Genomic DNA, 115,343 nt, shown 5'->3' with positions numbered 1-115,343 from the left:
AACAAACAGGTTTCCTATAAAAATGTTGTTATGAAATCCAAGTTGCAAAACAATTACCGCAACTGCCGACAGCGACATGTAAATCAGTGCCTCTTTTAACTGGTAAGGAATAGGATAGTTTCGCTGACCTAATACATACGACAAAATCATCATCGCCATATAGGCAAATAGACTTGTCCAGGCAGAGGCTATATAACTGAATTTTGGAATGAACAGAATATTTAATGCGATAGTTATAAATGCCCCAACTGCCGAAATGTATAATCCGTATTTAGTTTGATCTGAAAGTTTATACCACACGGACAAGTTCATATAAATACCCAGACAAACATAGGCAAAGAGCAGAATCGGCACCACGGGAAGTCCAACCCAAAAACTTGAACCTATGAAATGTTTAAGAATATCAATATTGGCCATTAATCCTACATTAATTATGCAAACCACGATAATGAAGTAATGCATAATGGTAGCATAAGTTTTAGGTGCATTGGCATTTTTAGCATGACTAAAAAAGAAAGGTTCGGCACCCAACCTGAAGGCCTGAATAAAAATATTCATGAAAATGGATAATTTACAGCAGGCACCATAAATACCCACTTCCTTAGGGTCTAAATAACGATCGAGTAAAATTTTATCAAGATTTTCATTAATGATGAATGACAGGTTGGCAACCAGAATAGGCCAACTATAACTCAACATGGTAGATAAAAGCTCAGTACTAAATTGAAATTTCACCTTTAAAATTTCAGGCAACAGCAGTAGTAAGGTGATTATGCTTGCAATAAGGTTTGCCAGAAAAACATATCCTACCCAATTATGCTGAACATTTATGAATAACTGATAACCGGGAAGTTGTTTCTTGATCATCAAAGGAACCACAAAAATAAAGAACAGGTTTAATCCGATGAAAGTTCCGATGTTCACAATTTTAACCATGGCGTATCGGGTAGCTCTGTCGTCGGCACGTAGCTTTGCAAAAGGAATAACACAAACTGCATCAATTGCCAGTATCCAAATAAAGTAACGAACAAAAGGCAGATAATCAATTGAAGTATTATCTGATTGCAGCCAATTCGCAATGTATTGGGAAGATGACAACCCTAATACTAAAAATGCAATTGCAACAGCTGTAACTCCCCAAAAAGAATTGGAATAAACCTTTTCTTTATCCTTTTCTTTTCCAAGAAACCTGAAATAGGTGGTTTCCATTCCAAAAGCCAGAATTGCATTAACAATGGATGCCCAGCTATACAGGGTAGTAAAAATACCATAAACAGCTTGCGAGTAAATTTTGGTATATATAGGAGTTAAAAAGAAGTTTAGAATACGGGTAGCAATATTGCTTAAGCCGTAAATTGCCGTTTGGCCAACGAATTTTTTTAAAACTGACAAAGCTGCTCTTAAATTTTAGAAGCCAAAAATAGTCTTTTTTCGAACTTCGAAAGTTTTAAAATCTTTAAGTTCCCCTTCTAAAATATGCACTTTGTCAACAATGGCTCTTGCTGGTCCTTTTTTGCACCATTCAACCAATTGATATAATTTTTCGGTTAAACCTTCAGCCTCTATATAAACAGAACCATCTTTTTGATTTTCTACAAATCCTTTTAATCCCAAACTAACAGCTACATCCTTTGCACTGGCTCTAAAATAAACGCCCTGAACTTTACCTTTAACTGTAATACTAAGATGTTTCATGATTCGCCTTAACAATTTATAAGCGTTGAAAGATTTGGAACAATTTCTTTAAACCATTCGGTATAATTTCGAGGATTTAAATTGACATCGAGAACCAACTCTTCAAGTGATATCCATTTAAAATCTTCTGCCTCTTCAGGATTTGGTTCTACCAAGCCATCATACTCTCCCACATAAACATAATCAAGCTCGTGCTCCGTTAAGCCATTATCAAACGCAGCCTTGTAGATAAACTTATATTTAAATGAAACTGCGCAATCAAAACCCATTTCTTCCTTAAGCTTTCTATGAAGTGTTAGCTCCAGATCTTCTCCTTTTAAAGGGTGACTGCAACAGGTATTTGTCCACAATCCGCCCGAATGGTACTTAGCTTCTGCTCTTTTTTGAAGCAGAAGTTCACGCTTCATATTAAAAACAAAAATTGAAAATGCGCGGTGAAGCAACCCTTTTTCGTGCACCGAAAGTTTATCACCGTAGCCGATAATAGTATCATTCTCATCAACCAACAAAAGCTGCTGTTGCATTTATATTTATTTAGATTTTTAAATTGATCCCTTATACCCTTAACAAATCTTACTAACTGTTGATTGACCGGTTAACAATAATTTTCCCGTTTTAGCATCATACGTATAATTCTTGATAAGGTTTAAGCCCGGAATTTTCCCCTTTTCTATAGTCCCCAATTGATCCCAGCCAAATAATTCTGCACCATTTTTACATGTCCAGATAAGCATAAGTTCTAAATCAATCGAAGAAAAATGACGCGAAATTGTTTTCATTTCTTCTAAAATTGACAATTGTGTATTTGATGCCAAACTATCGGTCCCTAATACTAATTTCAATTCTTTTTTAACAAACATGGAAATATCAGGAAGACCATTTTCGATATACAAATTAGCATTTGGACACAAGCACCAGAAGTTTTCACCCATAGCTTCAACGTAATCAACGTCGTCTTCAGCAGTAAAAGTATTATGCACCAACAGCTTTCGACCATTTCCCATCCAATTGAAATAGGTTGTTAGTGAGTTGTTTCCACTCGGATTAAAAAAAGATATGTCTAAGTTGAATCCCTGATAAAGTTTTAGAAAATCGCCTGTTTTATTGATATAAAAGGCATTCTCTTCCTTTGATTCTTGGTTGTGAATGGAAAGCAATTGTGTGTTATCAATTAACTCAAAAAGCTTTTCCGAAACAGAATAAGGAGCATGAGGTGTAATGGAAGCTATTTGAGGAGCCTGGGCCAACAACTCTTCGGCCCTATTGTAAATTGATTCAGCATTGGCCGGGTTAAAACCGAAAACCTCTATAAAAGTATGATAGTTTACGCGCTGTTTTCTTTTTTGATCAAACGTATAGGACGAATTAGAGATATCTCCAACTCCCACGATTCCGTTTTGAATCATTTCATCTTCTGCCGCTTCAATTGCTTTTAAGATCTCCTCTTCTTTAGCCTCCCTAAACTGTTGCACATTTTGAATAAAACCAACCAATCCGGTTCTTTGAGGAAGTTTATTTCTTAAATGCGATAATTCAAGGTGACAATGAGCATTAATAAAACCGGGACAAATTATTCCTGAGAAAAATTCAACGTCTAAACTTGGCTCATTACCAGGTAAAACATCGACAACTTCATTCTTATCGTTAATTACAATCACGCCGTTTTTAAGCGGTGCCCCAGATAGTGTATAAACCCAATCGGCAGAAATTTTTCGCATGCCCCAAAGATAAGACAGAACCACGGAGAAACTTAGAAGCTACGTAATTTATGTACCTTCAACCGGAAAGCTAAAATTTAAAACCTCAAATTAACAAAAACCGTATCTTTGCGCCATGGAAAAGGCTTTGGTTAAGAAGGATATACGCGCATACTCACTCGAGGATTTAAAAAAACTGTTTACCGAAATGGGAGAACAGGCATTTAGAGCAAAACAAGTTTATGAATGGCTCTGGAAAAAATCGGCATGGAGTTTTGAGGAGATGACCAATCTCTCGAAAGAACTGCGTGAAAAGCTTAACCTAAACTTTACTATTAATGCCGTTAGCCTTCACAAACAGCAAATCAGCTCCGACAGAACCATTAAAAATACATTTGCTCTTTATGATGGGAATATAATTGAAGGTGTTCTAATTCCTACAGAAGACCGCATGACTGCTTGTGTTTCATCACAAGTTGGCTGCAGCTTAACCTGTAAGTTTTGCGCCACCGGTTATATGGATCGTAAACGAAACCTCAATGCCGATGAAATTTACGACCAGGTTGTTTTGATTGATAAGCAAGCCCGCGAAAATTATGGCATTCCGCTTTCAAACATAGTTTATATGGGCATGGGTGAACCTTTGCTTAATTATAGTGGCATGATGAAATCGCTTGAACGATTAACGGCTGAAGATGGTTTGAATATGGCCGCCAAGCGTATTACAGTTTCTACGGCAGGTATTGCTAAAATGATCCGAAAACTTGGCGATGATAATGTGAAGTTCAACCTGGCGCTATCTCTTCATGCCGCAAATGATACAAAACGTAATGAGATCATGCCGATCAATGAGCAAAACTCATTAAATGCTTTGCGCGATGCCTTGAAATATTATTTCTCGAAAACCAAAAACCCGGTTACTTACGAATACATCGTTTTTAATAATTTCAACGACTCTTTACAGGATGCCAAAGAGCTAGCTGCTTTCTGCAAACATGTTCCTTGTAAGGTTAATATAATCGAGTACAATCCAATTGCATTTGCAGATTTCATAAATACTGAAGAAGACAAATTGGAAGCTTTTGCAAATTACTTACGTAAAAACAATGTAAATGTTCATATCCGCAGAAGTCGCGGTAAAGATATTGATGCCGCTTGTGGACAATTAGCAGTAAAAGAAGGACAAGAACTAAAAGATCAAGCCTAAACAATTACCTGATTTATTCTACGAAAATTCTAACTTAGGAATACATACTTCCTATGCTATGAATTTCTTACAAGAGTATTTCAACGATTTTCTATCGTTGGTATTTCCTGAACTATGCCAGGCATGTGGCAACAATTTGTTCAAAGGTGAAGAATCAATCTGCATCTATTGTCAACAACACTTGCCTTACACCAACTTTCATCTGGATATAGAAAATCCGGTTGCTAAGCAGTTTTGGGGCAAGGCCAAAATTGCAGGAGCGAGTGCCTGTTTTCATTTTAGAAAAGGAGGCAAAGTTCAAAATCTCTTACATCAACTTAAATACAAGGGAAGGCAAGAGGTTGGTATAAAAATCGGGAAAATATATGGCTATCAACTTTTGTATTCAAGTCCCTTTAATAAAGCAACTGTAATAATACCTGTGCCATTGCATAAGCAGAAACTTAAAAGCAGAGGGTTCAATCAAGCTGAATGCTTTGCCAATGGTTTATCAGAAACGATGAAGGTACCTGTAAACACCAGCGCACTGTGCCGTGCACAGTCTAATGAAACACAAACAAAGAAGACACGATATCAGCGTCATCTAAATGTTGAGCAAATTTTTAAATTAAATAATGCTCAGGACCTAATTGGACAGCATATTCTATTGGTTGACGATGTTGTTACCACAGGATCAACACTTCTATCCTGCATTGAATGCTTACATACCGTGCAGGATATTCAAATTAGTGTTGCCACAATTGCTTACGCTAAATAAAAGATTGTTTAAACATATAAGAACCAAAGATTTTTTACGCTGTGTATCTGCTAGTTACAGCTCTTAATAAAAAATTTTATTTTTTTTGTAACCTTTTGAGTTAGGCTGCGTAAAAAGACAAAGAGAGCGTAAATTTAGATAGAAGGCGGGATTAACTTAGTTAATCTTGCTTTCTTTTTTTACAGGGGTTTTAAGCCCGCTAATTTAGTATTTCTTCTCATTCCCTCCACCCAATTTTTTATTATACTTCAATATACTGGCTATCGATGGGCAATTTTATCTGGCGTACCATCGGCATCATTACTAACGGTTCCACTTGCTTTAACAGGCCCGAATAATAAAATACCTGCCACATGAGGAGCAGCCATTGAAGTTCCACTTATAGTTGCATAACCTCCATTTAAATAGGTTGAGAGGATATCAAATCCGGGAGCTGCAAAATCAATTGGAGGATTCCCGTAATTAGAAAACCAAGCTAATCCATCTGTGATGTCACAGGCACTGATCGTATAAATATTTGGACCATTAACCCTTGCTGGGGAAAACAAATTTGCATCTTCGGTAGTATTTCCTGCAGCAAGAACAAACTTAATACCTTTAGCAGCTGCTCTGGACACTGCACAATCAAGGCACTTTGATGGCGGTCCTACCAAACTCATATTTGCTACATCGCCTTTTTTAGCTTTACTTCCAACATAATTAACACCGGCTATTGCCCAGGAAACCGCACCGTTACCGGCAAAATCAAGTATTCTTATAGGGACTATTTTTGCGCCGGCAGCAACGCCCACCACCCCAGAATTATTTTTCTTCGCTGCAATAATACCTGCTACATGTGTTCCATGTCCAAAGTAATCCTGAGTATCAGAACCATCATCGACAAAGTTTTTGGCTAAAGTCTGATCAATGGTAAGGTCCTTATGTGTAAGATCCACACCGGTATCAAACACCCATGCAGTTTTACCAATACCATTTCTACTACCTCCCACACGTTGCACCCCCCATGGTACATATTCAAAACCAGCACTGCTCTGTTTAGCCGCCATGGGTTTCAAAGCAATAACTTTATCTGATTCAATCATTTTGATCCGTTTGCTGGCCTCTAATTGTTTAAGTTCAGTTTTAGAAACGCCGCTTAAAACACAACCATTTAAAATTGAACCAAATGCCAGTTCAATTCTGGCGTTTTTCAGATTATTTTCGAAGATAATCTGTTTTGCGCTTTCTGCAGCTTTATCGATCGCCTGTTCATAGGTTAATGTTTCATTGGTTGATTCAATAGCCAGTGTGGGGTCTTCAAATAATAAAATATATCTACCCGGAATTTCATCTCCCTGACTCATTCGGGAAAAATCAATAGAAGATTTCGGGATTGCTTTATTAAAGCTGATTGAAGAATCGGAGGGATCTTGCTTAGTTGTGCATCCTTCGGCAAAAAAAAAGAAAGAAAAAACAATAGAAGAAAGACAGAGTTGAGAGCGTGTAAATTTCATTTCCTATATATTTTCAATTTTATTGTTCTGAATACATCAAAAACCATCCTTAATTTAAGTATCAAACAATTACATAAAGAAAAAAAAGAGTAATCTAACTATTTATTAAGTAATAAATAGCATTATGAAAGTATTTATTGAAGCCGATAAATAAGTTTATCAAAAAGAAAACCAGCAATTCAACTGTTTATATGCTATGGAGACTTATGTTTTGCAGCTTCTACAAACTGATTAGTATAGAACACTGTTTGAGCAATAGAATCCCTAGCCTGCCGACTGTTAGGGTAAAACAAAAAACGGCAATGAGGATCCTCATTGCCGTTTTTTGTTTTTTTATTTAATATAATTATTTATACAAAGGAAAATCGTGCATCCAGGTATTTACCTTTTTCTTCACTTCTTTAATTTCCGCCTCGTTATCAACATTCATCAACACACGGTCAATATGCTCAACAATGGTATCCATGTGCTCTTCCTTCATTCCTCTGGTGGTAACTGCAGCAGTACCAACACGGAAGCCTGAGGTAACAAATGGAGATTTGTCATCAAATGGAACCATGTTTTTATTGGTAGTGATATCGGCAGCCACTAAAGCAGCTTCAGCAGCTTTACCAGTTACATTTTTATTGCGAAGATCGATCAACATTAAGTGATTATCAGTTCCACCCGAAATGATTTGATAGCCACGGTCAACGAATGCTTGCGCCATACGACTAGCATTTTTCTTAACCTGAGTTATGTATTGTTTATAATCGTCAGTCAGCGCCTCGCCGAAAGCTACCGCTTTACCGGCAATAACGTGCTCAAGAGGACCGCCTTGTGTACCAGGGAAAACGGCGCCATCCAAAATAGCCGACATCATTTTCAATTCTCCTTTAGGAGTTTTTTGTCCCCATGGATTTTCGAAATCCTGTCCCATCATAATCAAACCTCCACGCGGTCCACGTAAGGTTTTATGAGTCGTGGTTGAAACCACATGACAGTGTTTCAACGGATCGTTCAACAAACCTTTGGCAATTAAACCTGCCGGGTGCGAAATATCGGCAAGTACCAATGCACCAACCTGATCAGCAATTTGACGAATGCGAACATAATCCCAATCACGAGAATAGGCCGAAGCTCCACAAATGATCATTTTAGGCTTTTCACGTAAAGCAACTTCTTCCATTTGCTTATAGTCAATTAAGCCACTTTCTTTTTCTACACCATAAAAATTTGGCTGATACAAACGACCAGAAAAGTTAACAGGTGAACCGTGAGTTAAGTGTCCACCATGTGATAGGTCAAATCCTAAAATCTTATCACCTGCCTGCAATAAAGCCAAAAATACCGCAGCATTAGCAGAAGCTCCAGAGTGAGGCTGAACGTTAACCCAAGCTGCTCCAAATAATTCCTTTGCACGGTCAATAGCTAATTGCTCTACCTGATCAACAATCTGGCAACCGCCATAGTAACGTTTATTAGGCAATCCTTCGGCATATTTATTCGTTAAACATGAGCCTTGGGCTTCCATTACTTGTTTACTGGTGAAATTTTCTGAGGCAATAAGTTCGATGCCTTCTTCCTGGCGAATTGCTTCTTTAGCGATAAGATCAAATAGAACTGTATCTCTGTTCATGTGAGAATAATTAATTTTGTATATGTTTTGCTGAAAATCAATTGTCAAATCCGATAGAAAACAACTGATCACCTTTCTCGGGATTAAGGTGCGGCGAAGTTACTAACTCTTTTTAGATTTAAGAAACCACTTACATTGGTAAGCGGTAGATTTTTAAATGAATAGGGGAACAGATTACAATGGCTAACCTTATTTTTCCATCTCCTCAATAGACTCCTCTACCTCTTCTTTAGACGTTAGCCAAAAGTTATTAAAACCAAGCCCAATGCTTATATCAAGTATTTGCTGTTGTAAAAGTTCTAGAACTGCCAAAAAGCTGTAAACAAGTTGCACTTTATCATTACTGATGGCCAAAACATTTTCAAAACTAACGCGAGTATCGCTTTCAAACAGCTTCATCACCGCCACTTTTTGCTCCTCTATAGAATACGGATACTGAACCACCGTATGCACCACCTGCTTAGTTCCGTCAATAAAGCGTTGCATTACTTTTTCATAGACGGTAAGCAAACGATATAAATCAAGTGATTGTAATTCTTCTCCCGGCATAGCCTGACTGGCAATTTGCTCAAGTTCATAGGCAATATTGCCTCGCTTCTCCTGCTTTAAGCGTTCATCTTCCAAATACTGGAATTCATTTAGAACAGCTTTGTATTTTTTGTATTCCAAAAGCTTCTGCACTAAATCCAGGCGGGGATCAATTTCATTACCCTCTTCATCTAGCTCCGGTCGGGGAATAAGCAGTTTTGCTTTAATACGCATTAAGGTAGCTGCAACGAGAATAAATTCACTGGCCAACTCAATGTTCATCGCCTGCATGCTGTGAATAAAGTCAAAAAAATCGTTGGTAATTCGTGCAATGGGAATATCGTGGATATCTAATTCATCCCGCTCAATAAAAAATAGGAGCAGATCAAACGGACCTTCAAATTGTGCTAGCTTTATCTCGAAACTCAAAACTTAAACCGATTTGCGACAAAAATACAGTTCCAACTTAATTATCATCACATTAGTTTTCAACCAATGAGGATAAGTGACTTATCAATAAACAATTAGATTTATCATCAGAAATAGTATACGGTTAAAATCGTAATATTGCCAAATGGTTAGCTTTGCTTACAAAGCAGTTTCTAATTGTTTAAAGCGCGCCGATCTGGACGTAAACAATACCCATTCGGTTTGATGGCTTTTTACAAATGCAGCTGAAACAAAAGCTCATTTATAAGGTTTAAGTCATATATTTGCTGGCTTAAACTACTAGTGTTTATTTAATATCGAACAATGCAGGTTGAAGCGGGAACATTGTTAAAAACAATTAATTATCCTTCCGACTTAAGAAATTTAAAGGAAGAGCAACTACAGGAAGTTTGCAGGGAATTAAGGCAGTACATTATCGATATTGTTTCGGTAAACGGCGGACATTTCGCCGCCAGCCTGGGGGTTGTGGAGTTAACAGTTGCTTTACATTATGTTTTCAATACACCTTACGACCAAATTTTATTCGATGTTGGTCATCAAGCCTATGGTCATAAGATCTTAACAGGTCGCCGTGATACTTTTCATACCAATAGAATTTACGGTGGAATAAGCGGATTTCCGAAACGTTCGGAGAGTGAGTATGACACTTTTGGTGTTGGCCATTCTTCCACATCTATTTCGGCTGCTTTAGGTATGGCAGTGGCCTCACATTATAAAGGTGAAAAAAATCGCCAGCATATTGCAATCATTGGCGATGGTGCCATGACTGCAGGAATGGCTTTCGAAGCCTTAAATCATGCCGGAGTAGAAAATTCAAACCTTTTAGTGATCTTAAACGACAACTGCATGTCTATTGACCCGAATGTAGGGGCACTAAAAGAATATTTAACAGATATTACAACTTCTCAATCTTACAATCAGTTTAAAAGTGACGTTTGGAAGATCCTAGGCCCAATAAGCAAATTCGGCCCAAACGCTCGCGAGATTGTTAAAAAAATCGAGAAATCCATAAAAGGCAGCATCCTAAAACAAAGCAACTTCTTTGAAGCCTTAAAGTTCAGATATTTTGGCCCAATAGATGGCCATAATGTAGAACATATGGCTAAGGTATTAGAGGATTTGAAACATATTCCCGGCCCTAAACTTTTACATTGTCTTACAGTAAAAGGTAAAGGTTATGCTTTAGCTGAGCAAGATCAAACCAAATGGCACGCTCCCGGATTATTCGATAAGATCACCGGAGAAATAAAAAAATCAACTCCTACTACGCCACAACCTCCAAAGTTTCAAGATGTATTTGGACATACCATCGTTGAGCTGGCTGAGAAAAACCCTAAAATAATGGGAATTACTCCAGCTATGCCATCAGGTTGTTCTTTAAATATTATGATGAAAGCAATGCCCGACAGAGCATTTGATGTTGGCATTGCAGAACAGCATGCGGTTACTTTTTCAGCTGGATTAGCAACTCAGGGCTTGGTTCCTTTTTGTAATATTTATTCTTCATTTATGCAAAGAGCCTATGATCAGGTAATTCATGATGTTGCTCTGCAGAAGTTAAACGTTGTTTTTTGTTTGGACAGGGCAGGTGTTGCCGGAGCTGATGGCCCTACCCATCATGGAGCCTATGACTTGGCATTTATGCGATGTATTCCTAATATGATTGTATCGGCTCCAATGAACGAGGAAGAGTTGAGAAACCTGATGTTCACAGCTCAGCAAGACAATATGGGCCCTTTTGTAATTCGTTATCCTCGCGGAAACGGTGTTATGCCCGACTGGAAGCGACCAATGCAAGCAATTGAAATCGGTAAAGGCAGAAAAATATGCGACGGAGAGGAAATTGCAATCTTAACAATTGGAGCAATTGGAAACCAAGCTGTAAAAGCTTGCGCAGAATTAAGCGCGGAGGGTGTTAATCCTGCACATTATGACCTACGTTTCGTTAAACCGTTGGATGAGGAACTATTACATGAAGTTTTCAAAAAATATAAAAAGATAATTACTGTTGAAGATGGATGTTTGATGGGAGGAATGGGCTCGGCCGTACTGGAATTTATGACTGACAATGGGTATTCAGCGCAGATTAAACGCCTTGGAATGCCGGATAAAATTGTAGAGCATGGTGAACAAACGGAGCTTTATGCTGAATGTAACTATGATTGGAATGCCATCATCAAAACGGTTAAAACAATGATTGAAGCTTCTAGTACAAAAAAAATGATCGCTATCTAAGCAAGTATTTTAAATAAGCATAATAAAAAAAGAAGCCGAAATCTCATTAAGATTCCGGCTTCTTTTTTTATTGTCTAAAAATCATAATAGAGATTTCTGAACGAACTCCTCAATCCAACGCTTACGATGGTGGTATTACTCGGAGACGCGTCATTTTTCTCGTTCCGATAGGTTAATCCGGTTTCGAAACGCAGGTTATATTTTGGATTTAATACATAGGCGATTTTTATGTCCCCATAGTATAAATGCGAGGTTATGCCCTGGCCGATATAATTTCCGTAATCGCTTACCCTGGTATCATACGGTTTAAGTATGTTTTTGCCATAATTTAACCCTTCCGGATCTCGGCCATAATAACCATAAGTGAATTGTCCGCGAACATCGAATCTTCTCCATGTATAATTAACTATACCCAAAAATTCCTCAAAATTGGCTCCCCATAAATGCGCCAATGGCTGCGAAAAATGGACATAATTATTGGTAGGCTTACCATTATTCGGCACAGCAACACCTTCAACAATTGGTATACGGGCTGTATAAGTATAAGGTCGAACTATATTTGCTTCTCCTTGAAAATGTAGATTAGGAATACCAAAAATATCAAATGACCTGAAACCAATCTGTGTCCCCCATTTGTTTGCCCAATACCCATCACCACTAAAGAATTCCGAGGCTGTAAATTCGTTCAAGGCGAATTGTCCATACCATGTAAATTTAGGCAGCATTTTATATTTTGCAGTCAACCCTACCAGGGCTTTATCCGGTGAACCATTAGCAAACTCTACCGGACGGAAAAACAACAAAGGGTTTAGGTAACTCCAGTCAAAACCCCTTTTTCCTAAGGAATCAGCATCCATCCAAATAATATTCTCGAACAATCCAACCGAAACCTTTTTAGAAATATTCCAATCTAAATAATGAAAGGCCCCCCATTTTTTGCGGTAACCATTTTGGTAATCCAATTTGGGAGATTCACGATCGATCATTTGTGCCCACATCATCATATAACGAAGTTTCCAAATCGTGGCAGTTATTTTTACATAGGGATAAGGTGCTGCTGCATCCGATAATAACAATGAGCGGTAACCGTCTCCAATAAAGTTCTTATCATACCCAAGATCAAAATTGAAATACTTCGAAGGAGTATAAGAAATTCTTCCTTGTGAATAGGAATAATCCAAACCATGATCGCCGTAATTTCTAACCTCGCCCTGCCCCGGCAAAACATTAATACCTCGTGTGTAATTATCTACATAAACAGGAAAAACTCCCTGATTTTCATAAAAGGATGTATAAAACGAGAAATTCTTTCCAATACTCCCACCTAACATAAAACCCCGAGTATTTACCCAGGTTGTACGGTTATTCTTCAAGTCACTTCCAATTTGAAAGTCTGGAAGGAAATCAAGGTATATTTTGTATTCAGGATTTACAACTTGCAACAAATGCTCATCAAAAGTTTTTCGACCGAGCCATGTTTTATGAACCGATGAATCCTTTGCTAGTAACAAAGAATCACTATTATTTAAAACATAAGGCCTGAAAGGGGTATGACGGACAATGGTATCAGTGTATAGTTTTTTAGCTTCCTGAGGCGTTAAGTAAGTTCCTAGGCCTGTTACAGTTTGTGCCTTGGAGTAAAAACCGAGTGTAACTAAAAAGAGAAGAAGAGAAAACTTCTTTAAAGGTAAATGCATAATTACAATAATATGTTGAAACTAAAGCGATTCCTTTAGTTTTTGGCAATGCGTTCTAAAATTGATTCGACAAATTTTTCTTTTTCCTCTTTTGGATCAGTAGCTAACGAATCCGCTGTATGTTTGGCATCCTGAACAATAAGATCTTTTTTCTTACGCTTATTTAATAAAATGGTTAAGGTAGAATTAAAGAATACAGCAAAGAAGGAAAGAACTAGCAGCAATTCCATTGTACCGATATGCTGAAAGGCAAGAGCTAAAGAAATAAACAACAGATTAACCCCGACCAGGATAAATGCACAAATGGAATGAGATAGTTTTAAGTCGATTAAACGGTGATGTAAATGATTCCTGTCCGCTTTAAACGGAGATTCGCTATTAAGAATACGAAGTGTAAATACTCGTGTTGTATCAAATAACGGAATAATCAGAATAGCCATTACCAAAGCAGGAGATGAATGTATTCCTAAACCAAAAGCTTGGATAGTATGCACGTTACTCAAATCGATGAATTGAACACTCAAAACCGCTGAGATCATTCCTACTAAAAGTGAACCAGTATCACCCATGAAAATTTTAGCCGGCGAGACGTTGTAAATAAGAAATCCAATAAGCGAACCTGCCATGGCAATTGCCATATACGACCAACCCATATCGCCCATTAAATAAAAAAGCAGGGAATAAGTTAGAGAAACAACTACACCCAAACTTCCTGCGAGCCCATCAATACCATCAACCAGGTTAAAGGCATTTACAACTGCAACAATTACTAAAACAGTTAAACCAACGCTTACAGGATAAGAAAAATCATTTAAGCCTAGCAACCCATGCATACTTCTAATACGAATATCTGCCAGCACAGCAACTAACATGGCTGCAATAATTTGAGCCAATAACTTCTTAACTGGGCTCATACCTACCAAATCATCCTTTAAGCCAATAACAAAAAGAATAATTCCCGAAGCCAAAATAACTCCAGCTTCTGGCAATAAAGTGCTTTTAATAAATAATGATGTAGAGAACAGAAATCCGGTAAATATGGCTATCCCTCCCAGATTAGGAATAATCTTTTTATGGATCTTTCGTTCTTCTGAGGGCATATCAAACAATCTTTTCTTAAATGCCACATATATAATTGATGGAATTGAGAAGCTCACAACCAAAAGAGCCGATAGGAAAATGAGTAAATGTAATAACATACGCAAATTGTGGTTGGAAATCTATCCAAGGTTAATAATTTACACCGAATGAGTAAAATTTAGCTTTGGAAAGGACAGTTAAGCAAGAACTTTGCCAGAAAAGTCTAATATTAAAGAACTTAACTGCAATTTAGAAAACAATTCTAAGGAAAACAACTAAGAGGGTGACCAAGTTGAAGAAATCTCTTTTAGACATTAGCATTCCGTTCTTTATTTATGCAATCCAAATCATATAAATAAATCACAATAATTTAATTTTTATTCAAAACTGATAGCCTTTTATTGAAAAGCTAACTTATTAACTCTAATTAGTAACTAAGGCAACAACTTTAAGCTTATCAATTAAATTTTTGTTTAGAGAATGAATGTAATGACTTACCTTAAGATAAAAGGAGAGGCTGGTCCTATTAAAATCAAATCATATTTATCCATTTTTATCAAATATTATCCTAACATTTAAATAAACTGAGTCTTATTTATCTTTACATTACAAATCTTAAAGCAGTATATGAGTTGTCAGCTTAATTAAAGGCTAGCCTAACTGCAATAATTTTTTACCTTCTTTAAATAAAGACTCTATAGCCAAATTAGCTGATCTAATTGTAGATTTAACAAATAAAAAACAGTAAATGTTATGAGTATACATTTGAGAACTAAGCTTTTATTTATATATGTTAGCTTATTTATGGTTTGCTCAGAGAGCCTGTATGCACAAAATGTTAAAAAAAGGACTTCATTTAGAGGAGCAAATGCATCAGCTAAGAAAACATTTTATATAGGTATGAATGATTTATCTGAGACCACATATAAAGCCTTAGATAATGAAGGAATTAAATATGCTTATATTTTTTATAAAATAGATTTTGACCGGAATAACTCTGGCAATGTTGATTCAACACAATTGGTTCGCTCAATTAATTCAAAAATTCCAAATAATATTACAAACGGAATTGCAGTAATTGATTGGGAAGAAACAGAATGGCTAAAAATAACCAACCCAAATACACCATCTGATAGCCTTAATGCAGCAATAGATAAATATTTAAGGGCACTTAGAATAGCCAAGGAATGCAGGCCAAACTTATCATGGGGAATTTATGGGCTTCCGCTCAGAAGGTATTGGTACAGAGATGATCTTGAAAAAGATAATAATAGGATACTTAGATTATTAAAAGCTCAGGATGTATATTATTTAGATATTTATGATTTCTATGAAAACAATTGGAAAGGGGACTCTGCATATGTAGCTGACAATGTAAGATATGCGCTTAAACTTGGTTATCAATATAAAAAACCTGTAATTCCATTTGTTTGGCATAGATACCATACCAGCAATAAAAAGGTGGGTCTGGAGAAGATCCCTGAAAAGTATTTCCTTGACTATATCAGAGTTGCAGCTACCACCAGCTATAAGCAAAGCACAATTAAGGGTTTAATATGGTGGTCGGCCGAAAAATACTTCTTTATGCAAAACCCAAAACTGATGAAAGAAATAGATGATGGACAAACAGTTGAAAGCCATATAAACAACTCAGTTTTAAATTTAGCCCCCAAAATCAATCAAAAAATTAGACCTTATTAAAGGAATTGCCATATTTTTCTAATGGGTTTCCATAACAATGTAAAGAAATAGGGCTTTAAATCATTTAATACCCATGCTTTTTTATCTTCCCTATTGGCTAAGAACCTATTTTTAAAGCTGGCATTACTCACCCCTCCAGCTCTCATTTTAACTAACACCTTAGGAAGGTATGAAACACTAATTTTATATTTATGAATAAAACGGAGCATAATTTCATAATCTGCGGCACTACGGAGTGAGGTATTAAATAAGCCGTATTGTTCATAAACCGATCTTTTAACAAAAAAAGTAGGATGTGGAGGCATCCATCCAAACAGAAAGGCTTTTGCGGTATAGGGCCCCGACCTCCATTTCCTAAGAATTTTATTGGTATTTAAACTATCCACGTAATCCAAATCACCATAAACAGCATCTGCACCGCTTTCATAAAACTTTTCAACAACGCGCTCCAATACATTTTCATCCGCATAAAAATCATCGGAATTTAATATACCGATAATGTCGCCTTGGGCCAGATTTACTCCTTTATTCATTGCAAAGTAAATCCCTTGATCAGGTTCAGATATAATTTTACTAAAGCCAAAGGATTTGGCAATTTCAACTGTTTCATCTTTTGATGCACCGTCAACTATAATATGTTCTACATTAGTATAGTTTTGGCATTGTATGGACTTAATTGTTGCAGCAATGGTTGAGGCGCTATTATAAACTGGAGTAATTATTGAAATTTTCAAGGTTCGTATTTTAATTTAGTATTAACTCTAGAATTTCACCTTCTGAATTCTCAATGTAGTTATTGTAATAGTCAATTGCCCGAATAGAAAAGACTTTTCTTAATTGAACATCATCAGAAAATGCAGTTATCATTTTCTCACACTCTTCTACAGTATCGAATGTAGGTATAAAATCACACTCGTACCCTCTTAGTGCAAAGTCAGTGGCCACTAAAGGAATTCCATAAGATAGTGCTTCTAAGATTTTAATATTTATACCCCCTCCTTCAAAAATTGGGCATATAAAGATATCTGCCTTGAGAAAATACTCTTCAACTGATGGAACGTTAGCAAAGACCTTCACTTTATCATTATTAAGAGACATTATTTCATCTGTGGGATTCCTTCCAACTATCCAAAGTTCAGTATTTCTAAGATTACCAAGCACATTATTAACAAACCATTTGATTCCATTAACATTTGGATACCAATCTAAACTACCTACAAATAGCAACTTTAACGGCTCTATAACTTTTGGCCGATCAAATTGATAAGCTTGATGCGCGAACTTTAAGTTCAAATATCTCAACAACTCAATTGTTGTTTTATGCTGTCCACCAAATGAGTAGTCATATTCACTAATAAATATTACTTTATGCATCTTTTCATAATACTTATTAATATGTTTTTCCATCAAAAAAGAGCTAAAAAGGGCGAACCACTTAAAATAGAAGGAGTTATTTTTTTCTGAAGCTCTCTTTTTTAATATTTCTGATTCATTATTGTGCTCAATTAAGATATTTTTCGCGTTATTATCAGCAAAGTTGGCCGTAGTCCGCAAATGATCCCAAACAACAATGTCTATTTTTTCACGGCTAATTATCTCTGATATCAATCCTTTCATTTTTTTGTTTCTCCATTTGTATAATGGATAAGAAACTTGTGTTAACACACTTCCAATTATGGCCTTTATGCTGTTTTTGGGATTGTAATTGATATGATAAACTTCTTTACAAGAAGAGATACCTGAATGCTTTAACATTCTAACATTATCTTCTTCATTATTTTGATTAAAGTAGATGAGATAAACCTCAACATCTCCTTTCAATAGGTTCAAAAGAACATTATATGAGAATAATTTATCACCAGAATCTGCAGGAAGAAGATTTCTACCCGTTATGAACAATAGCTTTTTTTTCATTTAAACCTAATTTCCAAGCAATCAATAAAAACAACGGAAGATAATAAAGAGCTTGTGTATCGTGAAACAACCCTAATGACATAAAATATACCACAAAAACCCTGAGTGTTTCACTTCCATTCCTTTTAAAAAAAATCAAACAATTTATAAGAATATATGCAGCTACTGTAACTACCCCTCCATCAAACAATAACCTTATGTAATCAGATTTGATACTAACATCTCCAATGAAATTCACCTTGGCATTAGTACCTAAGCCACTTCCAAATAAGATTAAGTTAAAGTCAGACAAAACATAATTTAGCGCATTTAAAATGGAGCCTATTCGCACCAGGTAGGAACTATCTTCACCTGACAATAGTTTATCCATTCGATCAAGCAATAAAAAGTACAATACCCCAAGAGCGAATAGTCCAGCAGGTATTAAATACACCAAATATTTCGGGTTAAATATTTTCCTTCTGAATAAGTAAATAATACTAATGAATGATGCAAATATGGCATTCAATCCTTTTGAAGTAAGCAGAATAATAAACAAAAAAATCCAAGCCAGGAGGACTTCCTTCTTAAATGAGTTTATTGAGTAACTAGCTAATATCAAAATGGTGCAGATCGAACCGTAAATTGCTAGATCACCTGGTTCTGCAAAGAAAGCCGAGGTTCTAAAACTTTTTTTATCGTTTTCATCCAAAATAATAGTACCCATGCTTTCATAAAAGGAGGGATGATTAGGCGGGATATAAAAAACATTTAACCCTAAATAATGCTGAATAACTTGAACAATCGACACGAGGGATAAAAGAGCCAGTACGAAAAAGAATGTATAAACAATAAACTTGTTTGATACTTTCAAGTTGTAAAATCCTATTGCTAAAGGAAGAATATATGCTGTACGATGGACTGTAGTTAATATGCTCGTTTCAACAAAGTTATCTTGCCCTCTTAATGCAGAAAAAACCGTCCCCAGAAGTGGTACGAGATTAATAATAATCAGTAAAAGACTGATTTTAACAAACCCCTTTTCTTTTCTAAAGAACGATAGGAATAATAATAGGATACTGAAAAATAATAATGGGGAAAGGTAGGATACAATAGTAAATTGATAGAAAACTGAAACTAAAACCAATAAAAAATATAGAATTCTTTCCATCAAAGTAGCACTACAGTTAAAGGGTCTTTAAAGCCTATCAACTTCTAAAAATCTTAAATTATTACGAAAAAACGCTTACTATACTCACAAACATCAACAATGTTAAAATTCACTATCATCTACTGAATTGGGATTTGTAATTCATCCACGCCTTCTTATTCACTCTTTTCATATCAATCCAATAGCTTTTCTTCACACTAAAAGTAAGCCGAAAATACCATTCTCTTAAAAAGGCTAATGGAAATATTAACAAATACACTAATAATGCGTGCAAAGGAGAATAAACGATCCTAAAAAATTTGAACTTACTTTCCAGGTACATTAACATCCTTCTTTCGTTAAAATCAAACGATTTACCCTCCAGATGAATAATTTCAGCAGAAGGAATTGACATGATCTTATATCCTAATTTCGAAACTCTGTAAGACAACTCAGTTTCTTCGTAGTACATGAAGAAAACTGGGTTAAAGCCACCAGTTTGCTCAATCACTTCTCTTTTAATCATTAGATCCGCTCCAGTAACATAGGCAACGCTTTTGGGAGTAGCGGATGTATTAAAAAATTCATCAGAATTATAGAATAAATTTTTCAACCTGCTGGGTAGAACAATATTAGCCAACTCAGCAAAAAGAGAGGGCAATTTGGTGAAATAAGATTCTGTAGGCCGCAAATTCTCATCAAATAAATTTCCTCCACAGATTCCAACTTCTTTATTCTCATTTAAATAATCATTTAGAATCTTAATAGCATTGTTAATTAATAAGGTATCTGAATTTAAAAAGAAGATGTTTTTACCCCTGGCGATTTTCAAACCCTCATTATTTGCCCTCCCAAATCCAATATTCTCAGTTAAATAACTATATATAACTAGTTCGCCAAATTTATCAGACAATACCTTCTGGGCATTTTCTTTTGAATTATTATCAACAACAATAATCTCAAACTTAAACCCTTCACTCTTTTCCAGTACAGAACTAATTGTATCAATTAATAACTGTAAAGTATTATAGTTTACTATAATTATTGAAACATCAATGGGAGCTTCAAGTGTAGTGGTATCCATTAATAACTTATTTCTCTTAAACTTTTGAATTCATACAGTTAAAAACTGTTATTTAGAAGCGTATCGCAAAAACGCTTAGGTTAGTCCTACCCTTGGTCTTAATTTATTTTTGATTTCACTAATTTCTTCTCGTTTTAAGACAAATAAGAAGAGGTAGATTCCAAACTGTAGCGAAAAAGCTATTGATTGAAATATTAGCTTTTTAAATCCTGACAAATCAGGAATAAGATCGCCTATAAAATAGGTTAATAAACATGCAATACAACCTACAACAACTCCAGGCAAAAATGATTTAAACAGTATTTGCTTTACATCTAGTTTTAATTCAAATGGTATATAATAACAGTAATAACACATCAACTGCAACACTATATAAAAGAAGTACCCCATTACAGCCGAGCCTACATTGTATTTATGTGCAAAAAAAGCGGTGATGGGTAATGATAGAATACAAGAAATTGCTGATGAATAAATTAAGAATTTGGTTTTCCCTGATGAGAGCACAAAAGTTGCAATTGGAGCATTGTGCATCGATAATAAAACAGTTAGCAGCCAGATAATCAACCAAATGGACAGTTCTTCATATGATTTCCCCATATACAATACTAACAGCACCTTAGCATTAACAATTAGTAAAAACACAACTAATGACAAGAAAATAGATATATATCTTGTTCCGTTATAGGCCAGTTTATTAATTTTATGGGTATCGTTATTTACGTATATTTTTGATGCAGACGGTAATAATACCTGTAGAAACACACCGCCAAACGCAGTAATAAGAGATGCTATAGTTTGAATAACACGATAATCAGTAAGAACTTCAATTCCCTTTCCTGCATATTTACCTAGAAGAATAGGTCGTAAATTATCGGCGGAAAACTGAAATAAACTCATTGCAAAAATTGCAACACTGTAGCCCAATATTTCTTTAAAAGCCTTTCCATCCCAAACAGGCATAATTAAATCCAATATTGGCATTTGAGTAATTTTTAGCCGGTAAATATTTAAAGGGATTATAATTAAAGTAGAAAGTATATAAAGAAGAAAATAATAATTAAGGGGTATAAGGCATTTTATAGCCAAGAAAACCGTTGCTAAATTTAAAACACTACTTAAAACAGCTATTTTATTAATCCAGGCTAGCTCTCCATAAGCAGTTAAAAACTGTATAATTACATTGGAAGCCCAATTAAAAACAGCACTAGCCGCTAATGTGCACATCATCCATTGAAATACGTATAACTGCGATGGAACAATTTTAAAGAAGCTACCACCATAAAACGCAATGAATAAAAAAACAACAGCATTGAGCACTCCTATCCAACCATAAAAAACAATACTTGAGCGAGAAACCTTACCGATTTTATCCCACTCCTTTTGCATAATCCACATGGAAAAGTAACGGATGGAACCTATATTTAAACCCATATCCATTAATCTCAGATATGCATTTAACGAAAAGGCTAAAGCAATTAAACCATAATCAGCTTTACCATAAAACCCAACTAAAAGGGGAATTGTAAAAAACTTAACAATTGCATCAATACTTTTTGCCAATATGCCCCACAATGATCCCGAAAGTATATTTGCCAATGAAGAGCTACTCATTATTTCATCTTATTTATTAATTCACACCAGGTGAACATTCTAATTATATAATCAAACGATGGGTAAAACCAACTATACTTTTATAGAAAGATTTAATCCTGAGCAACTTTTATGCAGCTTTTTAATCTAATTGCAATTAAAAATTGAACCAGCAATTAATCCTTATTTACAATCCTGTTCAGCCGTTCGATATTGTTAATTAAATCTTCTTTTTTCAGCTCCCACCACCTTAATTCTTCCAATTGTTTAATTGTGTCTTCATCAAATCTTTGTGAAATAATCTTAGCAGGATTCCCAACCACCACCGAATATGGTTCTACATTTTTAGTCACTATGCTACCTGCACCAATTATTGCTCCGTTACCTATTGAAGTCACATTTGGCAATATGACAACCCATTCCCCAATCCATACATCATTTCCAATATTTAATGCCGGGCGTTCTAACATATCCTTCTTCACATAACCAGCAATTGGGTTATAAAGCAAAGGATGGGATGTAAAACTATTTTTAGGATGATTTGCGCGGAATATTCTGATGTTTTTTGCAATTGAACAATAATTGCCAAATGTAACATGCGGCGGAATGTCATTTTTTAAATTGAAACAACCTCCATATGTCCCATAACCAATATGAATCTGGTATTGCTTACTGAATATTTGCCTAAGGATGTCTGAAAACATTTCATTTTCCTTCAAGAGAATAAACTTCAAGAAAAAGCGCTTCAAAATTCCGGGAAGAGAAAAATATAATTTCAAATAAAACTTAGACATTCTTCAAATTAGCTTCTGTACTTGATAGACCTTCTAAAAGTCCCCATAAACTCCTTAAGTAAATCAACAGGAGAAACCCCGATTAAATTTTTCCATACCCTTAGATGTTTAAACCTAAGCGTCCTTTGTTTTACCAAAATATATGCAAGGACCCTGGCACCAACCCGACTTCTTCTCGCATACTGATAGGGTTGCATTTGTGCTAACTTAAAATGCGGAAGTTCTTCAAAACACATACTTCCTTCAGTTTGGGCATCAGTTAACACTTCTACCCCTGCTTTAGTCCGCGCAATTACTAAACTTAATCCATCTTTCTCTGAAAAATCAGGATATCCATCTTTTGTATCCCAGGCATCTCCAACTGCAATATCTGCTTGCAAGCCAATACCATCTGGGCATAATTTGCATCTAAAGTTTAAAAACCTATTAAGAGTATTACCCCAGGAGTCATTATAACTCATTTTAAACTGTTGCCCTTGATTATCTGCAAACGAAAAATAACCAGGCCACCCGTCACCTCTGTAGGTTAAATTATTAACAGGCTCATTTGCACCTAAATTGTTTATAATTTCTTTTGTACCATTAAATGAAGGCATCCCAGCACACATTATAGATACATATAATTTAAATCGGCTTTTGTAGATAGGATAAACATTCAGGAAATTTTTAAGTGCAGAAATATCACAAGGCTTCCCTATAAAACAGTACACTTCGTTAGAGCTCTCTAAAATCTCAAAAATCTTATCAAAAATCAGCGCAGGAGCATAACGCGATGAGGCACATTCTAAAACATCATGGCGGCTCTTTGAAATTTTCAGCGTATTTCTTTCAAAATCGGCACTATCTCCACCTACTTGTAGTACCGCATCAACTTTACCGGTACTTAAAGCATGTATGGCAATAGCACTAATAATTCCTCCGGAAGACCCATGGAAACGCACCTCTGCGTCAGTACTATATCCTGATCTTAATTCTTCAATTCGTCCCCAAATTTTTTCATCCTTACCAAAGCTTAAATCATTTACAATATTAATACCCGGGCAGATTTCATTAATAACCTTCTCCTTGTCCGCATTTAAAGATTTGATCTCCGGCAGAAAAAAACCATTTTTTTGCAAACGCATCTCAACCGAATCTTTACCGCATACGCTTTCACACAAACCACAACCTAAGCAAAGTCCGTCTCTTTTGATCTTCTCAATTATCGATTTTTCAGACAATTTTAATTATTTAATGTTTCGAATATAAGTTCCTTTAGCTGAAGCAATCTAGGTTTTACTACCTCTTTTAGAGATAACTCAATCTGTTCACTTAAGGTATCCCTTTTTGCAAATGCTTCCTTCAACCCTTCTAAAACTTCCTCTGCACTACTATTTACACAATCTCCCATCCATTTATAATTCAATGTATCTTCAAAAAGACCGTTGAATTTACGGCTATATGCCATTGGATAAACAGCCACATTAGTTGAAAAAGCTGCTATACAAGCATGCATTCTTGCGCCTGTAAAAAAATCCATTCCACTAATATAACTCTTAGCTTCAATAGGGTTTTCAAACCGTGGAGCCAAAACAACATCAGGAAACTCTGCAATAATCTCTTCTGCAACCACGTAATCATCCTCAACAGGATAGTCAACCGGAATCACATGCGGAACAAGATGAACTACCACATTCTCTTGCTGGCTGAAAAATTCCAGAGTATTACGGATCAATTCTTTATAATCAGTTTTCATATTAAACTGATTCGACCTGGTATACCCTCCATTCCATAGCAAACCAGAGATATTTATTCCCACATTAATTTTATTATTATCAAAGTTAACCTTCTCAAATGGCAGATAGAAAGCAACATCTATCATCTCTATGATCTTATCAATGGGAAGGAATTTAGCTGAATATTCAAAGCTTTTCTTATCACGGCTAATAACCTTATCGAGCTTTTTCATTACTTCAAAAGCTTCAACTTCGTGCTCTTTTTTATTAAATGGCCCTATAGTTTGAGGTAATAAGACCTGTTTTTTATTCAGACCATAAAAAAATTTTTTCGAATTAAGAATTCTCCAAAAGCGGTCATCTCCATAGATGTCTGTAAAACTATCTCCTTCGGCTATATCAAATATATAATCGAACTCATGGAGCTTCTTTGCTTTAAACTTGTTGGGAAAAATATTGAGCTTTACAAATGCGGTCCAATGGAAAAAACGCATTCCTAAGAAGTTATCGAAAATAATCTTTTGATTGTTTATGGTAATTTCATCTTCATTTCTCGTAGAACTTCCAAAAAAAGAAAAATCTGCATTCAAATTATTCTCTTTAACTACATCATAAAGAAGTGCTAGAGAGGAATAAGCTAAAGCTGCTACTCCTAGGTTTTTATTATACGGGTTTGCCCATACAATAGCAATTTTTGTTTTTTTTGACATGATTCTAATCGCTTTTCCTTTTATCCTTTCAAAACGGGGATTTCTTTGTTAAAGAGACTATACGTTTCTACGAATATATCTTCTTTTATAGGTATTTCTTTAAAAATGAAGTATTTACAGGATAATATTATTCAGACGCTCCATTATATTTATTAAATAGATACCGTTATTTCTGTATACTTTTTGAAGCGCCCCTAAATAACAAGTAAATAAGAGTAAAAAAAACGCTCAGGATGCATCCCAAAACAAAGCCTTTTAATTTTCCGACTTTCTCTTCTTCCAATGGCATTATTGGCACATCAATAATTTGAATAAATGGAGTTTCTCTGGTCAATGCCATTTTTGATATCTCCAGATTTTTCACCACCTCTCCATAAGCGGTCCCCAAAACCTGAATATCTACTTCCTTTTGCTGACTTCCTACCGCAACAACCTGTCGTACGGGATTTAGATTAGGAGTCTTATCGATAATTAGAGCTCTCCCGTAAATTGACTTGTCTAGTTCATTTCGTAAAGAATCTGCCTTCTCTTGAAGTATGGCTACATTCTTTTTTGATCGCCCCGTTTTTGTTTTCACGTAGAAATCTGTAACATTATTCACTAATGCTTCAGTAAAAACCTTAGCAAACATTTCATTTGTAAAACTACATTGTACAGATATAATGCTTAGCTTTTTATCAACCTTGGATACTGATAGATTTTTCTTAATAAAAATCTTATGAAATTCTCCAAGCAAACTATCTTGAGTTCTGGTAAATTTAGATGGATCTGCATTTAAAGGAAATTGTACATTTTGTAACAAAGGCTCCTTTTTCCAATCTTCTTTTAGTTCATTAAAATCAATAAAATAGTCTGCTAGAGTTTCGTTTCTTCCCTTTATATTAATTGGAGAGAGCAATGCTTTTTGAACCATCGATCGAGATTTCATCAATTCAATAATATTATCTCCTGAAAAAGCCCCTCCAGCTCCGCCACCAAGATCAATACCAAACTGAGAAGCTAAACCAGCATAAAGGCCCAATCCACCACCACCCGAATCCTCCTCTAAGGCAAAAGTAAGTTCAGCGGTATAAATTGGTTTCTTAACAAAGGAATAAACTACACCTAAGGCCCCTCCAATAAAGCCGGCTATTAGAATAAACCTCCATTGTGACAATAAATAATGCCACCATTCCTTCATTTTTAAGATTACTTCTTTAAGAGAAATTTCAGAATCGGAGATATTCGTATTGAACTGAGATTGTTCCATTCAATTGCTTTTCAGTGTATTATTTGTGGTTACTAAAATCGTAAGATTTATTAACTCTGCAAAGTTCTTTAATAAAATAATAACTTTTATTTAAAAAACAGTCGAATTATTAATAAAATATCAACATAGCATTGCCGGATTTAAGGTATAGTTATATAGCAATGTGGCCCGTAAAAAAATTTAGAAAAAAAAATTTAGCTATTTTTCTAAAAACTGCATCATTCTATTAACATCTAGAAAAGCCATTTGTGCATTATAAGCACTTAGTCTGTCAACCTCTGAATCTCCGATAAATATTATTTTTTCCGAAACAGCCGAACTTAGCTTCAGTATTTCAAACAATCCAATTGGTGAAGGTTTTGGTGCCAGTAAGTTGGCATAAATAGGAGTAAAGAATGAATTTAAGTCATGCCAATTTATTGATTCAATTTTATTTTTTTGTTGAACCGGGTTACCGTTTGTCAAGATAAAAACAAGCTTATTCCTTTCTTTCAATGTTCTTAACAAATCGATTATAAGGGGAAATGGCTCTATTATATTGTTTATACTAACATTCCTTAGGATTTCCAGAAAAGAAACGACATCATCTTGATCTAGAAAATAGGTTTTTATTAATTTATCAAAAAGCTTTACCCTACCTTCTGTTAAGAAGGTATCAATAAGAAATGTGTTAATGCTATCCCTGTTTAATTGATACTTTTGGGAAACATAGTCAGCGATCTCCGCATAAGCATATTTCAGATATTCTATTTCAGGATAAAGGGTATCATCCAAATCAAACACAAAAACATCAAAATCATTTATCAGAGATTTATCGCCAATCTTAATATCAGTAAAAGACTTCATCCCAATATCTGATAAAGTTTGTCCCCCATTTAACATTCAATTCCGCTTCCTCAATTCTTAGCCCTAATTCCTGTTTTACAGCTATTAAAGGCATATTCACGCCCGCACCCAATATCGAAACGATTGTTCCCTGCACGCGAGGATTAATTTCAAGTAATTTAAATTGACCTGAAGCGGCCCTTTTAAACTGAATACCAATATTGCCATGCAAACCAATTTTTTCAATTATCTCTTTAGAGTAAACAATCAATTCTTGATTCATTATAATTTCACCGGCAGTACTAATGCCTCCTAACATTTTCCTTCGTAGGCGGGGAATAATTAATACTGGTTTTCCATTATTGGCGATGCAATCCACGGAATATTCTTCACCCGGCAAATACTCACTAACGATAAGTTCTGGAAATTTATTTTCCCTTAAAATATCCTGGATCTTCTCTAAAAGGATATATGTATTATCAGGTTTATAATTAAACAGCAGATCAAATTCATTTACTGTTGAATTAATAATCCTAAATCCCCTGCTTCCATTTGAGACCGATGGTTTAAAACAAACTGGTACAGAGGGATAATCTAATTCTTTAATTGACTTATTAAATTCATCGTATGTATTTACTTTCAAAAAGGAAGGTATAAAGTCAACTCCCTTCGCATTAAGAAATTCGTATAAATACGCCTTATTGTTAGCGATATTCAAGGCTTTTTCATCTGAAACTAACACTTTAATTCCTATTTCTTCTAATTCAGCTTTATACTTAGCGAATACAAATAGTTCAAGTGTTACTAAAGGCATTATAACACTGATGTTGTTTTCTGAACAGATTTGCTTAATAACTTTTATAAAATCAACATCATTGGCTTTTGGAACGACTTTAAAAACACCATCATGTAAAAACCGTCCAACAGCATCAGGATTACTATCGCACAAAAAAAGGTTCAAAGAACCCTCTTGTTTTAAACATTTTATAATACCTGGAGCCCCCGGAGCTCCAGCTCCTGTCATTAAAATATTAATCATTATTTCAGTATCAGGCGTAAAACTTCAAATGCCTCAGAATAACCATTTCCGATTTGAACCCCTCTTGATTTGGCAAGGGAATAAATAAACTCATCGGAAGTATAGGTACGATGGGCTTGCGAAACATAAGCTTTTAATGCATTAACCTTTATATCGATATGACGCTTTTCAAGCTCAACGAAACAGGTGGTATTAAACGATAAATTATTCCAAATTAGTTCATAGCCCAGTATCGTAGTGTTCTTGTAAGCCCGTAAACCTTCCTGGGCAACAGTAACATGATCTTGATGGATATCATGCAAAGAAGGTAAAAAAACCAAATCAGGGTTTATATCTTTTCGGATTCTAACCAAATCCTCTAAGATAGGTTGGCGCTCATAATTAAGTCTGCGAACCTGATAATCAAAAATAATAAGATTTTCATTTTTAATACCCAAACGACGTGTAGCCTCTTTAACTTCTGTTTTCAAAACATCTTGAGGAAACCCCTTAGGAACAGACTCTGCTGCAGTAGAAAATGCAACATAATACACATCGACATTTTTTTCAATTAACGATGCAATTGTTCCCCCGCATCCTAGTTCTCCGTCATCGGTATGAGGGGCCAGCACCACAACTCTTTTCGGATTCAAATCCATAATAACTTAAAGCGTAAATTTGATAAATGTGATAATTGATAACTGACAGATTGATTTCAGCTAATTCACCTGCAATTAATCAAAACATAGACCACCAAAGTTGAAACTCAAAGGGATTTTTACTTTTCAAGGTTAAATTGCACTGAATGCTCACAAATTAACAACCAGTCAAATAATTGGGACTGTAAGTCTGACTACTTTTATGGAAAAAATGTACTATTAACGCTAAAAAGGGCATAAACAAAAAAGGACGTTATCTGAATAACGTCCTTTGCAAATATTTTACTTTTTTTATTTGAGCACAGATACAATAAGTGCCATCATCGACACAATGCTTGTTGTTAATCCAACAATTCCAGCGGTACTCATCTTTTCGCGATCCTCTCGTACAGGCACATAAATCTCGGCCCCAGGCTTTATAGATGGATAGCTTCGAAAGAATAAGAACGTTTTTGTACTTGCAACAGAACCATTAGCATAAACAACATAGGATTTATTCTTTAATGCCTTTGAAGAAAACCCTCCGGCTCCCACTATATAATCCTTAAACCCTCTGCCTTTATCATATCTAATTAACACCGGGAAAAGAACTTCTCCTTTCACTTCTACAGTTTGCAATTGGGTGGGGATTTTAATTATATCACCATCCTCTAACAACAAATCATATTTAGAACCCGGGTTCTCTAATATCTTAGGTAAATTTATTCCTAATAAGGTTGTTTTACTCTGAAGTTCATCTTGTATTACATCAATAGATGCGGAAGAATCCCTACTTTGTTTTTCTAATGCTTCCAGTTTTTGTTGTTGAAGAACTTTATCAGCTCCCGTTATTTTTTTTCTCCTGATCAAAACTGCTCCATTAGAATAAGCAATTGGCGATAAACCTCCTGAACGCTTAATAACATCTGATATTCGCTCATTTTTGTTAACAATAGCGTAAAATCCTGGATAAAGGACTTCACCCTCCAACCTCACATTCTTTTGCACCTGGTATCCTGGAGCGGGCCGTATGCTAACTTCATCAAAAGGTTCCAAAATAAAGTTTCCGGCACCGCCTAAATCAGTCAACTCTTTATTTAAAGAAAACTGAAATACTTGTGCTGTAGTGGCATTATTAGACAAAGAGTCTACCGATTTAAGCCTGCGAGAGATCTCAATTCTGCTAAGAGATGCTCTTTCTCGCAATCCTCCGGCTAACAAAATAAGATCGGCAAGACGCATATTCTCCGCATAAGGATAAACTCCCGGATTTTGCACCTCTCCCTGAATAGAAAACGTATAATTCTCTTTTAAGTCAAATTTTGAAGAAATTGTAACAACATCTTCTCTTTTCAACACAATATCACTTGTTTTACCTGAAATAATATCGGCCACATTAAATGAAACAATTTCAGGACTAAGATCACTTTTTAATCGATAAATCACCCCCCGGTTCGTAAATGCGTCCTCACGGATCCCCTCAGCTTTAATTAAAAGCTGGCTTAAAGTCATACCTTCTTCCAAAGCATATTTCCCTGGGCGAAAAACAGCACCATTAATTTGGACACGATTAGAAAAACGGTCCAGAACCCTTTCGACTGTATAGATATCTCCTGTTTGAGGAGTGAACATTGCGAATAAATCGGAAGAAACATCAGCCACACTTTTCTCTTTAGCTGTATTTCGAACTACTTTTATATTTTGTCGATAGGCCTCATTTGTAAAACCTCCTGCAAATTTCAGAACATCCGCCAATGATTCATTTGGTTTTACTTCAAACAACCCCTGTCTTTTTACCTCTCCTACAAGCTCAACTCTCGTTTCATAAGGACTAATCTTAATGACATCCTGATCCTGCAGTCTGATATTTTTACTTTGATCCCCGTTAATCAGGAAATCGTAAACATCTATAACCGAAACAACTTTACTATTTCTTATAATCTTAATATTCCTGAATGACCCATTTTCATTTGGACCACCAGAGGCATACAAAGCATTAAAGGCCGTTGCTAAAGATGGAAGCGTATAGGTACCCGGAAGTCGCACTTCTCCCAATATCACTACTTTAATTGAACGAATATTTCCAAGTGTAATATTAACTGAGGTTTGACCAGATTTCATTCCCTGGTAAACACTTGCCAGTTGATTAGTGATTTTTTTTCTGGCTTGCTCAATAGTTAATCCACTTACAGTCACTGGACCAACATATGGAATTCGAATTGAACCTTCGGGACTAACCGTCAGCTGGTAATTAGCCTCTGAAACACCGTAAATATCAAGAACAAGCTGATCACCTGGACCCAACTGGTAATTTTGAGGGGTAGCCATTTTAAGATTAGGCTCAAAGGTTAACCTTTTATTATTAAAAATTTCGGCACCGAAAATTTTACTTTGGCCTTGAGGAGTACCATCTGGATTATCAACCAATTCATCTTTATCAAACTCACGGGTTTGACTATCAGAAACTTTCGCACTACCGGCTGCTCCATTTTGAACTTCTTCAAAACCACCAATTTTATCTATTCGTTTACGAAGTTTTGCAATCTCAGAAGATGGCATTCCTTTCTGCAAAGCCAACTGTTCCAATTGCGTGTCGGTATAACCACTTTTCTTAGCCTGCACTATAAACTGACGAATTTGATCATCAGTTAGATTGTCAACTTTAACAGAAGAAAGATCACTTAAATCGGGAACCTGAGCAAAGGTTGCAACATTTAATGAAATTGAAAAAACGAAAAGAAATGAAAGTGTCTTTAATATCTGACGAAGTTTCATGCCGGCTTTTAAAAGTTCTCTATTCAAAATAGTTTAAGGTTTTGAAGCCTCCATCGGCTAAATACTTATCCTTCTTCATCAAATGCAAATCAGATTGAACCATATCAGTAACCAAGCCCTGCAAATCATATTTTGGCGTCCATCCTAGTTTTTCATTCGCTTTAGTTGGATCACCTAACAATAAATCAACTTCGGTAGGGCGATAGTATTTAGGGTCAACCTTAACAACAGTTGTTCCCAAATGTAAATTATCACTATTGATATCAAGTTCTTTTAAACGTTCCAGATCAAGATCAACAATTACACCTTTTTCATTCTCCTCCTTACCACTAAACTCCAAATGAATACCTAATTCAGCAAAAGCCATGCGAACAAACTCTCGAACAGGAGTAGTTATTCCGGTAGCAATCACGTAATCCTCAGCACTTTCTTGTTGAAGAATTAACCACATCGCTTCCACATAATCCTTCGCATGTCCCCAATCTCGTTTAGCGTCCAGGTTTCCAAGGTATAATTTATCCTGAAGGCCAAGAGCAATTTTCGCCGCAGCACGGGTAATTTTGCGTGTAACAAACGTCTCACCTCTTATCGGGCTTTCATGATTGAAAAGAATTCCATTACAAGCATACATACCATAGGCTTCTCTATAGTTTACCGTAATCCAATAACCATAAAGTTTAGCAACCGCATATGGTGATCGTGGGTAAAAAGGCGTGGTTTCACTTTGGGGAACGGCCTGAACAAGACCATAAAGTTCTGACGTTGAAGCCTGATAAACCTTCGTCTTTTGAGTTAAACCTAATAACCTAACAGCTTCCAGAATCCTCAGAGTTCCTATTCCATCAGCATTAGCTGTATACTCAGGCGTATCAAAACTAACTTTAACATGACTCATGGCCGCAAGGTTATAAATCTCATCGGGCTGAGTTTCCTGAATAATACGGATTAAGTTAGTTGAGTCTGTTAAATCGCTGTAGTGCAATTTAAAATTAAGATTCTCCTCGTGAGGGTCCTGATATAAATGGTCAATACGGTCGGTATTGAACAATGAGCTTCTGCGTTTAAGACCATGAACAAAATAGCCCTTCTTTAACAGAAATTCTGCTAAATAAGCACCATCTTGACCAGTCACACCTGTAATTAAGGCCGTTTTCAATTCTGATAAAACTTAGGTTATAATAAAACAAGGGAGAAAAATCCCTTTCGATATCTATTGTTTACTTAAAAAATCTTTAAGGGAAATAATGTTAGGTATTTCATTGGAAACAGCCCCTACTTTATCAGCAATTTGTAATGACAACCAATCTAATTGATAAATAATATGGAATAATGTATTTAGCGAAGTATCCTTCACTAATAATTCCATTGCCGATACATCATACTTCGCCAATAATTCTTTAACGAAAGCAAAACGAAGATTAGTTCTATGGTTATTACGGCTATTCAGGAAGATAAAATTGGTATCTAGCTTATTATAATAGCTTTCAATTACATTATGATTTGCCTCTGGCAATACTTGTACAAACGCCTCCAACTTAGCATTTTCCTGAACTTGCTGCGCGAAACGAGTAGCCACACCTTCAAAAAACGAATCTGTAATAATTACAAATTTATTTTTAATGGTTCCGTTAAAACGGGCTACCATCTCATTGGTTTGAAGAACATAATCATCGCTGTTAACCACAAAGTCAACTATTTTCTGAATATCAGCGTTTTTGTATTGACCAAGAAGATCAAAGAATATAAAAAACAAATAGGTAAGCGGCGAGCCTAAAGCCATACGAGGCTGTAAACCACCCTCTACTTTATAAACTTTATTTTCATTATGAATTGCCAATTTTTCAAGTTCACCACCGCTGCTAATAACAACTATCTGACAACCTTTTTCCTGAGCAATCTTATAGGCAGCAATAGTTTCTTCTGTATTACCTGAGTAAGAACAAAAAATTGCCAATGTTTTTGGACCTGTGTAACGAGGTAATGTATAATCATTAATTACTTCAACAGGTAAATCCAGTTTATCATTAAAATAACCTTTAACAATGCGTCCGGCAATTCCAGACCCGCCCATTCCGCAAATTACAACATTTGACAACTTGCTCTTTTCGATTCCATGAGGTTGGTAGTTATCAACTGCAAATTTTATCTGCTTAGAAAACTGTTTTAATTGTTGACTAATATATTTCATGATTATTTATTTTAATATTCTGAAAGTTGTTCTCCATTATCTTTAAGGGCAGTTATTTCTCGCTCTAACAACTCTATAAATAAGCTTCTTCTTGTTGGCTAAGCATGCTCAAGAGATAGTTGCCATAACCACTCTTCTTTAAAGGTTCTGCAACTAAACGCAATTGCTTTGGAGAAATATAACCCATACGAAAAGCAATTTCTTCGATACAGCCAACTTTAAGCCCTTGACGCTCTTCAATTACCTGAACGAACTGTCCCGCCTGCATTAACGATGCAAAGGTTCCTGTATCAAGCCATGCTGTGCCTCTATTAAGCGTACGAACCTTAAGCTTACCTTGCTTCAGATATTCGTTATTGACATCCGTTATTTCATATTCACCACGTGCTGAAGGTTTGATGGCTTTAGCTATTTTAACAACTTCGTTATTATAAAAGTATAAGCCTGGAACTGCAAAGTGTGATTTAGGATGCAAAGGTTTTTCCTCAATAGAAATAACATTTTTATCATTATCGAACTCTACTACCCCATAACGTTCAGGATCAGACACATGATAGGCGAATACTATACCTCCATCAGGCTTATTACAACCCTGGAGTAATTCAGCAAGCCCATTGGCAAAAAAGATATTATCACCTAATATTAAGGCAACATCATCCTCTCCAATAAAATCCTCTCCAATTACAAATGCTTGTGCTAACCCATTGGGTTGTTCTTGTACTTTATAGCTGAATTTACAACCTAATTCTACTCCTGTACCCAGTAGTTTCTCAAAACTTGGAAGATCATGAGGAGTAGAAATGATTAAAATTTCACGAATCCCAGAAAGCATTAGGGTTGACAATGGATAATAAATCATCGGTTTATCATACACAGGCATTAACTGCTTGCTCATAGCCAATGTTAGGGGATGTAGACGTGTTCCAGAGCCGCCGGCGAGAATAATTCCTTTCACGTATTCTTAGTTTTTGATGTAATTCGTTTCCTAACAACTATGATTAGGAATAACAAATTTTTGCGGCGAATTTATATAAATTTTATTAAAAAGCACTCACATAGCTAAAATCTGTTCTTCTAATTCCTTAAACCATTGTTCGCCATACTTACGAATAAGGGGGTCTTTAAGAAATTGATAAACCGGAACTTTTAAAGCCTTACCATGTTCACAAGCTGCAGAGCAGATATGCCATTGGTCATAATTCAAAACATCAAACTCCGGATATTTTGTAATGCGGATAGGGTATAAATGGCAAGAAATAGGCTTTTTAAAGTCAATTACCCCTTCCCGATTTGCTTTTTCAATTCCACAAAAGGCTATTCCATTTTCAAAAATAGTGTAGGCACACTCTTTATCTCCATCAACACATGTTGTAGTGTATTCGTCTTCGAAATCCTTTACATACACACCGTCTTTTTCAATAGCAGCAATACCCTTTTCAGTTAAATAAGGTTTAACCTTAGGGTAAATTTCTTCCAGAATTTTCAACTCTTCTTCTTCTAACGGAGCGCCAGAATTTCCCATAACACAACAAGCACCTTTGCATCTGTTTAAATTACAAACGAACTCTTCACTTATTAATTCTTCATGCACCAATGAGTTTTCAACCTGAATCATCTTCCCTATCTTATAAAAAAAAACACTTTACTTTCTACAGTACCACCGTAAAGTAAAGTGCAAAATTAACAAATTATTTCGCCCAAAGGTTTTTTCTTTTAATCACCCCTACTTGCTTGCCCGTTCAATATTTTCGGGAAGATTATACCCAACCGGATATTTGAGGTTTTTATAGTTTGTTAAATCCAGTCGCAGTGAACCTATGAGAATTTCAACTTCTGCCCTTACGGGAACTCGATTAGCATCATTAGTAACCCACAAATACATTTTTGAATTCTTACGAAAAACTCTGCCCTCCACAACCGAAGGGGTAAATTTCATGCAATCAACCTTTCCAAAAGGAGTTTTTATTTTCTCATTTCCTACATAAGTAATTGCTATCGGATAGGTTTGATCATCTAGAAAAAAATCGAATTTAATAGTACTTCCAACTTTAACACTTGAAAGATCAAGGGCTCGGGCGTAATATAATGCAGACAATACATCAAGCGTATTATCACCAATAGGGAATGATCCTTTATTTGAATTAACTATTTTGTTTTTGTGATCAAAGCTGGCGTAACTATCACGCTTATAATCACCTTCACGCACACTTTCTGTAAATAAAAAAGGTTTTAATGAAGTTGGACTTATATAAGAATCGTACCTATTGCGAACCTTGGTAATTAATGCAACGGCACTAACAGTGTGCCCTTTTGCAACTAACCGGTATGGTTTAATATGGTTAAACTCCTTCTGCGACTCTTCAATACGCATGGTACCTTCGGCACAGTTAAAAATACCATACTTAAATTTATAGGTTAACTCTTCACCAATCTGGAATGGAGGAGCTATAAGAGCATGAGTGTTTTGCGCCCTTACGGTAGTAAAAGTAACTGAGAGAACGAGAAATAAAATAATCAGATGCTTTGTTTTCATACTATTGAATTAGCTGGCAGATGCGTTTAAAATACTTTTTTCAACAGATACACGCAAAAATGCCATAAATAATTTTACTCACTAGCACTTTTCGTCCCTCTAATCTTTTCTTTTGTAAAGGGGCACTGTAGAGCATGGTTCACCATACATAATACTTTTGACCACAGGACGAAGCAATGCAGTAATTTCCACATATGCCGAAACTGGTACAGGAATATCTCCGCACCCTTTAATTACCATACGTTGATCACGAAACTGTTCAAGGTCTACAGTAGCTAGTGCATCTCTAAACAAGACGGTTTCTAATGCGTCAAGGTTGCCAAAGACCACACGATTTGTATACGGTTCTAATTTGGTTGCTAAAAGCATATACGCCCAAGTAGGAACAATAGCGTCCGAAGAACAAGTAATTGCTACATTTTTTCCATCATACTTCGACCAATCATGTTCCTTCACAAATTCCCTGAAATCCTTTTCACGCAGGATCAATTCATGAAATAAATTATCCTTTATATCATATAGAACTCGCTCTCCTCTATGATAATAAGTCGATAGGTCAAAGCTAATAAGACCGCTATTTGCTACTTTATTTATAATATTTTCCTGAATTTCCATACTGCTAAGTGCCGAAAACTATTGTTTCAAACAATAATTTATACAAAAATAACTAATTACTGCTGATCTTGTTTTATTACCTGTTAAAAGAATGCAAACAAAAAGCGTCCCGAGTATATCGGGACGCTTTATATGTTGATGATTTTTAACTAGGTCCTAATAAAATTTTCCGCGGTTATCAACGATCTTAGCTTTGTCTTGTAAAGCCTCAAAAGTACCGGCAGCCGATGATTGTTTTTGCATCATTTCTACCGAACGACGGAACGATTTTACATCTGAAATAGGTGTAGGAGTGGTAAAGTTATCTACAATAAACACATAAACACCTTTTTCACCTGCAACAGCTTTGCTTATTTTACCAGCTGCAGATCCGAATATAGATCCAAATAATTTAGGTTCCATACCTGCGCCGTCTACAATAGGATTGCCGAAGCTAACACCTTGTAATGGTTGCACTGCTGCACCCAATTTTCCGGCAACTGCATCAATTGATGAAGCACCAGAAGCTGCGGCACTAACTTTTGCTGTTAACTTTTCAGCTTTTTTCTCTTGCTTAACCGCTACCTCAATTTCAGATTTAACATATTCTAAAGGAACATAGCCTTTATCACGAATCTGAATTAAGTGAGCCACAACATATTTTTCGCCTGTTTCAAAAACATTAGAAACATCATTTTTCTCAGCACTGAACGTCCAACGAATGATCTCACGAGATGACTCTAAGCCAGGGATCTCCGAACCAGTAGCATTTAAGTTATCTGAAATACGTTTTGATAATTTCGCTTTCTCTGTTGCTTCAGTAAAGCTTTTAGCTTCTTTAATTCCGGCCACAAAATTATTTGCTTTAGCGAAAGCAGTTTGACGTGAACTTTGGCTTGGAGAGAAAACACGATCAACAACAGCGATTTTAACCGCTTTTGATACATTTTTCTGATCCTGAACTTCAATTAAGTGAACGCCATATTGCGTTTGAACAACCACCAGATCTCCAACTTTACCACCAAAGGAAGCGTTCTCGAATTGAGGCACCATCATATTACGACCAAAGTAACCCAGTTCTCCTCCTTTTGCACCTGATCCTGGGTCATCAGAATTCGCTTTTGCCAAATCAGCAAAAGAAGCTTTACCAGTTTGGATTAATTTCTTCAAGCTATCAGCCTTGGCTAAACCAACAGGAGTTAAACCTCCTTTTTGTGCACCAATTAAAATGTGACGTGCTTTTACTGAGTCTGCAATATTTTTTACACCTAGTAATTTGGCAACTTTATAGGCACCGTTTTCAAAATAAGGACCATATACAGTTCCTACAGGAGCATTGTATAAAGAAGTATCGAGTTTGGCATCTAACTGCGCTTTTTTAACAAAAGTTAAAGGAGCTTTTGTATCCGCGATTGCCACAAAGAACAATGAGTCTTGTGTTGATGCTTTAAACTCTTCTGCAATTTTCTGAATATCTTTTTGCGCTGCAGCCGAGTCTTCCTTTGAAGGAACAACATCCATTACAACATATTCAATTGTGCGCTGATCTTGTTTTTGTTTGTATTTGTATTTGTTGTCGTTATAATATTTTTCAATATCACTTTCTTCAACTTTGATTTCAGCATCAGCTACTGATGAATAAGGTAACATTACAATTTTAGCGTTCGCTAATTTTGTATTAGATGTATTAAGCTGATTAAGCTCTAATGAAGTGGCATACATAGCACCACTTACCATGTTAATATATTTTTGAATAGAACGGTTAGCCGCAAGATTTTTCTCAAATTCTAACCATTGTTTTTTTGTAGCACCACTAGGATCATTTGCTTCCATTCCTTTAAGGAAGGTAACTACTGATTTTGAATCAAATTCTCCAGTTTGAGGATTGGTAAACATTCTACGAATCTGAGGATCCGGATTTTTACCCTGAATAAGATCAAATAATTCTTCGCCGCCTACTTCAATTCCGGCTTTTTCTGTTTGCTTTTTGAAAACAATTTCCTGTACCAATTGATTCCAAGCCTGTTCCTGAGCATAACCTGTCATTTGAGGAGGAACGTTTCCACCCATTTGCTGACGCATGGCGTCCATGTTTTGCTCCACTTTGCCGTTAAAATCCTGGTAAGAGATGTCTTCACCTGCAATTACACCCACTTTGCTCTTGCTGTCCTGTAAAAATGGACTTGAAGCTTTGAACATGTCACTCACAATGAAGGCAACAATCGCGAGTCCAATAAACCCGATAATAATAAATCCTGCACGCTCGCGTAAGAAATTCATCAACATAATTCTTTTACTTTAATAGTTACGCTCTAATTTTTTAGCGGCGCAAGATACAAATTTTTTCTATTTGGGAATTTTTTTTTGAAACTAGTTGCGCCAACTAAATCATTCTGTGTTTCAATAAATTCTAAACAAAAAAACGCCTGTAAAGGCGTCTATATTGTGCAGAATTCGCCCGCTATGGAAGAGAATCCGTTTGGTCGAGATATACAATTCCACTCATCTGTTTAATCTTGTAGTTACTCAAATCCTCGTTCGCTTCCAATCCATAACCTTGAATTATTTTATCCGTAGTGGTAATCTTAACAAATTTATCGGAGAATATTTTGCGGGAGGCTTCGTCCCAAACCAATCGTTCGGTGTTTAGTTTTTCTCCCTTTTGGTTAATTACCACCACATTATTTCTAACTTCTATTTTACGTTCACTTGGTTTACGTATTCCATAATTTGCCGTAAGGGTACTTTCGACCTTCGTTGCTCCAGGGTTAAAGAAATCGATTTTCAAGCCTTTGGGCATTTCATCATAAGGTTGCTCTGTTTTATATTGTAAAAACACAGGGGTGATCATCCGGGCCTTAACCTTGGCCGAGTCAGAATAAATCATTTCAACCTCCTTACTGGTTTCAACCGGTGTTTCAGCAATTTTGGCTGATATCGCATCAACCTTGGCAAGATCATTTTCGCAGCCTGTGGCAATAAATAAAAAAGCAATTGCAAGGCTCGTTACTACGTTTTTCACAATACAACTATTTTGAAATAGAAAACAGACAAAGATATAAACATAAAAACTCTTGTTCATTGTTATCTGAACAAGAGTTTTTATCGATTTATTAAAATCAGATTAATCGAATCTACGTTTAATGAACCAACGGTCGTTTAAGGTAAAGCCTACAAATAAATTGCAATAACGTTCCTTAATCAAACCATTTGAAGTGGTGCCCCGGGTACCCAATTGAACACCTAGATTAAGCTTTGAGCCTGTATAAAGTAAACCTCCGAAGAATTGGTTCGACATTGGTAAACCTACACCTAAAGTCAAATCCATTTCATTAATATCTTGACCTTTAAGGTTAAGGTAAGACTTATAATAATTAATACCTGCACGATATTCAATCCGTTTCAAATAGCTCGAAACCGAGTAAATATCAGGAGTATACTGAGCACCTAAACGAACACCATACATGTCTTTAAAGTCTCTGCTCTCACCGTTTTCGGTATACTGAGTCCATTGCTGATAATCAAAATCGGCACCCGCAATAAGTTTATTGGCTTTATTAAATGTAAAACCTACTGTATGCGTGGTTGGTAATAGTAAATTTCCTTTTACATCTGATAAATAAGAAATAGTATCGACTGGATTAATACTTCCGTTATCTGAAAGCAGATAGCGATCGAAAACATAGCCTTGTTTTGTATTTACCTTCGTTTTAACCGAACCGAAGTAACCAATTGTCCAGCGTTTTTCAGGACTTTGAACAATCGAATACTGCGCACCATATTTCACCAAAAATCCACTGGCACTCGTAGTTAAGGTTGTACGGCTGTTGTAACTATACGGGTCGTCTAAAACTGTTGAGGTGGTACGTTTGATGCTTCCGAACAAATAACCAATGTTCACACCAATGGAAAGATTTTTAGCTACTTGATACGCCGTTCCAAAATAAACCTGAGAATAACCGCCCTCACCAAATAAAGAGTTCTTGCCAGAGACCGTATCTACTCTTTTAAAGATCGTATCCCTTCCTACATTATAACCCGAATTTGAAAAGGGAATAATGCCTAAAGAACCGCCCATTTTACGCGACATTGGAAACCCTATGGCAAAATGATCGAGAGAAAAATTGTAACTACTTTGTTTTAGGGACGAAGTATTTAACTGATCAACACCTCCATGCAAACCCAAATCGATATTAGTCATTACTAATGACGTGTACGATGCCGGATTTGAAATATTGATATTATCAGGTGTGCGCAATCCGGAGGTGATATTACCCATTCCTTTTCCCTGAGCGAAAGTTTGTGGCACCAAGGATCCTACACCGTAAGCCGAATATGGAGAACTGGTTGTGGCCTGTGCAAATACGTTTGAACCAATAAATGTTAGAGAAATAAAGGTAAGTAACTTAGTAAATTTACGCATACTGATATTTTAATATGGCATTCAACCCGATCAATACCAGGTTAGGTTGCCAATTGACCACGGGCGCAAAGATGCTATTTTTCAAACGACTGTCAAAAAATTTTGAGTCGCCTCCACAAAGCACCACTGCAAGGTTTTCAAATTGTTTTTCGTATTTCGAAATTATGCCTTCAAGTTCTGCAATCAAACCATTTTGTACACCCGAAAGAATTGATTCGCGTGTTGAGGTTCCAATCAGTTGGTTGAAATCATTTTCGAAACTAATTAACGGAAGTTTATCGGTAAAAGTATTGAGTGCAGAAAAACGCATGGCAAGGCCCGGAGAGATAGCTCCACCCAAGTAAACGCCCTCTTTTGTAATCAGATCAAACGTAACACACGTTCCGCCATTGATAATAAGCACATTACGCTTTTCAAATAGCTGGAACGCGCCATTAACAGCGGCCAGACGATCTGTACCTAATGTTGCCGGCGTTCCGTAATTATTTTTTACGGGAACCCGAATGGTATTGTTCAATAAGGTAAATGTGGTAGTTTGATTCAACAAACGGATAATGCCTTCATCGTTGATCACCACCGAAGAAAGAATCGAATATTTTGGCTTATACTTACGGATAAACTGCTGTATATAATCAATAGGGGAATCTTCAATAGCTATAACCTCTATTAAATCATCATTATTAAAAACTGCTATTTTCGTTTTAAAATTCCCAATATCAATTATCAGATTCATGAAATAAAATCATGTATAAACACAAAAAGCAGAAAGTAAAATAACCGGGGGTTAATCTACATTCTGCTTCCTGTTATATTTTAATTACTATAATACAGCTTGAAGAATTGATTCGAACAATGCTAAACCATCTTGATTTGCTAAAATTGAATCAGAAGCACGTTCAGGGTGTGGCATCATTCCAAATACGTTACGGTTTTTATTACAAACCCCTGCAATGTTTTCTAATGATCCGTTTGGATTAGATTCGGCAGTGATATTGCCGTTTTCATCACAATAACGGAATAACACCTGATCGTTATCATTTACCATTTTCAACGTATCAGCATCAGCATAATACTTACCTTCTCCGTGAGCGATAGGGATTTTCAAAGCCTTATCCAAATCCACCTGGGCGGTAATTAATGAATTTTGAGTTTGTGTTTTCAGGTAAACATTTTTGCAAATGAACTTACGATTATCATTGTGCAATAGTGCTCCCGGAACCAATCCGGCTTCACCTAAAACCTGAAAACCATTACAAATACCCATTAGGTATCCGCCTTTGTTAGCAAAGTCGATAACTTCTTTCATAATAGGCGAAAAGCGGGCAATTGCTCCCGAACGTAAATAATCGCCGTATGAAAAACCGCCAGGCAACACGATAAAATCGCATCCTTGCAAATCATGATCTTTATGCCAAAGGGGTACAACTTTCTGTCCCAGAACATTACCAAAAAGATTGATCGCATCCTGATCACAATTTGAACCCGGGAAAACTACAACTCCAAATTTCATTTTGTATCAATTTTCAAAGCGCAAAGTTAGAAAAACTTATAATAGTAAAGGAATTGTTTGGGAAAACTTATTGGATTTTAACAGAATTTGCCACTTTACTTTTACATCAACTGATCAAACCTTCAAGATTTTTTTATTAAAACAATTGAAAATAAAAGATCGAAATAATCAACAACGCAAAAACAAATTCATAAAACCAACGCACTTTTGCCGAATTAAAATAGAAGGTCATAAAGGTTGCAACAGGAGCAGCTGCAAGCATCAGGTGATTAATATGTTGATCGGGCATAATGAAATAACTCGCCACGATCAGAATTACAAAAAAGCCCAGGCATTGCAAGGATTTACGAACCTGTACCACATTTTTAAAGAACATCACCCGCACCTGATTCAATGACAATAACAATACGATGATAATAGGAATTAGTGCAAAATAATCATCCTGTTCAATAGCCAAAGCCTGAGGCAAAACAAATTTGAATGGCAGCCACAAGTGATAAAAGTCGTTGAAATCATCATTCCAGAAGTAAAAGGTCCCTAAAATGATATAAGGGACGATAAGGCCGATTATTCCGGTGAACCATTCTCGAATAGAAAACGATTTAAAAACTACAGAACTGTACCAAATGATCGGAAAGATGAAAATAAAGGGAAAATATAATAATGACCCTAACGAAATGATAAAGCCCATATCAAAAGCACTTTGCAAAGTTGATTGTGAGCGATAAAATGAAAATATCTTATCAAGTATCCAAAGCAAAAAAAAGTTACAAAAGATAATGGGTGAAAAGGTAAGGAACTCCGTGAACATGCTGCACAAAACAGCGTACATCAGTTCTGGCAAAAAAGTAGTTTTATTAAAGAAGTTATGCCTGGTTATAATTCGACCAAATAGTACCGCCTGTATAAAAATTACCGCACCCGTGGTTAGAATATTATAAACCGGATTGCTTAAAAAGTTAAACTGAAAGAAAACCAGCAATTTTACAAAAGGTTGGTAAACAATCAGTGAGTTATACAAACTAGGATTCAGTAATACGGCAAGGCGCAACAGAAGTATAAACGCTGCTAAAAGAATATAATTATAGGCTTGGGCCTTGCGAAAGGTATTAATGATCATGGATGGTAAAGAAAACTAACTGGCGCAATAATCAGTATTTTGACTCAAAAATAAAACTGATGTATAACGATTATTTTAATTCGACAGGAGGTTGATCTATTAATATGCAACCGCAGGTGTGTATTTTTTCATTAAACGTTCTATTATTTGCTCGGTTTCATCTGGATAATCAACAATAACCCTTCGACCTTCTTCAACCCAGTGTTTTACTTTGGCCGCAAATAAATCATCAATTTTATGGATCACCGGAACACCCATTAAGCGTAAGGCTTCGGCATTGCACTGCTGCTCCCATTGATTAGACATAGGAACAGATAAAACCTTTTTCCCAAGGAACAAGGCTTCGGCGGGGCCTTCAAAGCCTCCTCCGGTTAGCAACCCTTCGCAACCTGCTAAACTATAGTTAAACAACTGGTTATTAACGGGCAACACTTCCACATTTTCAACGGTATAATTTTTTTTAGTGTGTTTTGAGAAAACATCCCATTTAACACCTTTAACCTGTTTTAAATGTTCCACCAATTTAACGTCGTCATGAGCTGGAAGATAAACGGTATAATGCCCGTTGTTAATAGGTTCGAGTGCCCTGATTTCTTTTCGGATCACAGGTGTATTGATAAAGCTATCATAACGATCGAAGTGAAATGCAACTGTTTCTTTAACCGGAGCATAATGCTTTAAGACCAACTCTTCCCAATGCGGAAAATTATGATCAGGCCTTGGTGATTTATCAGATAAAAAAGCTGATTGATGACTGAGACCTACAACAGGGAGTTTCCGGAGCTTGGAAGCCCAAGCAGTGATCGGTTCAAAATCATTGATGATCAAATCATAATTCTCTAAAGGCAACTGTTTGATATCTTTAAACAGTTGTCGCAGATTCATGATCTTAAACGTTTTCCAATGATCAACACCTCCGTTTTTACCAAAAACAAAACTGAAACCGTGCAATTTATAATGAACCGGTTGAGTTAATGATACATCGGCTTGGGTGCCACTGATTAACAAATCGAGCTCTCCATAATTTTGAAGATGCGGAATTATATCTCTGGCACGACTTATATGACCATTTCCTGTTCCTTGTATGGCGTAAAGTATTTTCAACGTATTTCCGGTAAATGAAAATTAAAATCTGATAACTATAATCTGATGATTAATCTTTAATGATCAACGATTGATACAGCAAATTTATATCAATTTTAGCATTCAAGTCCTCATTTTCCTCATTTATAGTGTCAATGTCTTCATTTGCAAACTCATCCGCATTAAAACGATACAGATCCCATTTGCCATTTTGATACTCAAGAGCAGTTAAACTCTCCACCCAATCGCCTGAATTTAAATATTCAACTTTACCCTTTTCGGTAGTTATGGTCTTTATTTCAGGTTGATGAATATGACCACAAATAACGTAATCATAACCTTTTTCAATGGCAATTTCGGCGGCAGTCATTTCAAAATCATTCATAAACTTAACAGCATTTTTTACTGAACTTTTTATCTTTTGGGAAAAGCTCATCTTATCTCTACCCAGGAGTTTTAGTAAGAAGTTTACAAATGTGTTCAGCAAGATCAACGAATCATAGCCTATAGCACCAAGTTTTGCCAGCCACTTAGAATGCTGCATAGTGATATCAAACACATCACCGTGAAAGATCCAGGCCCGTTTGCCATCAATTGGCAGCACAACTTTGTTCATCAGCCTAAAACTACCCATTTCAAAATCGGCAAATTTTCGTAACATCTCGTCATGGTTACCAGTCAGGTAATAAACATCAACGCCCTGGCTAACCATTTTCATCACTTTGCGAAGCACCTTCATATGGGCTTCGGGCCAGTATGATTTACTAAACTGCCAGATATCTATTATATCACCGTTTAAAATTAGAGTTTGGGGTTTTATACTTTTGAGGTACTTTAACAAGTCTTTAGCATGGCAGCCAAAGGTTCCAAGATGGACATCAGAGATTACAACGATTTCAACTTCGCGTTTGGACATCAGAACAAAAAGAAAAAAGAATTAATGACGCTGAATTTTTATAGCGAGAGCAGGTATAATAAAAGAATAAAAAATATCGGTCTCTAATCCTCTTCATCTTCAATGTTAAGATCAAAGGGACTAAAGTAGTAGGCACCTACTGCTGCAAGGGCCAATCCGATAATGATAAAATAATTGATCTCCATTTTACAATCTGATGGTACATTATTTTATGCAAATATCATTCCGACAAGTAAATAGCAGATTAAATTTGTGTTAATAAATTATGAATTAACACATTGAAAACTTACGTTCTATGCGATCGAGTTGATTAAGATGATGTTTGGTATGGATGAGCATAAAATGAACCCATTGGGAAGCGTTCAGAAAGCCAAGCCGCGGATGCTCCATCCGTTGATCTTCATTTGCATTAAGTATATCCTCACTTTGAACTGATTTTATTCTTGAAAGCAGTTTAGTGGCTAATGCTTTTGCGTCTTCTTTATGAATATTTTGCACACGCGATTTTAAAGCTTCAGGAGCTTCATACTTACCTGGCGGAAAATGGCCTAGTGCAAATAATTTATCACCCATTTCATTCAGCCCTGCAGATCCTTCCATTCCCTGCCCCTGCATGCACATTTCCATCGCTTTTTGCTGCATTAAACAGGTACCAAAAACATGACTGTACACTTCGGCCATTGACCAGCACCCTATTTCAGGAGAAAGCATAAAAACCTGATCGGAATAATGATCCAATCGGCTTTGGTATTCTTCCAGGATTAATTGTAAATCGGCAAGTATTTCGGGTAAATTCATGCTACTATTTACAAAATTTGCTGCAGTTCATCAAGCGATTTTATTTCATAATCCACCTTAATTTCATGCTTAACATTGCGGGGGTTAAAATACACACAGTCCATTTCAATTGCCTGAGCCCCGGCAATATCCGCCTCAAGGCTATCGCCAATCATCATACTCTCAGGAACAGTTGCATTTGCCAGGCTTAATGCATGATAAAAAATGGCTGGATCAGGTTTATTTACCCCAATCTTTTCAGAAATATTAATATGATCAAAGTATTTACCAATACCTGTTGTTTCAACCTTAATTAGCGTGCTTTCATAAAAACCGTTCGAAATTAAATGAAGCCTGTATTTGGATTGCAAGTAGGAAAGCGTTTCATGTGCATGAGGAAAAAGGTTCGCTTTGGTGGGGCAAATGCGCACATAATCATTTTCAAATTCAGAAGGGATCAACCGTTCGTCAACATTTAAATCGCGAAAGGTTTTATTGAACCGTTCGTGCCGCAAATGTTCCTTTGAAATCAAACCTTTGTGATATTGGGCCCACAAGTCGTGGTTGTTCTCCGTATAAATTTCAATAAACAAATCGGCAGATTTCAACCCCAGGGAAGGTAATTTATAGGTATCAAAAAGTTCTCTTAGTGTTTGTTCAGCATTCTTGTCAAAATCCCAGATGGTATGGTCAAGATCAAAAAAGAGATGGCTATAAGTCTTCATTTCAGAAACAAAGGTAGCCAGATTTGTTAAGGGATTGATGAAGAACGTTGATCTATATTACTATTTTGAATTATTAAAGTTTCTCGCCAAAACACAAATCTCCCGCATCGCCTAAGCCGGGAACGATATAAGCTTTTGAGGTTAACTCTTCATCTACGGCTCCTAACCACAAGCAGGCTTTGGGTAAGTTCGCTCTAACATGTGAAACCCCTTCTGTACTTGCAATTACACAGGCAATATGCAGCTCCTTAATTTCAAATCGGGCCATAAGTTCTTTACATACCACTACCATTGACTGACCGGTAGCCAACATGGGATCAGAAACAATTACAATTCGGTCGGCCATATCCGGGGTTGAAAAATATTCCGTTTTTATTTCAAAATCATTGCTTTTTTTGGGTTTCCGGAAGGCTGATATATATGCCGAATCAGCCTTATCAAAATAATTCATAAGGCCCTGATGCATTGGTAAACCCGCGCGCAGTATAGTAGCCAAAACCGGCTGCTCTTCTAACAGAGGAACTGTGGCTACACCCAATGGTGTTACCACCTCCTGTTCAACATAATTCATCTTCTTACTTATTTCAAAGGCAAATATTTCACCCAACCGTTCAAGATTTCTCCTAAAACGCATTCGGTCATTTTGAATGTCAATATGTCGAAGCTCGGCAAGAAATTGATTTGCTAATGAATGAGTTTTATTTAAGATAGTAATCATAATGAACACTGTTTAGCATAAGTTAATGAAAATGGACCGCCTTTAAATTTACAGCTTTTTACAACGAAAACACCCTGAAAGTCGTACAAAAGAAATTACAGACTTAATTCCGAATGAAAAAAATTTTACTTGCATTAATTCTGCTGTATATCGGCACAAACCCCCTAAAAGCGCAAACAACCGATACAGCAATGACTCCCTTACCCCAACAACGTATTCATACCTTTCAAAGTACACGAGTTATCCTCAACCATTCGGTAGAGACCACGGAAAGTCATGCCTTAGATGTTCGTGTCACTCATCGTTTTGGAGATGTTGCTGGTGATTTTGGCGGTTCAGCTACTTTTTGGGGACTTGACAATTCAGCTGATATAAGGGTAGCTTTTGAATATGGGATCAACAAACGTTTAACTGTTGCATTGGGCCGAAACAAGTTCGACCAACTGATAGACAGTCATCTTAAATACAGACTGCTAGAACAAACAAGCGACAATAGAATGCCATTATCGATAACGCTTTTGGGTTCCACAGGCATAGCTGTGAGAAAGGATCCGGATGTTTTTACGGATTTTGGCTCACGCTGTTCTTTTTTTATTGAAGCTCTTATTGCAAAAAAGTTTACAGATAAGCTATCGCTGCAAATCAGCCCATCATATCTTCATCGTAAATACCTGTATTATCCGCAGGATGAAAAAGATCTGTTTTCCCTCGGAATTTCTGGGCGATATAAGTTCAACAAACGCTGTGCATTAGTAGCTGATTATATACATACCTTTTCCAGCTACCGTAAAAACAGCACTGAGCCAAACTTTTACGATCCTTTAGCGTTAGGATTTGAAGTTGAAACCGGCGGCCATGTTTTCTCCGTTAATTTTACAAACGCAGCAGGTATAGTGGAAAACAATTTCATTCCAAATACTACCAGCTCATGGAAAAGCGGAGCATTTAAGCTGGGTTTCAATATTTCAAGAATATTTTATTTCGGCCGGGACTAAACGCCTTCGTAATAAATACTGGCAATCCACTACCAATTTGAATTAATTATATTTGACCAGCATGAAGTTTCAACTTACCTCAGAATATAAACCTACGGGCGATCAGCCCGAAGCAATTCGTCAATTAGTAGAAGGAGTAAACGCCAACGAAGAGTTTCAAACATTGCTGGGTGTTACCGGCTCAGGCAAAACCTTTACGGTTGCCAATGTAATTGCTCAAACGCAGCGGCCTACATTGATTTTGAGTCATAACAAAACCCTGGCGGCTCAGCTGTATGGAGAATTCAAGCAGTTTTTCCCCGAGAATGCTGTCAATTATTTTGTTTCGTACTACGATTATTATCAACCCGAGGCTTACATGCCTACCACCAATACCTACATTGAAAAAGATCTTCAAATAAACGAGGAAATAGAAAAGTTGCGGTTGCGTACCACGTCGGCCTTAATGTCGGGAAGAAGGGATGTAATTGTAGTTTCTTCGGTTTCATGTATTTATGGTATGGGTAATCCCGATGATTTCGCCAGTTCCATATTTCGAATTGCTGTTGGAACTCGTATCAGTCGGAATGCATTCCTGCATCGTTTGGTAGAGATTCTATATTCAAGAACCACAGCCGATTTTAGACGAGGAACTTTCAGAGTGAAAGGTGATACCGTGGATGTATATCCGGCCTATGCTGATTTTGCGTACAGGATCTCCTTTTTCGGGGATGATATTGAAGAATTGACCGTAATTGACCCTATTACAGCCAAAACATGGGAAAGAATGGAGCATCTGGCCATTTTCCCAGCCAACTTATTTGTGACGCCGAAGGAAAAAATGCTGCATGCTATCTGGGCAATTCAGGAAGAACTGGAGACCAGAAAAGCTCAGTTAATTGACGACAAGCGCTTTCTTGAAGCAAAGAGACTTGAAGAGCGTGTAAACTACGACTTGGAAATGATGCGAGAGCTGGGTTATTGCTCTGGTATTGAGAACTATTCACGGTTTTTCGATGGCAGACAGCCGGGTATGCGTCCTTTCTGTTTACTTGATTATTTTCCAAATGATTTTCTGCTGGTGGTGGATGAAAGCCACGTTACCATCCCGCAAATCCGGGCCATGTACGGCGGTGACCGATCGCGTAAAATTTCGTTGGTTGAATATGGATTTCGGCTACCTGCCGCTTTAGATAATCGCCCATTAAACTTTAATGAATTTGAAAGTTTAACCGGGCAAACACTATATGTGAGTGCTACTCCAGGAAATTATGAGCTGGAAAAAACGGAAGGTGTGGTAATTGAACAAGTGATCCGCCCAACCGGATTATTGGATCCAATTATTGAAGTTCGTCCTGTACAGAATCAGGTGGATGACCTGCTCGAAGAAGTTGACATTACGGTTAAAAAAGGTGATAGGATCTTAGTTACCACCTTAACCAAACGAATGGCTGAAGAGCTGACTAAGTACATGTCGAAACTTGGCATCAAATGCCGTTACATACATTCTGAAGTAAAAACATTAGAACGAGTGGAAATATTGCGGGGTTTACGTTTGGGCGAGTTTGACGTACTAATCGGCATTAACTTATTACGTGAAGGATTAGATTTGCCTGAAGTGTCATTAGTGGCAATACTTGATGCCGATAAAGAAGGCTTCCTTCGTTCCGACAGAGCGTTGATTCAAACCATTGGCCGTGCAGCCAGGAATTCAGATGGCCGGGTGATTATGTATGCCGATTCAATTACTGATTCCATGGATCGTACGATTAATGAAACCAACCGTCGTCGTGAAAAACAAATGAAGTACAACGAAGAAAACGGTATAATTCCACAAACTGTTCGCAAGGAAAGATCAGCAATTATTGAACAAACGTCGGTTATTGACTTTAAAGGAGGAGTTCAGCAGGCCTATGTAGAAAATGAAACACCATCAATAGCTGCCGATCCAATTGTTGAATACATGAGCAAACCGGAACTTCAAAAAACAATTGACAATACCCGTAAAGAAATGTTAAAGGCATCAAAAGAAATGGATTTCTTATTGGCGGCCAAACTTAGAGATGAGATGTTTGCCCTGGAAACCATTATGAATGACCGTTTTTCTTAAAAAACCTTCATCCCAATGTACTTAAAAGTTAAAAGTATTTCTTAATAATGCAAAAGCCTCGGATTGAGGCTTTTCTTTTATATTTAGCCCCTAATATGAAAACGCGCATTTATCCTACGTTGCTCTCTTTGTTAATTTGTTACGGTTCTTTTGCTCAGCAAGCTGATCATAAAAAGAAGAAGAAATCAGATATTCCAAAGTATACGATTGAAAACTGGTTCAATGGGAAAAAGTCGGCTACCTGTCTAACTTTTGATGATTGGTCGTCAGGCCATGGACCTATTGTGGTTAACAATCTAATAGAAAGAAAATGTCCTGCTACCTTTTTTGTCACCCAAAACAATAATGGATTGGGCGGAGGATATGTCCAAATGCAAAAAGCGGCTCAACATGGTTTAGAGATTGGCAATCATACGCTGTCGCATCCCGATTTAACTAAACTAACTTCCGATGACCTTAAAAAAGAGGTATCTGGTACGCAGGCATCGTTATCAAAAGAAACAAATAGTGAAGTTTCAACACTGGCTTATCCCTACGGCCCGTATAATGATCAAGTGATTGAAGAGGTGAAAAAACATCACATTGCAGCAAGAGGAGTAATAGACATCAATCATTTTCCTTATGAGTTTGCGACGAGTGAACAAGATTACTTTAAGCTGAACACTGTAGGTGTAAATGAGGATTTTACGTCCGAAAAATTTGGCACAATCATAAGAAAAGCTAACATAGAAGGTGGAATGCTTACCCTTATATTCCATAGCGTTTATAATGATAAAGTAGATGATCACTCCTATGCCGCCATTACGGAGCAGCGACTTAACCAGCTTTTAGACACCCTTGATTCTTACAAAAAAGAAACCTGGGTTACTACCATGGCAAATGCTGTGAAATATCACAGGGAGGCTCATTGCGCGAAGCTCAAAACCATTACCAACAATGCAATGGAATGGACCTTGAACTTAACCGATACCTTATCAAATAACAAGATCTATAATCAGCCATTGACCATTAATTTAAAAGTTCCAAATGGTAAAAAGTATATTGCAATAAGCCAAAGAGGAGAACCTCTTCCTTTTAGTTTTAACGACAAGAAAAATTTGATCTCTTTTAATGTGGTTCCTGATGGCGGAATAATTCGTATCACTAAAGCGAGAGAAAAGGGAATGAAGAAAAAGTAGAATTATTCATTTAACCACAGAGGGCTAAGTGTTTCACAGTTTTTTATGAAATTGAAATATTGTTTTATTGTTATTAATTCTGGAATCTCTACTCCTGAGTCCTTCTTCAGAGTCATTTAAAATTCAATCAGTAGTGCCGGATCGGGGCAATTGGTTAAGTACACACCTCTTTCTGAAAGCTTACAAACGCCTGGGTAATCCCCATTATAGTCCCCCATTTCTTTTATAAGTTGAAAGTGAAGATGAGGTGGCCAGCCGCCATTTTCATCGTAATTGCCAAACGTTGCAATTCTTTGACCCTTTTCAACTAACTGTCCCACTTCCAAACCTTCTAAACTACTAACTGAAAGGTGTCCGTATAATGAATGAAATATCAAGCCATCAACCTCATGCTTTAAAACAATAGCAGGACCATAGTCGCCAAAATTATCATTGTTTTTAAAACTATGAACGGCCCCTCCGAGAGGAGCATAAATGGCTGTTCCGGCAGGCCCCCAAATGTCAACACCTAAATGTAGTCTTCGTGGCTCAGTCCCATTAAAATGTTCGCTTCTACTGTAAATCTCACGATATTCATCATAGCCACCCATCCCAAATTTAGCTCCGGCGTTCACCCGTTTTGCCTCCACCCATTTAGAAAAGGTTGCTGTATCCGAAAAAACATCCTCACTTAATTCCTGTCCCAATAAATCAAAATGAACAGTAAGCATACGATCTTTTTTAGGATCGAAGTCAACAATAGGAGCTTTCTTTACTTTGCTTAGCACATCGGCCAAAGTCATAAACTTTTTATTTCTCATACCGCTAAATTGGTTAAATCGTGTACAGCAGATTCCTTTCTGTGCTCCATCAAATGAAGCACCATTTTTGGAACAAGCCCCACATTTTCATCGGTATAACGAAGTATAGACCAGTAAAAAGGTTGTTTAATCTCTTTGGTGATCATTTCAGCAAATGCAGTATGACCTTTAGCTATTACAATTATCGGTATCCCCAACTTGGCACTTGCATTCCAAATTTCTTCGGATTGAATTTCATCATTAACAGCACTGACCACAATAAACTGCACATGCAAGTGATTAGCAAGTAAAAAGCGGTTTATTTCTTTAAATCGAATCTTTTTACTGAATCGTTTGCCCACAAGACTAGCCGCTGATGATTCGTCTTTAGGGTCATGAACAATTACCAAATCGTTAAAATTGGCTTTATTCAAACAATCAACGATCTGAATTCCAGGCTGCTCAGCTCCTCCAATTAAAACTATCATATTACAAAAAGATTTTGCTTGGGTGATTCGATAATTCCTTTTTCAGCAGCTATATTAAACATGGTCTGTATAGCTTTTCGTCCATCTGCACCTAAATCTATAGAGAACTTATTGACATAGGTTGTAATATGCTTGTACATTACTTCTTCGTCCATCTCCTGGGCATGAGCTCTTACAAATTCCAATGGTTCTTTAGGATTTCGAGCAGCAAATTCAACACTGGCCTTTACCAATCGGTTAACCTTATGCTGAATTTCAACAGGCAGTTCACGTTTAACACAAATGCCACCCAGAGGAATCGGAGCTCCTGTTAATTGCTCCCAGTATTCGCCTAAATCAATCACTTTCTTCAGTCCTTTTTGTTGATAGGTAAAGCGATTTTCATGAATGATCAATCCTAAATCAATTTCGTCGTTCAATAATTTAGGTTCGATAGCAGAGAATATCAATTCTTCTTTATTATGTGCCAACGGAAATGCGAGGCTTAACAAAAAATTGGCAGTTGTATATTTTCCGGGGATACCTATTTTTCCTTCATTTACTTTTTGAGCAACACGTAGCGCCAGCTTTGTTACCGGTTCTTTACCCGTACAAGCTGCAATTCGATCTTTATCCGTCATCGTCTCTTCAGAAACATCCGTTTTAGAGATAAGTAAAGGGCCAACACCGAAACCCAAAGCGCTACCAGCATCGAGCAATGCATAATTATCGGCAGCATATGCAAAAGCATGGTAGCTTAACTTGGTAACATCCAGTTCTCCCCGAAAAGCTTTCTGATTTAGGGTTTCCACGTCATCAAAAAACACCTCAAAGTCTAAACCTTCCGTATCAATTTTTTTGTTCACCAATGCATCAAAAATAAACGTATCGTTTGGGCAGGGTGAAAATCCTAAAGTAAGTTTCATGATCAAATTAAATCCATAGTAAATAGTCAACAGACCATTGTTTTATTAAATTTCACATCAGTCGATGGACTATGGGCCATTGACCAATGTTCTTTATTATCGATATAAATTAAAAATTCGCTCCAGAGCCTGGTTAAGATTAGCAACAGCCAATGGAATGTTCCAGGCGTCACGGTTTCGGCGCTCCACATAATTGGAAATACTCCTTATCTGCAAGCACTTAACCCCTTCAGATAAACAAACATACATAAAAGCTGCTCCTTCCATGCTTTCTGTTTGAACAGGAAAGCTTAAAGCTACCTTTTCAATACTTTCATTATTACCATGAACCTTATTAACTGTAATACCGGAAACAGTTGCAAACTCATCAATAATAAAGGTATTTATCAGCTTTTTGTTTTTAAAAGGTTGCTCATTACCATCCACAAAGCCCATCGAAAACAGATCAATAAACTGATCGCCGTCTTCTGCACCCAACTCCGAAAACTGGTCATCAACAACTTGCAGCACCGAGCCTAAAGCTATTGACCGATCGAAACTCCCCGCTATACCGGCGTTAATTACCAAATCATACTTGGTTGAAAGTAGCCTTTTAGTTAGCTGATATGCTGTTGCCACCATGCCAACACCTGTAATCAATACATCGCATTGAGGATTGGAACTAACAAAGGGGTTTATCTCGGCTTGGGTAGCCGCAACTATTAGTATTTTCATTTGAAACAAAAATAATGGTTTGTTGGTTTATTGGAAATTGATGAATTGTTATACTGTCTTATTGTTGAATAGCTTTGTTGATCTTTCTTAACAATTTAAGAATTTAACCCTTTAACAATTCAACCATTTTATCGTCTTAACTGGCAATTAAAATTTTTCGATATTTGTCGGATGATCTACATTACCCGCAGAGAGCGTTTTAACGCCGCACATAAACTATATCGTGAGGAATGGAGTTTGGATAAAAATGCCGAAGTATTTGGCAAATGTTCAAACCCTAACTGGCATGGTCATAACTATGAACTTTTTATTACTGTTAAAGGAAACGTAAACCCGGAAACAGGTTTTGTCATCGATCTGAAGGAGCTTCGCGATATCATTAATGCTCGTGTAATCCATAAGCTCGATCATAAAAACGTAAACATGGATGTTGATTTCATGAAAGGAAAAATGGCTTCAACAGAAGTATTGGCCATTGAAATTTTCAAGCAATTAAATGAACCTATTAAAGCACGTGGCGCGATGCTGCATGCTGTTAAACTGTACGAAACCGAAAATAACTTTGTTGAATATTTCGGCGAATAAACGCTCAATAATCTTATGGACGATTTGAAAAAATTGGCTTCCAGCATGATGGAAGAAAATGAAATGGACGGTTATCAAAAGATTGACCGTTACAACGAGGAAAAAATCAAAGACATTTCTGATAAGTATTACGATATTTTAAAAGATCTTGGCGAAGATCCCAACCGCGAAGGGTTACTAAAAACACCTGAACGCGTGGCCAAAGCCCTTCAGTTTTTAACGCATGGCTATGATCTAAATCCGAGTGAAATCTTAAAATCGGCAATGTTTACTGAGGAATACAGCCAAATGGTACTAGTAAAAGACATTGAAGTGTATTCGATGTGTGAGCACCATATGCTACCATTTTTTGGCAAGGCGCATGTTGCCTATATTCCCAACGGTAAAGTAGTTGGTTTGAGCAAGATACCTCGTGTAGTGGATGCCTTTTCACGTCGTTTACAGGTACAGGAACGTTTAACCAATGAGATTCGCGATTGTATTCAAGAAACCTTAAATCCTCTTGGAGTAGCTGTTGTTATTGAATGTAAGCACATGTGCATGAGCATGCGCGGCATTCAAAAGCAAAATTCGGTAACCACCACTTCTGCTTTTACAGGTGAATTTATTAATAACGAAAAAACACGGTATGAGTTCATGCAATTAATTGCAGCACACCTTAGTTAATTTTTGAATGATGGAATAATAGAATGATTGAATATTCAATCATTCTATTATTCCATCATTCTTTCATTTATCAAAATCAAACCAAAAATTAAATATGAAAGCTTACGTTTTCCCGGGACAGGGAGCTCAATTTGTAGGAATGGGTAAGGAGTTATATGAAACTTCATCCCTTGCTAAAGAATTATTTGAGAAAGCAAACGAAATTATCGGTTTCCGCATTACTGATGTTATGTTCAGCGGCACCGACGAAGATCTGAAACAAACCAAGGTTACTCAACCTGCCATCTTTTTACATTCGGTTATTTTAGCCAAAACTTTAGGAGATAGTTTTCAACCTGATATGGTTGCAGGACACTCATTAGGAGAGTTCTCGGCCCTGGTTGCTAACGGCGCTTTGAATTTTGAAGATGCATTTAAGCTGGTTATTGCTCGTGCAAATGCAATGCAAAAAGCTTGCGAACTGCAACCATCAACCATGGCTGCTATTTTAGGTTTAGAAGATCAGGTAGTAGAAGATGTTTGCGCGTCTATTGATGAAGTGGTAGTGGCTGCCAACTATAACTGTCCAGGCCAATTAGTTATTTCTGGAAGTATTGATGGCGTAAATAAAGCTTGCGAAAAGTTAAAAGAAGCCGGAGCTAAACGTGCCCTGGTATTAAATGTTGGTGGAGCATTCCACTCGCCATTAATGGAACCGGCCCGTGTTGAACTGGAAGCAGCTATCAATGCTACACCGTTTAATGAACCGGTTTGTGCTGTTTACCAAAACGTAAACGCAAAACCTACAAGCGACCCTGAAACTATTAAGCAAAACTTAATTGCCCAGTTAACCGGCGCCGTAAGATGGACTCAAACGGTACAAGCTATGTTAGCTGATGGAGCTACCTCATTTACCGAAGTAGGTCCGGGTAATGTTTTGCAAGGCTTAGTGAAAAAAGTAAGCAAAGAAGTTGAAACTGTAAGCGCTGCTATTTAAGTGCATTTGATCCTTATAGAAAGAGCATCAACTAACCTTGATGCTCTTTTTTATTTTATCGAGTTGAATAAATAGCCGAATCAGAAATCTGTTTTTGACTTTTTCGCATTTGCCGCTTCACCTAACTACCTGCGAACGGTGTTCCGAAGATACCTACTGCAAGTTCTATCCAAATCAACATAAGTATTAGCAAAATAGCACCACAAAGAACGATTCTATACGGCACTTTACTTACTTTTCTCAATACAAGCTCACATAAAAACCCTGTTCCAAATAGAAGAACACCTGCCACAGTAAAATCAGCCAGGGACCAATTTACTTCAGGGGTAAATTGCATAGCGATTAAAGGCATTAACAATAATAGCCCTGCTGCTAACATAATTCCGATAAGTCTTTTGTTTTCCATAATCATATAAGTCAGAATTTAAGTTGATTCTTTACAACTAAAAGTACTTTGCATATCAAAGTTAACAAAATAGAAGTTTCAATTCAAAATAATTTTCGGGTCAATTGATTTTTAAAGGTAGAGCTCACTAGCAAGTGAACCGCATATGAATTAACAAAACAACTAACAAAATCAAACTAATACAGAAGTCTATTTTTTATCTACCCGAGATTAATTAAATTGTATAGAACTAAATACAACTCTCTCATTATGAAAAGGTTTATCTTTCTATTTTTGGTGACAGTAATTTGCTTGCAAAACGTATCTGCTTTTGCACAGGCCAAAGAAGATACCACCGCTGCGTTAGGTCTGGCAGGTGACAATCTGGATTTATACGCCGTTTTAGATCTCTTCCAAAAATCAAAAACTATTGAAGCTTTTGAAAAATCACTTAATGACGAAAAGGAAAAAATTAATAACCTTGACTTAAACCTCGATAAAAAGGTTGACTTTATTAAAGTGGTAACCAAAAAAGATGGCGATTCCTACACGTTTATTCTTCAGGTGGATGTTGCCAAAAAAGAAACACAGGACGTTGCTGTAATTTTGTTAGACAAGGGTAAAGACAATAAAGTAAGCCTGCAGATTGTAGGTGATGAGGAATTATACGGTAAAGATTATGTAATTGAGCCTAAGGGAAATTCATCTGTAACGGCCAACCCGGGCTACAAAGGAAGTGATCCGGTTACAGTAAATGTTCCGGCAACCACCACAGTAGTGGTTCAACAGGCGCCAATTGTGCAGTATGTATATTCACCGGCATATGTACCTTATTATCCTCCTTATTATTATGGTTATTATCCGCCTTGGTTTGGTTTTGCAACCGTCATGGCTGTTGGCATTTATAGAAGTAATCATTATTATCACCACGGCGGGTATTACGGCGGGCACTATGGAGGTGGCAATACCGTTATTGTTAATAATCGAAATAGTATCAATCATTATAACAACTCCAGAAACACTTCAAACACGGTAAGAAATAACCAAAACAGAGGCAGTTATGGCAATGGATCTACGAACCGACGAGGAGGAACATCAGCCTCTAATCGAGCCTCAAATAACATGTCATCAAATAGGGCTGGAAACAACATGTCGTCAAACAGGGCCGGAAACAATCCATCTGTATCCAACCGTCAATCGCCTTCAACTTCAAATCGGCAGTCACCATCAACTTCAAATCGGCAGTCACCATCCATGTCCAACCGTCAATCGCCATCAGCAACTACCCGACAATCTTCTGGTTATTCATCGCCATCATCGCGATCAGGTTCAATGGGAGGTGGAGGACGCTCAATGGGTGGAGGCGGAGGTCGCTCAATGGGAGGAGGTGGAGGCCGCAGACGCTGATAGAGATTTTAAACTGAATTATCATTCCTGGGTTTTAAATACAAGAGGTACTGTTAAATTAACAGTACCTCTTTGTATTCAGGTTATTTTATAAAAATCAGTTTTTATTTGATCAAACCATCTGAAGCACTCATATCTCGTACTGCTACGTACTTTCCGTTTCTTTTTTCAAACATAGTTATGTAATTACCCGTATTAACTGCAGTATTAGTTGAATCAGTAACTTTAAAAGCTCCAATTTCTACCACCAAATTTCCATCATTAGAAACAAAAACCTCGTTAGTAGTAAATGAGATCTTGTTGGTACTTGAACCTACATCAGATAGCAAAAATTCCACAATTGCAGGCTTACCTACTAATGGAGGCCTGTTTTGAAAAAAGCTGGTCGCATCATCCGCATAATAACCTATATTTTTTAACACACCACTATTGTATGTTTCAGCAAACTCATTTTCCTTGGCCTGAATTTCCTGTTTGATCTGTTCTTTATCAATTACCACTGCCGGCTCTTCTTTTTTAGTATTACAGGCTATCAATAAACTTAATATACATCCAAGTGATACAATCATGCTTTTCATAATTAAATTATCTTTGTTAATTATTAAAAATTAGACCTATTAACTTAAATTTAATAAAAAAAACAGAGCATCAGACTATTTTTTAAATTCTTATTATAATTGAATTAAACCTTCCCGATAAACTTCCTTTCTCCATCCTCGATCTTAAAAAGGCGATCAAATTAAAACCGTAAACGCAAATTGAACCTACTTAAAAAAAGACTTTAAAGTCATTTTTTTTAAGCATCGTTTGAAATCTAATCGTTAGTGCAGATATTCAAAAAATTCAAAAGTTGATTTCATGCTCAACTTAAAAAACAGCTTGATTTAAACAGTTGTCAAACCATTATATACCAAACCATGAAAAAACCATTTTTTGCTCTGGCACTCCTTGCCTCTAGCATTGCTGCACAAGGGCAATCAAACGGATTTTCAAGTAATTCGCTTCAAAATCCAAATGACAAAAACACTCAAGTAGCCGATCTTACCAGAAAAAAATCAACTGACTTATCTCTGGTTGAAAATTTCGAGCCGCAGGCCAATACTGTGTCTATAGCTCCTCCGGTAACTAATTTCCAATCATATTTAAAATTTGATTTTCTTTCAGGCGACAGGGTGATTGCTTTTGAGGATTTTAGCCAAGATAAGACAGGCACCTTCCCTCTAGACTGGAACACCAACGGTGTAGGTGAAATTGCAACACTAGATAATCAGACAGGTAAATGGCTTTCAATGGGCCAGATTGCAAATTATCGTCCGGAGTTTATGACCGCTGATTTACCTGAGAATTTTTCTTTTGAGTTTGACCTGGTTCTAAACGCAGGTAAAAACACTGGTGGTTTTTATGTACAATTAGGCCATGCTGCCCTTAACAAAGATATTGAGCCTACCAATTGGGGTGCAGAATTTAGAATGGTAGGAGGCGGAGAAGGATACATTTCTATCGAAAACTTCTGTTATTCGGATGACTGCAAAAAATTGGCTCCTTTCGCCAATTCGGCTGAAGTACATTTTAACTCAGCAGGTGAGAAGATCAGAGTTTCTATTTCCAGAATGAAACAACGCCTTAAAATTTACATAAACGAAGTTAAGGTAATTGATGAATTTAAGCTGCTGGATGCAACTGCTCCTATGAATTGCATCAATTTTAAAGTTGCTGCAAATGCCAACAACAAGTTTGCTTATGTTTCCAATATTAAACTAACTGCTGGAATACCCGATGTTCGCAAAAAACTAATGGTCGAAGATAAATTTGTAACAAGTGGTGTATTGTTCGACCCTAACAGTGATATGATAAGACCTGAGTCGTATCCGGTTTTAAAGGAAATTGCTTCTGTTTTAAAAGAAAATCCTTCAGTTAAAATTAAAATTGTAGGCCATAGCGATGCTGAAACTACTGATCTGGATTTGGCAAAAAGAAGAGCAGAATCAATTAAAAATGCGTTTCAAATTGAATTTGGAATCAATGAAAGCAGAATGCAAACCGAGGGAGCAAACTCCGCCTCGACAGAAAATTCAGCCAACCCAACCGATGACAAAAGCAATACTTTGTTAGCTGAATTTATCAAATTACCTAAATAAGCTTAAATCCAAACAGCTATATCGAATACTTGATGGTCCTTGTTTATTAACAGCAAGGACCTTTTTTTATTATTAACTGAAACTCCTCAAACTGTATTATATTATTGACTTATAAACTTTTAAGATATATTTGCCTTTCCCACTTTAAATTACATATCTATTATGAAAAAACATTTTTTCATACTTGCTTTACTTGCGTTTACAACCTCAGCTCATGCACAACTAGGTGGCTTTGCAGGTAAACTTGGTCAAAAAGTAAATGATAAAATAAACCAAAAGGTTGATGATCTCTTTAATAAGAAAGAGAAAAAAACAGATCCTTCTGAGGCGGAACAAAAAGACAAGAACACTACTCCTGACCCTAATAATTCTACCAAATCTGATGCTCCTAGTTTTCAGTCATATTCAAAGTTCGATTTCATTTCAGGAGAAAAAGTAATCGCTTTTGAGGATTTCAGCCAGGAAAGCATTGGGGATTTTCCGGGTAAATGGAACACGGATGGAAGCGGTGAGGTGGTAACACTTAACAACCTGCAGGGTAAATGGCTTTCAATGGGTCAATATGCCAAATATCGTCCCGAATTTATTAATGGCACTCTTCCTGATAACTTTACATTGGAGTTTGATTTGGCTATCGATGCACATGAAAGTTCAGGCGCTTTTAATGTGGAGATTGGCAATGCGGCCGAAATCAATGAACTGGAACCCGGTAAGTACGGAGCGCAATTGCAAGTGTATGGAAGTAGTGGTAGTGATGGCTGGATAGCTATTACTAACTGGTGTTCTTCGGATGCCTGCAAAAACAGCTCAAGTATTTCCAATACATCAACCGTTCGCGTTAATTCTAAAGGAGAAAAAATAAAAATCTCTATCTGGCGACAAAAACAACGTCTGCGGATATATATAAATTCCACCAAAGTTTATGACTTGCCAAAATTACTGGACGCTGTAATGCCAATTAACTGTATTAGTTTTAAAGTTGCAGCACAATCTATCGACAAGTTCGCCTATGTTTCTAATTTAAAACTGGCCGTTGGTGCGCCCGATACCCGTAATAAACTAATTACCGAAGGCAAGTTTGTTACCACAGGAATTTTGTTTGATGTAAACAGCGATCAAATCAAACCTGAATCTTATGGTGTTTTAAAAGAGATTGCCACTGTACTAAAAGAAAATCCGACAGTTAAGATTAAAATTGTAGGCCATACCGACAGTGACGGTGATAATGCAGCAAACCTTGAACTATCGAAAAAAAGAGCAGCCGCTGTTAAAAGCCATCTTCAGGCTGATTTTGGTATAGACGAAAGTCGAATGCAAACCGAAGGAAAGGGCGAAACTGTACCGGTAAGTCCAAATGTCTCTTCTGAAGGCAAAGCCAATAACCGACGGGTTGAATTTATTAAGTTGTCTTAACTTGAAGCAAGAACTAAATCGATAAGGTCGCAGCAGTATGCTGCGACTTTTTTGTTTTGGGGTTTTGTTTCAAACCCGAAAAACAACCTACTTTCATAGTTAAAAGCAGTTTAATATATTAGTTATTAACTATGAAAAAATTCACACTCTCTTGCCTGTTAATGCTGTTTTCAATCAGCACATATGCTCAGCAGGGTCAGCTTGCCCAATTTGCTATTTGGAAACCTAAAGAAGGGCAGCTACAAAATTTCGAGAACGGCTATAAAAAACATCTCAATTGGCATAAATCAAACGGTGATACCTGGAATTGGTATGCCTGGTTCATTATTTCGGGGCCGAGATATGGCCAATTTGTTGATGCAACATTCAACCACTCATGGATGGATTTTGATCACGCTGTTAAACCTGTTGAGGATCTTGTAGATAATCGTTTGCATGTTTTCCCATTCGCAGATATCCAGACCGTTTTTAAAGTGATTAAACTGCCGCAACAAAGCCTTGTTGATACCTTCAACATAAAACAACGGCTTATTCGGGTTATAACTTTGGATGTAAACAGTTTAGAGCCCGCATTAAAAGTAATTGATCGATTAAAAGAAAATTATAAATCTGGCAACATAAAATCTTTTACGACTTACAAAGTGATTGATGGAGGCGAAACCAGGCAGTTGCTATTGTTACTGGGCTTTAATAATTGGGAAGAATACGCATCAAGTGAAGCCATTGATGAGAAAATAACAGCTATGGATACAGCTTTAACAACGGCCTCCATTGCCAAAATCACCTCAGAAACAATGGTTTTCAGACCTGATTTAAGTTTGTTCCAAAATAACTAAATGCACTAATGGAGAACTTAAGATTTTTGTTTAAGCCGAGTACACCCAAATAGTATAATGCTTATCTTCACCTTGGTTTTTAAGCAGTTACCTCAAACCATTATTATCGCTCTCTGTTATGACTACTATCATTTCCATTATTTTATTTCTCATTTTCCTTTTCCTTGCAGGCATTCATTTTTATTGGGGACTTGGTGGCCGTTGGGCTGCCGATGCCGTAATTCCAACCAAAGGCAACAATGTTAAAGTTTTCAACCCGAAGTTCCTCGAATGTTTTATCGTAGGATTAGGTTTACTAGCTGTAGGTTTATTTATTTTGACAGGAGCGGGTATAACCCGATTCAACCTTTCGCTAACGTTTTCCAAATATGGGCTATGGACCATTGCCATTATTTTCTTCTTAAGGTCCGTTGGAGAATTCAAGTACGTTGGTTTTTTCAAAAGAATTAAGAACACCAAATTTGGACGAAATGATACGAAATACTATTCACCGCTTTGCTTGCTCATTGGTGTGCTAACCGTTATTATGGTTTTGGCGGGATAGATCAAAATAAAAGGAATAACAGGGATTTTTAAGAAGATTGGTTATTTTGGCGGCAAGAGCAGCTATGTTTACCTATAGCAAATCAAGTGAGTATACCTGGATATCTTATAGCAATTTTGAAAAACTCTCTTACCTATGAACAAAGATTGGACATTTAATGACACCTTAAAAGTATTTGGGGCTTTACAATTACTGGCAGGAATAGCTATTATTGGTATAAATATTAGGAATCTATGGCAAAACGCTTTACCCTTTTAAATTTAGCAACAACCAACAACAGATCTAATTAAGCTAAGGCAAAGTCAGAATGGGGAGCTTTAGGCTTTAGGCTATAGACTACAAATTCACCCCTTAAAACAATTAGTATTTTCCTTCGTTGATTCGCCAAGTATTAACTTAGCGTAAAACCACTCAATTCATATGGAAACCAACAACGCGCCTTGTACCGAAGCCCAAATGCTGATTCGAAAACCGTCTTCAATTGTTTTTAATGCTATGATTGACCCGGATCAAACCACCAACTTTTGGTTTACGAAAAGCAGTGGAAAGTTGGAAGCGGGTAAAACAGTTACCTGGACATGGGAAATGTACAATGTGTCGACAGAAGTGGAGGTGAAGGAAATTATTGAGAACGAGAAAATCGTTTTTAAATGGAATGAAAGAACTGTTGAGTTCATTTTCAAAAGTTTGAGCAATGGTTTTACTTACGTAGTTGTTACGGAATCAGGTTATAAAGAAACAGGAAGCGCTTTATTGGGGGCCATAAAAGACTCAACAGGCGGCTTTACCACTGTTTTAGATGGCATGAAGGCTTTTTTAGAACATGGCATCAATCTTAACCTTATTGCCGATAAATTTCCGAAAGAAGCCATTCAGCATGGAAATTAATTGGGATTCAACTACCGTTATCTGGTCTGTTTATTTATGGATCAGTAAAATGAAACAAGAGAATTGAATGGACCCTTATAAAATAACCTCCGAAACTTATAACAAGATTGCCAACTTGTATCAGCAAAAGTTCATGGATCTCGATCTTTATAATGAAACTTACGATACTTTTTGCAGAAGGGTAGAGCAGAAAAAAGCGGCTATTTTAGAAATTGGCTGCGGACCAGGAAACATAACGCGGTACCTGCTCAGCCAACGTCCTGATTTTAATTTAACAGGGATTGATGTAGCTCCGAATATGATTGCATTGGCCCAGGACAATAACCCTTCAGCTAGTTTTAAAGTGATGGATTGCCGAGAGATCCATTTACTCGAACAACAATTTCAGGCCATTATATGCGGCTTTTGTATTCCCTACTTGTCAAAAGAAGATTGTCAAAAATTGATAACTGATTGTGCAGGTCTTTTAAATAAGAACGGAATACTTTATTTGAGTTTTGTAGAAGATGATTATGAAAAATCCGGTTTTGAGTCGAATAGCGCCGGCGATAAAATTTATTTCCATTACCACCAACAAGATTATCTGCTTCAATATTTAACAGAAAATCAATTTAAAATCGAAAACCGGTTATATATAGACTACCCCAAAGCCGACGGTTCAACCCAGGTTCATACCATTTTTATTGCCCGAAAAGTTGAACCAGCTTAATTAATAAATCATTGCATTTTACTGGAACGACCATCATTTCAACTAACAGTAAGAACCCAATCCTCTTTTTTATAAAATCCTATGCACGAACATTTAAGGAAACAAATAGAAAACATTGCCACATTCCAGGAAAGCGACCTTTTAACAATTTCCGATTGCTTTAAATCTCATATGTTCGATGCGAAACAATATATTTTAGAAGAAGGTAAAATTGCTTCTGATATTCATTTTATAATCAGTGGATTGGTAAGGGTGTATTATTACAAGGATGGCAAAGAAATTACCACTTACATGGCTTGCGACGACGGGTTTGTGTCCTCTTACTCTAGTTTTATTAACCAAAGCAAATCGGTAGAATACATACAATGCCTGGAAAAGACAGAAGCACTATCTATTTCGTTTCCAAAAATGCAGGAACTATATGAAAAAATCCCTCAATGGCAGGCAGTAGGCCGAAGGCTCGCTGAGCAAAACTATATTTGCATGGCCAACCGGGTGTTACAACTTCAGGGTATTCCAGCCAGGGAAAAATATCTTGACTTCCTAAGCACTTCTCCAAAAAAGATCATTCAACGGGCGCCATTAATTCATATCGCTTCATTTTTAGGCATCACCCCAGAGTCACTTAGTAGAATAAGAAAGAGCATTTCTTAACATTTGTCAAAGAGAAACAAGGTTGCCTTCTTTCATTTTTGTAAAAAATCTCTACAAAATGAAAGAAATAGCAAAAAACGTTTATCAATTGGCCCTAATGCCCCGAAACAGTATTAACTGTTACATAATTGACAATATTTTAATTGATGCAGGCATTCGTAGTTCAGCAAATCGGATAGCGAAAGCCATTAAAAATCATCCGATCAAAAAACATGTATTAACCCATGCTCACGCCGATCATCAAGGCTGCAGCAGCGTTATTTGCCAACAACTGAATGTTCCCCTGATTACTTCAGAATCTGAGCAAGCAGTTATGGAATCAGGCAGAATAACACAAGAATACCCAAACCAGCGTCACTTTATTTCCCGATTTCAGCAGAAATTTTGGGCAGGACCAGCACATCCTGTAAGTCAAACCATTAAGGAAGGCGACCAGATTGGAAGTTTTGTCGTTATTGAAACACCGGGCCATTCTAAAGGACACCTTTCCTTTTTCCGTGAATCTGATCGGGTATTAATTGTAGGAGATGCATTGGTAAACATGAATTTGTTAACTACCAGTGTAGGTTTGCGTCAGCCGCCTGATTTATTTACCTCGGATAAAAATCAGAATATTGAATCCATTAAAAAAATACATGCATTAAACCCGCGAATACTTTGCTTTGGCCACGGCCCTGTTTTGGTAAACAATGGCGACCTGGACCGTTTTATGGAAAGGCTGTAAACAGAAAAAGCTACCCCTCGGCAATAGTATTGGACTTTGTTCATAGACAGAGGCATAGATTTGCTAAATAGATAGAACCGATCCGATGAATGCGCGATTTATCAACCGAAGTTTTGAATAGCTTAGCCTTCACCAGTTAATCTACCCCACTTTCAACACCTTGTTATATTTATTTCGATAATCTAAAGGAGAAAGCCCGGTTATTTTTTTAAATACTTCTCTAAAGGCCTTATCGTCGATATAGCCAACGTCGCCCATGATCTCATAAATAGATTTTCGTCCTCGCTCCAATTCCTTTTTGGCGGCTTCCACCTTTACCCTTTGCAAGTATTCAACAGGCGTGTTTCCGGTGGCTTTGATAAATCGGCGATCGAAGTTACGACGACTAATGGCAAGTTCTGAAGCCAGTTTTTCAAAAGAGATCTTCGATTCTACATGTTTTTCGATGTAGGTTTGAGCTTTGTTGATCAGTTCATCACCATGCCCTTTTTGTATATGAAAAATACTAAACTGCGATTGGGTGGTTCGTTCTATATCAATTTGAAAGATCTTGGAACAAAAAACAGCTGTGGACCGGTCAAACAATTTTTCCACAAGGTAAAGCATCAGGTTTAAAAACGAATAGCCTCCACCATTGGTGTATATGCCGTTTTCGTGGGTAATGATCTTATCTTCGGCAATTTTCACATTCGGGTACATCTGCTTAAACTGTTCAACGGCATTCCAATGGGTGGAGCAAGTTTTTCCTTCGAGCAAACCTGTTGCAGCCAATAAAAACGCACCAGAGCACATGCTGGCAATTTCGGCACCCTGTTTATATTGACGGCCTATCCATTCTATAAGCGCTTCATTCTTATCTACGGTTTTGCCATAATCGCCAAAAATGGATGGAATTATCAATAGGTCGGTTTTATGAATAGTGCTTATATCGGTTGGATGAACTGTAAAGTACCCATTTACCTTTGATTCCGAGACAAAGCCTGCAATTTGAATTTCGAGCATTGAGCGGTTCCCCAATTTTTGCCAGTAGTCATTGGCCCTGCTCAGTATCTCGTAAGCTCCGGCAATACTGTTTAAGTTCAGCTCACAGTCGGGCACCACAATTGTAATGTATTTCATAACCAAAGTTTCATTAAATGTAGCCAAAAGGCATGGCCAAATCAACCCAATAGAATGTCTATTTAGCACCCTAACTATATGATTTTAAGACAATAGCTTTGAGTAAACGAAACGATATCTTATAAAATAATACCATGAATACATCAGATTTTACTACCTCCATACTGGTAGACCAAAAACCCGAAGTGGTTTTTAATGCGGTTAATAATGTTCGCGGCTGGTGGTCGGAAAACGTAAACGGCGATACCGATAAACTCAACAGTACTTACTTCTATCATTACAAAGATGTACACCTTGCTAAAATTAAAGTGATTGAGCTGGTACCTGACAAAAGGGTTGTTTGGCAGGTATTGGAAAACCATTTCAGTTTTATTGCTGATAAAAGCGAATGGGTAAACTCAAAGATCATTTTTGAGATCACTGAAAAACAAGGTAAAACCGAGCTACGATTTACCCACCAGGGACTGGTTCCGGAATGCGAATGTTATGATATATGCAACGATGCATGGACCGGCTTTATAAAAAACAGCCTCTACAACCTGATCACAACAGGCAAAGGACATCCTACCAGTAAAGAAAACGACAAGTTTAATGTTGAGTTGATTGAAAAGTGGCTGACTAACTAATCTAATTAATTAACGCTTTAATTACCCATACACATGGAACAACAAAATTTCACTACCACAATATTGGTAGATCAAACTCCTCATGAAGTTTTCACCGCCATCAATAACATTCCTGCATGGTGGTCGGAAGTATTTAAAGGTCATTCACAGCAATTAAATGATGAATTTGAGGTTTATTTTGCCGATGTGCATTACTCTAAGCAAAAACTAACAGTAATAACTCCAAATCAAAAAGTAGTGTGGCTGATAACGGAAAGCACGCTAAATTTCCTGGAAGACAAGAATGAATGGACCGGCACTGAAGTCATTTTTGAGATCAGCCCTAAAGGCGATCAAACTGAAATACACTTTACGCACATTGGATTAACTCCCGAAAAAGAGTGCTACAAGGATTGTTTTAAAGGCTGGACCTATTATTTAAACAGTTTAAAGAACTTGATAACTGAGGGCAAGGGCCAACCCAATTCCGAAGCTCCAAAAGCTATAACAAGTGCCTTATAGAAATTGAGTCATGAGAATACTTAAAACTCTTATTTCAAATTGATTAAACACTAAAAATCGGATCATAAAAAAGGAGACTGCCCAAAAGCAGCCTCCTTCCGATTTTCAATCTAACCTTTTTATTTACAAATTATGGATTGATCGCATTTTGCGTTGATCCGGCAACAGTAAAGCTTACCGCATTGGTTTTCAGACCTTCGGATGTAACTGTTAACTTTACGTTCCCGGCGTTTTTGCCCGCCTGTATAATAACCTGGCATTTGCCATTAAATAGTTTACGTTGCCAGTTTCCGCTTAAAAAATTATCCGCTTCATGGCTGCTTGGGTCTCCGTTACCAACACCAATCATCTTAGCGTCTCCTTCTAACTTAAATTGGATCAGGTTGTCGGCAATTGCAACTTCCCTGCCTTTGCTATCAACTGCGGTAAAGTTAACCACCACAGCATCTTGTCCATTTGCCAATAAAACCGTTTTGGAAGGGCTAAGAACTAAAGAACTGGCAGTTTCCGTGGTTTCCCGACTGGTTTCTATTTTCCGGCCATTCCGATAACCCACAGCTTTTAGCGTACCCGCCTGATAAGGCACCATCCATTCTAAATGCTTATTAAGCGGCATCTCTTTTTTACCCAATGATTTACCGTTTAAGAACAGCTCCACCTGCTGCGCATTACTATTTACCCAAACTTTGATCGGTTGATTTTCTTTACCTGTCCAATTCCAGTGCGGAGAAATGTGGATCACATCTTTATCGCTCCACCACGATTGATAGTAATAATAAATGTTTTTAGGGAAGCCGCAAGCATCCATGATGCCAAAATGCGAACTGATATTTGGCCAAATGTAAGGTGTAGGTTCTCCGCGGTAATCGAAGCCCGTCCAGATGAAACCTCCCAGCCAAAAATCATTTTCTGCCGCCAAAGGCCACCATTCTTCGGCCTTACTGGCCCACCAAGGCGCCGTTATATCCTGATCAGGAACATAAGCATTAATGGTATCTTTCTCGTAAATACCACGGGTTGTAACGGTACTCCCCATTTCGGTTCCCAGCAAAGGCTGCTCAGGATGATCCTTATGGTAATCGGCAACCGAAAATTGCCTGTAATTAAATCCTCTGACTGGTACTACTTCATTAATTCCTTTGAAAACATTAGCCAAATCGGCCGCGTAAGTGCTGGTACGCGTAGGGTCCAGTTCTTTTTGACGAGCCAGTAAAGTTTGGGCAATGCGTTTACCAAAACTGTTGGTTTGTGCATAGCCTTCTTCGTTTCCAATCGACCATAAAAACACACTTGGATGATTCCGGTCTTTTTTAATCAAACGCTCAAACTGATCCATATACTCAGGGCTGCTGTTTAGCAACCGCTGCTCATCCAAAACCAGCATACCCAAACTGTCGCAGGCATCGAGTAGTTCCGGCGTAGGTGCATGATGGCTGGTGCGGTAAGCATTCGAACCCATTTCTTTTAATAAACCTATTCGATAATACTGCATGTAATCGGGCAGAGATGAACCTATACCGGCATGATCCTGATGATTATTGGTGCCTTTAATTTTCACATGCTTTCCATTTAAGAAAACACCGTTTGCTTTTACCTCAACCGTTCGAATTCCAAACCGGATAGTTTGCTTGTCAATGATCTCATCACCCGATTTAATTACCGGGACCAACCTGTATAGATAAGGCTGTTCAATTGACCATAACTTAGGCGATGGAACCATTACCATTTGTTTGATCGTACGACTTTCACCAGCATTCAAAACAACCTTTTCTTGGTTTGCTTGCCCTATATATTTGCCATTTCGATCCAGTACGTTTGCTAAAACCGAAAATTCTTTACCAGATAAGCCTTCATTCTTTACCGTACTTTCAACAAAAACGGCAGCCTGGGTATTTTCTACCTTACTGTGTACAAAAACGCCATCTTCAACAAAATGGGCATTGTTGTATTTCAACAACCAGGTATTGCGATAAATGCCTGCCCCTTCATAAAACCAACCTTCGTATTGTGTGGCATCAACCCTAACAGTTATTACGTTTTCATGATGAAAATCTACATAATCAGTAATGTCACGGGTAAAACCTACATATCCGCTTTCATTAGTTCCCAAATAATAACCATTCACCCATACTTTCGCATTTCTAAAGATCCCATCAAATTGCAGCGCAAAGCGTTTCCCCGAATCCACCGCATTGATACTAAAATGCTTTCGGTACCAACCTATGCTTGTTTCGGGAAACAAGCCGCCTACCGGTTTATAGCCATGATCTTTAACATCAAGATTATCCGAATTGGCAAAAGGCAATTCAACAGCCCAATCGTGGGGCAACTGCAGCGAACGCCAATTGGCATCATCAAATTTATTATCAATGGCGGTGCGCTCGGCCCTGCCGGTTTTGGCAAATAAATTAGCTATGCCGTAGTTAAAGTCTTTGACCGGATCGTTAGAATTACCGAAATGAAATTTCCAGCCTTCGTTGAAATTGATCTTCTCCCGTACCGATTGGCCGGAACTATTCACACAGGCTCCAAAAAGGAATAAAGCAAGTAAAAAAGGACGCATTGCCATCATGTTTGTATAAGGCATTATTTACTTCAGTTTGAGTCTAATAATTATTTAATAAGAAATGCATCCATGGCCACGGTTGGCTTACCGCTTGCATCAAAAGCACCCAGCTTATATCCTTTCCAGCTGTTATAGCACTCAGGTTCCCAATAAAGCACACCAAGACCCTTTCCATTACTAACCGAATTGGTTTTCAGAATAATATCATCTAAAAATGCTTTGCAGATAGCGGCCTCAGTAGCTTCCATCCCTACCTCACACACCATTACTTCTTTACCGTAACGGGCTACCATATCGTTCATATTGCTAAGGCATTGCGAATTTAAAGATGCCCAATTAGCAGTGGTAGGATATAATGACATGCCAATTACATCCCATTGGGTTCCATTGTTTTTCAGACCGTCAAAGATCCACCTGAACAGGGAGTTGTCATAACCATTTGAAATGTGCACAATTACTTTTGAAGTACTGCTAACAGATTTTATCGCTGTATAACCCGATTGGATGAGCTCGGCAAAGTTTTTCATATTCTTTGATGCGCGGCCTTCATCCCACAGCATCCCGTCATTTGTTTCGTTACCCACCTGCACCCATGCCGGTGTAATGCCTTTATTTTTAAGGGCCGTCATTACTGCAACCGTATGATCATAAACCGAAGTTTTTAAAGCTGTAATATCCTGACTGCTCCAGGCTGCCGGTTTATTCTGCTGCCCCGGATCGGCCCATGAATCGCTGTAATGAAAGTCGAGCAAAATGCCTAAGCCCATGTTCTTTGCCCTTAATGCTTTCGCCACCAGGTCATCGGTATTGCACCAGCCATTTGCAGGATTTACCCATACGCGCAAACGAATGGTGTTCATTCCCTTGTCTTTCAAAATCTGAAAAAGATCCTGTTGGGCACCTGCATTGTTATAAAACTTGATTCCCTGGGTTTCCATTTCTGTTACCCAGCTCACATCCGCCCCTTTTACAAAATTTGCAGCGAGTTTCGGCTGCTCCTCAGTTTTTGTAGAGTCAGGATCATTTTTACTGCATGCTGTTGAACATATCAACAGCATGCAGCTTAACAGCTTCAGCACTTTCATTCAGTTTTTAGTTTTTGGTTATGGTGTATCTGTAGTTTCCTGGGTTACTTAAATCAAGAACAACTGTATAATTTCCGGCGGCAGGTATCTGGATATTTTCACCATTTACCTTTAAAAACCCATTTGCAGGTTTATTATCTCCATAGTTAAGCCCCCAGGAATGATTAGCTCTAAATTTCATTGGACCAGCATTGAAGTTGGCTGTTACTTTCCATACACGCTCGGTGGCGTCATAAGCCATTTCTGTATCAGCTTCCCAACCGGCCACAGCATCGCCAACAATACCAAATGTAACCTTTTCTGCACTCCAGGTATTGGCGTTAAAATCGGCTTTCATTAAATAATAACCCGCCGATGGGACAAATAAATTGCCTCCTGTAGTGTTAAATGTACCTTCGGCATAAGAAGCTGTATTGCTACTGCTGGCCCAGCCATACCAAATATCGCCGCTGTTATATTTAAATATTAAGGCCGATGGATCCGGGAAATTAACGTATCCTTCGTAGATCTTATTATCGTAAACCGATGCCACTTTATCAGTCTTCACATTCCAGCCGTTTTGTGCTCCCGGTACATTTACCGATGGATAAACGATAATAATTGGGTAAGGGGTAACTGATAACTCCACCACATTTGAATATACCGGAGCTATTGTTTCAGCAACTTTTGCTTTCACCCTGAATTCAACTACCGAAGCTGTACCCGGCGCAAGGCCCATAAGGTTGAGCGAATTATTCAGATCAGCCACCTTAAACGTTTGCGTTAACACACCTGGATCGATACCGTATTCTTTAGGTGCGGCAAAGTTATTTCCTTTTTTATCCATTTGCACCACATACTTAACGGCAGCTTTAAAGCCATAATCGGCGCTTTCCCAGTTTAAATGCATGGCTTCCTGCTGGGCATTTTCACTGCTAAGCACAATACTGCTTGCCGAAACACTTACCGCCGGAGCCGTTCCGTTTGTTGTGGAAATTATTGTTTCATCTTTTTCGCATGCGCTTATCAATATCGATAAGGACAGAATAAGCGCAAACGTTATTTTAGCTATTGCTTTCATTTTCAGAATATTTTAGATAAAAAATCTAATTAAACCTCCTCCTTTTACCTACTCTGCAACCTAACTTATGAGTAAAGCGTCCATTTGGAGGTTTAATTAGTTTAGATTAAAATTCGATTAATAGCCCGTATTTTGTTCCATTGCAGGATTTGAAACCAGCACCGATGAAGGTATAGGATACAATACGCGGTAGGCTTCTACACCTTTTCCATCCTTAACTCCACCTTTCCAAGGCCATACGTAAGCATCGGAAGTGAACTTGTTAAAGCGTACCAAATCAGAACGACGGAAACCTTCCCAGTATAACTCACGACCGCGTTCATCAAGGATATAATCTAGCGTATACGAACTTATATTTCCGCTTGCGTTGCCAAATGCTCTTGATCGCAACTGATTCAGGTACTGCAAAGCAGTAGCTTCCGAGCCGTTAGTGGCTCCGCGTTTAACCGCTTCAGCGTAGGTCAAATAAATCTCTGCCAAACGGAACAACGGAAAGTCGGTTGAGGCATACTGTCCGTTAGGAGAAGGAGGCGTTTGATTAGTTGAAGTAATATTGCTGAATTTGCCAACCGCCAATCCATCGGTGTAAACGAGCAGGTCATTCATTTCTATATTAGAGCCGAAAAATATTGCCCTTTTATCGGTGTTGCCTGAATAATCAGGGAACAGCAATGGCAAATTTTTCGTACTTCTGATACCGGACCAGCCTCCGCTCGGAATACCGAATTCAGGTGGATTCATTGCCCCACTCACTGCCGCATTGATAAGGTAAGTAGTGCCTCCCCAGTTTTGAGAGTTCACCCCATCATAAGCAATGGCTAAAATGGTTTCAGGGTTGTTCTTATCGTTATCGCCCAAAAACAGGTTTTTGTAAGCTGGATTTAGCGAATATGACGAAGCGATAACTTTTTGAGCATAGGTAACCGCGTCATTAAATTTTCCTTTCCCGGCTCCTAAATATACTTCTGAGTTTAAATACATTCGCGCCAGTAATGCCCAGGCTCCGGCCTGATCAACACGTCCGTATTCATTTTGCTTAGGCGCTTTTAACAAAGGCTCAATAGCTTTTAGCTCCGATTCGATGTATCCGAACAGTTCGGCTCTTTTAATTTGAGGTGGAGTGAATTTTCCGATTGGATCATTCTCAGTTACAAATGAAGGACTGCCAAACAGATCCATCAATACCCAATACTGAAATGCTCTCAGGAAGCGCGCTTCAGCACGGTAATAACGGATCTCGTCAGCATCAGTACCGGTAATTTTTCTGCTGGCCAGTTTTTCATCCGTAGACTCTCTTAAAAATTCATTACAAACGGTAATTTGATACAAACTGCGGCTGTAAAGTCCAAGTAGCATCACATTGCCCGAGCTCCAGTTCATCACATGGAAATCCTGAACTCCAGGGTCGTTCCAAACAATTGCAGCTTCTTCGGTGCTTAACTCCTGCACACTCCAAAACATCCGCATAAAATCTGATGTTCCCTGGTCAATACCTTTAACATCTCCGGAAGCAGCATCAGGGCCTTCATTTCCAGTTACGGCATAACTTCCGTAAACTTTGGCCAGTACTTGTTTATAACCCTGCGCATTTGCATAGGCAGCATCGGCAGTGGTAGCGTTTGTAGGCGTTAAATTTAAATCGTTTGAACATGAGCTCAGGGCAAAGATCGCAATGCCTACCAAGCCTGTTATTTTCTTATATGTACTTTTCATGGTTTAGCAGATTAAAAATCGAGGTTTACGCCCAATACAAACGTTTTTGGTCTTGGATAAAAGTTATTATCAATACCGGTGTAGATCTCCGGATCCTGACCGTTGTATTTGGTAACCACAAACACATTTTGGCAATTTGCATTAATGCGAAGGTTGGCGGTTTTATCAGCCCCTAAAACATGACCGACATTATAGGTCAGACCTAAATTATCCATGCGTAAGAATGAAGCGTTTTGCAGGTAGTAGTCAGATTGGTACTGATTATTTATAAAGTTGGATCTATAAATTTCGGTGGTGCTGTTACCCAAATAACCTACAGGATTTAAAATATTGTTTTTCACCCCTAAGCCTGCTGCCAGGTTATTATACATGTAGTTGCCAATATTAGCTCTTAAAACCGCACTTACCGACCATTTTTTGTGAGTAAACTGTGTGTTAAAACCCATGATCACCTTTGGATTTGATGACTTATAACGGTAAAGGTCCTTCTCATTAATCACACCATCTCCACTCAAATCTTCATACAAGCCTTCAACCGGCTTACCATCTTGGTAAATCTGTTTGTACACATAGAAAGAATTGGTTGGGTAATTCACGCTGTTGATCTGGATCTTGTTTCCTGTTCCACCGGTAATAGCCCCGGTTGGAGCTCCTGCATAATCCGGGTTGTCAATGGCGGTAAGGTTGGTGATCTTGTTATCGTTATAAGTGATATTAAACCCTAGATCCCAGTTGGTGGTTTTATTTCGTATTGCTGCCGCATTAATACTAAACTCAACACCCTTGTTCTCCACATTTCCAACATTGGTAATGATCTCATTGGTAAAGTTTGAGCCTGGTGCAATTGGAATGTTATTCAACAAATCTTTGGTCTTTTTGTAATACACGTCAACAGCACCGGTAATGCGGTTGTCGGCAAAACCATAATCTATACCTGCGTTATAGGTATCGGTTTGTTCCCATTTAATACTACTATCATAGGCAGCTGGCGATGACATTTGATAAAATGTATTACCAAACTGATAAGAAGCCGCAGCCACACTGTAAGAATATACCGGCAGGTACGAATAGTAAGGAATACCATCCTGTTGTCCTGTACTTCCGTAGCTCAAACGCAATTTCAGGTCTGAAATAGATTTTGACGATTTAAGGAAATTTTCCTGGTTAATTCTCCAGGTAAAGGCAAGTGAAGGGAATAAACCCCAACGGTTTTCGGGTGCATATTTACTCGAACCATCATTACGTAATGACCCGGCCAACGTATATTTCGAATCGTATGAATAAATAAAGCGACCATAGTAGGAGATTAATCGAGCCTGAGGCTTATCGAACGGAAATGAAGGTTCAGAACCGCTAACCACATCACCGTTAGCCTTATGACTTGCATATAAATACTTGGTGGTTAAGAAATCGTAGTAACCATAACCTGCCGTAGCATTAATGGTACTTTTTATGGATTTAAAATCCTTCGCATAATTCAGGTAGAACTCACCCACCTTATTGTTTACCTTTTGTTTGTACTCATTGTTCACACCTCCAACGGCATAACTCTGAGCAGCCTCTGCAGGAACGAAAACGGTGCCTTCGCCTTTAGAAACATCATAACCCAAATTAAGGTTGGCTCTTAAACCGGCAACAAAAGGCATTTGGTAATCTAATTGAATGTTACCATAACTTCTTTGCACTTTGCTTTCGTCAGCCTTCATCTGCAACAGTCCAACCGGGTTGCGCGAAGCATTCGGGTTTAAAGTTGTTACACCATTTGCGGTGGTTGTCCATTCAAAATAGTTACCATATTGATTAGTCACATTTACCGACTGAGTTGGATCGAAAGCCGCAGCGGCTCCAATTGCCGACTGGTTGGCAAATCGTGTATTGCTAAATGCCCCTTTCAGGTTCAGATCAACTTTTAAATGCTTATCCAAAAAGCTTGGGCTAAGATTTAATGCAACCGTAGAACGATTAAGCTTGTCGGTTACCAATACACCTTTTTGGCTTAAATATCCGCCCGATAAGCGGTAAGGCATTTGTTTCCATGAGCCAGCAATACTCAAATTATTATCAGCGCCAATAGCGGTTTGATAAACCTCATTTTGCCAATTGGTAGAGGTAGATCCCAACATTGCTTTCTGAGCATCATTGCCATTAGTGTTTACATAGGTTCTGAATTCCTCGGCGGTAAGTACATCGAGCTTCTTGCCAACCTCATAAACCGAAAGCTGCGAACTGAAGTTGATCTTTGGTTTTCCTTCTTCTCCTTTTTTAGTGGTAATCAAAACAACCCCGTTAGAAGCTCTTGAACCGTAAATAGCTGTTGCCGCAGCATCTTTCAACACCGTAAACGTTGCAATATCATTTGGGTTGATGAGGTTCAAGGGATTAGCCGCACCGGCTATCACATCATTACTAAGAGGAACTCCATCGATAACAATCAAAGGATCGTTACTTGCAGATAAAGATGCACCTCCCCTTATACGAATTACACTGCCCGACCCCGGCGAACCGCCGTTTGACACCACGTTAACACCCGCCATTTTTCCACTTATCAATTGCTCTGGAGTGGTGATGCTTCCTTTCTGAAAATCCTTTGCGTTAACCGTAGAAATTGAACCGGTGTGATCCTTCTTTTGCTGCGATCCGTAACCGATAACCACTACTTCTGTTAAAGCCGTTGATTCTGGTTGCATAACAAAGTTGGCAACAAAATCGCCGATTAGGTTAATGGTTCGTTGCAGATCTTTATAACCAATAAACTTCACCTGCAGCGTAACGCTTCCGTTAGCAATGCCGGTTAATTTATAGTTACCATTAGCATCTGAATTTGTTCCGGTACTACTCCCCATAATACCAATGTAGGCGCCGGGTAATGGCTGCCCACTTTCATCAATTAACTTTCCGCTTATACTGCTTTTGTTTTGTGCATTGGCAATCAAAACAGAAAACATACAAACCAGAAGTAAAAGATACTTCATTTTGTAAAGTTGTTTCATGTGATTCTGTTATATAAATAAATTGGTTGTTTCGTTAGAATGGCTTGTCAATTACTGAGCGAAAGCACTTAAATCCACTATGCAACATTAAAGAAATATGCATCGGTCGACTTGTTCAAATCAACTTTTATTTGGTACTGATTGTCATTTATATCCAATTAAATCGTTTATTTAGATTCTTCAATTGGATATCTGATTTCAGTAAGCTTTATTGTATTTGCATGAATAAAAAGCCAGGAAAGATAGCAAGCAAACTGTTCCAACGTTGGAACATCGTCATCTTCGCATTCACACTGCTGACGGCCACCAACCAAGTTAATGCACAGGCCGATTTAAAATTTAACCACATTAACCATGAGCAAGGTTTAACAAACAGTACTATAGAAACTATTGTGCAGGATGCTTATGGTTTTATATGGATTGGCACACGTGACGGATTAAACCGATACGATGGTTATAAAATGAAAACGTATCGAAACACTGCTAACGATACGACTTCCCTTAGCGACAATTACATCAAGTATTTATACCTCGATAAAAGCAAAACACTTTGGATTGGAACCACAAACGGTCTCAACCAATACAACAGCTTAAAAAATTCCTTTATCATTTTTAAACATGAAGAGGGCAACGCTACTAGTATTGCCAGCAATAACATTACCTGCATGCAGGAAGACCGAAAGGGCTTACTGTGGATTGGTACTAATGGCGGGGGGTTGAGTATTTATCAGCCTGGCACTACTAATTTTAAGCATTTTAATTACCGAAAAAATAAAAAGGGATCGATAAACGGCAATTACATCAATGCCATTTTCAGAGATCCCAAGGGAAACATGTGGGTAGCAACCGATGTGGGTTTAAATCTCTACCAGGAATCAACAAATAGCTTTATTCAATACCTGGGCAACACCCCTTTTCATTTAAAATTTATTCAAAACGCGCCTAATGCACAGCTATGGATCGGTACGGAAGACAATGGACTATTGCTTTTCAATCCGCAAACGCAAGCTGTTAAACAGTTTTTACACAACGATCGTTTGAGAAATAGCCTTGGAAGCAATATGATAAAAAGTTTGCTTGCAACACAAACCGGACATTTATGGGTAGGAACGATAAATGGCGGATTAAACTTGTTAGACCCGGAGACCGAAAACTTTAAAACCTTCACCAATGAAACGGGCAACAACAACAGCCTTTCGCAGCGAACGGTTTCCGCATTATTTGAAGATAAGCAAGGCAATCTATGGATCGGCACTCACCGCGGCGGTCTGAATGTTTATTGTCCACAGGCCCAAAAATTCAACCTTTACCGCCAGGAGATCAATCCGTATAGCCTGAGCTATAATAACGTAAAAGCCTTTTGCGAAGATCACACAGGAACTATTTGGATTGGAACCGATGGCGGCGGCCTTAATCGTTTCGACCGGAAGACCAATCGTTTTTACCATTATAAATACAATCCATTTTCGGCAACTTCATTAGGAGCCGATGCTGTTTTGGATGTTACCGAAGACAGTAAAAACAGGCTCTGGATTGGCACCTGGGCGGGTGGTCTCAGTCTTATGGATAACCAAAATGGTAGCTTTAAGCGATTTAAACACTCACCCGCAGACAATACTTCCATCAGCTCTGATTATGTTCAAAAAATTTATGAAGATCGAAACGGTCAATTATGGGTGGCTACCTATTTTGGCGGACTGAATAAGTTCGATCCTCAAACCCAGAAATTCGAACGGTTTGGCTATAGAACAAATTCGACATTGAATTTAAGCGGCAATAATGTTGTATCGATAAATGAAGATAGCGATGGTAATTTATGGATAGGCACGGACGACGGAGGATTAAACTGTTATAATAGTGCAAAAAGAACGATAAGGCACTACTTCAATAATGCTGCTAAAAAGCCCGATATCCGTGTGCTTTTCAACGACAGCAAGAATAACTTTTGGGTAGGACAGGCGGGTTTATACCTCTACGATAAAAAACACGATCGATTTACCATTTACACCAATAAGGCCGGCCTTGACCATGAATTTATAAAAGGCATTAAAGAAGATGACGAAGGATTTCTTTGGATATCGACCAATAATGGCCTTACCAAATTCAACCCGAAAACGCTTGAGTTTAAAAAATTCAACAACAGAGACGGCCTTCAGGACCTTGAATTTGAAGTAAATGCTGCACTAAAAACCAAGGATGGGTCTCTTTTCTTTGGAGGTGTGAACGGGTTTAATGTGTTTAACCCTAAAACCATTCAAAGCAATTCGTTTATAGCCCCGGTTTACATTACCGACTTTCAAATATTCAATCAACCCATTTCGGTAAATGATGATCATTCGCCCTTGCAAACCGACATCACTCAAACCGATAATATTGTTTTAAGCTACAAACAGTCGAGCTTATCATTTGGGTTTGCGGCGCTTAATTACGTGGCAACCGACAATAATCAATATGCTTACAAGCTCGATGGTTTTGAAAAGAACTGGCATTATGTATCAGCCGACCGTAGAGCAACATATACCAATCTTAGTCCGGGAACCTACACGTTTAAGGTAAAAGCGGCTAACAACGACGGCTTGTGGAACCCGGAAGCACGCAGCATCATTATTGAAATTAAGCCTCCTTTTTGGCTTACTTGGTGGTTTAAACTGATCATTGCTGTGCTTTTGATCGCGGTTGTGTATGCCTATAACCGAAATAAACAACTGCTGAATCACCGAAAACTGGAGCAAAAGAAGAAAGAAGAGATTCACCAAATGCAGCTACAGTTTTTTACCAATATTTCGCATGAGTTCAGAACACCGCTTACGCTGATCTTAGGTCCACTGGAAAAACTCATGAACAGCACTGTTGACCCGCTTACCGGACATGCCCATCAGATCATTTATCGCAATGCAAAACGCTTGATGAATCTTATCAACGAGCTGATGGATTTCAGAAAAGCAGAAACAGGAGCGCTTTCCTTAAAGATAATGCCAGGCAATATGAATGTGTTGCTGGAAGAGATCGCAATGGAGTTTGAGGATTGGGCAGAGCAAAAGCAACTGCATTTCGAACTAATAAATACCCCTTGTACTTCTGACATTTATTTCGACCGGCAGATCCTGGAAAAAATCCTGCTTAACCTTATAAATAACTCCTTTAAATACACGCCAGAGGGTGGCCAGGTAACGGTAAAATTGTTTTTCTCTCTCGACGATATCAATCCGAAATTTAAAAATGAATTAAACATTAAAAACGACTTCAAAGCCAGTAATTACTTTTATGTGATGGTTTCTGATACAGGCATTGGCATCTCTGAAGAATCTCTTGCGCATCTATTTCAACGTTATTTCCGTATCAATTCTTCGCACCTGGGCTCCGGAATTGGTCTGGCTTTCGTTAAAACACTTACACTGATGCACAAAGGTGAGTTATATGTGTATAGCGAACGTAAAAAAGGCACCGAAATAATTATTGCCCTGCCTTTAGGATCCGAAAATTATCAGGCCAGCGAACTTTGGTTAGGCAAACCCGATCATATAAAAATTGAAAGCCTTGACAATGAATACCTGTATTCTGATTACGGTCCGGAAGAAATAACCACGCTACCTGCAGCTGAAAAAAGCCTGGCATCAACAGGTAAAAAGTTGTTGATCGTAGATGATAATCCGGAGCTGCGCAATTTTCTTTCTGAAAGTCTCAGGGATGAATTTGAAATTACCACCGCGATAAACGGCTTAGATGCCTTATCGAAAATAGAAATGCAGCTTCCTGATTTGATTATCAGCGATGTGATGATGCCAGAAATGGATGGCATTAAGTTTTGCAAGCGCATCAAAGAAAATGCACACACACAGCATCTGCCCGTAATTTTGCTTACCGCCAAAAATGGTCTCGAAGCTCGGATAGAAGGAACAGAATCGGGTGCTGATTTTTATTTTTCAAAACCGGTTAGCATCAATCTGCTTTCGCTCACCCTGCGCAATATTGTTGCCCAAAACGAAAAGTTAAAACAGCTTCATATCCGCAGCCATCAATCGGAACTTAAGGAACAATGCACAAACGCCATCGACAAGAAATTCCTGGATCAATTAATGACCGTAATTGAAACACATTTGATCGACCCTGATCTAGATGTTGATTTCTTATGCAAAGAACTGAACATGAGCCGGACCAAATTATATGAATTGCTAAAACGGATCACCGGGCAATCGATCGTTGAATTTATCCGAACCATCAGACTAAACAAGGCCGCCGAAATTATGATCAATGAAGATGCTGCCCTTGCAGAAGTTATGTATCGTGTGGGCATTCAAACACAGTCGTATTTCACCAAAGCCTTTAAAAAGGAGTTTGGTAAAACGCCAAGCCAGTTTTTGCAAGAGCTGACAACACACAAGCAGGAATAAAAAATTAAAATTTAAAAAAACTTAATGCAAAACATATAACGCAAACACTTACACACCAATTATTATTAGAATTAACATGAAAAAAACATTTCTATTTGCCTTGTTTGCACTGCCGGTGTTATTTGCCAATGCCCAGGTTCAGACTAAATCAAATCCAAAAGGTGAAAGCTTTTATTTAAATCCGATTTTTTCGGGCGATTACCCTGATCCCAGTATATTACGTGATGGCGACAATTATTACCTCGTCAATTCTTCTTTTGAATATTATCCGGGTTTATTGATCTGGCAATCGAAAGACCTCGTTAACTGGACACCCGTTACCAAAACGCTGACTAAGTACGTGGGTTCGGTTTATGCACCTGATTTGGTTAAATACAAAGACACTTATTATATCTATTTCCCGGCAGGCCCTACCAACTGGGTAATAACAGCCAAATCAATTAATGGCCCATGGAGTGAGCCTATCGATTTAAAAGTTGGAAATATAGACCCTGGTCATGTTGTTGACGCCGAAGGTAAACGCTATTTGTATTTCAGCAATGGTGGTTATGTGCCTCTGTCGGATGATGGCCTTTCGGTTACCGGTGAATTAAAGCAGGCTTATAATGGCTGGCCAGTGCCACGCGAATGGTCAATTGAATGCTTTTGTTTGGAAGGACCTAAGCTGGTAAAGCATGGTGATTACTATTACCTGACCGTTGCCGAAGGTGGAACTGCCGGACCGGCTACCAGTCATATGATCATTTCAGCACGTTCAAAAACACCGTTCGGCCCTTGGGAAAATTCACCTTACAACCCTATTGACAGAACGCTTAGCAGTGATGAAAAATGGTGGTCTAAAGGACATGGAACTTTGTTTGAAGATGCAAAAGGCAAATGGTGGATCGTTTTTCATGCGTACGAAAAGAATCATTACAACATGGGCCGCCAAACATTGTTACAGCCTATAGAGTGGACCAAAGACGGCTGGTTTAAAACTCCGGCAGGAATAAAAACCGGTGAACCTATTAAACGGCCTGCAGCGGAAGTTTCAAAAAGTTCGTTCTCATTGAATGATGATTTCAGCGGAAAAATATTAAAAACACAATGGAGTTTCTGGACCGACTATGACACTACTCGTTTCCGCTTAGCCGATAATTCGTTAACACTTAAAGGCAAAGGCACCGTGATTGGAAATTGTTCTCCTTTATTGTGCATCCCTTCTGACCATTCATATACTGCCGAGGTGGAACTAACAATTGACGGTAAGGCTACAGGCGGATTAGTATTGTATTATAACAACAAGGCCTATTCTGGTATTCTAGCCGATAGCGAGAACATCATGGCCAATTTAAGAGGCTGGCAACCTCCAGCCGAAACGAATGTGATCAAAAACCATGTTTTCTTGCGCCTTAAAAATTTTAACAATGTGGTTGATATGTTTTACAGCCTCGATGGATTAAAATGGAACAAAATTGAAAACTCATTAGAGGTCTCAGGATTACATCACAACGCATTAGGCGAATTTTTAAGCTTGCGAATCGGACTTTGTTCAATTGGCGAAGGCTCGGTTAAGTTCAAAAACTTTAAGTATACACCAATAAAATAAGGGAGCAATAAGCCCAATTTGTTATAATTGCGGCATTCAGTATTTTCGGCTTAGATTAAAATAGAAGCGAAATACGGAGTGCCGCTTTTTTTATTTTTTGTCAACCCAAAGATGTAAAAACAATGTAGCGCTGTGCCCTCAGTGGTTAATTCATAATTTTCAAGTTTGAAAACAAACGATCAAATAGTATCTAAAACTCTCCGAACCTGCAGAAAAGGGCATCACTACTATAAAAGTAGCGACTGTCCAACCTGCCCCATTTGCGAACAGGAGCGTAAACCAGCTTCTGGTTTCCAAGCTTTGTTATCGGCACCGGCCAGAAGAGCGCTTGAAAATAATGGGATCAATTCACTTGAAGATCTTTCTAACTATTCAGAAAAAGAAATTTTAGCTTTCCATGGAATGGGACCAGGCTCCATTCCGAAATTAAAAGCAGCCTTAACTGAGGCGGGGCTAAGCTTTAGGTAGGAATAACACTTGTTCTGAAAGACAAAAGTCAAAACAATAAATGAATATATAGATGCCATCAACCATTAAAAAATATATCCTTCTATTGGTCGTTTGCTGTTTGAGTTTAACTTCTTTTGCTCAAAAGAAAACTGATAATTTCAATGTTATTGCTTTCTATACTGCTAAGAATGATGCTGCACATATAAGCTTTGTGCACGAGGCGAATCGCTGGTTTTCAAAAATGAGTAGTAAGTATCATTTCAAATTTGATTCAACTAATAACTGGAGCAACCTGAATGAAAAATTTCTGGCAAAATACCAAGTTGTACTATTTCTGGATACGCGCCCGGATTCGTTACCTCAGCGGCAGGCCTTTGAAAAGTACATGAGAAATGGCGGCGGTTGGATGGGATTTCATTTTGCGGCCTTTGCCTTAAACGATTCCGATTATCCCCAAAACTGGGATTGGTATCATAATAAGTTTCTGGGTTCGGGTGAATATGGGAGTAACACCTGGAGGCCCACTTCGGCAGTATTAAAAGTTGAGAATACAACCCTCCCGGTTACCAAAAACTTGCCCCAGCAATTCAATTCAGCACCAAATGAATGGTATCGTTGGAGTAATGATTTAACCAAAAATCCTGATATTAAAATACTGCTTTCAATTGATCCATCCAGCTTTCCTTTGGGAACCGGCCCAAAGCCTCATGAAATATGGCATAGTGGTTATTACCCGGTGGTGTGGACCAATACACGCTACAGAATGATCTACATTAACATGGGACATAACGACATTGATTACGAACATGGTACCAACAAAGAGTTATCGCTTACTTTTGAGAATGAAACTCAAAACCAATTGGTAATAAATACGTTGCTGTGGTTGGGAAGAGAGAAATGATCAGATTTTGTAGTTGCTGCTTTTTCGCTATTTCCTTTCAGCCAATTCAGCTTTTCGAGCCGACTCGCTGTTTTTGCCAATGGTTTTATAATCACCAGCGCCTTTTAAAATACTGTAGTAATTGGCTTTAACCATAAAGAGTTTCAACGCTTCATTCAAATCAACATCATATTTAAATGCCGATTCAATGCGTCCTCTTTGGTAATAATACCTTGAAATAATTTCATTTTCTAAAAGCTGTGATATTTCAGGTTTAAATTCAATCAGATCATCCTTACGGTTTTTATGTGCTTTACTTTTTAAAGAATTGTACTGCTCCTCAATTTGATCAAAATACTTTTCTTTAGTGGTAACCTGCTCAAGTTCCTCCAGCAATTTGTCGCTTTTGGTAGAATAGGTGAATGACTGCCCATTTACATATTCTACGAAATCATCATATTCACTTTGTTTCAGTCGAAACTCTTTGGGTTGCTTAACACTGCTATTTTTCTGACGATATTGGGTTCCATAATCAAATAACAGGTTATTTTCTACAAGAGCGGCAGCAATTGAACTGAAATAATAAGGTTTCACATAAACATCAGGTGTAATTCCGCGGCCATCATATACCACGCGACCATTTTTGGTTCTGAATTCCGAAATCAACGAATCGGCAATATTAAAAACCTGTCCGTTTTTGTTCTTATGCAGGTAATCTATCTTTTGAATACAGCGACCGCTAGGAGTATAATATTTAGCGATAGTAACTTTTAGCAAGCTGTTATAAGGAAGTTTCAATGTTTGTTGAACAAGTCCTTTTCCAAAGCTCTGTTGACCAATAACAACGCCACGATCCAGATCCTGCATAGCTCCGGCCACAATTTCAGAAGCAGAGGCCGTTCCATCATCAATCAGCACCACCAGTGGAATGGTTGTATCTAACGGAAAAACGCTGGCAAGGTAAACGAAATTATTTTGCGGCAACCGGCCTTTTTGAGTAACCACTGTTTCACCTTTCGATACAAAGTAATTAACAATTTTAACCGCTTCCTGTAAAATACCACCCCCATTTCCCCGAAGATCAAGAACCAAAGCCGTGATCTTATTTTTCTTCTTCAAGTTCAGAAAGGCATTCTTCACTTCCATGGCCGAACCATCTAAAAACCGATCGAGCTTAATGTACCCTACTTTATCGGCAACAGTTCCATAATAAGTAACGTTTGGAAACTTGATTTCCTCGCGCGACAATCTTTTTTCAATCGGTTTTAGTTCACCCGGCCGCAGAACTTTAATGATCAACGCCGAATTGTTTTGCCCTTTGAGCAGTTCGCTTACATCGTTGTTACTCTTGCCATCTAGCGGAACCCCATTGATCGACAGCATCTGATCGCCGGCCCGTATATCGGCCTTTTGCGCAGGAAACCCTTCGTAAGTTTCAGAAACAAACGTTTTGTTATCCTTTTGCAAAATCAATGCTCCTATACCTCCATACTCATTGGAGAAATAGTTCATTTTAAAATTTTCTAAATCAGATTCGGGAACGTATTCGGTGTAAGGATCGAGGGAACTGTCGATTGCGTTAGCGGCATTATTAATTAAATTGGCCGGATCAACCTTATCAACATAATTGAGGTTTATTTCGCGGTAAACGCCGGTAAATATGTCGAGGTTTTTAGTTATTTCAAACTGCTCATCTATCGCCTTAAATGAAAAGAATAACACGGCAACTAAACCGCTAGTAATCAATAACTTTTCAGGCGATCGAAAAAAAACACCAACCTTATTCATAACGTTCATTCACCTAAACTAAGTAATACTCTGTAAAAACGAAAAATTTACAACGGTATTGTTGCTTTAATCGAGGCTTACGGTAAGACCTTTAAACTTAAGGATGTTGTAATATTCAACCAGGTTACGGCGGGAGCCCTCCAACAAAATATATTTACCTCTTGTATGAACAACCCATGCAATGGCTTCAGCCTCATCGTACGTTTTTTTGATGTACTTGATCAGGCAGGCAATTACATGCTCAAAGGTGTTAAAATCATCGTTCCAAAGTACAAGCTTTACCGGCTCACCTACTTCAGTAGCAACTTCAACTTCCTCCAGAATTTCGGTTTCGATAACCGTGCTCATCATTATAAACGGTTGTTTTCTGTATTCGACTGCATTTTGCTAAGCATAAACTCAACATAATTGCGGTCTTTATTTATCGCTTTCATTAATCGGTTGATAAAGTCATCTTCTTGTCCGGGGACAAGAACCAACTCCTCATCGGTTAAGCGGTTGTATTTACGTTTGATTTTGATTCTAATCTTATCCCAATTGGTTGAATTAATCAGACTGCTCATTTAATACAATAATTTATGCAAAAGTAATAGATTGCTCGGGTTATGGCAAGGGAAGTTTTGGAGGATTTGCGAGTGAGTCAACAATTACTTGAATAAGCTTAAAAACAGCGAAAAGGTTAATTGCAATTAAACCTTGTAACAGTTTAGTTTAGAAACAGCGCAGGATTTTTAGAAGTTAATATCGTAAACCAAGGTTGAATTACTTAAACATTTTATAGAATCAATCGTTGTTGTAGTGACTCCATTTATAAGCGTTTTTATTACCCTGATTTTTGTAAACACATCAGCTACTGTCGAAACGTTTATTTCACCTTCTTGAGGATAAACAACATTATAATCATAAATAAAAAAGTCAGGTAAAATATCCGAGTGAGAAATTGAAAAACTTTGAATACTGTCATTGCGAGATCTATGCAATTTTAATTTAAGCTTTGCTTTTTTATAAACCTCAAAATGGATATTTTGAAACGCATTAGGATCAAAAAAGTAAGCTTCTGTATTGATTAATCCTGAATATCCCAATATCGAATATTCATTGTTTGAGCTCACTCTTAACGTAAGAAAATAACCGCGTGAAAAATATGTTGTGTCGATGTTTGAAGTAAAATTGAATGTTCCATCTTTTTTAGAATTCACTTTACTAATAACCTGATCTTGTGAAATATAGACAGATTTTGACCAACTTAATATCACCGTAACCCCAGAAGCCACTGTGCTATCCAATTTATTAATTACATTTCCATCAACCCTAAGTGACGCGCAATTCCCTGAACAAGGAGGAGCCTCTTTTTCACAAGAGTTTATAAGAAAAGGCAATGCTAGTATAGCGAATAACTTATATGTGTGTTTCATAGGATTAAGGCGATTAAATTCATGACGTGATTGTCTTATAAACGCTCACAGCTATATTAAAAATAATAAAAATTGCTCTTTAAACCACTGTGAATAAAACATTAAACATGTTATTCCGTGTTATAAAGTTCTTCCTAATTCCAAAGGCCCTAAACAGAAAAAAAGCGACAACCGCGGTCATCGCCTTCTGATTATAAGTAAAAGCTTACTTCTTCAACTATTTCTGCGCTTCTTCTAAAAGTGTTTTACAACGCTCGGCACCCCAATCAGGGGCAAATGCAAAGGCTGGTTTATAGTTCTCGTACTTTTTCATGGCATCCTGCAACATAGGCAGTGCTAATTTCTTACCACCTCCGTAAGCTTCAGGTGTATAAAAAGTGTTTTGAGCCAAAATAAATGCTGCTCGTGGGTTATTCTGATCAAGCTCTTTGGCTTTTTGAAGATTGGCCATAGCTGCCTGAATGTCCATGTAACGACTCATGGGATCCACATAAACTTTCATCAACTTAATATAACCGGTTAGTGCTTCGAGCTCCGAATTATTGGGTTGCAGGGCCTGGGCTTGCAAGGTAAGGTTAAGAGCCTTATCAAAGATGCCGTCCTTTTTGTTGTTGTCTTTCTCGAAATGGCCGCTAACGAGTAAGTTGTAGGCCGAGTAGTAAAAGGGTAACCACTGGTCTTTTTCGGCACTTGCAATGCGCTCAAAAAAGTTGGACGTGGCCAGAAAATCTTCGCCAGCTTTGGCACTTTTCATCATTTCAAGGCCTTTCGTCATCCCTTTATCGAAGTTTGGACTTTGGGCAAAAGCAATAGTGGTAGTAAAGATGGCGGCGATTGTTAAGAGTGTAGTTTTCATAATTATTTAGGTGTTAGATTTTTTTTAAAATTTATACTGATTAAATGTTGACTATAAAGCGTTAAAGTCGGAACTGCCTATGGTAATAAACATTCCTAAAAAGACAGTTCGTTTGGCTGGTGGTTCAATAGGCTGACGAACAGAACCATCTTTTGAATAATTGTATCCATAGATATTATTGAAACCCGGAACATTATTGATCGATAAATAAACCACCGTAAACTGACGCATTACGCGGGTAAGGTAGCTGATATTCATGCTCAGGTTATGGTAATCTTTTGTTCTGTCGCTCATAAAGTCAACATTGTTTGGATTATAATAAGGGCGACCCGATGCATAGGTGTAGGTAAACCCAACCTGCGAATGAATTGATGTTAAATAATGCTTGTACACTAAACTAAGCGTGTGTTTTGCGGCAAAATCGGGACGCGCGGCAACCGGGTAATCCTTAAAGTTTCTTTTGGTATCCAAAAATGAATAGCTGATCCAGTAATCGGCAGTAGGAATGGTTTTGCGATCTCTCCAAAAGATATCAATACCACGGGCATAACCATTTCCTGTGTTGGTATAATTCTCAGCTTCACCGGTATGTTTTATCAATCCATCGTAGTTTTTATAGAAAGCCTCAGCCCTGAAAGTTCGCTTATCAGTCATGTATTGATAGTTGAGGATATAATGATCGGCTGATTGAAAATCAAGGTGACGATCAACGATTAACACATTATCCTCAGGACTTTGGTAAAACCGACCGTAAGCCAGTGATGTTTGTGAGTTTTTATTGAGTTTGTAACTCAATGATAAGCGTGGAGCCAGATTAGCCTGCTGCATTAGGCTCGAATTCTCTAAACGCAACCCAAAGCGGGCAACCAATGAGCGGGTGAAATAATAATCGGTTTCGGCAAAAGCAGCAGTTTGATTGTCGGTAAAATTTCGGGTTTGATCATTAAACCGTTGGTCTTTATATGAATTGTAATATTCGCCACCAAATCTTAAACTCGATAAGCGTCCGAAGAAAACCGTTAGCATTGCCCGGCCCTCTGTAAACCGGTCGTAATCACCAATATTATCGTAATTCAATTTCAGGCTGTCGCGGTCTGTACTGTAAGTAACTCCAGCATCAAGCTTAACCTTTTCCGTTAAAAACGACTGGTAAGTACTGTTCAACAAAAAATTATGGTTACTGTTATTATAACTATTTGGCTTGCTTAAGTCTTCGAGATTATCATAGCTTAAGCCGAGTTCTCCACTCGAAAATTCGGAGTAGAATTTAAACAATCCTGTTTTGCCGGTTTTAAGCTTATAATTGGCTGATGCACTATAGCTGCGAGGCGCATAATTCCAGTGGGCATCCTGTTTTACCAATTCATAGTAGGGCTGCAAATTAATGTACTGGCCACCTATCTGTAATGAACTTCTTTTAAACTTATTGGTTTGCAACAAACCTCCGCCAACACTCATAATGCTAACTCCTGTTGTTGTTTTAGGCTCCAGATCTTTACTTTCTAAAACTAAAGCTGATGAAAGAGCCTGACCGTATTGAGCTGAATAACCACCAGCACTAAAACTCATCCCTTTAAACATAAAAGGAGAAAACCGTCCGCGTGAAGCTATATCTGGCAAATCATTCAGGTAGGGATTTTTGATTAGCATTCCATCAAAGTACATTTTGGTTTCAGAAGCTGCTCCTCCGCGCACCATCAATCCCTGCTCACCACTGGGTGCTTGTGTACCCGGCAAAGTCTGCAGCGCAGAAATAATATCAGCCTCTGCACCTGCAGTAGTGGCAATGTCTAATGATTTTAATTGCGCCATTTTACTACGGTCATTTGCCTCCATGGTTCCTGCAGTAACTACAACTGTATTCAGTTCAGTAGCCACTTCTTCCAATACCACTGTTAATTCTATTGGGGATCCATTAAGCACAATTGGCTGAATATTGATTTCGTACCCTGTTAAATTCACAATTAATTCTTTGCTTTCTTTTTCATCGGTAGTAAATGAGAATTTACCGTCCTTGTCAGAGGTGGCTCCGTCATATGAATCTTTAATAGATATAGCTGCTCCTGCTAAAACCTGTCCTTTTTGGTTTTTAATTACCCCCGAGACTTTATTTTGTGCTAAAGTCCCAAAAGCAATCAGGCTAAATAAGAAGGTAAGTGTAGATAAAGTTTTCATTAGTTCTGCTGGTGTTGATGGCTCAAATTTGATAACAGTACCTGTTTTTTTAAACACTTTGCCGACGAGTGCAAGGCTTTACCCGATAAACTGCAATAAACCATCGGTGAACGATCAACTAAAAATATTCACCGATAAAATCCAGTTCTTAACCGGCTAAAAAATAGTTTCATTTTAAAGAATACAGCCTATGTTTACTTAAAAAAACTTTGACTGAACTATAGTAATTGAGAATGCATTTTATTAACTTCCAGTAATTTACTCTCTCAAAATGACTCGAAATTATAAGTTGTTTTCTGTGCTCGCTACACAGATATCGTTACTACTCTTTTTAGGTGTTGGTTGTCGTGAAAAAACTGCTAAAGTAGGGCCACCTTCCGAAGTATCCGTTATTAACTCTCAACGCGTAGATGTTCCCATATATCAGGAATACGTTGGACAAACCTATGGTTTAGCCGATGTGGATATAAGGGCTCGTGTTGAAGGTTGGGTAACAGGAATGTATTTTAAAGAAGGAGCTAAAGTAAATAAGGGCACTTTACTTTATACCATTGATGACATGCAATACAAAACCCGCGTTGATCAGGCAGCGGGCAATGTAGCATCTGCCAAAACGGAAGTTGCCAGGGCGCAAAGCCAGCTTAACCGCGTGAGACCTTTAGCCGAGATGAACGCATTGAGCAAAATGGACCTTGATAACGCTCAGGCCGAATATAATGCCGCAAGAGCCCGCCAGCAGGTTGCCGAAGCAGCATTGCAGAATTCACAGATTGAACTCGGTTATGCTAAGGTCTATGCACCCATCGATGGAATCATAGGAATTTCTAATGTTCGCGTTGGAGATTATGTAAGCCGCATCAATTCAAATATTCTTTCCACTATTTCCCAAACTGGAACTGTAAGAGTTCGCTTCCAAATAAATGAAACGGAATTTCTAAAATTTATGCGTAGCTATAAAGGCGAGCAGTCCGTTCGACAGGACGTAACGCTGATACTGCCCGATAATTCAGTTTTCAGCGAAAAGGGTAAAATTGATTTTGCCAACCGCCAGATAGACCCCGAAACCGGATCAATTACACTCGAAGCATCATTTGCCAACCAATCAGGATTATTGCGACCAGGGCTATATGTAAAAGTTGAACTTCTAGCCAGCAATTACCCCAACGCTGTTGTAGTTCCTCAAAGGGCAGTTAATCAACTTCAGAGTCTATATCAGGTTTTTGTGGTTGACAAATCTAATACCCTTAAAGTTAGAATTGTGGAAGTAGGCCCACGGGTTGGAGATATGTGGGTTATAACCAAAGGTCTTGAGGCCAATGAGCGGGTAGCCCTTATCGGTACTGCAGCCCTATCTGACAATTCAAAAGTAACACCGATTGAAGCCAAATGGACACCGGTAGTTCCCGGAAAAGGAATTTAACTACCATAGCCAATTAATCGCATCTAAAACACAGATTCATGAGTGAGTTTTTCATCAGAAGGCCTATTGTGGCCATGGTTATCTCCATAGTAATGGTTTTAATGGGATTGCTAACACTGCGTAATATTCCAATAGCTCAATATCCCGAAATCACTCCACCAATGATCCAGGTAACATCGGTTTATACCGGTGCCAGTGCCGTAAATGTTGAGCAAGCTGTTGCTACACCAATTGAACAACAGGTAAATGGGGTTGAACAAATGCTTTATATGAAATCGGTTAATGCCGGCGACGGTTCATTAACACTTCAGGTTTCATTTGAAGTGGGTGTTAACCTCGATAATGCCAATATGCTTACACAAAACAGGGTTTCGCAAGCCAATGCCAAACTGCCTGCTGAAGTAAAAAGCTATGGTGTGACCACCAAAAAATCCCTGGTTTTCCCATTGTTGCTAATTTCTCTGTCATCGCCAAACGGTTCATACAATGGAGCATTCTTAAGCAACTATGCCAATATTAACATCGTCGACCGTATTTCACGGATTTCCGGGGTAGGTAACGTAACCCTTTTTGGTGGATACGATTACTCTATGCGTGTTTGGTTAAACCCCGACAGGCTTTCGAAACTGAATCTTACAGCTAACGACGTAATCAATGCGGTTAAAAAACAAAACGCCATTGTACCAGGGGGAAAATTTGGAGGACCGCCTTCACCCAAGGGTGTTGACAATACCTACACCATCCGTTTACAAGATCGTTTAGCTACTGAGGAGGAATTTGGAAACATTGTAGTAAAATCAAGCTCGCAAGGAGCCATGGTTCGATTGAAAGATGTGGCGCGAATTGAATTAGGCTCTGAAAACTATATTTCCTATAGCCGGCTTAACCAAAAGCAAGCAGCAACAATAGGCGTTTATCAATTACCAGGATCTAATGCTTTGGATGTAGCAGCAAATGTGAAAGGAGCAATTGAAGAAATGTCAAAAAGCTTTCCTCCTGACTTAAAATATGATGTTTCACTAGATACCACTGCTTCTGTAACAGTAGGGATTGAGGAAATTATTCATACTCTTTTTGAAGCAGTTATTCTGGTGATCCTGGTAGTATTTATTTTCTTACAAGATTGGAGGGCAACGCTGATTCCATTACTTACCGTTCCGGTTTCATTGATCGGTACGTTCATGGTCTTTCCATTATTAGGGTTTTCGGTAAACGTGCTTTCTCTCCTTGGCCTGGTGCTGGCAATCGGCATTGTGGTTGACGACGCAATTGTGGTGGTAGAAGCTGTAATGCATAATATAGAACACGGAATGAGTCCCAAGGATGCGACAAGCAAAGCCATGCAGGAAGTAGGAGGTCCTGTTGTTGCCATCGCGTTGATTCTGGCAGCGGTATTTATCCCGGTTGCCCTTGCAGGTGGTATTACCGGACGACTCTATCAACAGTTTGCCATTACCATTGCCATTTCTGTAGGTTTTTCAGCATTTAACGCTTTAACCTTAAGCCCTGCACTGTCGGCTATGCTGCTTCGACCGAAAAAAGAAAGCAAAGGATGGCTGGACAAGTTTTTCGACTGGTTCAACAGAATGTTCGGTTCATTTACAGATAAATATGTAGCTATCGTTCAAGGTTTTGTAAAAAATTCATTCCGTTCAATACTCTTTACAATAATATGTGTTGTTGGCGTGGTAATACTGGCCAAGTTAATTCCATCAGGATTTGTGCCCGAAGAAGATCAAGGCTATTATATGTTGAACATACAATTGCCTGATGCTGCATCGTTAGGGCGAACAGACGAGGTGGCTCATAAGATTGAACAGATTCTCGGCAAAATAGATGGGATTCAATTTTATACCACAATTATGGGCTACAGTATGGTTACATCTGCCTATACAACCAATACGGCATTTGTGTTTGTGGCCTTAAAACCTTGGGACGAACGGAAACACACCGTTTTTGACATTATTAAACAAACAAATACCGAATTCGCTCGTGAGATTACCGAGGCAACAGCCATAGCTTTTGGCCCACCCCCAATCATCGGTTTGGGAACCGGTGCAGGTTTTACCATTATGCTGCAAGATAAAACCGGAAATACCCCCGAGTATTTATTCAATGAATCAAAGAAATTTATTGCAGCGGCTTCAAAACGCCCTGAAATAGGCAGGATATTTACAGCCTATCGCTCAAATGTACCTCAAAAGAAAGTCAGCGTCGACCTTGATAAGGCCGAAAAATTAGAAGTTGATCTATCCGAATTAAACAGCACTATATCTTCTTACCTGGGTAGTGCTTATGTGAACGACTTTAACAAATTTGGCCGGCAATATAAAGTGTATGTACAGGCCGATTCTAACTACCGTACCAGCCCTAAGGACCTGAACTTGTTCTTTGTCAGAAGTAGAAATGGTTCTATAGTCCCCATAAGCACCCTGGTTACAGTTACAGATACTGTGGGTCCTGAATTCACCAACCGTTTTAATATGTACCGATCTGCCGAACTTAACGGAACTCCTGCAGAGGGTTACAGTTCCTCTCAAGCTTTAAAAGCCTTAGAAGAAACAGCAGCACAGGTGCTTCCAAAAGATTTACAGTATTCATGGAGCAATATGTCATTTCAGGAAAAAGCCGCGGAAGGAACTGCAGGAGTAATGTTTGCAACTGCTCTGATCTTTGTATTTCTGATCCTTGCCGCTCAATATGAAAGCTGGAAACTACCTTTCAGTGTTTTACTGGGAACACCGTTTGCTGTTTTAGGCGCATTCCTTGGCCTTTGGCTCTGCGGTTTTTTTAGCTCAAGCTATCAGAATAATGTATTTGCACAAATTGGCTTGGTAATGCTTATCGGACTTGCGGCAAAAAATGCCATCCTTATTGTGGAGTTTGCAAAAGAATCGCACGAAAAACATGGCAAATCAGTAATGGATGCAGCGATAGAGGCAGCAAGATTGCGCTTCAGGCCTATTTTAATGACTGCATTTGCCTTTATTCTGGGTGTAGTTCCGCTTCTTACAGCTTCGGGTGCAGTTGCAGAGGCACGTAAAGTTATTGGAATGGCCGTATTTGCCGGCATGCTCATAGCCACCATACTTGGGGTGCTCTTCGTCCCTTCATTCTTTACATGGATAGAATCAAGAGGAAAAAAGAAAAATGAAAGTACAACAAACCAACAAACAGGACATTAATATGAACCGACACATTGCTTTTACCGGCATTTTGTTCCTGCTTACAGGTTGCCTTGTTGGCCCTAAATACAGCAGGCCACAAATGGATGTTCCAACTGCTTATGCTCAACAATCGGATTCACTCCGCCGGGATTCTATAGCCAATATCAAATGGTTTGAGCTTTATCAGGATAGCACTCTACAAAACCTGATAAGGATTGCTTTAGAACAGAACAAAGACCTTAAAACGGCAATTGCCCGGGTAGAAGAATCTCGGGCTATATTAGGTTATAACAAGGCTAATCTCTATCCATTTTTAAACTATAACGTTGGTGCAGGATATAATAAGCTACATGAAAACGCCCAGCTTAGCGGAGTTGGGATTGACGGCAACTCCTTTAATTTATTGGGAACAGTAAATTGGGAATTAGATCTATGGGGAAAAATCAGGCATGCCAACCGTGCTGCCTATGCTCAGCTGCTGGCGGATGAAGAAAATCGTAAAGCCATTACAGTAAGTGTAGTTGCTCAAATTGCTGAGCTATATTTTCAGCTAAGAGGCTTAGACGAGCGCCTTATCATTTCGAAAAATACAGTAACTACCCGTGAAGAGAGTTATAATTTAATCAGTGCCCGTTTTTCCAAAGGCTATGTGGCAGAAATTGACAAGTTTCAGGCCGAACAACAGGTAGCCTTCGCTATGGCCAATATTCCGCAATTAGAGCGTGATATTGTACAAACTGAAAATGCTATTCGGGTATTAGTGGGTCAGGTTCCAGGTTCAGTACCAAGAGGATTATTAAATATTAACCAGGCAATCAGTTTGGAAATCCCTGCAGGATTGCCTTCTGAACTAATTGAAAGACGGCCTGATGTAAGAGCTGCCGAGAATACACTTATTTCACAAACCGAGCAAATTGGCGTAGCTCAGGCCTTACGATTTCCTTCATTAGCACTCACCGGTTTTGGAGGCGTGGCCAGTAACGACCTTGGTAATTTATTACAAAATGGTTCATTAGCATTTGGTGTAGCCGGTCAGCTTTTCGGTCCTATATTCAATTTTGGACAAAATAAACGCAGGGTTGATGTAGAGCGGAAAAGAACTGAGCAGTTATTATATCAATACGAAAAAACAGTTTTAGTAGCTTTTAGTGATGTTGAAAATTCACTAAAAGCCGTTAAAACCTATCAGGATGAATTATTTGCCCGATCAAAAGAAGTACAGGCAAACAGGAACATTGTAAAACTTTCAAGAGCCCGTTATGACAATGGTTTCACAACCTTTTTAGAAGTACTTGAGTCAGAAAGCCAACTTTATGAATCAGAATTAAATACCTCGATCACTAAACAAAACCAGCTTGCGGCTACCGTACAATTGTATAAAGCATTAGGCGGAGGCTGGTAAAAATGCCTTTTATTAGAATTTAACCTAGATCTCTAAAATCCGCTTCAGATTATCAGTATAACTTCTGCTGGTTGAAATTTTGGAGCCATTAATGTCATTCATAATGGCTATTAAGGCTCCATTAAACCCTTTTCGCACCTCTTTCATATTTTCAGCATTGATAATACATCCTCTATGAACACGGAGAAAGCTTTCAGGTAATTTGCTTTCCAAAGAAGAAAGTGTATAATCGGTTAAATAGGAATCTCCTTTTAATGTTTTTAGGGAAACATATTTATCATCAGCCTCAATATGACTTATTTCGGAGGTCTTCACTAACAAAAACCTATCACCTATTTTAACGGGTAACGCCTTTAGCTCTTTTTTGGTCTGCAGCTTCTCAAATAGATCAAGCAGCTTTGCTGGGTTAGTGTTTGCAGAATGAATATTTACCTTCTGCAACTTGGCTACAGTTAATTCCACCCTTTCTGCTTCAACGGGTTTAAGCAAATAATCAATTGAATTTTCTTCGAAAGCCTTAATGGCATATTGGTCAAATGCGGTAGTAAAAACAATTAAAGGGATAAAAGAAAGCATTCCTAACATTTCAAAGCCGTTTAAAACGGGCATTTCAATGTCAAGGAAAACCAAGTCGGGCTTAAGTTCTTCAATAAGCTGGCGACCCTCTTCACCATTGGCTGCTTCAGCCTCAATGAAAAACACCTGTTCATAAGTACTGAGTAACCTTTTTAACCGATTTCTGGCTAAAGGTTCATCATCAATGATAATGGTATTAAATAAGGGCATTAATTAGAAGGACGTTTAGGTAGCTGACGGATATTATCTTCTGAATCATCCCCTGCCTGGTTATTCTTATTCTCCTCATTCTCATCTTCATCCTCGTCCCAAAAATCAGAAAAACCTTCAGACTCATCATCAATCAATTCTTCATCTCCATAGTCTACCACCATTGGGGTAACGTCAACATCAAACCATTCGTAAAACATTTCAATGGTAATGTCCTGTGGCCAGGTTTCCTGGGCCATGGAAACACCAAAAAGCTCATCAATAAAAAACTGCTCGAAGTTTTCCTCCAAATACTCTTCTATTTCACTGTCTTCGTCAAAAACCGGAATCAAATAAGTTGTTTTCTCGGTCTCATTGATTTCTTCAAGGGAAGCAAAAGCTTCTTCAGGGAAAATGGAATTATACCAGTTCAGGTAAGGCAATTTATAGTGTAGATGCAGCGAAAAGCGGTTGATGAATTTCATATACTAAGTTTTGAAAACGAATTTCGGAATAATAATCTGAATTCTTTTCTGTGGGGCCATGATAATATTCAATTCATAATTATCATTGTAAAGTAGTTTTAACTTGTCAAAAGTATTCTGCAGTCCATATCCAGGATTCCAATCCAGTGGAAAATCCGGACCATTATCAGCCACCCAAATCTTTAATCCTTCATTATTAACTGAAGTGGCACCAACTTCAATGGCTCCATTTTGAGTGATCTTAGAAATGCCGTGCTTAATTGAATTTTCTACCAATGGTTGAAGCAAGAAGCGTGGTATTTTTTCATGTCTTAATGTTTCATCAATCACAAAGTTTGTTTGCAACCTGTCTCCCAATCGGATACTTTCAATATCGAGATAGGTTTTAACAATATCCAGCTCATAAGCCAGTGTTGTGTAGCTCTCATCGTTAGTATTGATCGCATAACGAAACAGTTTGGAAAGCTTTAACACCATTTCCTCGGCTTTGTTAGCATCCTGGTGAATTAAGGAGGCAATTGAATTTAATGAGTTGTACAAGAAATGAGGGTTTATTTTCGACTGAAGAGCCTCCAACTCGGCTCGTGTTTTTAGCTCATGTAACTTAGTTACCTGATATTCACTTTCTTTAAGTTTGAATTCATAATTCTCTTTTTGCAGGTCAATAATTTGCCTGAACCCGCCAATTATAAAACCTGCAAATAAATTAAATGCCAACGAAGGCAGTTGTTCCTGAAGAGTAAACCATTTATCAAAACCAAGATATAATACGCCAAAGCAAATCTCGGTAGCTATTATAATTCCTAATCCCATCAATGCAAAATCAACAATAACTTGTTTAATAGTTCTTTCGTGATTTCTATTAAACAATCGATGCGACAAATGAATGATATTGGTGATAGTAAGAGATATGGTTATTGAAAATAAGAATGTTGCAAAGATGGTTTGCCAGGAAAGTTCAAAGTCTCGAAAATAATTAAGTCCACAGATTCCAAAGGCAACATATATCCCTATTTTTGAATATTTCAAGTTATACTCCAGCCAAGTTGTGCATTCCTTATCATTATTCATATCCTTCTGAATCATAACCCAATGTACGACTAAACATAATTAAAAGACTTTTTTTACGATAAGATGAAATTTCTAAGTGATAAAATGCGGAATTTTGCGGACGAATAACTTCTAAAGTTGGGCCGGAATTTCAGATGTCCGGCAAAAAATTGTTCGTATATTAAACAAAGCTAAAATTTAATCTTATGAAAATTAAAGCACTATTATTAGCAGCGCTTTTAACTATTGCGAGTATTATGCCCGCTTGTAAAAACATGACCGGAACTCAAAAAGGAGCAGCGATTGGCGCGGGTTCAGGAGCAGCAATTGGCGCATTAATTGGTCACGCAGCAGGAAATACAGCGATTGGCGCATTAATTGGCGGCGCTGTTGGTGGTGTAAGTGGCGCTTACATTGGCAAGTACATGGATAAGCAGAAAAAAGAAATTCAGGAAACTGTACCCAATGCAAAAGTTGAAGAAATCAATAATGGCGAAGCCTTAAAAGTAACTTTTGACTCGAAGGTTCTTTTTGATGTGAATAAATATGATTTAAAAGATGCCTCAAAGAATGCCGTGAAACAGCTAGCCGAGATCATTAATAAATATCCTGACACCTATGTTCAGATCCAGGGCCATACCGATAATACAGGAGAAGATGCTTACAATATGACTCTTTCGCAAAAACGTGCGGAAGCTGTGATGCATTACGCTATATCAATCGGTGTTCAAGCCAACCGTTTAATGTCGCAAGGCATGGGTGAAACTACACCAATTGCCGATAACAAAACGGTTGATGGTCGTACTCAAAACCGCAGGGTTGAATTCTATATTGTTGCAAATGATAAGCTGAAACAAGAAGCAGCAAAACAGAAATAATTCTTCAAGGAGTTGATAAAGAGAGATGCCCGTTTGATAGTTCAAACGGGCATCTCTCTTTTTATGTATCAATCATGTTGGAGTTAAAAATGCTCAAATGCACTTATTATCTTGCAAAGTAATAACATCCTGAAACATAATGAAGAAACTGTACCTTGTCGCTCCTTTCGTTTTTTTTTATCTCAATGCCTCGGCTCAAAAACTAGATTCCTTAAGTGTTGAAAAAATCATGCGCGACCCAAAATGGATCGGCGTTTCACCTTCAGCCTTATTTTGGAGTGATGACAGTAAAAATGTTTACTTTAACTGGAACCCCGACAAGAATAAAAGTGATTCACTTTACACGGTTTCTACTGACAATAAACAGGTTATTAAAGTAATTTCTGCCCAAAGACAAAACCTGGCACAAAATGCCGTTTATAACAAGGCCCACTCCATAAAGCTCTATGAAAAATTTGGAGACCTATTTTTGCAGGACCTTAAAACAGGCATGCTTCGACAGCTAACCTATACCGTTGATCAAGAATTATTTCCTTCATTTTCTGGCGAAGAAGACAAGGTAATCTTCAGAAAAGGCGATAATTTGTTCAGCCTTTCTATTTCAAATGGAATGCTTGCGCAACTAACCAATTTTCAAAAGGGAACCAAAATAAAAGAAGGCCGCCTGAATGAGCAGGATCAATGGCTCAAGAACCAGCAGCTAGCTGAATTTGAAATTCTAAAACAACGTAAAGCACAGAAAGAGGAAACATCAAAGGCAAGAAAACGGGACCAGCCAAAGCGATTAAAAGAAATTTATCTCGAAGGCCGAACTGTTGATGACCTTAAATCAAGTCCGAATGGACAAATAATAACATACAATCTTACTACCGGTGGCGATGACCGAAACACTGTTGTACCAACCTATGTAACAGAATCGGGTTATACCGAGGAAATCCCAACGCGAGCGAAGGTTGGCGGTATACAAACCAGCAGTGATTTTTTTGTTTATAATAAGGAACGTGATACGGTTTATGAAGTCTCCACGCTTCAAATCCCTGGAATTTATGACCTTCCAGACTACTTAAAAAACTACACTACAGAGAAGAAATCCAAAGAAAAAAATAAAGAGGCCCGTCAAGTTGTATTCCGGGCTCCTTTTTGGAGTGAAGATGGCAAAAATGCAATCGTTTCAGTTTATTCTGCCGACAACAAAGACCGCTGGATTTTTAGTTTGGATGCGACAACCGGTAAGCTAAAACTAATTGATCGCCAGCGTGACGAAGCCTGGGTTGGAGGTCCTGGCGTAGATATGTACAATGAAAACATCGGTTGGATAGACAATTCATCGATTTACTACCAAAGCGAAGTATCTGGCTATTCTCATCTATACTCCTACAACTTTACTACAGGCAAAAAGCAGCAGCTTACTTCGGGCAATTGGGAAGTTCAATCAGTTCAATTAGCTTCCGACAAGCGCAGTTTTTATATTACGGCTAACAAGGAGCACCCTGGAACCAAAGATTTTTATAGGCTTGCCGTTACAGGAGGACCTTTGGAGCGTTTAACTTCTATGAAAGGTGCGAATGACATTAAGCTTTCGCCTGATGAAAAATGGCTGGCCATACGCTATTCTTATAGCAACAAGCCTTGGGAATTATATCTGCAAGAAAACAAAAGCGGGGCAGCAGCTCTACAAATCACCAATTCAGTTTCTGAAGAATTTAATTCTTATAAGTGGAGAGAGCCGGAAGTGATCAGTTTTGTAAACCGTTCGGGCAATGTAGTTTATGCTCGCCTTTATCAACCGGAAAAGCCACATTCTAACAAACCGGCTGTAATTTTTGTGCATGGGGCAGGATATTTGCAAAATGCGCACTACTGGTGGAGTAATTATTTCAGGGAATACATGTTCCATAATTTCCTTGCCGATAAAGGTTATACCGTACTGGATATCGATTATCAGGCTAGCTCGGGATATGGTCGTAACTGCCGCACCAATATTTACCGCCATATGGGAGGTGCCGATCTGAACGATCAGCTTGACGGCGCAAAACTGCTTGTTGAAAAATACAATGTAAACGCCAAAGCAATTGGTATTTATGGCGGTTCATATGGAGGATTTATGACCTTGATGGCGATGTTCACACAGCCCGATGTTTTCAAAGCTGGTGCCGCTTTGCGGTCGGTAACGGATTGGGCGCATTACAATCATGGATATACCTCTAATATCTTAAACTCGCCGATAACGGACAGCATTGCTTATAAACAAAGTTCTCCGATTTATTTTGCCAATGGGCTTAAAGGCCGGTTGTTAATGTGTCATGGAATGGTTGATGTAAACGTTCATTTCCAGGACATTGTACGTCTTTCACAGCGCCTGATCGAACTGGGTAAAAACAATTGGGAATTGGCGGTTTATCCGATGGAAGACCATGGATTTGTGGAGCCCAGCAGCTGGACCGATGAGTACAAAAGAATATTTAAATTATTTGAAGAAGAACTAAAACATTAATTCTTCTAAAACGTTCAAAGTGCATTTAATTACTAGTTTTAAATAATAATATACCCTAATGATGAAAAAGTTTAGCCTTGCGATTATGGCTTTTGTTGCCTTTACATCGAGCTCAATTGCTCAAACGAAAGACAGCATTCAAATAATTCCAATTGATAAAAGTCCGGCTGATATTGTTTATTACCCAGCGCGTGCGGCTTTTGAAAGAGACATTACTAAAAGTCCGATAGCCCGTGTAATTTACTCGCGTCCTCAAAAAAATGGTCGCGAAATATTTGGCAAGCTGCAGGATTATGGAACTGTTTGGAGAACGGGTGCAAATGAATCGACCGAGGTTAAGTTTTATAAAGACGTGAAGATTGGCAACAAGGTGATTACTGCAGGAGAATACTCATTGTTTACCATTCCAAATAAAGATAAATGGACTGTGATCCTTAACTCGGTAAATGATAAATGGGGTGCTTATTTTTATGATAAATCGAAAGATGTAATAAGAATAGATGTACCGGTAAAAACTCCCGCCAATCCAATTGAGGTATTTACAATTCTATTTAAAGATGATAATAGCAGCGGAGCCAAAATGGTAATGGGCTGGGATAACTGCTATGTAGAACTTCCAATAAAATTTCAGAATTAAAAATTAAAGAGGCCATAAAAAAGCCCTCGATTTAAACCGAGGGCTTTTCTATTTATCGAGACTGCATTTGCAGCTGTATCTTATTTTTACCCGACTTATATTCCAACCAAAGGTTAGCATTATCGAGCTTTCTAATAATGTAGATATTGATCTCGGTATTAAAAACCGTTTGCAATGTGCTGTCAGTTAATAAACTCCAATCTCCATCAGGTGCCGGAATACAGTTTTCATTAACCGCGCAAATTCTTCGATACTTTAAGTTGGAAAAGAAGATATGTTGGCGCCCGGGAGCTACTGCCGATTGTCCGTTTGTCAGGATCTTTGTTTCTATCCAGGTACGTGACAATAATTTATACCTGCCATCCTCGTCGCCTTCCTTTACACATGCCGAAGGTAACAGACAGAAACCGATACCTAAAAGAAAGGATAGTTTGATAATCTTATTCATGCAACACGCTCAATAATCTGTTTCTGCTAAGCAGCTTATCGACAAAAATCAACAGTAATACGGCATCGATAATAAAAAAGCCAAACCAGAAACTGCGGTTACCTAACAAGGAATCAACTTGTGAGTTTACAACACCCTGTACCTGGTTGCTAGCCGCAACATACTGAGTTGAAGGCTCAGCAGGAGCATTTCCGATAGCAAAAAACAGCAAGCCAACAATTAAAAATGCAAATATGGCTGCCACTCCGTAAATGATCTTCCGATTCACTAATGTTTTTAATGCCGAAACGGGGGGCGCTAATTCCGCGCGCCATTTGGTCATTACATTAGCTGTAAAAGCAGGCGAAGGAGTTTCAAGTTCCGTCGAAGCTAAAGACGCGTTAATCGCTTTGATCTCCTCAAACTTTTGTTTTAGTTTGGGGTTCATCGAAATAGAACGTATCAGTTCGGCGGCTTCTGCTTCTGGAATAAGTCCATCAGCTAAGTCCCAAAGTTGTTCTTCTGTGATCCGATTCATATTCAATCCTTTCTATTTACTACCTCACCTTGCAAACGCAAAGATAGGCAGTATGTTATAATAATTCCTTTACTTCATCTTTTAATAAGAGCTCCAATTGAGTTCTTAGTCGTTGCCGGGCCCTATGCAGCTTTACCTTTACGGTATTGGCCGGCATATTTATTACCGTAGCAATTTCTTCAAGCGATTGCTCATGCAAATAAAACAAGGTAATAATGGTGGCATCATCTGGTAAAAGCTGATCAATTGCTTTTTTTAGATATTCGCCTCTAACCTTAAACTCAATGCCACTGCTGGCATCATCACCCGAAGCATCTTCCACAATTATAGGATGTTCATCATCGTCGAGCGAAGACGTATCCAGTTTTCCTTTCCTTAATTTACTCATTGCAGATGTATATACAATTGAATACAACCAAGTGGTAAATTTTGATGTACGCTGAAAAGAAGCCAATGAACGAAAAGCTTTTAAGAAACTATCCTGTGCCACCTCTTCCGCATCTTCACGATTTTTTACAAAGCGCAAGGCAAGGGTAAAGGCATAACGTTGATGCCTGTTCAACAGGTCGACGTATGCCCCTTGATTTCCATTTAATGCATGTTCTATAAGCTCAATATCCGATAATTGCTTTATCATTGAAGGTTATGACGCTGTGCAGCCCTAATTGGTTACATCTAAGCACTAAATTACATTATTTATCGCTAGTTAATATTACTTAGTTTATATACCAAAACAGTACTGGGTGTTACAACTTCCACTGACACAATGCCTAAAATATTTTAATCCAAGGGTGTAACCTATCATTTAATCAGGTAGTCATAGTATTCAAATCACTTGCAATAATGATTTGAGATAATTAAAAAATGTTAAACTACTAATTAAAATATAAACATTATGGAAGGTATATTAGTTCCGATTCTGATCTCTCTGGGCGCATTTTTAATGGTCTTTGGCTTGAGATATCTTGAAAATAAAGAGAGAATGGCGATGATAGAAAGAGGAATGGACCCTGGCACCCGCAAGAAAAATACAAATCCGGCAGGAGCATTAAAATGGGGATTGTTATTTATTGGTGTGGGAACCGGTCTACTCTTAGCCCTGATTTTAACACAATACGTTTTTGTAAATATGGATGAAGAGGCAATGCCAGCAGTTTATTTTGGATTAATCTTTATCGGAGGCGGTTTCGGTTTGATAACTTCATACAACCGCACTAAAAAAGAAATTCAAAGTGAAAAACAAACAGAGCAACAATCGGTTTATTAAGAACTAAGTTTATTTAATAAATGAAAAAGACCTGGAAACGCTTCCGGGTCTTTTCATTTTTATACCTTTCCTTTTGATATTACCATAACCGTTAGCCGGCTTAAGCAATTCATCTTACCCTGCTCATTATAAATTTTAATTTCCCAAACATGAACCGAGGCGCCAAGTTTTATAGGTGAACAGACGCCTGTTACCAATCCCGAACGTACCGCCCGTAGATGATTAGCATTCACCTCTAATCCCACACAATCGTATTTAGTTGTATCAACACAGAGAGTTGAAGCTACGCTTCCCAATGTTTCAGCCAAAACCACTGAAGCTCCTCCGTGCAAAATGCCATATGGTTGATGCGTACGTTCATCAACCGGCATGGTTGCTTTAATAAAATCATCGCCTATTTCGGTAAAATTGATATCGAGCAATGAACCGATATGTTTCCTATGCCCGTATCGGTTATTTATTTGTTCAACGGTGAATTCACTCTTCCAGATCATAAGGGTATTTTTGAATTCCTAAAATAAGCTTAAATGCAATTATTATGAACTACTCCGTATTTGGAAAAGTAATAACTTTGAACTAACTCTCTGATGAATAATCTTTTAATTCTGGAAGTTGAATAACAAACTCGGTTCCTGTACCTAAGATGGAGTATAAACTTATTTTGCCCTTAAGCTTAGTTACCATTTCTTTTACAATATAAAGCCCCAACCCCGATCCCGAATCTGCCTGATGCCCTTTATAAAACATGCCGAATACTTTGGTTTGATGCTTTTCTTCAATTCCGCGCCCATTATCTTTAACCCTGATGGTTGCCATATTATTCTTTACGGTAACCTCTATATAAATAAAAGGTTCTCTTCTACTATACTCATGAAATTTGATGGCATTGTAGATCAAATTATTAAGAATGGTTATTATCCGGTTCTTATCAGAATTAAACGCTTCGGTTTGGTTAATTACTTTGGTGAACTTTATTCTATTGACATTTTTAATAAACTTAAAACTTTCAATACTGTCATCAATCAAACGGTCAAACCATACTTCTTCAATCAAAATTTCCAAACGACTATTGCGAGAGTAATTCATAATGTCAAGCACAAATCCATCGAGCCCTTTTATAGCTTTTTCCATTAAACTGAAATAATGGGCTCGCTCCTTTTCCGAAGTTTCCATTTTAGCCAATTCGATTAAACCAAGTACAGAATTTAAAGGCGATCGAAGGTCATGTGAAGTGGTATAAACCAATCTATCAAGCTCGGCATTTGTTTTTTCAAGCTCTACATTTTTACGTATCAGCTGTTCTTCGGCATACAGTTTATCGGTAACGTCCCTTACAATTCCGCGATACCCAACAATATCATTCTTGCGGTTTTTAATACTAGTGGCCGACACTAACAATTGTAGTTGTCGCCCATCTTTGGAAACCAATGAAACCTTAAAATCCTTTACAAAGCCTTTCCGAGCTATTTCCTCCCTAATTATTAGACGATCCGAACTGTCTTTATAAAAAGGGATAATATTTCGAAACTGATTGATCTCTTCTCTTGAACTTACTCCCAAAAGATTTAGCCCAGCCTGATTGATACTTAATATTTCGCCGTTAACAGAAGATATAAAAACCATGTCGAGTGACTCCCTGAATAAACGACGGTATTTTTCACCCGACTCTTTTAGTTTTGCTATGAAAATGGCCGTTAGCCAAACACAGATACCGAAAAGCAGCAAACCGGCAATAAATGTAATCACCAGTATTTTTGACTTGAGTTCTCTGATCGAATTGCTGATTTCAACTGAAAACTGTTGTTCAAGCAGTGTTAAACGATCATCAAGTAAACGATTTTTTTCCTGAAACTCATGGATATCGCCCAAGGACAATTGCCTAGTTTTTATTTCTTCGTGAATATGGTAGCCAAGGGTATGCAGCTTATTAATATAGACATCAGCTTCTATCCAAATGGCCACCGGTTTTTTCATCAGTTGACTGTTCCGTCCATATTTAAAAAGGAGTACCATGTTTCGGATATCAGCAGGATGAATGCCTGTTTTAATGAAACCGGATCTCACCAGGTACATGTTCGACTGATCTTTCTCAAGTTCAAGACGGGCCTCCTGGGCTCCTAGAGGAAGTGCTATATTTTCTTTGAATTTTTGAAAAAAGATTTCGTTTTGAGTGGAAATATATAGGCTTAAGTTATAAGTAGCTTCTTTTTGACCTTTTGAATACCTGCTTTCGGCGCCAACATACGCCCTGACAGCCGCCAGCGTTTGCAACCCTAAGAAATTGAGTAGAAACAAAATTCCGGTGAGAGTAAAAAACAATGCAATAAATGGCAGCAACCTTTTTACCATAGCCTCAAATTATAGAAAATGCTATTATAAGTATTTATGATAAAAGATTATATGTTCATGAGCGCCCAACCTTTCATTAATGAGCAACATCTTTATTAACAAACTCGAAATCAGGGTTTTTGGCTTCAATAAATTTAATGAAGCGCTTTAATTTTTTATCGTGTAAAGCTTTAAAGGTAAACACATCTCCATAACCATCTCCATCTAAATAAAAGACCTCAAAAGTAGTAGAAGGATTTGCTCCTTGGTGCGATCGGGAAGTTAACTCGATCCGTGTAATGCGTTCTAAAGGAATATGATTTACGATCAGATGCTTGCTATCCACCAGATACATAATACTTTCATCAAACTCAACGTGATTATGGGCACGCTCAAAATACTTAATGATAATGAAACAAATCCCATAATGAATGATCCGCTGGAAAACAGTGAACCATTCCCAGTGAGATGGAATTAAGATGAACTTAAAAGTACCATGAGGAGGAGGTACAGAAAGTAAAACGAACAAAATAAAAGCGTAAACCAATCCTCTTCCTATATAATACCCTGTTGACAAGCGTTCTCTCATACAATTGCCTTTGTTAATACTTACAGTTCATAAAAAACGCCATCAACTAAAATGCAGATGGCGTTTTGAATATACTTAAATTTCCTTTTTATCCCTTTTTAACCTCTTTGGCCCATGAATCTTTCAGGGTAACGGTGCGGTTAAATACCAAGTGCTCTGGTGAAGAATCCTTATCCATCACAAAATATCCCTTACGAATAAACTGGAAACGATGTTCCGGATTGAAATCTTCAGCTAAAGCTGGTTCGATATAAGCCTTTTTGATAATTTGTAAACTATCAGGGTTAATGTATTCTTTAAAATCACCTTCTTCACTTGCCGGATTCACGACTTTGAACAAGCGTTCATACAGTCGAACTTCAGCAGTTTTCGCATGCGTAACACTTACCCAATGAATTGTTCCTTTTACAGCAATACCACTGGTGTCATTCCCCGATTTTGAATCAGGGGCGTAGGTACAATGAATCTCTGTTACATTTCCTTCGGCATCTTTTACAAAATCAGTGCAGGTTACAATATAGGCGTGCTTCAAACGGGTTGAAAGGCCCGGCCCTAAACGGAAGAATTTCTTTGGAGGATTTTCCATAAAATCTTCACGTTCAATCCAAAGTTCCTTGCTGAACGGCAACATACGAGAACCGTCGCCACCTTCAACCTCAGGGTTATTTTCACCCTCAAGCATTTCTACTTCACCCTCAGGATAATTAGTAATAACCATTTTTATCGGATCAAGAACAGCCATTCTTCTCCATGAGGTTTTATTCAGATCCTCACGGATACAGAACTCAAGCAAACTTACATCAATGACATTTTCACGCTTTTGAATACCAATACGCTCACAAAACTCACGGATGGAGGCAGGTGTAAACCCACGGCGACGTAAACCACTGATAGTTGGCATGCGTGGATCGTCCCAACCTTCAACATAATTTTCGTTTACCAGTTGCAATAATTTACGCTTGCTCATCACCGTATAATTCATATTCAAACGGGCAAACTCATATTGCTTTGAAGGGAAGATTCCCAGTTTTTCGATACACCAATCGTACAACGGACGATGTGGAATAAACTCCAGCGTACAAATTGAATGCGTAATTTCTTCAATCGAATCACTTTGACCGTGCGCGAAATCATACATTGGATAAATGCACCATTTATCGCCTGTACGATGATGATGAGCATGCTTAATACGATAAATGATCGGATCGCGCATGTGCATATTAGGTGAAGTCAGATCGATTTTAGCGCGAAGCACCTTTTCACCATCCTTAAATTTGCCTGCTCTCATGTCTTCAAACAACTGCAAGTTCTCTTCAACACTGCGGCTGCGATACGGACTTGGAGTTCCCGGTTCGGTAGGATTGCCTTTTTGAGCAGCAATTTCTTCTGATGTTGAATCATCAACATAAGCTAAGCCTTTTTTAATAAGCGCTACTGCAAATTCGTACAACTTATCAAAATAGTCGGAGGTATACAATTCCTCTGACCAGTTAAAGCCCAACCACTTTACATCTTCCTTAATGCTTTCTACGTATTCAGTATCCTCAGTAACAGGGTTAGTATCATCGAAACGCAGATTGGTTTTTCCATTGTATTTATTTGCCAAACCAAAATTTAAGCAAATAGATTTGGCATGACCAATATGTAAATATCCGTTAGGTTCAGGCGGAAAGCGTGTTAACACTCGCCCATCATGGGTTCCTTCGGCTAAATCTTTTTCAATTATTTCCTCTAAAAAGTTAAGCGATCTCTCTTCACTCATAAAATATCGTCAGAATTTAAAAATGCAAATATAGCAGAGTATTAGGTTAAAGCAGGTAGAAATTAAGGATTATTGCCATTGCTGTGCAATTAACGACTTGATTTAACTTGAGCTACTATTGCTTCAGGGTCGTCAAGCGATTCGATCTCACTTTCACTCAACTTTAACGAAGCAATAACCTTAGCTTTACATGGATAAATAATCAACACCACAATGCTTATCCCAATAGAACAAGCTTCAAGGATCATATTTTTTGTAAACAAAAACGAAAGCATAAATGCCATAGCAGTAACCTGAAAAGCAAGTAACGTCATTAAATATGCGCCGCGGTAATTATTTAACTTGTCAATTATAGATTCCAATGACTGGGCCTTCAATATCCTTTTAGGATACCAAAACAATTGGAGATACATAGCTATAACACCAAAAATAGCAGCTATGTACACATTAAATGATCCATTATATGGGGATTTTTTAATTAAGAAATCGGGATGATAAAGGGCATAAACAATGAAAAAACTCATTGGAACCACAATGCTGAGGTAAGTAGTAAATAATGAACGAAAGTATTCCTTGCCATTTTGGTCTTGCATTTCCATAGAAAGATATGATTTATAAAAAACTTTAAATGAATTCAAACCTTATCGTTTTTATTCAATTTTAGAAGAATGTTAATGTTTGAAAAAATTACATTTGTAACACCAACCCTTTAATGTTAAGGGCACTTATGATGACCAATTGATGAACAGACCTATTCGAGTTTTAGTTGCCAAGTGCGGCCTTGATGGCCACGATCGAGGTGCCAAAATTATAGCCACCTCGTTGAGAGATGCAGGCATGGAAGTTATTTATACCGGCCTGCGACAAACTCCCGAAATGATTGTAAACACTGCCCTGCAGGAAGACGTTGATGCCATTGGCATCAGTATCCTTTCTGGCGCTCATATGACCGTTTTTCCAAAAATTATGAAACTGATGAAGGAAAAGCAATTGGACGATGTCTTGTTAACCGGCGGAGGCATCATTCCTGAAGGAGATATGAAACAATTAAATGAGCTTGGCGTAGGTACTTTATTCCCTCCAGGAACAAGTACCGCCGACATCGTTGAATATATCTCAGACTGGACAAAAGAACACCGATCTTTTTAGGTCTTCAATTTGCTTAGCCAACACATTAATCATCTTTTCCTAAAAATCATTTTATTATGTACAACAATCTTTTAGTCGAAATAAAGAACCGTATTTTATATATAACTATTAATCGTGCAGCCAAGTTAAACGCACTTAATAAAGATACGCTTGCCGAGCTAAGTGCGGTTATTAAAGATTTTATTACAAATGCAAAAGCAGGAGTAGCCATTATTACCGGCGACGGGCCTAAAGCCTTTGTTGCAGGGGCCGACATTTCAGAGTTTGCGAACTTTACAGTTGCCGAAGGACAGCAACTGGCAACCGATGGCCACACCAATGTTTTCGACCTTATTGAAAACAGCCCAAAGCCTATAATTGCTGCTATAAATGGATTTGCTTTAGGCGGAGGTTTAGAATTAGCCATGGCTTGCCATATTCGTATTGCAAGTGAAAATGCAAAGCTTGGACTCCCTGAAGTAACACTGGGATTAATTCCGGGATATGGTGGCACTCAACGATTAACTCAACTTGTGGGTAAAGCTAAGGCTTTAGAAATGATCTTAACTGCCGATATGGTAAGGGCAGAAGATGCAAAAAGCATTGGTTTAGTAAATGAGGTAACCCCCGAATATGCGCTTATAACCAAATGTGAAGAATTAGCAGAAAAAATGCTTAGTCGTGCACCATTAGCACTCACGTCAGCGCTAAAGGCTGTAAACGCATTTTATTCGAAAGACAAAAATGGCTATATCGTTGAAATTGAAGAATTTGGAAAGCTTTTTGGCACTGATGACTTTAAGGAAGGGACACAAGCTTTTATTGAAAAACGTAAAGCTAATTTTACAGGTCGGTAATTTTTGAATCGGGCTTATTTATTAACTTCGTTTCACCATTACCAAATGGTAAACAACATAAATCTTCTACTTTCATTAAATAGTTGATTGCTTATTTTTTTTGAAAAACAATACAAACAAACTCTAATTATGAAACGTCTCACTTTATTAGCTATACTTTTTGTTAGCGCTCTTATGGTATCAAACCATGTTAATGCACAAGCTCCGGCTGGTAAAAAATTATTAAACATTGCTTTTGAATCAGGCTTCCCTCTTGGCAATGCTGCTGATGTGTACAAGATTGTATTAGGTGGTTCTCTACAGGCCGAATTTCCAGTTAAGTCCAACCTTTCAGTAACAGCAACGGCTGGTTATTCAACATTTACCAATAGTAAAATTGATGGACTTGAAGGTTCGGGGTTTATTCCCGTAAAAGTTGGTGGTAAGTATTATTTCGCAAGCAATTTTTATGGCATTGGCGAATTAGGAGCGGCTTTTTATACAGGAGATGGTTCTTCAACCACATTTGTGTATGCTCCTGGACTTGGATATTCCTTTCCTGTTGCAGACAATAAATTTGTCGATGTTTCAGCTCGCTACGAAGGTCATACAGGAGACTTTGACAGATCATTTTTCGGATTACGATTTGCGTATTCATTTGGCTTCTGAGAAAAATCTTAATTAAGTTGAAAAGCTCACCGATTTCGGTGGGCTTTTTTTGTACCTTGTAAATACGATAGTTTATAAAACGATTGACAGGTAATGCAGAGGTTGTATTACCGAAAAGATGAAATCAATCAAATAATAAAGCTTATGAAAAGTAGAGAAGAAATTGTGGCCAATTGGTTGCCACGCTACACAGGTACCGAGTTAAAGGATTTTGGCGAGTACATTCTGTTGACCAATTTCAATAATTATGTAAGGTTATTTGCCGAATGGAAGGGGGTGGAACTTAAAGGGCAAGATAAGCCCATGCTTAATGCAACCTCCGATGATATAACCATTATAAATTTTGGAATGGGCAGCCCCAATGCCGCCATCATAATGGATCTATTATCTGCCATAAAGCCCAAGGCAACTTTATTTTTAGGTAAATGCGGAGGATTAAAACGTAAAAACGAATTGGGTGATCTTATTTTACCAATAGCTGCGATTAGAGGCGAAGGAACTTCAAATGATTATTTCCCGGCCGAAGTACCTGCCTTACCTGCATTTTCCCTTCAGAAAGCGGTATCCACTGCAATCAGGGAGCATAAACGCGATTACTGGACCGGCACTGTTTACACAACTAATCGCCGGGTTTGGGAGCACGATGAAGAGTTTAAAGATTATCTCCGAAAAATCCGCTGCATGGCTATTGATATGGAAACTGCCACCCTTTTCACTGCAGGTTTTTATAACAAAATCCCGTCGGGAGCTTTGCTTTTGGTTTCAGACCAGCCCATGATAGCTTCGGGTGTAAAAACATCTGAAAGCGATTTAAAAGTTACTGAAAAATATGTTGAACAACACTTAAAAATTGGCATTGAGTCGCTTTATCAGCTCATAAATAAAGGAAATACAATTAAACATTTACGCTTTGAAGATGTTTAAAAGTAAAATGATCTTATTTATACAGAAGCCGGCATAAATACCGGCTTTTTATGTTTTTATAATTAGGACCGTTTTTTTACAAACTAATTTGGTTCAGGCTTTGCATTATTTTAAC

At 37.9% G+C, this 115,343-nt stretch carries 105 protein-coding genes (1 of these 105 running past the window's edge); 37 read left to right on the top strand and 68 right to left on the bottom strand.

What is annotated here, in order from left to right:
• The 4 genes in view from C3K47_RS01870 to C3K47_RS01855 are tightly spaced (at most 39 nt apart) and all read right to left on the bottom strand, a layout consistent with a single transcriptional unit that may run on beyond the window.
• A protein-coding gene (locus tag C3K47_RS01870) for a lipopolysaccharide biosynthesis protein (RefSeq protein WP_103787369.1) crosses the window boundary here: on the bottom strand, positions 1-1,392 show its 5' portion. It extends 66 nt beyond the left edge of the window; only the first 1,392 of its 1,458 coding nucleotides appear in the window; it begins with the start codon at positions 1,390-1,392; its stop codon lies off the left edge, out of view.
• A 15-nt stretch (positions 1,393-1,407) separates the two neighbouring features.
• Positions 1,408-1,695 carry an acylphosphatase gene (locus C3K47_RS01865; protein ID WP_103787368.1) on the bottom strand — a complete coding sequence of 96 codons (288 nt, stop codon included), beginning with the start codon at positions 1,693-1,695 and terminating at the stop codon, positions 1,408-1,410.
• An 8-nt stretch (positions 1,696-1,703) separates the two neighbouring features.
• The gene (gene idi, locus C3K47_RS01860) at positions 1,704-2,219 is read right to left on the bottom strand and encodes an isopentenyl-diphosphate Delta-isomerase (RefSeq protein WP_103787367.1); all 516 of its coding nucleotides are present in this window, start codon (positions 2,217-2,219) and stop codon (positions 1,704-1,706) included.
• Positions 2,220-2,258: 39 nt separating this feature from the next.
• Positions 2,259-3,413: an amidohydrolase family protein gene (locus tag C3K47_RS01855; protein WP_103787366.1), complete on the bottom strand. Its 1,155-nt coding sequence runs from the start codon at positions 3,411-3,413 to the stop codon at positions 2,259-2,261.
• A gap of 115 nt (positions 3,414-3,528) precedes the next feature.
• On the opposite strand from C3K47_RS01855, the gene rlmN reads away from it, so the two are divergent.
• Together rlmN and C3K47_RS01845 are read left to right on the top strand one after the other, a co-directional pair.
• Positions 3,529-4,599 carry a 23S rRNA (adenine(2503)-C(2))-methyltransferase RlmN gene (rlmN, locus tag C3K47_RS01850; protein ID WP_103787365.1) on the top strand — a complete coding sequence of 357 codons (1,071 nt, stop codon included), beginning with the start codon at positions 3,529-3,531 and terminating at the stop codon, positions 4,597-4,599.
• Between the two features lie 58 nt (positions 4,600-4,657).
• Positions 4,658-5,356 carry a ComF family protein gene (locus tag C3K47_RS01845; RefSeq protein ID WP_103787364.1) on the top strand — a complete coding sequence of 233 codons (699 nt, stop codon included), beginning with the start codon at positions 4,658-4,660 and terminating at the stop codon, positions 5,354-5,356.
• A gap of 260 nt (positions 5,357-5,616) precedes the next feature.
• On the opposite strand, the gene C3K47_RS01840 is transcribed toward C3K47_RS01845, so the two are convergent.
• From C3K47_RS01840 to C3K47_RS01830, 3 genes are all read right to left on the bottom strand, one after another.
• Positions 5,617-6,849, bottom strand: a complete 1,233-nt coding sequence (locus C3K47_RS01840) for a S8 family peptidase (RefSeq protein ID WP_103787363.1) — start codon at positions 6,847-6,849, stop codon at positions 5,617-5,619.
• Between the two features lie 346 nt (positions 6,850-7,195).
• A complete protein-coding gene (glyA, locus tag C3K47_RS01835; RefSeq protein ID WP_103787362.1) occupies positions 7,196-8,467 on the bottom strand; it encodes a serine hydroxymethyltransferase in 1,272 nt (423 codons plus the stop codon).
• A gap of 189 nt (positions 8,468-8,656) precedes the next feature.
• Positions 8,657-9,424: a segregation and condensation protein A gene (locus tag C3K47_RS01830; RefSeq protein ID WP_103787361.1), complete on the bottom strand. Its 768-nt coding sequence runs from the start codon at positions 9,422-9,424 to the stop codon at positions 8,657-8,659.
• A 324-nt stretch (positions 9,425-9,748) separates the two neighbouring features.
• On the opposite strand from C3K47_RS01830, the gene dxs reads away from it, so the two are divergent.
• A complete protein-coding gene (dxs, locus tag C3K47_RS01825) occupies positions 9,749-11,680 on the top strand; it encodes a 1-deoxy-D-xylulose-5-phosphate synthase (RefSeq protein WP_103787360.1) in 1,932 nt (643 codons plus the stop codon).
• Between the two features lie 74 nt (positions 11,681-11,754).
• Here the strand turns inward: dxs and C3K47_RS01820 are convergent, their stop codons facing one another.
• Both C3K47_RS01820 and C3K47_RS01815 read right to left on the bottom strand, forming a co-directional pair.
• Positions 11,755-13,377, bottom strand: a complete 1,623-nt coding sequence (locus C3K47_RS01820; RefSeq protein ID WP_103787359.1) for a hypothetical protein — start codon at positions 13,375-13,377, stop codon at positions 11,755-11,757.
• A 35-nt stretch (positions 13,378-13,412) separates the two neighbouring features.
• Positions 13,413-14,576, bottom strand: coding sequence for an MraY family glycosyltransferase (locus C3K47_RS01815; RefSeq protein ID WP_103787358.1), 1,164 nt, complete (start codon positions 14,574-14,576; stop codon positions 13,413-13,415).
• A gap of 634 nt (positions 14,577-15,210) precedes the next feature.
• Between C3K47_RS01815 and C3K47_RS01810 the strand changes: the two genes are divergently transcribed.
• Entirely contained in the window at positions 15,211-16,158 is a 948-nt protein-coding gene (locus tag C3K47_RS01810) for a hypothetical protein (protein WP_114324626.1), read from the top strand.
• Here C3K47_RS01810 and C3K47_RS01805 read toward each other — a convergent pair.
• The 30 genes from C3K47_RS01805 to upp all read right to left on the bottom strand — a co-directional run bounded on the left by C3K47_RS01805 (position 16,155) and on the right by upp (position 48,186).
• Entirely contained in the window at positions 16,155-16,892 is a 738-nt protein-coding gene (locus tag C3K47_RS01805) for a glycosyltransferase family 2 protein (protein ID WP_103787356.1), read from the bottom strand. The genes C3K47_RS01810 and C3K47_RS01805 overlap by 4 nt on opposite strands.
• A gap of 10 nt (positions 16,893-16,902) precedes the next feature.
• A complete protein-coding gene (locus C3K47_RS01800; RefSeq protein WP_103787355.1) occupies positions 16,903-18,072 on the bottom strand; it encodes a glycosyltransferase in 1,170 nt (389 codons plus the stop codon).
• Entirely contained in the window at positions 18,041-19,222 is a 1,182-nt protein-coding gene (locus C3K47_RS01795) for a hypothetical protein (protein WP_103787354.1), read from the bottom strand. Before C3K47_RS01795 ends, C3K47_RS01800 begins: the two co-directional genes overlap by 32 nt.
• Before the next feature lie 115 nt (positions 19,223-19,337).
• Complete coding sequence (locus C3K47_RS01790) at positions 19,338-20,285, bottom strand: glycosyltransferase family 2 protein (protein ID WP_103787353.1); 948 nt, start codon at positions 20,283-20,285, stop codon at positions 19,338-19,340.
• A 75-nt stretch (positions 20,286-20,360) separates the two neighbouring features.
• On the bottom strand, positions 20,361-21,896 hold the full coding sequence (locus C3K47_RS01785) for a lipopolysaccharide biosynthesis protein (protein WP_103787352.1): 1,536 nt from the start codon (positions 21,894-21,896) through the stop codon (positions 20,361-20,363).
• A gap of 155 nt (positions 21,897-22,051) precedes the next feature.
• On the bottom strand, positions 22,052-22,669 hold the full coding sequence (locus C3K47_RS01780) for a CatB-related O-acetyltransferase (RefSeq protein WP_103787351.1): 618 nt from the start codon (positions 22,667-22,669) through the stop codon (positions 22,052-22,054).
• Positions 22,670-22,677: 8 nt separating this feature from the next.
• Complete coding sequence (locus tag C3K47_RS01775) at positions 22,678-23,793, bottom strand: Coenzyme F420 hydrogenase/dehydrogenase, beta subunit C-terminal domain (protein ID WP_133159311.1); 1,116 nt, start codon at positions 23,791-23,793, stop codon at positions 22,678-22,680.
• A 98-nt stretch (positions 23,794-23,891) separates the two neighbouring features.
• Positions 23,892-25,094, bottom strand: a complete 1,203-nt coding sequence (locus C3K47_RS01770; RefSeq protein ID WP_103787349.1) for a polysaccharide pyruvyl transferase family protein — start codon at positions 25,092-25,094, stop codon at positions 23,892-23,894.
• A 166-nt stretch (positions 25,095-25,260) separates the two neighbouring features.
• Entirely contained in the window at positions 25,261-26,343 is a 1,083-nt protein-coding gene (locus C3K47_RS01765) for a Wzz/FepE/Etk N-terminal domain-containing protein (RefSeq protein WP_103787348.1), read from the bottom strand.
• Between the two features lie 198 nt (positions 26,344-26,541).
• On the bottom strand, positions 26,542-27,189 hold the full coding sequence (locus C3K47_RS01760; protein WP_165784604.1) for an HAD family hydrolase: 648 nt from the start codon (positions 27,187-27,189) through the stop codon (positions 26,542-26,544).
• Positions 27,173-28,207 (bottom strand): ATP-grasp domain-containing protein, encoded by a 1,035-nt coding sequence (locus tag C3K47_RS01755; RefSeq protein ID WP_103787346.1) that lies wholly within the window; start codon positions 28,205-28,207, stop codon positions 27,173-27,175. The genes C3K47_RS01760 and C3K47_RS01755 overlap by 17 nt, the downstream gene beginning before the upstream one ends.
• Positions 28,207-28,845: a PIG-L deacetylase family protein gene (locus C3K47_RS01750; RefSeq protein ID WP_103787345.1), complete on the bottom strand. Its 639-nt coding sequence runs from the start codon at positions 28,843-28,845 to the stop codon at positions 28,207-28,209. Before C3K47_RS01750 ends, C3K47_RS01755 begins: the two co-directional genes overlap by 1 nt.
• A 291-nt stretch (positions 28,846-29,136) precedes the next feature.
• The gene (locus tag C3K47_RS01745; RefSeq protein WP_103787514.1) at positions 29,137-31,599 is read right to left on the bottom strand and encodes an SLBB domain-containing protein; all 2,463 of its coding nucleotides are present in this window, start codon (positions 31,597-31,599) and stop codon (positions 29,137-29,139) included.
• Between the two features lie 19 nt (positions 31,600-31,618).
• Positions 31,619-32,755, bottom strand: coding sequence for a GDP-mannose 4,6-dehydratase (gene gmd, locus C3K47_RS01740; RefSeq protein ID WP_103787344.1), 1,137 nt, complete (start codon positions 32,753-32,755; stop codon positions 31,619-31,621).
• A 54-nt stretch (positions 32,756-32,809) separates the two neighbouring features.
• A complete protein-coding gene (locus C3K47_RS01735) occupies positions 32,810-33,787 on the bottom strand; it encodes an SIS domain-containing protein (RefSeq protein ID WP_103787343.1) in 978 nt (325 codons plus the stop codon).
• Positions 33,788-33,860: 73 nt separating this feature from the next.
• Complete coding sequence (gene rfbA, locus C3K47_RS01730; RefSeq protein ID WP_103787342.1) at positions 33,861-34,742, bottom strand: glucose-1-phosphate thymidylyltransferase RfbA; 882 nt, start codon at positions 34,740-34,742, stop codon at positions 33,861-33,863.
• Positions 34,743-34,838: 96 nt separating this feature from the next.
• A complete protein-coding gene (locus C3K47_RS01725) occupies positions 34,839-35,402 on the bottom strand; it encodes a DUF3109 family protein (protein WP_103787341.1) in 564 nt (187 codons plus the stop codon).
• Positions 35,403-35,510: 108 nt separating this feature from the next.
• The gene (locus tag C3K47_RS01720) at positions 35,511-36,320 is read right to left on the bottom strand and encodes a DUF3108 domain-containing protein (RefSeq protein WP_103787340.1); all 810 of its coding nucleotides are present in this window, start codon (positions 36,318-36,320) and stop codon (positions 35,511-35,513) included.
• 99 nt (positions 36,321-36,419) lie between these two features.
• A complete protein-coding gene (locus tag C3K47_RS01715; protein WP_103787339.1) occupies positions 36,420-36,935 on the bottom strand; it encodes a DUF2480 family protein in 516 nt (171 codons plus the stop codon).
• 156 nt (positions 36,936-37,091) lie between these two features.
• Complete coding sequence (locus tag C3K47_RS01710; protein WP_165784603.1) at positions 37,092-39,194, bottom strand: peptidylprolyl isomerase; 2,103 nt, start codon at positions 39,192-39,194, stop codon at positions 37,092-37,094.
• A 181-nt stretch (positions 39,195-39,375) separates the two neighbouring features.
• Positions 39,376-39,936, bottom strand: coding sequence for an LPS export ABC transporter periplasmic protein LptC (lptC, locus tag C3K47_RS01705; protein ID WP_165784602.1), 561 nt, complete (start codon positions 39,934-39,936; stop codon positions 39,376-39,378).
• 102 nt (positions 39,937-40,038) lie between these two features.
• On the bottom strand, positions 40,039-41,337 hold the full coding sequence (locus C3K47_RS01700) for a hypothetical protein (protein WP_103787336.1): 1,299 nt from the start codon (positions 41,335-41,337) through the stop codon (positions 40,039-40,041).
• Complete coding sequence (locus C3K47_RS01695; RefSeq protein ID WP_103787335.1) at positions 41,330-42,070, bottom strand: type III pantothenate kinase; 741 nt, start codon at positions 42,068-42,070, stop codon at positions 41,330-41,332. The genes C3K47_RS01700 and C3K47_RS01695 overlap by 8 nt, the downstream gene beginning before the upstream one ends.
• An 87-nt stretch (positions 42,071-42,157) precedes the next feature.
• Complete coding sequence (purQ, locus tag C3K47_RS01690; protein WP_103787334.1) at positions 42,158-42,847, bottom strand: phosphoribosylformylglycinamidine synthase subunit PurQ; 690 nt, start codon at positions 42,845-42,847, stop codon at positions 42,158-42,160.
• Between the two features lie 136 nt (positions 42,848-42,983).
• On the bottom strand, positions 42,984-43,967 hold the full coding sequence (locus C3K47_RS01685) for a DUF6427 family protein (protein ID WP_103787333.1): 984 nt from the start codon (positions 43,965-43,967) through the stop codon (positions 42,984-42,986).
• A gap of 99 nt (positions 43,968-44,066) precedes the next feature.
• A complete protein-coding gene (locus C3K47_RS01680) occupies positions 44,067-45,071 on the bottom strand; it encodes a glycosyltransferase family protein (protein WP_103787332.1) in 1,005 nt (334 codons plus the stop codon).
• Between the two features lie 49 nt (positions 45,072-45,120).
• On the bottom strand, positions 45,121-45,966 hold the full coding sequence (locus C3K47_RS01675; protein WP_103787331.1) for a UDP-2,3-diacylglucosamine diphosphatase: 846 nt from the start codon (positions 45,964-45,966) through the stop codon (positions 45,121-45,123).
• 270 nt (positions 45,967-46,236) lie between these two features.
• Positions 46,237-46,764 carry a DinB family protein gene (locus C3K47_RS01670; RefSeq protein WP_103787330.1) on the bottom strand — a complete coding sequence of 176 codons (528 nt, stop codon included), beginning with the start codon at positions 46,762-46,764 and terminating at the stop codon, positions 46,237-46,239.
• Positions 46,765-46,772: 8 nt separating this feature from the next.
• Entirely contained in the window at positions 46,773-47,468 is a 696-nt protein-coding gene (locus C3K47_RS01665; protein WP_103787329.1) for a YjjG family noncanonical pyrimidine nucleotidase, read from the bottom strand.
• Positions 47,469-47,541: 73 nt separating this feature from the next.
• Positions 47,542-48,186 (bottom strand): uracil phosphoribosyltransferase, encoded by a 645-nt coding sequence (gene upp, locus C3K47_RS01660; RefSeq protein ID WP_103787328.1) that lies wholly within the window; start codon positions 48,184-48,186, stop codon positions 47,542-47,544.
• A 113-nt stretch (positions 48,187-48,299) separates the two neighbouring features.
• Here upp and C3K47_RS01655 point away from each other — a divergent pair, with 113 nt between their 5' ends.
• From C3K47_RS01655 to C3K47_RS01645, 3 genes are all read left to right on the top strand, one after another.
• Positions 48,300-49,181, top strand: coding sequence for a DUF5777 family beta-barrel protein (locus C3K47_RS01655; RefSeq protein WP_103787327.1), 882 nt, complete (start codon positions 48,300-48,302; stop codon positions 49,179-49,181).
• Between the two features lie 61 nt (positions 49,182-49,242).
• Positions 49,243-51,270: an excinuclease ABC subunit UvrB gene (uvrB, locus tag C3K47_RS01650; protein ID WP_103787326.1), complete on the top strand. Its 2,028-nt coding sequence runs from the start codon at positions 49,243-49,245 to the stop codon at positions 51,268-51,270.
• A 95-nt stretch (positions 51,271-51,365) separates the two neighbouring features.
• Complete coding sequence (locus tag C3K47_RS01645; protein ID WP_165784601.1) at positions 51,366-52,448, top strand: polysaccharide deacetylase family protein; 1,083 nt, start codon at positions 51,366-51,368, stop codon at positions 52,446-52,448.
• A 116-nt stretch (positions 52,449-52,564) separates the two neighbouring features.
• Here the strand turns inward: C3K47_RS01645 and C3K47_RS01640 are convergent, their stop codons facing one another.
• The 4 genes from C3K47_RS01640 to mqnB form a co-directional block, all read right to left on the bottom strand.
• The gene (locus C3K47_RS01640) at positions 52,565-53,248 is read right to left on the bottom strand and encodes a peptidoglycan DD-metalloendopeptidase family protein (protein WP_243392480.1); all 684 of its coding nucleotides are present in this window, start codon (positions 53,246-53,248) and stop codon (positions 52,565-52,567) included.
• Complete coding sequence (locus C3K47_RS01635) at positions 53,245-53,715, bottom strand: hypothetical protein (protein ID WP_103787324.1); 471 nt, start codon at positions 53,713-53,715, stop codon at positions 53,245-53,247. Before C3K47_RS01635 ends, C3K47_RS01640 begins: the two co-directional genes overlap by 4 nt.
• Positions 53,712-54,620: a menaquinone biosynthesis family protein gene (locus tag C3K47_RS01630; protein WP_103787323.1), complete on the bottom strand. Its 909-nt coding sequence runs from the start codon at positions 54,618-54,620 to the stop codon at positions 53,712-53,714. Before C3K47_RS01630 ends, C3K47_RS01635 begins: the two co-directional genes overlap by 4 nt.
• Positions 54,621-54,716: 96 nt before the next feature.
• Complete coding sequence (gene mqnB / locus C3K47_RS01625; RefSeq protein WP_103787322.1) at positions 54,717-55,334, bottom strand: futalosine hydrolase; 618 nt, start codon at positions 55,332-55,334, stop codon at positions 54,717-54,719.
• A 171-nt stretch (positions 55,335-55,505) separates the two neighbouring features.
• On the opposite strand from mqnB, the gene C3K47_RS01620 reads away from it, so the two are divergent.
• The 3 genes from C3K47_RS01620 (at position 55,506) to fabD (ending at position 57,561) form a co-directional block, all read left to right on the top strand.
• Positions 55,506-55,919 (top strand): 6-pyruvoyl trahydropterin synthase family protein, encoded by a 414-nt coding sequence (locus tag C3K47_RS01620; protein ID WP_103787321.1) that lies wholly within the window; start codon positions 55,506-55,508, stop codon positions 55,917-55,919.
• Positions 55,920-55,934: 15 nt separating this feature from the next.
• Positions 55,935-56,585, top strand: a complete 651-nt coding sequence (gene folE, locus C3K47_RS01615; RefSeq protein ID WP_103787320.1) for a GTP cyclohydrolase I FolE — start codon at positions 55,935-55,937, stop codon at positions 56,583-56,585.
• Between the two features lie 94 nt (positions 56,586-56,679).
• Positions 56,680-57,561: an ACP S-malonyltransferase gene (gene fabD, locus C3K47_RS01610; RefSeq protein ID WP_103787319.1), complete on the top strand. Its 882-nt coding sequence runs from the start codon at positions 56,680-56,682 to the stop codon at positions 57,559-57,561.
• 121 nt (positions 57,562-57,682) lie between these two features.
• Here the strand turns inward: fabD and C3K47_RS01605 are convergent, their stop codons facing one another.
• A complete protein-coding gene (locus C3K47_RS01605; RefSeq protein WP_243392479.1) occupies positions 57,683-57,967 on the bottom strand; it encodes a hypothetical protein in 285 nt (94 codons plus the stop codon).
• A gap of 249 nt (positions 57,968-58,216) precedes the next feature.
• On the opposite strand from C3K47_RS01605, the gene C3K47_RS01600 reads away from it, so the two are divergent.
• On the top strand, positions 58,217-59,353 hold the full coding sequence (locus tag C3K47_RS01600; RefSeq protein ID WP_103787317.1) for a hypothetical protein: 1,137 nt from the start codon (positions 58,217-58,219) through the stop codon (positions 59,351-59,353).
• A 104-nt stretch (positions 59,354-59,457) separates the two neighbouring features.
• Here the strand turns inward: C3K47_RS01600 and C3K47_RS01595 are convergent, their stop codons facing one another.
• Complete coding sequence (locus C3K47_RS01595) at positions 59,458-59,931, bottom strand: nuclear transport factor 2 family protein (protein ID WP_103787316.1); 474 nt, start codon at positions 59,929-59,931, stop codon at positions 59,458-59,460.
• A gap of 339 nt (positions 59,932-60,270) precedes the next feature.
• Between C3K47_RS01595 and C3K47_RS01590 the strand changes: the two genes are divergently transcribed.
• From C3K47_RS01590 to C3K47_RS01555, 9 genes are all read left to right on the top strand, one after another.
• The gene (locus tag C3K47_RS01590) at positions 60,271-61,491 is read left to right on the top strand and encodes an OmpA family protein (RefSeq protein ID WP_103787315.1); all 1,221 of its coding nucleotides are present in this window, start codon (positions 60,271-60,273) and stop codon (positions 61,489-61,491) included.
• A gap of 162 nt (positions 61,492-61,653) precedes the next feature.
• Positions 61,654-62,904: an OmpA family protein gene (locus tag C3K47_RS01585; protein ID WP_103787314.1), complete on the top strand. Its 1,251-nt coding sequence runs from the start codon at positions 61,654-61,656 to the stop codon at positions 62,902-62,904.
• A 131-nt stretch (positions 62,905-63,035) separates the two neighbouring features.
• On the top strand, positions 63,036-63,740 hold the full coding sequence (locus tag C3K47_RS01580; RefSeq protein WP_133159310.1) for a hypothetical protein: 705 nt from the start codon (positions 63,036-63,038) through the stop codon (positions 63,738-63,740).
• A gap of 118 nt (positions 63,741-63,858) precedes the next feature.
• Positions 63,859-64,284, top strand: coding sequence for a DUF3995 domain-containing protein (locus C3K47_RS01575; protein WP_103787312.1), 426 nt, complete (start codon positions 63,859-63,861; stop codon positions 64,282-64,284).
• 135 nt (positions 64,285-64,419) lie between these two features.
• A complete protein-coding gene (locus C3K47_RS19770; RefSeq protein WP_262508168.1) occupies positions 64,420-64,542 on the top strand; it encodes a hypothetical protein in 123 nt (40 codons plus the stop codon).
• A gap of 162 nt (positions 64,543-64,704) precedes the next feature.
• Positions 64,705-65,172, top strand: coding sequence for an SRPBCC family protein (locus C3K47_RS01570; protein WP_207765218.1), 468 nt, complete (start codon positions 64,705-64,707; stop codon positions 65,170-65,172).
• A gap of 67 nt (positions 65,173-65,239) precedes the next feature.
• The gene (locus C3K47_RS01565; protein ID WP_103787311.1) at positions 65,240-65,881 is read left to right on the top strand and encodes a class I SAM-dependent methyltransferase; all 642 of its coding nucleotides are present in this window, start codon (positions 65,240-65,242) and stop codon (positions 65,879-65,881) included.
• Between the two features lie 81 nt (positions 65,882-65,962).
• Entirely contained in the window at positions 65,963-66,535 is a 573-nt protein-coding gene (locus C3K47_RS01560; protein ID WP_103787310.1) for a Crp/Fnr family transcriptional regulator, read from the top strand.
• A 58-nt stretch (positions 66,536-66,593) separates the two neighbouring features.
• Positions 66,594-67,259: an MBL fold metallo-hydrolase gene (locus C3K47_RS01555; RefSeq protein ID WP_103787309.1), complete on the top strand. Its 666-nt coding sequence runs from the start codon at positions 66,594-66,596 to the stop codon at positions 67,257-67,259.
• A gap of 141 nt (positions 67,260-67,400) precedes the next feature.
• On the opposite strand, the gene C3K47_RS01550 is transcribed toward C3K47_RS01555, so the two are convergent.
• On the bottom strand, positions 67,401-68,378 hold the full coding sequence (locus tag C3K47_RS01550; RefSeq protein ID WP_103787308.1) for a GlxA family transcriptional regulator: 978 nt from the start codon (positions 68,376-68,378) through the stop codon (positions 67,401-67,403).
• A 134-nt stretch (positions 68,379-68,512) separates the two neighbouring features.
• Between C3K47_RS01550 and C3K47_RS01545 the strand changes: the two genes are divergently transcribed.
• On the top strand, positions 68,513-69,004 hold the full coding sequence (locus tag C3K47_RS01545) for an SRPBCC family protein (protein ID WP_103787307.1): 492 nt from the start codon (positions 68,513-68,515) through the stop codon (positions 69,002-69,004).
• 33 nt (positions 69,005-69,037) lie between these two features.
• Positions 69,038-69,505: an SRPBCC family protein gene (locus C3K47_RS01540; protein WP_103787306.1), complete on the top strand. Its 468-nt coding sequence runs from the start codon at positions 69,038-69,040 to the stop codon at positions 69,503-69,505.
• A gap of 130 nt (positions 69,506-69,635) precedes the next feature.
• Here the strand turns inward: C3K47_RS01540 and galA are convergent, their stop codons facing one another.
• The 5 genes from galA to C3K47_RS01515 all read right to left on the bottom strand — a co-directional run bounded on the left by galA (position 69,636) and on the right by C3K47_RS01515 (position 78,919).
• Positions 69,636-72,092 (bottom strand): beta-galactosidase GalA, encoded by a 2,457-nt coding sequence (gene galA, locus C3K47_RS01535; protein ID WP_207765217.1) that lies wholly within the window; start codon positions 72,090-72,092, stop codon positions 69,636-69,638.
• A 26-nt stretch (positions 72,093-72,118) separates the two neighbouring features.
• On the bottom strand, positions 72,119-73,156 hold the full coding sequence (locus C3K47_RS01530) for a glycoside hydrolase family 53 protein (protein WP_103787305.1): 1,038 nt from the start codon (positions 73,154-73,156) through the stop codon (positions 72,119-72,121).
• 7 nt (positions 73,157-73,163) lie between these two features.
• The gene (locus tag C3K47_RS01525; protein ID WP_103787304.1) at positions 73,164-74,216 is read right to left on the bottom strand and encodes a SusE domain-containing protein; all 1,053 of its coding nucleotides are present in this window, start codon (positions 74,214-74,216) and stop codon (positions 73,164-73,166) included.
• A 117-nt stretch (positions 74,217-74,333) separates the two neighbouring features.
• Positions 74,334-75,929 (bottom strand): RagB/SusD family nutrient uptake outer membrane protein, encoded by a 1,596-nt coding sequence (locus C3K47_RS01520; RefSeq protein ID WP_103787303.1) that lies wholly within the window; start codon positions 75,927-75,929, stop codon positions 74,334-74,336.
• 11 nt (positions 75,930-75,940) lie between these two features.
• A complete protein-coding gene (locus C3K47_RS01515) occupies positions 75,941-78,919 on the bottom strand; it encodes a SusC/RagA family TonB-linked outer membrane protein (RefSeq protein ID WP_103787302.1) in 2,979 nt (992 codons plus the stop codon).
• A 221-nt stretch (positions 78,920-79,140) separates the two neighbouring features.
• On the opposite strand from C3K47_RS01515, the gene C3K47_RS01510 reads away from it, so the two are divergent.
• The 4 genes from C3K47_RS01510 to C3K47_RS01495 all read left to right on the top strand — a co-directional run bounded on the left by C3K47_RS01510 (position 79,141) and on the right by C3K47_RS01495 (position 86,249).
• Positions 79,141-83,310: a hybrid sensor histidine kinase/response regulator transcription factor gene (locus C3K47_RS01510; protein WP_103787301.1), complete on the top strand. Its 4,170-nt coding sequence runs from the start codon at positions 79,141-79,143 to the stop codon at positions 83,308-83,310.
• Positions 83,311-83,386: 76 nt separating this feature from the next.
• Positions 83,387-84,898, top strand: coding sequence for a family 43 glycosylhydrolase (locus C3K47_RS01505; protein ID WP_103787300.1), 1,512 nt, complete (start codon positions 83,387-83,389; stop codon positions 84,896-84,898).
• Between the two features lie 165 nt (positions 84,899-85,063).
• Positions 85,064-85,366, top strand: coding sequence for an RNA polymerase alpha subunit C-terminal domain-containing protein (locus C3K47_RS01500; protein ID WP_243392478.1), 303 nt, complete (start codon positions 85,064-85,066; stop codon positions 85,364-85,366).
• A 52-nt stretch (positions 85,367-85,418) separates the two neighbouring features.
• Positions 85,419-86,249, top strand: coding sequence for a ThuA domain-containing protein (locus C3K47_RS01495; protein ID WP_103787299.1), 831 nt, complete (start codon positions 85,419-85,421; stop codon positions 86,247-86,249).
• 27 nt (positions 86,250-86,276) lie between these two features.
• Here C3K47_RS01495 and C3K47_RS01490 read toward each other — a convergent pair whose 3' ends face one another.
• The 6 genes from C3K47_RS01490 to C3K47_RS01465 all read right to left on the bottom strand — a co-directional run bounded on the left by C3K47_RS01490 (position 86,277) and on the right by C3K47_RS01465 (position 92,462).
• On the bottom strand, positions 86,277-88,016 hold the full coding sequence (locus tag C3K47_RS01490; protein ID WP_103787509.1) for a S41 family peptidase: 1,740 nt from the start codon (positions 88,014-88,016) through the stop codon (positions 86,277-86,279).
• Between the two features lie 66 nt (positions 88,017-88,082).
• Entirely contained in the window at positions 88,083-88,364 is a 282-nt protein-coding gene (locus tag C3K47_RS01485; RefSeq protein WP_243392477.1) for an ATP-dependent Clp protease adaptor ClpS, read from the bottom strand.
• A gap of 2 nt (positions 88,365-88,366) precedes the next feature.
• Entirely contained in the window at positions 88,367-88,579 is a 213-nt protein-coding gene (locus C3K47_RS01480; protein ID WP_103787297.1) for a hypothetical protein, read from the bottom strand.
• A 168-nt stretch (positions 88,580-88,747) separates the two neighbouring features.
• Positions 88,748-89,431 (bottom strand): hypothetical protein, encoded by a 684-nt coding sequence (locus tag C3K47_RS01475; protein WP_103787296.1) that lies wholly within the window; start codon positions 89,429-89,431, stop codon positions 88,748-88,750.
• Between the two features lie 217 nt (positions 89,432-89,648).
• A complete protein-coding gene (locus tag C3K47_RS01470) occupies positions 89,649-90,287 on the bottom strand; it encodes a hypothetical protein (RefSeq protein ID WP_103787295.1) in 639 nt (212 codons plus the stop codon).
• A gap of 51 nt (positions 90,288-90,338) precedes the next feature.
• Positions 90,339-92,462 (bottom strand): TonB-dependent receptor, encoded by a 2,124-nt coding sequence (locus tag C3K47_RS01465; RefSeq protein ID WP_103787508.1) that lies wholly within the window; start codon positions 92,460-92,462, stop codon positions 90,339-90,341.
• 271 nt (positions 92,463-92,733) lie between these two features.
• On the opposite strand from C3K47_RS01465, the gene C3K47_RS01460 reads away from it, so the two are divergent.
• Genes C3K47_RS01460 through C3K47_RS01450 form a run of 3 tightly spaced genes read left to right on the top strand, consistent with a single transcriptional unit; the run spans position 92,734 to position 98,451 of the window.
• Positions 92,734-93,882, top strand: a complete 1,149-nt coding sequence (locus C3K47_RS01460) for an efflux RND transporter periplasmic adaptor subunit (RefSeq protein WP_103787294.1) — start codon at positions 92,734-92,736, stop codon at positions 93,880-93,882.
• A gap of 38 nt (positions 93,883-93,920) precedes the next feature.
• On the top strand, positions 93,921-97,067 hold the full coding sequence (locus C3K47_RS01455) for an efflux RND transporter permease subunit (protein ID WP_103787293.1): 3,147 nt from the start codon (positions 93,921-93,923) through the stop codon (positions 97,065-97,067).
• Complete coding sequence (locus C3K47_RS01450) at positions 97,033-98,451, top strand: efflux transporter outer membrane subunit (protein WP_103787292.1); 1,419 nt, start codon at positions 97,033-97,035, stop codon at positions 98,449-98,451. The genes C3K47_RS01455 and C3K47_RS01450 overlap by 35 nt, the downstream gene beginning before the upstream one ends.
• 24 nt (positions 98,452-98,475) lie before the next feature.
• On the opposite strand, the gene C3K47_RS01445 is transcribed toward C3K47_RS01450, so the two are convergent.
• From C3K47_RS01445 to C3K47_RS01435, 3 genes are read right to left on the bottom strand one after another with little or no spacing between them, the layout of a single operon-like run.
• Positions 98,476-99,237 (bottom strand): LytR/AlgR family response regulator transcription factor, encoded by a 762-nt coding sequence (locus tag C3K47_RS01445; RefSeq protein WP_103787291.1) that lies wholly within the window; start codon positions 99,235-99,237, stop codon positions 98,476-98,478.
• On the bottom strand, positions 99,237-99,701 hold the full coding sequence (locus C3K47_RS01440) for a hypothetical protein (protein ID WP_103787290.1): 465 nt from the start codon (positions 99,699-99,701) through the stop codon (positions 99,237-99,239). Before C3K47_RS01440 ends, C3K47_RS01445 begins: the two co-directional genes overlap by 1 nt.
• A gap of 3 nt (positions 99,702-99,704) precedes the next feature.
• Positions 99,705-100,787, bottom strand: coding sequence for a sensor histidine kinase (locus C3K47_RS01435; protein ID WP_103787289.1), 1,083 nt, complete (start codon positions 100,785-100,787; stop codon positions 99,705-99,707).
• Positions 100,788-100,957: 170 nt separating this feature from the next.
• On the opposite strand from C3K47_RS01435, the gene C3K47_RS01430 reads away from it, so the two are divergent.
• From C3K47_RS01430 to C3K47_RS01420, 3 genes are all read left to right on the top strand, one after another.
• A complete protein-coding gene (locus C3K47_RS01430) occupies positions 100,958-101,629 on the top strand; it encodes an OmpA family protein (protein ID WP_103787288.1) in 672 nt (223 codons plus the stop codon).
• A 139-nt stretch (positions 101,630-101,768) separates the two neighbouring features.
• Complete coding sequence (locus tag C3K47_RS01425) at positions 101,769-104,123, top strand: S9 family peptidase (RefSeq protein WP_103787287.1); 2,355 nt, start codon at positions 101,769-101,771, stop codon at positions 104,121-104,123.
• 58 nt (positions 104,124-104,181) lie between these two features.
• Positions 104,182-104,760, top strand: a complete 579-nt coding sequence (locus C3K47_RS01420; RefSeq protein WP_243392476.1) for a DUF2911 domain-containing protein — start codon at positions 104,182-104,184, stop codon at positions 104,758-104,760.
• A gap of 52 nt (positions 104,761-104,812) precedes the next feature.
• Here C3K47_RS01420 and C3K47_RS01415 read toward each other — a convergent pair whose 3' ends face one another.
• The 3 genes from C3K47_RS01415 to C3K47_RS01405 are packed head-to-tail and all read right to left on the bottom strand — an operon-like array spanning position 104,813 to position 106,362.
• On the bottom strand, positions 104,813-105,208 hold the full coding sequence (locus C3K47_RS01415; protein WP_103787285.1) for a hypothetical protein: 396 nt from the start codon (positions 105,206-105,208) through the stop codon (positions 104,813-104,815).
• Complete coding sequence (locus C3K47_RS01410; protein WP_103787284.1) at positions 105,201-105,725, bottom strand: anti-sigma factor; 525 nt, start codon at positions 105,723-105,725, stop codon at positions 105,201-105,203. The genes C3K47_RS01415 and C3K47_RS01410 overlap by 8 nt, the downstream gene beginning before the upstream one ends.
• Positions 105,726-105,780: 55 nt before the next feature.
• Complete coding sequence (locus tag C3K47_RS01405; RefSeq protein WP_103787283.1) at positions 105,781-106,362, bottom strand: RNA polymerase sigma factor; 582 nt, start codon at positions 106,360-106,362, stop codon at positions 105,781-105,783.
• Between the two features lie 258 nt (positions 106,363-106,620).
• On the opposite strand from C3K47_RS01405, the gene C3K47_RS01400 reads away from it, so the two are divergent.
• A complete protein-coding gene (locus tag C3K47_RS01400; protein WP_103787282.1) occupies positions 106,621-106,992 on the top strand; it encodes a DUF6249 domain-containing protein in 372 nt (123 codons plus the stop codon).
• Positions 106,993-107,051: 59 nt separating this feature from the next.
• On the opposite strand, the gene C3K47_RS01395 is transcribed toward C3K47_RS01400, so the two are convergent.
• The 5 genes from C3K47_RS01395 to C3K47_RS01375 all read right to left on the bottom strand — a co-directional run bounded on the left by C3K47_RS01395 (position 107,052) and on the right by C3K47_RS01375 (position 112,270).
• Positions 107,052-107,486 (bottom strand): hotdog fold thioesterase, encoded by a 435-nt coding sequence (locus C3K47_RS01395; RefSeq protein ID WP_103787281.1) that lies wholly within the window; start codon positions 107,484-107,486, stop codon positions 107,052-107,054.
• 82 nt (positions 107,487-107,568) lie between these two features.
• Positions 107,569-109,341, bottom strand: a complete 1,773-nt coding sequence (locus C3K47_RS01390) for a PAS domain-containing sensor histidine kinase (RefSeq protein ID WP_103787280.1) — start codon at positions 109,339-109,341, stop codon at positions 107,569-107,571.
• A gap of 76 nt (positions 109,342-109,417) precedes the next feature.
• On the bottom strand, positions 109,418-109,909 hold the full coding sequence (locus C3K47_RS01385) for a hypothetical protein (protein ID WP_103787279.1): 492 nt from the start codon (positions 109,907-109,909) through the stop codon (positions 109,418-109,420).
• An 88-nt stretch (positions 109,910-109,997) separates the two neighbouring features.
• A complete protein-coding gene (locus tag C3K47_RS01380; RefSeq protein WP_103787278.1) occupies positions 109,998-111,671 on the bottom strand; it encodes a glutamine--tRNA ligase/YqeY domain fusion protein in 1,674 nt (557 codons plus the stop codon).
• An 89-nt stretch (positions 111,672-111,760) separates the two neighbouring features.
• Positions 111,761-112,270 (bottom strand): hypothetical protein, encoded by a 510-nt coding sequence (locus C3K47_RS01375; protein WP_103787277.1) that lies wholly within the window; start codon positions 112,268-112,270, stop codon positions 111,761-111,763.
• Between the two features lie 142 nt (positions 112,271-112,412).
• On the opposite strand from C3K47_RS01375, the gene C3K47_RS01370 reads away from it, so the two are divergent.
• The 4 genes from C3K47_RS01370 to C3K47_RS01355 all read left to right on the top strand — a co-directional run bounded on the left by C3K47_RS01370 (position 112,413) and on the right by C3K47_RS01355 (position 115,228).
• Positions 112,413-112,820, top strand: coding sequence for a cobalamin B12-binding domain-containing protein (locus C3K47_RS01370; RefSeq protein WP_103787276.1), 408 nt, complete (start codon positions 112,413-112,415; stop codon positions 112,818-112,820).
• Between the two features lie 53 nt (positions 112,821-112,873).
• Positions 112,874-113,656 (top strand): enoyl-CoA hydratase/isomerase family protein, encoded by a 783-nt coding sequence (locus C3K47_RS01365; protein WP_103787275.1) that lies wholly within the window; start codon positions 112,874-112,876, stop codon positions 113,654-113,656.
• A 129-nt stretch (positions 113,657-113,785) separates the two neighbouring features.
• On the top strand, positions 113,786-114,304 hold the full coding sequence (locus C3K47_RS01360) for a hypothetical protein (RefSeq protein ID WP_103787274.1): 519 nt from the start codon (positions 113,786-113,788) through the stop codon (positions 114,302-114,304).
• 144 nt (positions 114,305-114,448) lie between these two features.
• Positions 114,449-115,228: an AMP nucleosidase gene (locus C3K47_RS01355; RefSeq protein WP_103787507.1), complete on the top strand. Its 780-nt coding sequence runs from the start codon at positions 114,449-114,451 to the stop codon at positions 115,226-115,228.
• Positions 115,229-115,343: the final 115 nt, after the last annotated feature.

This window comes from Solitalea longa, assembly GCF_002920915.1.
GTDB classification, from domain to species: domain Bacteria; phylum Bacteroidota; class Bacteroidia; order Sphingobacteriales; family Sphingobacteriaceae; genus Solitalea; species Solitalea longa.
The sequence above is the reverse complement of the archived record's forward strand: the minus strand, read 5'-3'. Positions and strand labels throughout refer to the sequence as shown.

Excerpts from the sequence above, each read along its gene's own strand:
- C3K47_RS01655 (WP_103787327.1), top strand. The coding sequence starts at position 48,300 with ATGAAAAAAATTTTACTTGCATTAATTCTGCTGTATATCGGCACAAAC.
- C3K47_RS01550 (WP_103787308.1), bottom strand. The coding sequence starts at position 68,378 with ATGAAATACATTACAATTGTGGTGCCCGACTGTGAGCTGAACTTAAAC.
- C3K47_RS01405 (WP_103787283.1), bottom strand. The coding sequence starts at position 106,362 with ATGATAAAGCAATTATCGGATATTGAGCTTATAGAACATGCATTAAAT.
- C3K47_RS01420 (WP_243392476.1), top strand. The coding sequence starts at position 104,182 with ATGATGAAAAAGTTTAGCCTTGCGATTATGGCTTTTGTTGCCTTTACA.
- C3K47_RS01865 (WP_103787368.1), bottom strand. The coding sequence starts at position 1,695 with ATGAAACATCTTAGTATTACAGTTAAAGGTAAAGTTCAGGGCGTTTAT.
- C3K47_RS01545 (WP_103787307.1), top strand. The coding sequence starts at position 68,513 with ATGAATACATCAGATTTTACTACCTCCATACTGGTAGACCAAAAACCC.
- C3K47_RS01775 (WP_133159311.1), bottom strand. The coding sequence starts at position 23,793 with ATGCGTTTGCAAAAAAATGGTTTTTTTCTGCCGGAGATCAAATCTTTA.
- C3K47_RS01645 (WP_165784601.1), top strand. The coding sequence starts at position 51,366 with ATGAAAACGCGCATTTATCCTACGTTGCTCTCTTTGTTAATTTGTTAC.
- C3K47_RS01665 (WP_103787329.1), bottom strand. The coding sequence starts at position 47,468 with ATGAAGACTTATAGCCATCTCTTTTTTGATCTTGACCATACCATCTGG.
- C3K47_RS01735 (WP_103787343.1), bottom strand. The coding sequence starts at position 33,787 with ATGAAATATATTAGTCAACAATTAAAACAGTTTTCTAAGCAGATAAAA.
- C3K47_RS01715 (WP_103787339.1), bottom strand. The coding sequence starts at position 36,935 with ATGGAAATTCAGGAAAATATTATAAATAAAGTAGCAAATAGCGGTCTT.
- C3K47_RS01475 (WP_103787296.1), bottom strand. The coding sequence starts at position 89,431 with ATGAAACACACATATAAGTTATTCGCTATACTAGCATTGCCTTTTCTT.
- C3K47_RS01725 (WP_103787341.1), bottom strand. The coding sequence starts at position 35,402 with ATGATTCAGGTTGAAAACTCATTGGTGCATGAAGAATTAATAAGTGAA.
- C3K47_RS01495 (WP_103787299.1), top strand. The coding sequence starts at position 85,419 with ATGCCATCAACCATTAAAAAATATATCCTTCTATTGGTCGTTTGCTGT.
- C3K47_RS01770 (WP_103787349.1), bottom strand. The coding sequence starts at position 25,094 with ATGTCAAAAAAAACAAAAATTGCTATTGTATGGGCAAACCCGTATAAT.
- C3K47_RS01595 (WP_103787316.1), bottom strand. The coding sequence starts at position 59,931 with ATGAAAAGCATGATTGTATCACTTGGATGTATATTAAGTTTATTGATA.
- galA (WP_207765217.1), bottom strand. The coding sequence starts at position 72,092 with ATGCCTTATACAAACATGATGGCAATGCGTCCTTTTTTACTTGCTTTA.
- C3K47_RS01685 (WP_103787333.1), bottom strand. The coding sequence starts at position 43,967 with ATGATCATTAATACCTTTCGCAAGGCCCAAGCCTATAATTATATTCTT.
- C3K47_RS01580 (WP_133159310.1), top strand. The coding sequence starts at position 63,036 with ATGAAAAAATTCACACTCTCTTGCCTGTTAATGCTGTTTTCAATCAGC.
- C3K47_RS01760 (WP_165784604.1), bottom strand. The coding sequence starts at position 27,189 with ATGAAGTCTTTTACTGATATTAAGATTGGCGATAAATCTCTGATAAAT.
- C3K47_RS01525 (WP_103787304.1), bottom strand. The coding sequence starts at position 74,216 with ATGAAAGCAATAGCTAAAATAACGTTTGCGCTTATTCTGTCCTTATCG.
- C3K47_RS01700 (WP_103787336.1), bottom strand. The coding sequence starts at position 41,337 with ATGCGTAAATTTACTAAGTTACTTACCTTTATTTCTCTAACATTTATT.
- C3K47_RS01795 (WP_103787354.1), bottom strand. The coding sequence starts at position 19,222 with ATGGAAAGAATTCTATATTTTTTATTGGTTTTAGTTTCAGTTTTCTAT.
- C3K47_RS01815 (WP_103787358.1), bottom strand. The coding sequence starts at position 14,576 with ATGTTATTACATTTACTCATTTTCCTATCGGCTCTTTTGGTTGTGAGC.
- C3K47_RS01375 (WP_103787277.1), bottom strand. The coding sequence starts at position 112,270 with ATGGAAATGCAAGACCAAAATGGCAAGGAATACTTTCGTTCATTATTT.
- C3K47_RS01720 (WP_103787340.1), bottom strand. The coding sequence starts at position 36,320 with ATGAAAACAAAGCATCTGATTATTTTATTTCTCGTTCTCTCAGTTACT.
- C3K47_RS01670 (WP_103787330.1), bottom strand. The coding sequence starts at position 46,764 with ATGAATTTACCCGAAATACTTGCCGATTTACAATTAATCCTGGAAGAA.
- C3K47_RS01360 (WP_103787274.1), top strand. The coding sequence starts at position 113,786 with ATGAAACGTCTCACTTTATTAGCTATACTTTTTGTTAGCGCTCTTATG.
- C3K47_RS01540 (WP_103787306.1), top strand. The coding sequence starts at position 69,038 with ATGGAACAACAAAATTTCACTACCACAATATTGGTAGATCAAACTCCT.
- C3K47_RS01460 (WP_103787294.1), top strand. The coding sequence starts at position 92,734 with ATGACTCGAAATTATAAGTTGTTTTCTGTGCTCGCTACACAGATATCG.
- C3K47_RS01410 (WP_103787284.1), bottom strand. The coding sequence starts at position 105,725 with ATGAATCGGATCACAGAAGAACAACTTTGGGACTTAGCTGATGGACTT.
- C3K47_RS01555 (WP_103787309.1), top strand. The coding sequence starts at position 66,594 with ATGAAAGAAATAGCAAAAAACGTTTATCAATTGGCCCTAATGCCCCGA.
- C3K47_RS01590 (WP_103787315.1), top strand. The coding sequence starts at position 60,271 with ATGAAAAAACCATTTTTTGCTCTGGCACTCCTTGCCTCTAGCATTGCT.
- C3K47_RS01695 (WP_103787335.1), bottom strand. The coding sequence starts at position 42,070 with ATGAATCTGATAATTGATATTGGGAATTTTAAAACGAAAATAGCAGTT.
- C3K47_RS01845 (WP_103787364.1), top strand. The coding sequence starts at position 4,658 with ATGAATTTCTTACAAGAGTATTTCAACGATTTTCTATCGTTGGTATTT.
- rlmN (WP_103787365.1), top strand. The coding sequence starts at position 3,529 with ATGGAAAAGGCTTTGGTTAAGAAGGATATACGCGCATACTCACTCGAG.
- C3K47_RS01415 (WP_103787285.1), bottom strand. The coding sequence starts at position 105,208 with ATGAATAAGATTATCAAACTATCCTTTCTTTTAGGTATCGGTTTCTGT.
- C3K47_RS01780 (WP_103787351.1), bottom strand. The coding sequence starts at position 22,669 with ATGTCTAAGTTTTATTTGAAATTATATTTTTCTCTTCCCGGAATTTTG.
- C3K47_RS01605 (WP_243392479.1), bottom strand. The coding sequence starts at position 57,967 with ATGGAAAACAAAAGACTTATCGGAATTATGTTAGCAGCAGGGCTATTA.
- C3K47_RS01585 (WP_103787314.1), top strand. The coding sequence starts at position 61,654 with ATGAAAAAACATTTTTTCATACTTGCTTTACTTGCGTTTACAACCTCA.
- uvrB (WP_103787326.1), top strand. The coding sequence starts at position 49,243 with ATGAAGTTTCAACTTACCTCAGAATATAAACCTACGGGCGATCAGCCC.
- C3K47_RS01380 (WP_103787278.1), bottom strand. The coding sequence starts at position 111,671 with ATGAGTGAAGAGAGATCGCTTAACTTTTTAGAGGAAATAATTGAAAAA.
- C3K47_RS01465 (WP_103787508.1), bottom strand. The coding sequence starts at position 92,462 with ATGAAAACTTTATCTACACTTACCTTCTTATTTAGCCTGATTGCTTTT.
- C3K47_RS01370 (WP_103787276.1), top strand. The coding sequence starts at position 112,413 with ATGAACAGACCTATTCGAGTTTTAGTTGCCAAGTGCGGCCTTGATGGC.
- C3K47_RS01790 (WP_103787353.1), bottom strand. The coding sequence starts at position 20,285 with ATGGATACCACTACACTTGAAGCTCCCATTGATGTTTCAATAATTATA.
- C3K47_RS01755 (WP_103787346.1), bottom strand. The coding sequence starts at position 28,207 with ATGATTAATATTTTAATGACAGGAGCTGGAGCTCCGGGGGCTCCAGGT.
- glyA (WP_103787362.1), bottom strand. The coding sequence starts at position 8,467 with ATGAACAGAGATACAGTTCTATTTGATCTTATCGCTAAAGAAGCAATT.
- C3K47_RS01385 (WP_103787279.1), bottom strand. The coding sequence starts at position 109,909 with ATGAGAGAACGCTTGTCAACAGGGTATTATATAGGAAGAGGATTGGTT.
- C3K47_RS01455 (WP_103787293.1), top strand. The coding sequence starts at position 93,921 with ATGAGTGAGTTTTTCATCAGAAGGCCTATTGTGGCCATGGTTATCTCC.
- C3K47_RS01450 (WP_103787292.1), top strand. The coding sequence starts at position 97,033 with ATGAAAGTACAACAAACCAACAAACAGGACATTAATATGAACCGACAC.
- C3K47_RS01750 (WP_103787345.1), bottom strand. The coding sequence starts at position 28,845 with ATGGATTTGAATCCGAAAAGAGTTGTGGTGCTGGCCCCTCATACCGAT.
- C3K47_RS01390 (WP_103787280.1), bottom strand. The coding sequence starts at position 109,341 with ATGGTAAAAAGGTTGCTGCCATTTATTGCATTGTTTTTTACTCTCACC.
- C3K47_RS01515 (WP_103787302.1), bottom strand. The coding sequence starts at position 78,919 with ATGAAACAACTTTACAAAATGAAGTATCTTTTACTTCTGGTTTGTATG.
- dxs (WP_103787360.1), top strand. The coding sequence starts at position 9,749 with ATGCAGGTTGAAGCGGGAACATTGTTAAAAACAATTAATTATCCTTCC.
- C3K47_RS01575 (WP_103787312.1), top strand. The coding sequence starts at position 63,859 with ATGACTACTATCATTTCCATTATTTTATTTCTCATTTTCCTTTTCCTT.
- C3K47_RS01765 (WP_103787348.1), bottom strand. The coding sequence starts at position 26,343 with ATGGAACAATCTCAGTTCAATACGAATATCTCCGATTCTGAAATTTCT.
- C3K47_RS01355 (WP_103787507.1), top strand. The coding sequence starts at position 114,449 with ATGAAAAGTAGAGAAGAAATTGTGGCCAATTGGTTGCCACGCTACACA.
- purQ (WP_103787334.1), bottom strand. The coding sequence starts at position 42,847 with ATGAAATTTGGAGTTGTAGTTTTCCCGGGTTCAAATTGTGATCAGGAT.
- C3K47_RS01435 (WP_103787289.1), bottom strand. The coding sequence starts at position 100,787 with ATGATTCAGAAGGATATGAATAATGATAAGGAATGCACAACTTGGCTG.
- C3K47_RS01675 (WP_103787331.1), bottom strand. The coding sequence starts at position 45,966 with ATGTCCAAACGCGAAGTTGAAATCGTTGTAATCTCTGATGTCCATCTT.
- C3K47_RS01840 (WP_103787363.1), bottom strand. The coding sequence starts at position 6,849 with ATGAAATTTACACGCTCTCAACTCTGTCTTTCTTCTATTGTTTTTTCT.
- mqnB (WP_103787322.1), bottom strand. The coding sequence starts at position 55,334 with ATGAAAATACTAATAGTTGCGGCTACCCAAGCCGAGATAAACCCCTTT.
- C3K47_RS01570 (WP_207765218.1), top strand. The coding sequence starts at position 64,705 with ATGGAAACCAACAACGCGCCTTGTACCGAAGCCCAAATGCTGATTCGA.
- C3K47_RS01510 (WP_103787301.1), top strand. The coding sequence starts at position 79,141 with ATGAATAAAAAGCCAGGAAAGATAGCAAGCAAACTGTTCCAACGTTGG.
- C3K47_RS01630 (WP_103787323.1), bottom strand. The coding sequence starts at position 54,620 with ATGAAACTTACTTTAGGATTTTCACCCTGCCCAAACGATACGTTTATT.
- C3K47_RS01530 (WP_103787305.1), bottom strand. The coding sequence starts at position 73,156 with ATGAAAGTGCTGAAGCTGTTAAGCTGCATGCTGTTGATATGTTCAACA.
- C3K47_RS01395 (WP_103787281.1), bottom strand. The coding sequence starts at position 107,486 with ATGATCTGGAAGAGTGAATTCACCGTTGAACAAATAAATAACCGATAC.
- C3K47_RS01745 (WP_103787514.1), bottom strand. The coding sequence starts at position 31,599 with ATGAAACTTCGTCAGATATTAAAGACACTTTCATTTCTTTTCGTTTTT.
- C3K47_RS01480 (WP_103787297.1), bottom strand. The coding sequence starts at position 88,579 with ATGAGCAGTCTGATTAATTCAACCAATTGGGATAAGATTAGAATCAAA.
- C3K47_RS01445 (WP_103787291.1), bottom strand. The coding sequence starts at position 99,237 with ATGCCCTTATTTAATACCATTATCATTGATGATGAACCTTTAGCCAGA.
- C3K47_RS19770 (WP_262508168.1), top strand. The coding sequence starts at position 64,420 with ATGAACAAAGATTGGACATTTAATGACACCTTAAAAGTATTTGGGGCT.
- C3K47_RS01565 (WP_103787311.1), top strand. The coding sequence starts at position 65,240 with ATGGACCCTTATAAAATAACCTCCGAAACTTATAACAAGATTGCCAAC.
- folE (WP_103787320.1), top strand. The coding sequence starts at position 55,935 with ATGGACGATTTGAAAAAATTGGCTTCCAGCATGATGGAAGAAAATGAA.
- C3K47_RS01710 (WP_165784603.1), bottom strand. The coding sequence starts at position 39,194 with ATGAATTTCTTACGCGAGCGTGCAGGATTTATTATTATCGGGTTTATT.
- upp (WP_103787328.1), bottom strand. The coding sequence starts at position 48,186 with ATGATTACTATCTTAAATAAAACTCATTCATTAGCAAATCAATTTCTT.
- C3K47_RS01560 (WP_103787310.1), top strand. The coding sequence starts at position 65,963 with ATGCACGAACATTTAAGGAAACAAATAGAAAACATTGCCACATTCCAG.
- C3K47_RS01505 (WP_103787300.1), top strand. The coding sequence starts at position 83,387 with ATGAAAAAAACATTTCTATTTGCCTTGTTTGCACTGCCGGTGTTATTT.
- C3K47_RS01400 (WP_103787282.1), top strand. The coding sequence starts at position 106,621 with ATGGAAGGTATATTAGTTCCGATTCTGATCTCTCTGGGCGCATTTTTA.
- C3K47_RS01470 (WP_103787295.1), bottom strand. The coding sequence starts at position 90,287 with ATGAAAACTACACTCTTAACAATCGCCGCCATCTTTACTACCACTATT.
- C3K47_RS01785 (WP_103787352.1), bottom strand. The coding sequence starts at position 21,896 with ATGAGTAGCTCTTCATTGGCAAATATACTTTCGGGATCATTGTGGGGC.
- C3K47_RS01430 (WP_103787288.1), top strand. The coding sequence starts at position 100,958 with ATGAAAATTAAAGCACTATTATTAGCAGCGCTTTTAACTATTGCGAGT.
- C3K47_RS01640 (WP_243392480.1), bottom strand. The coding sequence starts at position 53,248 with ATGAGAAATAAAAAGTTTATGACTTTGGCCGATGTGCTAAGCAAAGTA.
- C3K47_RS01490 (WP_103787509.1), bottom strand. The coding sequence starts at position 88,016 with ATGAATAAGGTTGGTGTTTTTTTTCGATCGCCTGAAAAGTTATTGATT.
- fabD (WP_103787319.1), top strand. The coding sequence starts at position 56,680 with ATGAAAGCTTACGTTTTCCCGGGACAGGGAGCTCAATTTGTAGGAATG.
- C3K47_RS01520 (WP_103787303.1), bottom strand. The coding sequence starts at position 75,929 with ATGAAAAGTACATATAAGAAAATAACAGGCTTGGTAGGCATTGCGATC.
- C3K47_RS01600 (WP_103787317.1), top strand. The coding sequence starts at position 58,217 with ATGAAAAGGTTTATCTTTCTATTTTTGGTGACAGTAATTTGCTTGCAA.
- C3K47_RS01800 (WP_103787355.1), bottom strand. The coding sequence starts at position 18,072 with ATGAAAAAAAAGCTATTGTTCATAACGGGTAGAAATCTTCTTCCTGCA.
- idi (WP_103787367.1), bottom strand. The coding sequence starts at position 2,219 with ATGCAACAGCAGCTTTTGTTGGTTGATGAGAATGATACTATTATCGGC.
- C3K47_RS01425 (WP_103787287.1), top strand. The coding sequence starts at position 101,769 with ATGAAGAAACTGTACCTTGTCGCTCCTTTCGTTTTTTTTTATCTCAAT.
- C3K47_RS01855 (WP_103787366.1), bottom strand. The coding sequence starts at position 3,413 with ATGCGAAAAATTTCTGCCGATTGGGTTTATACACTATCTGGGGCACCG.
- C3K47_RS01620 (WP_103787321.1), top strand. The coding sequence starts at position 55,506 with ATGATCTACATTACCCGCAGAGAGCGTTTTAACGCCGCACATAAACTA.
- C3K47_RS01440 (WP_103787290.1), bottom strand. The coding sequence starts at position 99,701 with ATGAAATTCATCAACCGCTTTTCGCTGCATCTACACTATAAATTGCCT.
- C3K47_RS01635 (WP_103787324.1), bottom strand. The coding sequence starts at position 53,715 with ATGATAGTTTTAATTGGAGGAGCTGAGCAGCCTGGAATTCAGATCGTT.
- C3K47_RS01485 (WP_243392477.1), bottom strand. The coding sequence starts at position 88,364 with ATGAGCACGGTTATCGAAACCGAAATTCTGGAGGAAGTTGAAGTTGCT.
- C3K47_RS01820 (WP_103787359.1), bottom strand. The coding sequence starts at position 13,377 with ATGCATTTACCTTTAAAGAAGTTTTCTCTTCTTCTCTTTTTAGTTACA.
- C3K47_RS01810 (WP_114324626.1), top strand. The coding sequence starts at position 15,211 with ATGAGTATACATTTGAGAACTAAGCTTTTATTTATATATGTTAGCTTA.